Below are 88,331 nucleotides of genomic sequence, written 5' to 3'. Positions count from 1 at the left end.
TTAATGCCAATTGTAGCAATTTTAGTTGTTGTAAATTGGATGTTAAATGATTGGCTTTATAAATCATGTATTTGGTTTTTAGATATAGTTACTAAACTTTTCAAATCTTTGGATCGACACTCGAAAACGGAGCAAAATCAGATTAAAAATACATACCAAATAGAAGAAGGGTATAAACATTATGAAAAGGGTAGTTTTTGGATAGTGGTCGCTTTGGGTTTGCTAATTGTTTGGTTAAAGTGGATTGTTTTATTTGGCACAACTGCTGAAAAATATATTGAAAATCTCAAAAAAGCAGATGCTAGACATTGGGTTTATCTAAAAATGGGAGATGAAAAGATCAAGCCTGTTCCAAGTATTTTACTTTTTAAAACAAGAGAAGGTTATCTAGTTATCTCTAAAGAAACAGACAATTTTAATAAGGCTGTAATTTACAGCAATAACATTGTTATAAAAATTGAGCCAAAATAATTGACCTTTGATGCAGTTCCGACTCTAATACGTGCTTTCTGGTGTATCCCATAAAAATGGCCCTATGACTTCAAAAGTTGTACTTCTTGATCTTGAAAATAATGTTCCTACGGCAAAGCTTTTGCGCGAAATAATGGAGCACTATCCAACTGTGTATTTGTTTAATTGCCAAGGTCAATTTGAATATGCATTGTCCGATTTAACTGAATTGGCAAGTTGGATCAGTAGCGGTCAAGTGGTGGTATTAGAAACGCCAAAAGCCGAACAAAAAGAATATGAATATGCGGTTGTTGTGGGGCAGTTAATGGCTTTACTTGAACCTGAGACGCATGTTGAACTTATTTCTGCTGTCAGTACAGCCGAGCTATTGTTGGCATTGATGCATTCTTCTCAGATCAGTTGTCATTTGATCCAAATTCAGACAGACTTGCAAACGGTAAAAGGACTGATTCCAAGTTTAGAGACTATTCAAAACCAGCCCTACTTGAAAATGGTCAAAAAATATTGTGATGCTTTGGGCAAAATGTCAGGTAAACCAACCACACTGGATGGTTTAAAAAACTCAATCAGTAATATTTTGCAACTCGTACCTGAAAAGACCCAACGAGTGGTCGGTATGCTGATCAACCTAAAAATTGTGAAGCGTTATGATGAGCAAATCAGTTTCCGTAAAAAAGTATTGAAACAATGGTTGGCATTGAATATCGAAAAACAAGACTCGGCTACTGAACCGAAAACGTTACAACAGGTATTGCAGCAATTAAAAAAAGATGATGAGAGCGATACTGTTGAACCTGTTGTGGAAACTTTGTCAGCACAACAAGCGTTGTTTAAAAATTTTGCTCAAATTGACCCCGTACAGCTTGAGGTCGCACGCAAATTGCGTGAGCTCAAAACCAATAAACCTAAAGATATTTATGCACTCCGTGATTTGCTTGAGCAAATGTTTCCGAAGTCAGATGTACGTATGTTACTGAAAGAGTTGCTTGATAAAGGCTATATTTATTGGAATGGACATGAAGTTTTATATAGTCATGAAATGTTCTTAAATTAATTTTATCGTTCAAACTTGCGTTTTATATTGTGCTTATGCAACTCTAATAAAGGAATAAAAAGGTTGTGCTATGGAAAATATTGGAATTTGGGTTGCTGGATTTATTATCTTGTTCGTTCTCGGCTCGATTTTTGGACTTCGTGTGAGTCCAAGAGAAAAAGCTTTGGGGGAGATGCGAGAAAAAGCCCGCAAGATGGGCTTGCACCCACGTTTAGTTGCGGCACCTGAATGGACGAAAATACCGATGGCATCGGAGAACCGTGCCAGTATGGTGGCGTACTACAGTGTCCTGATTCCAGATGCACGCCTACCTTTAATGCGTGCTCGTGTTGTTGATCAGCAGCTTGAGCTCATTACAGGTGATGACAAGTTTAAACATTTACCCATTGAATTAAAGGGTATTTATGCTATTGATATGCAAGCAAACTGCGTGGGAATCTATTGGGATGAACATTCTGACTTAAGAGCAACCCAGTTAGATGCCATGAAAGCATATTTACAGTCTTTGGCTGAACTTTAATTTTACAGACCCATTGAAACAGGATTAACGGTTAATATGGCGAAAGCTCCTCGCTCCACATCCAAAAGTACTACAGCAGATTCTCCTGAGGCTGGGAAAAAACGTGCTTTAGTAATTGTGGAGTCGCCTGCAAAAGCGAAAACAATCAATAAATATTTAGGCTCGAATTACATTGTGAAGTCTTCCGTTGGTCACGTTCGTGATTTACCGACGGGTGGCTCAAGTAAGACTGCAGAAAAAAAGCCAGCGACACGAACCAAACTGACCGATGCTCAGAAAGCTGAAAAAGCACAGAATGCCTTGGTCAATCGTATGGGGGTTGACCCTGAACATGACTGGAAAGCTCATTATGAAGTGCTTCCAGGCAAAGAGCATGTGGTTGCTGAACTGAAAAAGCTTGCTTCGCAGGTTGACGAGGTTTATCTCGCAACGGACTTGGACCGTGAGGGAGAGGCCATTGCATGGCATCTTAAAGAGGTCATTGGTGGTGCGGACTCTCGTTATCAACGTGTCGTTTTTAATGAAATTACCAAAAACGCCATTCAAGAAGCTTTTAAACATCCAGCACGTCTTGATATTGATAAAGTCAATGCGCAACAGGCCCGTCGTTTCTTAGACCGCGTTGTTGGCTTTATGATTTCCCCTTTACTTTGGGAAAAAATTGCCCGCGGTTTGTCTGCTGGTCGTGTTCAGTCTGTTGCCGTGAAACTGGTGGTTGAACGTGAACGTGAAATTCGTGCGTTCGTCCCAGAAGAATATTGGCAAGTTTTTGCAGATACCAAATCACAGACGGATGACATTCGTTTAGAGGCGGTCAAGCAAGCGGGTAAAACCCTAAAATTACGCAATAAAGCCGATACCGATGCTTTACTGAAGCTCATTCAAGACGCAGATTACAAAGTGTCAGCACGTGAGGATAAACCGACCAAGGTGAATCCGAGTGCGCCGTATATCACCTCGACTTTACAACAAGCCGCGAGTACACGTCTGGGTTTCTCAGTGAAGAAAACCATGATGTTGGCGCAGCGTTTGTATGAGGCGGGTTTTATTACCTACATGCGTACCGACTCGACCTTTTTGAGCGACGATGCGGTGAATATGGTGCGTCATCATATTGAGACAGAGTTTGGGGCAAAGTATCTGCCTGCTAAGCCGAACCGCTATGGTAACAAAGCGGGTGCACAAGAAGCCCATGAAGCGATTCGTCCATCAAATGTGGCTTTAAAAGGTGACAGTTTAGTGGGTGTGGAGCGTGATGCTCAGCGGTTGTATGACCTGATCTGGCGTCAATTCGTCGCGTGTCAAATGACCCCAGCAGAATACCTGTCATCAACTATTTTAGTCGATGCAAACGGTGTTGAGCTCAAAGCTAAAGGTCGCACACTGGTATTTGATGGTTTCACCAAAGTCCGCGGTCAAAACAAGTCAGATGACGATGTGTTATTGCCAGCGGTCAAAGTGGGTGAAATCCTCAAACTTGAAAAACTCGATCCATCGCAACACTTTACCAAGCCGCCTGCACGCTTTACCGAAGCGTCACTGGTGAAAGAGCTTGAGAAGAAAGGGATTGGCCGTCCATCAACGTATGCGGCGATTATCTCAACCATTCAAGATCGTGGTTATGTCAAACTAGAAAACCGCCGTCTATATGCAGAAAAAATGGGTGAGATTGTTACAGATCGTTTGGATGAAAGTTTCAATAACCTCATGAATTATGACTTTACCGCGGATCTAGAAGGTCAGTTGGATAAAGTGGCAGATGGTGAGCGTAATTGGAAAGAGTTGCTTGACAGTTTTTATGGTGATTTCAAAAACCGACTGACCAATGCTCAAGGTGAGGGCGGTATGCGCCGTAACCAACCTGTTGAAGTCGAAGCCGTTCACTGTAAAGAATGTGACCGTCCTATGCAGATTCGTACAGGAACTACAGGTGTGTTCTTAGGGTGTTCAGGTTATAACTTGCCACCGAAAGAGCGTTGTAAAGGCACGTTGAACTTAACACCAGTTGAATCACTTGCAGCACTCTCGGACGATGATGCAGCAGAAACAGCAGACTTGATGTCGAAAAAGCGTTGTCCGATTTGTGAAACCGCAATGGACAGCTATGTGATTGATGGTGGTCGTAAATTACATATCTGTGGTAATAACCCTGATTGTGCTGGTTTTGAGCTTGAAGAAGGTGAGTTCAAAATCAAAGGCTATGATGGCCCAACCATTCCATGTGATAAGTGTGATGGCGAAATGCAGTTAAAGACAGGGCGTTTTGGCCCTTACTTTGCTTGTAACAGCTGTGACAACACGCGTAAAGTACTGAAAAGTGGTCAACCTGCACCTCCGCGTGTCGACCCGATTAAAATGGAACATCTACGTTCAACCAAGCATGATGACTTTTTTGTCCTGCGTGATGGTGCGGCGGGTCTGTTCTTAGCTGCAAGTAAGTTCCCGAAAGTACGTGAAACACGTGCTCCGAAGGTTGCTGAATTGCGTACGGTGGCTGATCAGCTTGATCCAAAGTATCAGTTTATTTTGCAAGCACCTGATGTTGATCCAGAAGGCAATCCAACACTTGTGAAGTTTAGTCGTAAGAATCAAGCGCAATATATTGGCTCTGAAACGCCTGAAGGTAAGCAAACCAAGTGGTCATTGGTGTTCAATGATGGAAAATGGGTTGAAGCCTAAGTTTTAATTGCTTAGAAATATTCAATAAAATGCTCACTTTGGTGGGCATTTTTTATATGATGCATAGCGATAAATAAAAAAAATTCTGGTTAATGTATGATTCCTATTCGCTCTATTGTTGTATCCGCTGTTTTATTGTCAAAAATTGAGGGTGAAATTAAACTGTTATTGATGAAGCGTGTTAAAGGTGATTATTGGTGTCATGTCGCGGGAAAGGTTGAAGAAAATGAGACCGCCAGCCAAGCGATACTTCGCGAAATCAAAGAAGAAACCGCCATTCAGCCTCAACGTTTATTTAGTGCAGATTACATCGAGCAGTTTTATGAGCCAAGCTTGAATGTGATTGAAATGATTCCCGCATTTGTTGGTTTTTGTGCTGAAAACCAACCTGTTCTATTGAATCATGAGCATACTGAATATCGATGGTGCAGCTTATCTGAAGCTAGAACTTTGGCTGTATTTTCAAATCAAAGAAAATTATACGACTTTATTTGGGAAAACTTTGTATTACAACAACCTGTAATACATTTAGAAATTACGTAATGTGCTGATCATTGTGATAAAAAATTATTAAAAATTGGGGATCAAAGATGTGGAAAAAACTTCGTATTTTAATCTTACTGCTGATTCTATTGGTGGTTGCTGTGAATGCTTATCGGGATCAGAATCAAGATTGGAGCAAGCCCATTATTGTATTACTCCATCCAGTTAATGCAGATGGACAGGCTACAACTCAGCAATATATTCAGCAACTGAACCTTGGAAACTTACAAGGGGTACAAGGCTATTTAGAGCAGATGTCAGCACAATATCGTGGCCAGCCGATTTCAATTTATTTCCAACTTGGACGCGAGCTCAAGCAGTTACCACCTAAAGTACCCGAGCAGGCGAGCTTGTTGGATACTGTAATGTGGAGTTTAAAGTTCCGTTATTATGCGTGGAAAAATCATCAAGGTTCAGATGGCGCACCAGCTGTTACTTTGTATTTGAACTATTATGACCCTGCACTGACCAAAGAACTGAAACACTCAACAGCTTTGCAAAAAGGGCGTATTGGTTCAGTGAATTTATTTGCATCGACCAAGCAAACAGAGCAAAACAAAGTGGTGCTTGCACATGAGCTTTTACATGCCTTTGGTGCCAGTGATAAATATGACTTAGCTACTGGGCAACCGATGTATCCCGTAGGTTATGCATATCCAAATCAGCAGCCCTTGTTCCCACAAGCCAAAGCTGAGCTTATGGCTGGACACATACCAACTTCGCAAACACAAAGTAAAATGCCAGAAACGATTGATGATACCTTGGTGAATGAGATCACCGCGATAGAAATTGGCTGGAAAAAGTAACTGTGGATAATGTCGAATTTATCCACAATCCAGTGTGCTTATGTGGATAAATTCATGCCTACAAGTCTGTTGAAAAACATGTTAAAACTAAATGAACGAAATCAGACTTGAGAAGAATATGAAAACAGTAGGTAATGATTTAGTTCGCCATCAACTGCATGAAAACCGTAAGTGGTATCTGGGCTTAGGGATTTTATTGGTCTTGTTTGGTTTAATCCTTTTTGCATCGCTACCTCTCGCGACTTTATCTGCAGTCTTTATCTTTGGTGTATTGATGATGTTAGGCGGTGTTCTGCATTTGATTGCGGCTTTTAAGATTTTTGAGGGCGGTTTTCGCTGGTTATGGGCGCTGTTTGGTGTGTTGTACTGGGTTGCGGGTTATTATGCTTTCACAACACCAGTCAAAACAGCCGTTGTATTGACCAGTATTTTGGCCGTATTCCTGGTCATTGCAGGCGTGATTCGTATTTTTAATGCGATACTATTTCGTACATTCCAAGGTTGGGGGTGGACACTTTTTTCAGGTATTTTAACCCTAATCGCTGGGATTATGATTTTAACTACCCCAGATGCTCCATTTTGGGTGTTGGGATTATTTTTAGCATTCGATATTTTATTCCAAGGGATTAACTATCTTTCTTTAGCTTCTTATATCAAAAGAGAAGTCCCGAAAAGTTCAGCAGATGCCTAAATGATCAATCTGAACAAAAAAAGAGTGCTTTAGCACTCTTTTTATATTTCAACACTCTTTTTATTTAAGTTTGAGAGCTGGCAAATATAATTTATGGAATATTTCACACGATGAAAACTTTTGTTCTTGCGCCCGATTCATTTAAAGAAAGCATGACTGCGGAGCAGGCCTGTACAGCTATGCAACGTGGGATTCAAAAAATAATCCCTGATGCGGTATGTATACATGTACCCATGGCAGATGGTGGTGAAGGTACGGTTGATGCCTTACTCACATCATTAGCGGGTCAAAAAGTCGAATGTGAGGTAACAGGGCCATTGCCATCACAACGAATTAAAACGTATTGGGGTTTATTTGATGGTGGGCAAACGGCTGTTATTGAAATGGCTAAAGCCAATGGGATTCATCTGCTTGAATCTGCGCAGCGGAATCCACTCCTAACCACAACTTTGGGAACGGGGCAAATGATTCGGCACGCCTTGGACGCAGGTGTGTCAAAAATTATTTTGGCACTCGGAGGCAGTGTCACCAATGATGCAGGCAGTGGCATGGCTCAAGCGCTTGGAATCAGGTTTTTAGATGTACAAGGGGCTGAACTGGCCGTTGGTGGTGGTCATTTACAAGAGATTGAACGGATGGATATGCAGGCTTTAGACCCTCGCTTGCAAAAGGTTCAAGTCTTGATTGCCTCCGATGTCACTAATCCGCTGTGTGGAGCACAGGGTGCGTCATATGTGTTTGGCCCGCAAAAAGGGGCGAGTGCAGTGATGGTTGAGCAGTTAGATCAAAACTTGAGCCACTTTGCAGATGTGGTGGAAACACAGCTGAATATGCAGATACGTAATGTTGCAGGGGCAGGGGCCGCAGGTGGACTAGGCTTTGGCTTAATGGCATTCACAGGTGCTAAGCTTCAGTCAGGTGCGACGTGGGTGATTGAGCAAACCCAACTGGCTGAGAAAATAAAGCAAGCTGATTATGTCTTCACTGGTGAGGGCAGTATCGACTTCCAAACCAAGTTTGGCAAAACGCCGTGGGCAGTGGCTCAGTTAGCCAAACAGTTGAATAAACCAGTGATTGCCTTTGCTGGACGTGTTGGAGAGGATATTGAGTCATTATTTGATGAAGGGTTTAGTCAAATTGTTTCGATCAATGAATCCGACTGTGATTTAGCCACAGCATTGAAAAATGCAGAACAGCATTTGCAAAACAGCTGTGAGGACATCACTCGACTTTTGCTTTTAAATCATGTTGAGCAAGCTTGATTTAAAATATTTGAGTCGGTAATTGATTCGAGCATAAGGCCTTGGCCTAAATTTGAAGATGTATTCCAGACAGAAATGGATAATCGTTGTTGTAGGCTCATATTGACGTCATAGATTTGTTAAACTAGTAGCATCCACGAATTGATGAGTGATTATGAGTTTAGCCAGCCTAATTGATGAATTAAACCCGCAACAAAAACAAGCTGCCACGACTGAGTCACAACACAGTCTGGTGCTTGCAGGGGCTGGCTGTGGCAAGACCAAAACTATTGTGGCGCGAGCGGCGTACCTGATTGATCAAGGGATTCCAGCCAACCAAATCCAGATTTTAACCTTTACCCGTCGTTCAGCCAGCGAGATTGTGGCGCGAGTGGAGTTGGCTTTAGGTGAGCAGGCAAAAGGTCTGCGCGCATCTACTTTTCATACTTTTTGTATGTATTTGTTGCGCCGCGTACCAAAAGCCTTTGGTTTAGAACAGTTTTCAATTATTGATCGTGATGATCAGCTGATGATGTTCCGTCTGATTCGTGGGAAAGATGATAAGAAAAATCCCAATCAGTTGCCTAAACCGCAAGAACTGTGTGATCTGTATTCTTTTGCACGAAATACGCGTCAAAAGTTGAGTGATGCCTTGGAAAAACAGCATCCTGAGCATTTGGCTTTTAAAGATCAAATTGCGGAAATCATGAAAGAGTATGAGACACGAAAACGTGCCCGTAGTTTTTTAGATTATGACGATATTCTTGCAATCGTGGCCTCAGCACTCGATCAGTCAGACGGTTTAGCCGACTATGTAGCATCGCTCTGCAAACACATGTTGGTCGATGAAATGCAGGATACCAATCCTTTGCAGTGGGCCTTGCTTGAACCGCTTAAAGACAAAGTGAGCCTGTTTTGTGTGGGGGATGATGCGCAGTCAATCTATGGTTTCCGTGGGGCAGATTTTGAAAATATTCACCATTTTAAAGAGCGGGTACCGAATGCTCAGGTGTTTAAATTGGAGCAAAACTATCGTTCCACTCAAGAAATTTTAGACCTTTCTAATTGGCTGCTCGATCAATCGGAGATTCAATATAATAAACGCCTAGATGCTCATCGGGGTGAGGGTGTAAAGCCTCGCATGCACATTTTCCCAAATGAATTTGATGAAGCAAAATGGATTGCGATCGACATTAAAGAGCGCCATTATTTACAAGGACAGCGCTGGTCGGATCACATGGTCTTGGTGCGTTCCAGCTTTGCAGCACGGCATATTGAGGCAGCGTGTATTGCGGCCAATGTTCCCTATCGTTTTATTGGGGGCATGAAACTGCTTGAAACCGCGCATGTGAAAGATTTACTGAGCCTGCTACGTGTGATTGCCAATCCTCTAGATGATATTGCGTGGATGCGTTTTCTCACCCTGTGGAATGGGGTGGGGGATGTGGGGGCAAGTCGTCTCGCTCAGCAACTTTTACTGGAGCCTGAGTTTGATTTGATCTTTGATAAATTAGAGAAATTTGGGCGAATTCCAGCTGAAACCGTGTTGATCATGAAGCAAATGACGGTACTAAAACAGGAAGTGCAGGCTTGCGTCAGTTTGGGTATTCAGGCGATTGAAGCGCAATTGGCAGAAAATTATAAAAAAGACTGGAACCGTCGCCAAGGTGACTTTGAGTTAGTGAAGCAATTGGCATCTAAACATACCCAGTTGAGTGAATTTCTTGAGGAATATGTACTTGATCCAGTGTCTATTTCTGAAATCGAACGACAGTCGGATACGGATGTCGTCACATTAATTACCATTCACTCGGCCAAAGGTACAGAGCAAAAAGTATGTTATGTCGTTAATGTCACGCCAGGGCAATATCCGCATGCTCGTGCCCAAGGTGATTTTAATGATGTTGAAGAAGAGCGTCGGGTCTTGTATGTGGCACTGACCCGTGCCCAGAATGAGCTGATTTTGACCAAGCAAAATTTAAGTCTGTGGGCGCGAGATATGATTGATGAGCAAGGGCGGAAAGTCGAAAGTTATTTTTTGAACGATTTGACTCGGAATTTATGTACGATGGAAACCCATCATAAGCCCCGTCAGCAAACCGTTAAAAGTGCACTGATTGAACGACAGTCGATTAATTTAGATTTTGGGATTAATCTCGATTAAACTAAACTGATTACATTGTGGTATTTGTTGTGCAATGTTCAGAAAGTAGCGTAGGCGATTGCTTTTTGATGATTTTGCCTATTTTTGAAGGTTGTTGAATGAAAATTTTAGTTCGTAGTTTAGAACGTACAGTAACAGAAGCAGAATTACTTGAGTTGTTTAAACAATACGGCACAGTTGCATCATGTACTTTAGTGTTGGATGTGGCTACAGGTAAATCGAAAGGTTTCGCTTTTGTGGACATGCCACATGCACGTGAGGCGATTAAAGCTATTAAAGGCTTAAACACATTGCGTTTGCATGGTAGCGGTATTCGTGTGAAACAGGCGGAAGATAAGCCTGAGAAGCCAGAAGCATAAGTATGAAGGAGCAATTGATGCTCCTTTTTTATTGAGTCAAGCATGAAAAAAATCTACCCAGCATTATCTATTGTTGCTCCGATGGGGCAATACATTGTACAAGGAAAAAAGACTTTAGAAATACGTTCTTGGCGCCCTACACATTTGCCGTTGAAAGATTTATTGATTGTTGAAAATCAGCATTATTTGACACAAGAGGGTGATGAAGAGTTAGGATATGCTGTGGCTATGGTCGATGTTGAGGCGATTCATCCGTGGAAAGAGGATGAGCTTGAAGTGGCTAAGGCATCATATTGGGACGAAGGATATTGGGCTTGGGTATTAAGTAATGTACGTCCAATGCTTGTCCAGACTCCCGCTATGGCCAAAAGAAAGATTTATTTTATTGAAATAGATCATGCATAATTTTCATTATGCACTGCTGTGCATAAAGTTTAATCTTGGCTTTGTAAAAAACGCCAAACATTAGGAACACCATTCATGACCCGTGTTGCCCGCTATCATGCAGATCGTACCAATCAAAAACTCTATTTTGCTCGCCTTGCCTGTCAACAAGCTGAGCAGAACGATCATGTGCAGCAAGCGCAGGCGCACCGTGAAGCAGCCGTCTTTCATTTACACGGTGCTGTACTGGCCTTTTTACAGGAATTGGTAAGATACTACCGCTTAAATGACTTTAACCCGACCTTGAAATCTATTGAGGAACAAATGGCAGTTAAAGGACAAGTTTCACCTGAGGTAACGGTGTTGCAGCAGTTATCAAAAGAAGGGTTTATCGCAGAGTTAAAGCGTGCTTATCGTTTATGCCAGTATGCGCCAGAACCAACGAGTCCTGAACCAGAGTCTGAAACATCATCGAACTTGATCATTAAAGTGACGCAAACACCGCAAGCATGGTTACCTGATACCAAAATTCTAAGAGAGTGGCACCGCGACTTGACGGCTTTGATTGATGGCTTCCGGAATGAGATGGTCGAGTTCTAAAAGCGATGACCAGCGCTTGAAGTTTGAAAATTTGTCCTTATATCAATAAGTCTAAGCGAAGCAAAGTGCAACTGCCTTTGCCACCATGTTGAACATGGAGGAAATATGTCTATAGAACAGTTGAAAGAATTATTTGGAAATCAAGAGGCCATTTTGGAATTGGTTCAACTTGAAGGTGGCGAATTGGCACTACGTAACGCAGGTTCTGAAAGTGCGCCTTTAGTCACGATACAATTTAATGATGAAGTTAAAGCCCTATTGGGTGATCAAGCAACTGTGGTTGCACAGCATATGGTGCAAGCGGCTTTATACGCCTTACTTGAAAAGCAAGTGGGTGAGTGGCAAGCTGAAGTTGTAGACGAAAAACCACAGTTCTTGAGCTAAACTGAATAAGAAAAAACGCACTGAACAGTGCGTTTTTTTTGTATCTCGTGTTTGTTCTTTAGTGGGTGGGTGCCTGATGATGCGCAATCTGAATTTGATTTAAAATATGATTGCTCATATTTTTTGCCATTTCTTCTTTGGCAAAATACACTTCACCAATGTTGTCACGACGAATTACTTCGGCTTCTTCTTTACTTTCTGCACACACCAAGACCTGAATCTCAGGATTGAGAGTTTTGGCAATATCTACGATCTTATGAATATCTAAAATATCCATTGGAGAAAGTACCAACAGGCGCGCATGTTGAATATGGGCTTGAATCAGTACTCCAGGATCGGTTGCTATACCAGAAACAGCCGCAATGCCTTTCTCACGGAGGTTCTCTACAATTTCACGGTTTTCTTCCGCAATCACCACTTTAATGTCTTCGGCCATTAACTGTTTGGTAATACGACGTCCCACTTCACCATGCCCAACAATCACCACTTGGTCACGTAAGTAGTCCTGTGAGACTTCATCAGGCAACATTGCTAGTGGATCCCCACTACGTTCCAGTAAGCGGGCTAAATGAGAGCGTTCACGAATCCAACGTTGTACAGGCTCAATGGCAGAGAACACAAAACTGTTTAAAGTGATGGAGATCAAAGCGCCTGCCAATATCAGGTTTTGTCCTTCTAAAGACAGAAGTTTGAGTGAAACCCCAAGCGTTGCCAAGATGAAGGAAAATTCTCCGATCTGTGCCAGTGAAGCCCCTACAGTGAGAGCTGTATTGATGGGATAGCGGAAGAAGAGCACCAGTGCCATAGCTGCAATGGTTTTGCCAATCATGATAATGGCAACGACAGCAAGCACATGCACAGGTTGTTCTACTAAGATGCGTGGGTCAAATAACATGCCCACTGCAACAAAGAACAAAATGGCAAAAATTTCACGTAGAGGGAGAGTTTCCTCTTCTGCACGATGGCTAAAGTCAGATTCTTTGACGACCATCCCTGCAAAGAAAGCACCCAGCGCCATGGAAACACCAAAAATTTTATAAGCACCGAAAGCAATGGATACCGCGGCAGCCACTACGGTTAAGGTAAAGAGCTCACGTGAACCAAGGCGAGCGACGAACTGCATGATCATTGGAACCAGACGTTTCCCGATGATCAGCATAAAAGCGATAAAGCCAGCCACTTTAAGTAGGGTGGTGCCGAGGGTAAGCCAAATGTTGGTATTTTCACTGCCTGCAAAAGCTTCACCACCGAGTAAGACCGCTGTTGCAGGTAATAAAACCAGTACCAAGACCATGACTAGATCTTCAACCAAAAGCCAGCCAACAGCGATTTTACCGTTAACTGAATTGAGTAGACCGCGATCTCCTAGGGCTTTGAGTAATACCACTGTGCTTGCGCAGGATAAACTGAGACCAAAAACCAGTGCAGAACCAAAGCTCCACCCCCAGAGCATGCTGACACCTATACCAAGTAGAGTTGCCACAGCAATTTGTAAAATTGCACCAGGTAAGGCAATGCGTCGAACTTGTAATAGATCATTCAGAGAGAAGTGCATGCCCACACCGAACATGAGGAACATAACTCCAAGTTCAGCCAACTGGTTCGCTAGATGCATGTCTGCGACAATACCAGGGGTGTTGGGGCTGATGATAATACCGGCAATCAGATAGCCAATGAGTGGAGGGAGGCGTAAGCGTACGGCAAGATAGCCGAAAATGAGCGCAAGCCCAAAGCCAACAGCAAGTAATATAATGAGATCTACGTCATGAGGCACTAAAAACTCCTTAAGCAAAAAAGTTAAGGGTGAAAAATAAGCAAAGCACAAACGGTGCCAAAAGAGATTAAAAGTTTAACAAGTCGAATGAAAAAAAAGCAAAAAAAAACGACCTGATACAGGTCGTTTTTTCCAAAAAACTAAAATTATTTAATTTTAGCTTCTTTGAAGATTACGTGTTGACGGATTTTTGGATCAAATTTTTTGATTTCCATTTTTTCCGGCATAGTACGTTTGTTCTTAGTTGTGGTATAGAAATAACCTGTACCAGCAGTAGAAACTAGGCGAATTTTATCACGCATGGTTCAGACTCCTTAGATCTTTTGACCTTGAGCACGTAGGTCAGCAACAACCTTTTCGATACCCAATTTGTCGATAATACGCATACCTTTTGTAGTTAGGCGAAGACGTACAAAACGTTTTTCGCTTTCTAACCAGAAACGGTGGTGATGCAGGTTCGGCTCGAACCGGCGTTTGGTTTTGTTATTGGCGTGCGAGACGTTGTTGCCAACGACTGGACGCTTGCCGGTAACTTGGCAAACCTTAGACATGGTGAACTCCATTGCTAGACAGCACCGATTGTGCGGCTAGTCATTAAAAGTAAACGGATGAAATCATTCAAGGGGCGTTTTATACCAAAAATGCGCTTAAAAGACAAGCGATTTTCATTAAAACTAGGCATGATCGAGTGTGATAGATCATGCCTTGATCATTTAACGAAGAAGGGTCTTTGAAATCAACTTGTGAATTGGCTTGTTAAACGGCGGAAGAATGAACTTCAAGCTATATAACTTGGGATTCGACATCACTGACCGTTCATGCGACAAACTGAAGAAACCTTCTGGACCATGATATTTCCCCATACCTGATGCACCGACACCACCAAATGGTAAATCGTCCTGTGCGACATGGGTTAAAACCGTGTTTTGTCCGAAATGCCCTGAATGAGTACGCTGTGCAACATAATCTGCACGCGCCTGATCAAAGTCGAAGTAGTATAAAGCAAGTGGACGCGGACGGCTATTAATAAACTCGATAACATCGTCTATTTGATCATATTCCATGATGGGAAGCAGCGGGCCAAAGATCTCTTCTTGCATAATGCGCATTTCAGGCGTGACCCCTGTTAGCAAGGTAGGGGGGACTTTACGTGTCTCTGTGAATATTTCATTGGCTGGATTGATTTCAATCACTTGTGCACCTTGTACACGGGCATTTTCAAGATAGCCTTGTAAGCGATTGTACTGCCGTGCATTAATAATCGAGGTATAGTCAGGATTATGCAGAATGTCTGGGTACATTTCTTCTACGCATGCTTGGAAGTAATCAATGAACTCTGCTGTTTTACCTTTAGGCAAGAACATATAGTCAGGTGCCACGCAAGTTTGACCTGCATTCCAGAGTTTGCCTGCAGCAATACGTTGCGCAACATCTTTTAAATGAATAGAAGGATGCACTAATACGGGTGACTTACCGCCAAGCTCTAAGATCAGCGGTACCAGATTTTCAGCCGCAGCAGCCATGACCGTTTTACCGACATTGGTTGAACCTGTGAAAATCAGTTTGTCAAAAGCTAAACGACAAAATGCATCGGAGACTGCGCCCCCGCCATTGGTCACTGAAACTAACTCTTGAGGAAAGGCTTCAGAGAGCGCTTTTTCAAGAATACGACCAAAATTAGCCGATGAGCTAGAAATTTTGATCATGGCATGGTTGCCTGCAGCCAAAGCACAAATCAGGGGTCCAATCGAGAGTAATAGAGGATAGTTCCATGGGGTAATAATGCCGATCACCCCTAAAGGTTGATACTGCACCCACGCTTTTGCTGGTTGGTGAATGATTGAAACATGACGTTTCGATGGTTTCATCCATGAGCTCAAATGCTTGCTATAATATTTAATATGCTCAAGGCACGTCAGTAATTCGCCAATTTTAGTCTCGCTGGTTGAACGGTTGCCGTAGTCTTGATTAATTGCCTCTGCAAATTGATCTTGATACTTAACTAAGATACGCTTAAGTCGTGCTAGACGGTCAATACGCTCTTTTGCAGTTGGCAGTGGGTAGCGTAAATAAGCGTACTTTTGCTGTTCAAGCACATCATGCAGATGCTGAATATCATAAGAATGTGGTGTCAATGAAGTTGTTTTTGTTTGACTGTTCATACCGCACTACCATTTCACATTTCAATTTATGTTTAATTTTTAGAGCAATTACTCTAATTAGTCAAGTTACTTTATGTGTTAGTCTTCTAATGCACTGAATGAATGGTTATTTTAGGATGTCCCAAACTAAAACGTTGAAAACCAAAGAACGTATTTTGCAGCTCAGCTTGCAGCTTTTTAACGAGCGTGGAGAACGTTCTGTTACGACTAACCATATTGCTGCTGAATTGAATATGAGTCCAGGCAATTTGTATTATCACTTTCGTAATAAAAGTGAAATTATCAAAGAGTTAATGGAGCAATATCAGGGTGAGACCTTGCAAATGCTTGCACTTCCTGATGACCGAGCATTGGATGCGAATGATAAAATTCGTTATTTTCAGGTATTAAGTAGCCAATTGTGGGCATATCGCTTTTTACATCGTGATGTCTATCATTTGGTTGAAAATAATGAAGATTTTCGTAAGATGTACCCGCGTTTTGCAGGGCAAGTAATGCAGCAAGGGCAAAAGATTTATCAAGCCTTTGTGGATGCAGGTCTCATGCAAATGACGGCCTCTGAAATTGAAGCCTTAATTATCAATTTATGGATTGTACTGACCAACTGGACTAACTTCCTTTATATGTCAGGGCATATTACTGACTCAAACCATTTAGAAGAAAAGTGGGTCTGGCAAGCGCTACGTCAAATGGTGTTCTTAGAAGGGGCATATTTACGTGGTGAGAGTCGTGAAACCTATGAGCGTTTATTAGATACCATGGGACCTTCGGAGCTGTTTTCGAGTTTGGCCGCATTTAAATCAGATGATAAGCCATAAGGTGTTTTGACAGCCGAGTAAAAAGCGCTAGAATACTCGGCTTGATTTTCATTTTACTGATTTAAACTGACATGAATATGACAACTGCTAACACAGCACGGTTACTGATTACTTGTGAAGATAAGCCAGGGATCGTGCAAGCTGTATCGAGCTTTTTGTATCATCAAGGCGCGAATATTACTGCGCTTGATCAATACGCGACCGAAGCTCAGGGCGGACGTTACTTCATGCGTGTTGAGTTTGAACTAGACAATTTGCAGTCGCGTAAAGAAAGTATCACCCAAACCTTTGCTGCAAATGTTGCAGAGCGTTATGAAATGCAATGGCGTTTGGCGCTAGTGAGTGATGTCAAGAAAGTTGGGATTTTGGTCTCTAAAGTCGACCATGCCTTATTGGAGCTCTTATGGCGACATTCACGCGGTGGTTTACCTTGTGAAATTACCAAAGTGGTTTCTAACCACGAGACTTTACGTGAAGCCGTTGAAAACTTTGGTATTCCATTTGAAGTGGTGCCTGTGACCAAAGACAATAAACGCGAAGCTTATGCAGAAATAGATCAATTAATGCAGGGTAACGATTTATTGGTACTTGCGCGTTATATGCAAATTCTAGATGAAGAGTTTGTGGCAAAGTGGGAAATGAAAGTAATCAATATTCACCATTCCTTCCTTCCTGCTTTTGTGGGGGCAAATCCATATAAGCAAGCACATGAAAAAGGTGTCAAACTGATTGGTGCAACTGCGCACTATGTTACTGCGGATTTGGATCAAGGCCCAATTATCGAACAAGACGTAGAACGTGTAAATCATGACTTTACGGTAGATCAATTACGTGAATTAGGTCAGGATGTTGAGCGTAATGTCTTGGCACGTGCAGTGAAATGGCACTTAGAAGACCGTATTATTGTGGATGGTAACAAAACAGTCGTTTTCCAATAAAAATAGATTGCGGACATGATGAGGAAAGGCATACATTAAGTATGCCTTTTTTGCTTTTGTTTTATTCGAAAAAACCATAAAAAGTGATAAATTAATAGTTGCAAATGAAAACACTTCTCATTTATCATTGCGCTACTTTATTGTACTAACCGATAAGCATGATAGTGGAAACCGACAATGTCTCTGCTAAGCTTAAATTAGGTAACAGATTTTAATGAGTTCAACAGTTACTTCTCCTATGCAAACACCTAACCCCATGAAAAAGAAAGTTGTTGCTGCTTTGGTTGCGGTTGTGGTGGGGCATATGGGTGTATTGTGGGCGGTGAGCCACATGAAAGCTCCTGAACTCAGACCCATCGAAAAAGAACCCATGAAGGTTCGTTTCGTTAAAATTCAAGAACCACCAAAACCGCTACCGCCTAAGCCGAAGGAAGAACCTAAAAAGGAACCGACTAAGCCGAAGGAAGTGAAGATTGTGGAAAAACCACAACCGACTCCACCGAAAAAGGTAGAAAAGGTTCAACAAGTTAAAAAGGCGGAAGTAGTCAAACCTGTTGTTAAACCAACAGAGACTCCTATTAAGCCGACAGTTACCACGACCATTTCAGAGAAAAAAGTCGAAAAACCTGTCGTACAACCAGAACAAGCGAAACCTGTCACGCAAGCTGAACCTGCTGATACTTCACCTAAGTCGGTGTCGATTGGTGGTTCAGGTGTGCAATGGAGCCGCTCTCCAAAACCAGTTTATAGTAATCAAGATTTACAAGGTGAAAACCGTCAAGTAGTCGTACAGATTGAAGCAAATGAGAAAGGGGTCATTGTAAGTGCCCGCATTACGCGTTCAAGTGGCGTTCCTGCTTTAGATGAAAAGATTTTAAGAGCTGTCAAAGGCGCTAAGTTTAAACCTTATAAAGAGAATGGTGTGGCTTACCCAATTCGGGCCGTACAACCATTTGATTTAGAATTGAATACAAAACGCTAACTTTATCAGGAGTTCGAGTATGAACTTTTCAGTTTATTGGCAACATGCTGATGCAGTCAGTAAAACACTGTATTTCATCTTGTTGGCAATGTCGATTGCAACGTGGACCATTTTTGTTTTACGTATTATGGGTACACGTCAATTGAAACAACAAGCTTATGCTCAACTTTCACAGGCTTTAGCTAAGTTAAAATCAAAGATTGCTACACTAAACTTTGATCAACGCAAAGCTGTTGCTGAACAAGCTTTGCTTCGTCAGATTTCTGCAGAAAAAGCAAATGCTGAGAAAGGGGTTTCTATTTTAGGAACTATCGCATCACTTGCGCCTTTCGTTGGTTTGTTCGGGACCGTATGGGGGATTTTCCATGCCCTTGTTGCAGTCGGTAAAAGCGGTCAAGCAGGCTTAGCACAAGTGGCAACACCTGTGGGCGAAGCACTGATTATGACGGGCTTAGGTTTGGCTGTTGCGATTCCTGCTGTATTAGCGTACAACATCTGCGCACGTGTGAACCGTACCTTAGCACATGAACTTCAAGATCAAGCTCATGGTTTGTTGATTGACACTATGTTGCAGCAAGATTCAGCACCAGCAAGTGCTGAGGCGAAAACAACTCAATCAGGTTTAGTTGGAGGTCAAGCTTAATGGCTTTTCAATTGGGTGACGATAACGATGCTGGCATGAATGAGATGAACCTCATTCCGCTGATCGACATTATGTTGGTATTGATGATCATCTTTTTGGTGACAGCGACCGTTGCCAACCCATCAATTCCATTAACTTTACCAAAAACGACAGCGGATATTATCGACCCGCCGCCTAAAGCGATTACTGTTAGTATTAATGCGAAGGGTGAAGTGGCTTGGGATAATCAAGTGATTAGCTTGGAAGAGCTGCAAACTCGCTTTAATGAAGCGGGTGCGTTAGAAACCAAGCCAACAGTTCAACTTCGTGCAGATAAAGAATCTCGTTACGATATGGTCGCGCAAGTGATGTCTCGTGCAAGTGAGGCTGGACTGGCAGATATTGCTTTTGTTAGCGATAACTAAAAATGTAGATGATAAAAAAAGCGACTCTTGAAGTCGCTTTTTTTATGGTCAGTTATTGAGTTATTTGCTGTCTTTCAATAAAGCCTGAAACTTAGAACGGAGTTTCATGAGTTTTGGGGGGATAGCAAAGTTGCAATAACCTTGGGATGGATTCCGTGCATAAAAATTCTGATGATAATCCTCTGCGGCATAGAAGGTTGGTACTGGGCTGAGTTCCGTTACAATATCGAGACCTTCAGCTTTTAAGTCAGCAATCGCCTGTTCCGCTACAGCACGTTGAACATCGTCAAAATAATAAATGACAGAACGGTATTGTGTTCCAATATCGTTACCTTGACGGTTAAGTGTTGTTGGGTCATGGGTGGCAAAAAACACATCGAGCAATTGCGCATAGCTGATTTGCGTTTCATCAAAGTCAATCAAAATGACTTCTGCATGATTGGTATCGCCACGACAAATGTCTTCATAGGTTGGGTTATTGGTATGTCCACCTGCATAACCACTGGTCACTTTATGTATGCCTTGAAGCTCTAAATACACAGCTTCTACACACCAAAAACATCCACCGCCAAAAAGTGCCTGTTGCATTTTAAAATCCTAATTGTGTTTATATCTGTTGATATCAGGGCAGATTGGTTCACTACAATGTTGTTCGCTACGGATTAAAAAAGCCTGTGTTTACAGGCTTTTCTTAGCAACGATTTAACGTGGTTGAATCGCTGAACCAAACTGTAGCAACAAGTTGCCATGTCGATCGAGTAGTTTCAGCGTCTTGCCAAACACTTGGTAATGAGTCACTTTTGCAAGTGCCTCCTGAAATTGTTGTGGAACTGTACTGTTGTTTAAACAAGCCATACGTGTAGTTGCGAGTTGGCTCAAGGTGAGCGTATCGCGTCCTACGGTATAGCTACCCATAATACGATTACAGCCATCTGCCCCGCTGATGCGGTTATCTGCTGAAAATTGAAGGCTTGGGATGTTACGTTCATTTGGCGCTGTTTTAATTTCAGTATTGCCAATCTGTGTCAAAATCCAAGCCCTTTGCTGGAGTTGTTGAATATTGGCTATTTCAATGGTATCGGATGGGGCAGGTGTAGTTTGGCAGCCAGACATAATTAAGCTACTCGCTAAAAGACTGCTTGCAATCAGTTTTTTTAACATGGGTCAGACTCTTATTGTGATGTATGCTGAGAACTATCAAAGCAAATTTTGTTTTGAATTGCTAGTTTTAACTTGATGACTTTTGGTTGTATCTATTTACCTGTTTGGTCAACAGGTAAACCTTGGCGGATCAGTTGAGAGTACTGTGAACTGGTTAAAGGTGTATGACTGTTTACACGTGGATTAATATGGGCTTTTTGATACCACGTTTTCATATCCCATTGTGGGCTGATCGCCCCTAAATCATATAGATAATTCGGCAAATAACCCGAGGCTAAAATACGATAGTCTGTTGGCCATTGCTCTTGGGAAATGGCTTGAACCATATCAAACACCAAGGTTGTGCAATTACTGGTGAGGGTGTTATACCATTTAGGATGTTCGGCTAACTCATCCACCTTACGTAAATACTCGGCGAACAGTGCTTTGCTTTCAGACTGTCCAAGGCGAATGGGAAAAAAATAAACCTGTTCATGACGAATATTACTGCGGGTATACACAATATCATGTTCGTCTGAGGCGATTAAACTCAACTCATATTTTCTAAAAAAACCACCGATGGCTGAAAATTCTTCATTTTTTTCTTTACGAATTTCAATAGAAAATGTGAGTGGTGCAGTATTGGCAAAGTCAAAACTGACGAGAGTATGCGCGATTTGCGGTCCCATCCAGTAGGAGGTGATGATGTTGACACCTGTAATTTGATTCAAATCAAAACTACGTGTATCCCACTGTTCAGTATATGAGCCATCTGAATGCCAAGTGAAATTACGAACATTGTGTAAGGTGACAAGGTCGCCTTGTTTTTCATAGGACAAAATTTTAGCGACTTCTGGGTTCCAGTCACGATCTTGGCGGGCCTCTAAACCAAAATACCAAGATAAGCTCAGTAAAAAACTAAGAATATAAATAACAATATCGCGGCGGCGGCCAAAAAAGTTGTGACTAATGTAGATGCCTAATACGCTGAGTGCAAAAGCAATCCATGTTCCAATCAAAATACGACTAATGAGCCAGCCGAAAGGCTCTTGAATCCAAAGTGCAAAACATAGCCAAATAGAACTGAGCAAAACAAAAATACTAAACAGGGTGTGAATTAATCCAAAACCTAGCGTTCGCCAAAATTCTTTATTTGTCATGTTCTGCATCATGTTTTAGCAAGAAGAATATGCTTTATTTTTGATAGGTTGCGAACTCAAATGCAATCCCTGTTTTGTCATCAATATGTTGTTCTGACGCGACTTTTTTAAATGTTGACGGAATGGTAGGATAGTACGCATCACCTTGCACATTGAGCTCAACATGCGTGAGTTCTAAACGATCAGCAATGTCGATGGTTTGTTTAAAAATTTCACCACCTCCAATGATGTAAAGGCTATTCGGCTTTTCTGATGCTTGAACATCCGCAACAGCTTGTGTTAAAGCCTCTTCGATACTATATGCCACTTTGGTTCCTTCAAATGACCAAGTGCTGTCGCGAGTAATCACCCAATTGACACGTTTAGGTAAAACACGCCCCATAGACTCCAGTGTTTTACGTCCCATGATGACGACACCACCTTGCGTAATTTCTTTGAAGTGTTTGAGGTCAGCGGAAATGTGCCAAGGCAGGTCATTGCCTTTACCAATGCAACGCTGTTGATCCATGGCAACGACATGTACAACTTCTAAGTTTTGAAAGGCCATAAGGTGCTCGAATGTGAAGTTTTATTATTTATTTTTCCTCAAGCAGAGGAAGAATATCTCTTTATAAATGCGAATCTCGCTGATTGAGCGAGATTCAATGAGTCTGTTTAAACAGCAACAGGAGCTTTAATCCCTGGGTGCGACTCATAACCAACGATTTCAATATCTTCAAACTTGAAGTCGAAAATATCTTTAACTTCTGGATTGAGTTGCAGTTGGCACAGTCCTAAAGGGTCACGGCTTAACTGAAGCTTCGCTTGCTCAAAATGGTTGGTATACAAATGCGTATCACCACCCGTCCAGACAAAGTCACCAACCTCTAAACCACAGACTTGCGCGATCATGTGGGTAAGGAGCGCATAACTGGCAATATTAAAAGGCACACCTAAAAATACATCTGCACTGCGCTGATAGAGCTGACAAGACAGTTTGCCGTTATGGACAAAAAACTGGAAGAGGGTATGGCACGGAGGAAGAGCAACTTGCCCTGCTTCTTGTGGATTCCAACCCGATACAATCAAACGGCGTGAATTGGGATTGGTCTTAATTTCATTCACTAACCAAGTAATTTGGTCAAAACCATCTTGTTCATATAGACCATCGGCTTTTTTCGTTGCGCCGAAGTTACGCCATTGATGACCATAGACAGGCCCTAATTCGCCTTCTGGGCGACCGAAACGTGCAGTTTGTTCTGCGGTAGACCATTCATCCCAAATAGAAACTTTATGGTCTTTTAAATACTGAACATTGGTATCCCCTTTTAAAAACCACAACAGTTCAATTACGATCGAACGAAAGTGCACTTTTTTAGTGGTTAATAAAGGAAAGCCTTTAGAAAGATCAAAGCGCATTTGATGACCAAAGACAGACCGCGTTCCCGTACCAGTACGGTCGCCTTTGTCGCCACCGTTGTCGAGGATGTGTTGTAAAAGGTCCAAATATTGACGCATATTTCTCTCATATTTTTGGGTAATCACTTATGCGCATTCTAGCTGTTTTTTACTGAGGATGGAACTTCGCGGGATTTGAGCTTAGTGCGATTATTTGCTGTTTTGGCATGCTTCACTTTTTGCCATTAAAAAGGATTCTGATGCTTCAATGTGAGGTTTTCTTCAGGGTTGAAACCAAAGAATATAGCTATTTTTGTGCCGCAAGACGTACTCATTTGGATCTATATAGAGTTCAATATGCAGGAAATTTGAGCGAAAAATGATAGCCCACAGGAGACTTTTAACTGATAGATTGTTTGATAATTAATTTTTTAAATGAATCTTTATTTCAAAAAATACAGTGAAAATAGAACTTTAGAAAAGTGGCTTGGTTCTTTGAAAAAAAATATTACATTTAGAACATGAAAGTTCAATGCTGAGCGGTTAGTATTTCCAACTCGAAAAGATGTAAGACCCTGATGATTGGGAGGAGTGTTGGTTTTAGTATGCCTTATGATCAAAACGTGAATATGAACGAAGTCTATGCGCCTGCGCAAACCAATATCATAATACGTTCCCAGTCAGAGAGAAACGTTACAGCTTCTGAAATCCTGACCTCGAAGAAGGCAAGAGAAAGAGCAATCAATAGTAATCAACGCGTAGATATTGAAAAATTTACGGGGTTTCTAAAAAATATTACTCGTCAAACCAGTACTCAGAAATGTGCGAAAAGCATTCGCTTAGGTCTAGAGTCTGCGGGTGCTCAGTTTAAAAATCATCCTGTTGCTGCGGCGGATTGGGGGAGAACCTTAACCAGTATTGGCTACCGCAAAATCAACCTGTCTTTTGATCAGCCTAAAAAAGGCGATATCTATATTATTGACCGGACTGCAAAAAATCGTTATGGACATATTGCCGCTTATTCAGGTAATGGCTGGGTTTCAGACTTTAAACAAAGTGGTTATGCAGTTTACCGTAATCAGAATGTGAACTATAGCTACTATCGAATGGATTAAAGGATATAAATATCCCTCCAATATTCTGCTTAAAATCTTCTTTCGCGTTGTGCATAGATTGACACTAAAAATAAACCAATTCCGCTAAAGCCGATACACTGAAGCGCAAGCACGATTTTATGCTGATGAGGTAAATAGCCGATTAAGCAAATCAGTGCAATGACGGGAAAGAATGTCACTAAGCGTGAAAAACCTTCACGATAAGGGTGATCTGGTACCATTCTCAATGGGATAAGGCGTAACAGATGCGTTGTAATACCAATCACTAGACTCAAACCAATAAAAATCGTGCCAAGCTGCTGAATTTGTGCTGCCATAAAAATCATCACACAAGTTGCAATAGACACGATCAGTTTAATTTGACGGGTACAGCGTTCAGAATACCAAAAATTCAACATGGTTTATTTGGACTCAGATGCAGTGTTGTTATGCAAAAGAGATAAGGGTGAGAATAAGCAAATACCTAATGCCATAAAGCCCACACCTTGTGCACCAGGAATAAGGAGCTCGCCATCTTTAATATTCATAAAAATCAATGCTAAGAGTAGAGCAATCGGAATCCATGTGAGTAAGCGATATAAAAAACCTGTAGGATTTTTCCCTGCAAAATGAATTTTACAATAACGACAAATCAGAAAAATAATCCCTGTGCCCAAGAACATCAAGACTGCATCAAGACGCAATGGTTCCATCCAATACAATAGGCCTGTTACGATCGCAATCGCGACAAAAATAAATAATTTTTTTAGAACAGAAATCGAGGGATTAAACCAAAATTCAAGCATGGGGATGATGTATTTTAAACTGAGATAAGCACCACTTTAGCATAATTTAGCCATAAAAAAGGGGGCGATGATGCCCCCAATATTGAATCATAGCGGTTAATTAACCATTGTTCTTTTGTGGACCCCAATCATAGATTTTCTTTTGGTAGGCATACCACATCATCCAGATTCCGACCAAGATCATTGGTAGGCTAAGGAACTGACCTTTACTCATCCATGCGATGAACAGTTGACCATTGTCTGGTTCCCGGAAGAATTCGACGATGAAACGCGCTATACCATAACCAATCAGGAAGAGGGCAGACACAGCCATACGTGGACGTGGTTTTGAGCTGAACCACCACAAGACGATGAACAGCAGTAAGCCTTCAAAAAAGGCTTGATAGAGTTGAGAGGGGTGACGAACCAGTTGTAATGGGTCGGTTGGAAAGATCATGCCGAGCGCAAAGTTCGGGTCGCTTACAGGGCGTCCATAGAGTTCCCCACCAATAAAGTTACCAAAGCGTCCAAACATAAGACCTGTAGGTACACAGGGAGCAATGAAGTCGAGGGTTTGGAACCATGTCATGGCGTACTTCTTACACCAGAACAGCATGGCAAGCATTACACCTAAGAAGCCGCCATGGAAACTCATGCCGCCTGTCCAGACTTGGAATAGCCAAATCGGATTGGCAAGGAACTGCTCAAAACCATAAAAGAGGACGTAACCGACACGACCACCAATCACTACACCGAGAGCACCGTAAAAAATCAGATCAGAGACCATGTCGGGTGTCCAGCCACGCTCTTTAGCGCGATAGCTTGCCAGTCCCCAAGCAAACAAAAAGGCCAATAAATACATCAGTCCGTACCAATGGACTTGTAAAGGGCCAAGTGCTATTGCGACGGGGTCAATATTTGGATAGGTCAGCATGCATATTCCTAGTCATTATGTTTTGAACAGATTTTAGCTGAAAGAGATGAAAAATGTTGTACATTCAATGTGTAAAGATGATGAGTATCGTTTATGTGCATTGTGGCAATTGCATGGCAGGTCTTGGATGATCTGCCATTGTGTTTGATTTCAAATCGAGATGAGTTCTATCAGCGTCCTTCGAGTCCTTTAAAACAGTGGGAAAATAGTCCGATTATTGCAGGGCAAGATTTGCAGTCTGGTGGTACGTGGATGGGTATTACACCCACAGGGCGCTGGGCGGTTTTGACTAACTTTCGTGATGGTCGTGATCAAACCAGTTATCCCACATCTCGTGGGCATTTGATTCAATCTTTTTTAGAGTCGGAACAAACGCCAATTCGTTTTGCACAAGACTTAGAGAAACAACAATGTGACTATGCGGGCTTTAACTTGTTTATGGGGGATCGTCATCAAGCTGTTTATATGAGTAATCGTGGTGAGGCACCACAGATTTTGCCTAAAGGCGTATATGTAGTGTCAAATGGTTTAATGACCGAACATTGGGAGAAGACCAAACATTTACGCAAACGCTTTACTCAAGAGTTTTTACCAATGTTGCAACAAAGTCATATTTTACAAAGTGATGTGGAGATGGCTGCATGGGATATTTTGGAAGATGAGCGTAAGATTATCCCCGACTTGTTACCACAAACGGGGATTAGTCAGGACATGGAGGAGTTATTGTCTTCGACTTTTATTCAAAGCCCAATTTATGGCACACGTTGCTCTAACTTCCTGCGCATGACTCATGAACATTGCTCTTGGCTGGAAAAGCAGCAACAGGGCGAGTTGAAAGGGCTTATTACTGAGCAGAGGGTAGTCGTTAAGACTTAAAAAATGCCGACTCGTTGTCGGCATTTTTTTAAGGTCGGTTTTAAGAGGCTTTGGTTTCAGTCTTTTTCTTTTCAATAGATGGCATCAAGTCTGCTGTTAAATAACCCACACTTGCACTATAGCCATTATTGTAATTGGCTAAGGTTGCGGCTTTCAAATCTGCTGATAAGCTCTTCATATCACCCGCATGCTGGAAATTGCTCATGATATAAGTCCAACCATTCACAGAGTCTACCGCATGTAAACCAGTTGACTCTGCACCAGCAGGGGTCGAGAGTAAACGTACAGGATCTGCTTTGGTATCAACGTTATATGCCCATAGGAAGTTATTTGGGTGGTTCCCACTGTCTTCACCAATGAACAACGTACGTAGCGTTTCAGAGAACTTTAAGTTGTCAGGGCTTGCGATTTTATCTGGATTTGCAGTGTTGCCTAAACTATCTACTGTGATGTCTTCACCCATCAATAACATTTTAGATTGATGTGGAACCCACTCACTGTCGATTGGTTGACCATCGGTTGTGTTCTGTCCTGTTGTTAAATCATGTGCCAGCACGCCACCTGCGGTGATTTTTTTCGTAAATGAAACATTGTGCGCAGCAACCCATGCCGCATTGTCTTTGATCATTGAATCTTGAATGTTGGCTAAAGCAGAATATGCCACTTTATCCTTAATGTTGATGGTGGTGCCTTCCATCTTGGTGAAGGCCATACTGCCTCCTTTGAGTGCTGCATAACGGTGGGTTTCAAGGAAGGCTGCTGCTTTTTCCATACCTGGTTTTACTTTTACCCAAAGTTTCTTCTTGGCTAAAATAATTTCGGTGTATGACGTGTCATTTGGATTGGTGGTTAAACTTTCCATAATATCGCTAGGTTGAATATTGTTAACATTGACCATGTTTTCAATTTCTTGACTGGTTGCATGACCAAGTTCAATCCATTTGATTTGACCTGTACTACTCTCTGTCAGTTCAGATACATATTGAGCGACATAAAGCTTACCAGCCGACAAATCTTTTGCGACATCGGCAATGAACATAAAGAAACCGCCGTTGGTGTAGTCATCGCCCATAATCACGGTACGGTTATCAGGCATAACATGTACAAGCTCATGCGAGATACGCCCCATGCAGAAGTGTTTTACAATGCTACCGCTACCATCTTTGTTGACAATCACCTCAGGTAAATGACCATAGTTATATGGTTTAGCGACTGTTTCATCCCCAAAGAAGTTTTTGCTGATTCCTTTTGGACTTGGCCCGCCAATACCTTGTTCAAATGCATCAGGTTCATATTCTTCGCTCGATAAATGTGTGTTCCACGGCGACAGACTTGCACCACACGTGATCCATAGTCCATGAACTGCCGATGTATCAACATTAAAGTATTTTTTAAGCTCTAAATGGCCTGTCGTTTGGTTTTGGTCTAGCGTTAAAATCGCGATTGGGGAGGGTAAGTTGCCATACTCGCTCACGCCAGCTAAGTTTAGGGATGCATATTCAAATTGCACCACATGGAACACTGGATTGCTTACACCTTCAACCTGAGCACCTTCTAAATGGATCAGTGATGAGCCATCTGGGCAGTCTGAAAAGAATTGGCGTGGTGAGCTTGGAACAGATGTATCCATAATGGCTTCACCTTTGGCATTAAAATAGCCCCCAGCAATGATTTCACCACCGCCCCATTTAGGCACTGTATTACCCGTTTCAAAAAAGCTTTGATAGCCGAGTTGGTACTCTGAACTGGTCGAGTCATCCCAGTCGATTTTGAGTTTTGAGCTGACCGAAGTTTTAGCACGGTCAGCAATTACAATCGGTGCTGCCATTGCTGTAAATGTTGCTGTTTTTAAGTTTGCAGGTTTTGTCACTGGTGGTGTTACATTGGTTTCGTTGTCGCTGTCATTACAACCGCTTAATGCTGCTGCGGTTGTCATTGCCCCAAGCGGTAAAAAAGGAATTCCCGCAAACCATTTTAAAAGATCACGACGACTTGGCTGATTTGTTGTGGCTGTCATAGTAAGTCCATATCAATAATTGTAAGTAAGTTGAGCTAGATTGTAGGAAGCGCAAATGACGTTTTATTTACAGTTTTGGGTCAATTTAAAGACAGAAGTTGATAGGATGATGCTTTAAATTACAAATGAAAAATCCTCCATACAGTGTTGGAGGAAAGAGAAGAGAAACTGATTCTTTTTAAGCTTTAGTGGCTTATAGTTTTTCTTTTTTCTAATAGTTTTCCGAAAAATAAACCAACTTCAAATAATAACCACATTGGTACTGCAAGCATAATCATCGAAAGTGCATCAGGAGGTGTGACAAACATGGCAATGAAAAAGCATCCGACTACGATAAAGCGACGCTTTTCAGCCAAACTTTGAGTGCTAACCACACCAATTAAAACCAGGATGAGGGTAATAATTGGAATTTCAAAAGTGAGTCCAAACACTAAAAAAAGTTTCAGGCAAAAACTGAGATAACTATTGATATCTGTCATCGGTGCAACACTTTCAGGTGAGACACTGATAAAAAAATGTAATATGGCTGGAAGGGTAATGAAATAGGCGAAGGCTACGCCAATATAAAACAGTGCAATACTCCCTACGAGCAAAGGAATGGCCAAAAAACGCTCTTTCTCATACAGTGCGGGTCGAACAAATGACCAAAGTAAATAGATGATAACTGGCATAGCCAACATCAGCGCAACAAATAAATTTAATTTAAATGGCGCCATAAATGTTGCTGTGACATCTGTCGCAATCATGGTGGAGTTGACGGGGAGTTGTTGGCGTAATGGCTCTGATAGCAATTGATAGGTTGTATTACGAAATGGCAGTAGGCAAAAAAACAACAACAGGGTAATACCAACAATTTTAAATAGGTACTTACGCAGTACAATTAAGTGCTGCATGACAGGCATTTGTTCTAATTGTTCATCTTGGCCTGTGCTTGAGTCGGGCCTTGTTGACACTTGATTCATACTGCGATCTTCAATTCAGGTTGGATAGGTACATTCGCTGCGTTGGGCATAGGTGTAGCATGTTGTTTAAGATGGTTGATTGAAAATGGGGCTAAAGGAGAAGGGGCTAGCCACTGATATTTATAGGTTATTGCATTTTCAACTTTGACCGTTGGAGCAGATTGACTGAGATGATCAAGCTGCTTTTGTAGACGCTGTTCCAACTCAGTCATGCGTTCAATTTCTTTTTGGATTTCTTGACGAAATTCAGAAAGCTTCAGCTCACGATCGACTTCTGTTTGAACACTATTGATAAAGCGTTTGGCTTTGCCATACCATTTGGCTGCAAAGCGTGCCGCTTCAGGTAGCTTTTCAGGACCTAAAACTAATAATGCAACAATAGCGAAGCATAATAGTTCTGTAATACCGACATTTAGCATGGCAATGCTCGCTTAGCTTTTGATCGTACTTTCTGTACTTTTGACATGAGCATCAATTGTTTTTGGCTCATTTAACTGTGCCTGTTCTGTTTCATCATCTCGAATCGACTTTTTAAAGTCTTTTACAGCACCACCAACGTCTTTACCTAAGTTTTTGAGTTTGGCTGTACCAAAAAGAAGAATCACAACAATTGCAAAAATTAGTACATGCCAAATTGATAATCCCGCCATGGGTCGTTCCTCATCATTTTTCATTTTCCCTATATCAACAGGCTTGTATGACATGGAGGTGACGGTCATATTTCAGTTTCAAGACAACATGCGATAAAAAGACATTTAGAAAAGTGAACTTTCACCTATTGGATCGTTATGACTGTGCTAGGATTTAGCCTTTCTCTATATGAAAAAATAACTCAATGGCGCTCATTCTTCCTCTCATTTCATTTCTGATCGGGTACTGGGGAGCCGAAAAGCTAAAATCGTTTCGTGCACTTTTAGCTTCATTATTGGCACGTTTGCTGATTCCTGTTGTCATTATCTACAACATGGTGTTTTACAAAGAGGGAAGTCTGTGGCTGATTGCATTTAGCTTTTTTAGCTCTATTTTTTTCTTTGTTATCTTTTATGCCATGCTTAAAGATAAATTACGTGTACTGTGCTTGAGTTATTTAAATGGCGCATGGTTGGGTTTTCCATTTGCCTTGGCGATATTTGGTCCCGAAGCCAGTAGCACGATTGTCGCTTTGTATATTGGAGGGTCACTTTTTGGTAATATTTGTGCCGTAATTGCAGTGAGTGAAACCAAGCAAGATCCAAAGTTTATTTTAAAAAATGTCCTGCTTTCTCCGCCTGTAGTTGCGCTTTGTGTCGCCGCTTTACTGTCAGTTTGGGATTTAAGTCTGTGGGAACATCATCCAGTGATTCAGTTTCTGTATCAGTTAAATAAAGTTTTGGTGACGTTTTCAGGGATGTGTGTTTTGGGCATGTGGCTCAGTAAAGTCAGGATTCATTGGATCGACTTAAAACAGAGTCTCGTTTTGATTTTTAGTCGGATGTTAATTGCCGTTTTATTGTGTACTGTGGCGTATTTTTGGTTACCCATTCCGCATGTGGTTTTGACTTATGCCATTATGTTGATGTTCTTTTTATTGCCACCAGCGGCAAATATTGTGGCTTTAGAAACATATTATCAAGGTACAGGACATTCTGCGAAATACATTGCATCAGGTACGATTGCCAGTGCGATATTGATTGGTGCTTATGGTTTACTGATCCATGCTTTGATTCCGAGTTTATAAAGAATCCCTCATCCTGATCTTTGAAAAGGAGGAGAGGGATCTATTGTAAAGCTAGATTTTAGTGTTTCAAACTGGCTTTAAACAGTTGCATCGCCTGACCACGATGGCTGATTTTATTTTTTTCTTCTTTGCTCATTTCTGCACTTGAGAGCCCTAAGTTCGGTAACCAAAACAGTGGGTCATAACCAAACCCATTTTCACCGCGAGCAGCTTCGAGTACTTCACCTTTCCAAATGCCTTGGAAAATTTGAGGAAGGGGATCATCGGCATGTTGTACTAAGGCTAAAACGCATACAAACATGCCTTCAATCACTTGATCGTCTTTACGCAATGGCTTGAGTTCAGCCAATAGTTTTTGGTTATTGGCAGCATCATCGCCGTGTTCACCTGCATAACGCGCAGAGTAAATCCCAGGTGCACCACCTAAAACTGGAACACAAATCCCTGAGTCATCTGCAATGGCAGGTTTTCCTGAAATTTTAGAGGCATGGCGTGCTTTAATGATGGCATTTTCAATAAAGCTCAAACCATCTTCAATGGCATCTTCAATATTCAATTTACCTTGAGCAATCACTTCGACAGGTAAGTTGAGTTCTGCAAATAATTTTTCAAATTCAGCAATTTTGCCTTTGTTATTGCTTGCGAGGACTAACGTGCCTTGAGATAACCAATCAGTTGATGCCATGTGAAAGATCCGTGCTTTAAAAATTATGCGGTTATTTTAACAAGTCCTACTCATGGATAGGCAATAAAAAAGCACCCGAAGGTGCTGAGTATGGAAATAAAAGCTTATTGAGCTTGAATCCATTTGTCTGCACGGTCACGTGCTTGACGAATTTGATCTTGGGTTAAGTTTGCTGCCAAGGCTGTTTTCTTGCCTTCAGAAAGCGTGATTACTTTATTGTCGAGCATGCCATCACGGGTTGAAAGTTCATACCATTGGTAAGCACCCATATAATTTTTCTTTTGCTCTTCCATCATGGCTAAGTTAAAGCTTGCGCGGTTATCACCACGGCTGGCTGCTTTTTCAAAGTATTGACGTGCTAAAGATTCATCTTTTTTGGTGCCTAGACCATCTGCAAGCATACGTCCCACATTCAGCTGAGCCGCCGAAAGACCTTGATCAGCAGCAGCTTTATACCAAGCAAAAGCCTGTCGTTCATCTGCAGCAATGTCTTTGCCTTGTTGGTACTTGGTTGCAAGATAGAACTGTGCAGCAGGCTGGCCTGCTTTTGCTGCTTTAATTAAGCTATTGATATCCATAACAGAATATTGTGCAGCTTGACTCGCAACAGACGTGGTTGGGGAAACATAATCTGCATGAGCTTGAATGCTCAAAAGTCCAACCAGTAGCGTCGTGCTTAAGAATAGTTTTTTCATAGAGCGCTCACTCGATAAATTGCGACTTCACCAAACAAATTCGGGAGACGTTTACTGAGTAAACTATCTTGTTGATCCCCATTTACAGCGAGTCGATTAATAATTCTGATGTTATTTTCCGCACAAAGTGCTTCAAAATCACGGAAAGTACATAAGTGGATATTGGGTGTGTTATACCACATGTACGGCAAAGCTTCAGAAACGGGCATCATTCCTTTCAGTGCCAAGAAAGAACGGGTCTTCCAGTGGGCAAAGTTAGGAAATGTAATGATTGCCTGTTTCCCTACGCGCACCATATCACGTAATAAAACATCTGGTGCATCTACCGCTTGCAAGGCTTGTGCCATAACGACATAGTCAAAAGACTGGTCTGCAAAACGGCTTAAACCCAAGTTTAAGTCTTGTTGGATAATATTTAACCCGCGACCGACCGCAATTGCAATCTTTTCTTGATCAATTTCCAGTCCATATGCGCGAATATTGTGCTTTTTGCTCATATGGGCCAGTAATTCACCGTCACCACAGCCCAAATCGAGTACGCTGGAATCAGGTTTGATCCATTTTTCTGCCAGTTGATGATCAATACGCATTACACAGCCCCCTGAGATGTTGCTTGAAGGTGTTCAGAACCGCCCAGAAATGCACGTAATGCTTTTACATACAAAGGAATCGGGAACAGGAATGAGTCATGGCCTTGTTCAGCGTCGATATCTAAATAGCTCACTGGTTTGTGGTTGGTGATCAGCGCATCCACAATTTCTTGTGAGCGTTGCGGGGTAAAACGCCAGTCGGTGGTAAAGGACACCACGAGGAACTGACATTTGGTCTGTGACATGGCTTTAACTAAAGACTGCTCATACTCACGCGCAGGATCAAAATAATCCAAAGCTTTGGTCATAATCAGGTAAGTGTTGGCATCAAAGTTACGGCTAAATTGCTCACCTTGATAACGCAAATAGCTTTCGACTTGGAACTCGACATCGAAACCATACATAAATTTGCCTGACTTTAGGTCACGACCAAATTTCTGCTTCATGGCTTCTTCAGATAAGTAGGTAATATGGCCGACCATACGTGCCAAAATTAGGCCACGTTTTGGATAGCTGTCATTTTCAAGATAGCGACCATCATGGAAGTCTGGATCAGACAAAATTGACTGGCGTGCGACTTCGTTAAAGGCAATATTCTGAGCCGATAATTTCGGCGCACTGGCAATAATCACGCATTTTTGCAAGCGATCAGGATAATCAACCGACCATTGCAAGGCTTGCATACCACCCAATGAACCGCCAATCACCGCGCTCCAGACATGAATGCCCAGATGATCAGATAAAATGGCTTGGGTTTTAACCCAGTCACGGACGGTGACTAAAGGAAAGTCTGGGCCATAAGGGCGGTTGTCATTTTCAGGGTTTGGCGAAGTTGGACCCGTAGAACCATTACAACCGCCAATATTGTTCAGTGCAAGCACGAAAAATTTCGAGGTATCAATCGCTTTACCTGGGCCAATACAAGCATCCCACCAACCCGGTTTTTTATCATCGGCATGATGATAACCCGCGGCGTGATGATGTCCTGATAGCGCATGGCAAATTAAAATCGCATTGGATTTATCTGCATTGAGTTCCCCATAGGTTTCAACCATCAATTCATAACGAGGAAGAATACGACCGCATTCGAGCTCTAACGGCTCTTCAAAAGTAAACTTTTGTGGAGTAACGATACCCACGGAGTCAGCAGGAAAAGACACAGGAATAATACGCCTTAAATCTTTGGGATTAATAAACAAAAGGATACCACTTGAGGGTATCCTTCTAAAGTCATTTTAGTGCTAATTATTATTGCTAATACTTATACCGCAGCAGCAATGACTTGATCTGTGCTTAACACACCTTGATCAATTAAGCGGTTGGTACACGCAATAATCGCTTCGATAGATGAGGTCACAATGTTGTCGTGAATACCTGCACCGAAGGCTGATTTGCCAGTGCCTTTGACTTGTAATTCAACCAAAGCCAGTGCTTTTGCATTGGCACCCGAACTAATACCACGCTCTTCATAGCTCAAGACATCAATTGGTAACTGTAAAGCATCTAACATTGCAGAAATCGGGCCGTTGCCTTCACCACGTAATTGCTGCGTTTCACCATTTACTTCAACATCAAGTTCAACCACTTGCTTGCCGTTGTTGTCATATAAACGGTAGTTTTTGGTTGAATAATGTGTATCTTTGGTGTTCACATAGGTTTCTTTGAACAATTTCCAAATTTCTTGTGCGGTAATTTCAGTGCCTTCCTCATCGGTACGTTTTTGTACGGTTTGAGAGAATTCAATTTGGATACGACGTGGCAAGACCACGTTGTAATTTGCTTCTAACAAGTAAGCAATACCACCTTTACCTGACTGTGAGTTGACGCGGATTACAGCATCATAGTCGCGACCCAAGTCTTTCGGGTCGATAGGTAAGTACGGCATATCCCAAATTTCTTCGTTCTTTTGGAACTCGAAGCCTTTTTTGATGGCATCTTGGTGTGAACCAGAGAACGCTGTGAAGACCAAGTCACCTGCATAAGGGTGGCGAGGGTGAACAGGCAAGCCTGTACATTCTTCTACCGTTGCAATAATTTCATTAATATTTGAGAAATCTAAGTTTGGTGTAACGCCTTGGGTATACATGTTCAAGGCAATTGCAGCAACATCGACATTACCTGTGCGTTCGCCATTACCAAACACACAACCTTCGACACGGTCTGCACCGGCCATAATCGCCAATTCTGATGCCGCAATCCCACAGCCGCGGTCGTTGTGACAGTGTACCGAAATGATGACACCATCACGACGTTCAATGTTACGGTGCATCCATTCGACTTGGTCTGCATAAACATTCGGTGTTGAAACTTCAACTGTTGCAGGTAAGTTTAAGATTACTTTATTGCTTGGAGATGCTTCCCAAATTTCCGTGACTGCATCACACACGTCTTTTGCAACGTCTAATTCGGTTGCAGAGAAACACTCTGGACTGTATTGGAATATCCACTCCGTTTCAGGATATTGTGCTGCATATTCTTTAACTTTGGTCGCTGCATTAACTGCTAATTTTTTCGCACCAGCAACATCGACATTTAAAACTTTTTGACGGAAGGTTGGGGCGTTTGAATTATAAATATGCACAATTGCACGTTTTGCACCGACTAAAGATTCAAAAGTACGTTGGATCAAATGATCACGTGCTTGAACCAAAACTTCGATATAGACATCGTCTGGAATGTGATTTTCTTCGATCAATTTGCGAGTAAAGTCAAAGTCAATTTGAGATGCAGAAGGGAAACCGATCTCAATGTGTTTGAAACCAATTTTGACCAACATTTGGAACATTTTAAATTTTTGTTCCATATCCATCGGTTCAAAAATTGCTTGGTTACCATCACGTAGGTCAGTACTCATCCAAATAGGCGCTTTTGTAATTTCGTTGTTTGGCCATTGACGGTCTGGCAAGTCAACACGTTGGTACATGCGACGATATTTTTTACTTGGATCAGCTAACATCATGAGGTAACTCCTTACATAGTATGGGTTGCATTTGAGTGGGTAAGAAAAAGCAACCTACTATTTATATAGATTGTGTCTATGTGCTCTATTTACAAGGGAGTCTTCAGGGAGTGCGTAAACATAAATGTTTGATACGACTTAGATTTACCGTGAGTAACCTTGTAAGCTTATATTGAAGAGTTTAATGCAGTTAAGTCGAAAAGATTTTTCTTTTTTTATGGCTTTTAGTCGTATCTGAAAAAATATTTCCCGCTATTGGGCGCTATAGGGGAAATATTTCCGCATATGTTTTCAATGTGTTTGATATTTTTCTATAAATAACGAATTTGATTCATTTCATTCGCTATTTATAGAGGGTTATGAAAACTCTATAACCATATCTGTCTGTATATCTGCAAGAGTTGCAGTGCCCATCAAAGCCATGGTGATTTCAAACTCTTCTTTTAAGATTTTAAGCACGTGGGCAACGCCTAAAGCACCTGCGGTGGCCAGACCATAAATACACGGTCGCCCAACTAAAACTGCGGAAGCACCTAAGGCAATCGCCTTAAATACATCTGAACCGCGACGAATACCTCCATCATATAAAAGCGGGAAGTCACTAGGTACGGTCTTTTTGATGAGCTGCAAGGCTTTCAATGGGGGAATGCAGGTATCTAAAACGCGACCACCGTGGTTGGAGACAATCAGGCCTTGTACGCCGTGTTGAATGGCCAGTTGCGCATCGAGTGGACTGACGATGCCTTTTAACAGAATGGGTAAATCAGTCTGTTGAACTATCCACGCGATATCTTCCCATGTAGGGGCAATTTTCATTAGGCCATTAAACACGGGATGATCACCTTCTTGCAGTTCAGGTAGCGGAATATGAGCAGGGGTATGTGGGTGTTGCATGCCTTCAGGTAAGTGAAAAAATGCACGACGTTCACGGTCACGAATCCCTGTATGTGGTGAGTCTACAGTGATGACAATGGCGGTGAAATTTTGTCCCTCAGCGAGTTTAAGCAAAGCCAAAGATTTATCGCGGTCACCTTGCCAGTACAGTTGAAACCATTTGTAGGGATTCTCTGATTTAAATGTGCGCATATCGGTATTGGTAAAAGTACTCAAAATCATATTACTGCCGAGTACTTCAGCCGCCAACGCGGTTGCAGCTTCTGCGTCAGGATGAAACTGCTGTTGATGACCAATCGGTGCAACAAAAATAGGATGTGGAAAGCTTTGTCCTAAGATTTCACAGCTCGTATTGCCGTGAGTGAGATCTCTTAACATGCGTGGTATTAAGTGCAGGTTTTGGAATTGAGCGAGGTTATTCTGAACACTGAGCTCATCCATTGAACCACCTTGCAAATAGTGCCAAACCATTTCTGGCAGATGTTTTTCTGCTTGGCGCTCATAGTCTGCAACGGTTTGCAGGGAGGCAGGAATTTGGGTGAGTGGTGCTAAGATTGGTGCAGGGTTCATAAGTCAGCCCATTGACGTAATAAATTATGATAATGGTGAGTGAGATTCAGCACTTCTTCACTGTCCCCGAGCTGTTGGCGTAGTTTTAAGATGGTCATGTCCAAGTTAAATAGCATACTGCGTTGCCAATCATCTTTGACCATACTTTGCATCCACGTAAATGAAGCAATCCGTTTCCCTTGGGTCACGGGTTCAACACGATGTAGACTGGTTGCAGGGTAAATAATCGCATCGCCTGCGTCGAGTTTGACTTCATGGCTACCATAATGATCTTCAATGATTAATTCACCGCCTTCGTATTCATGCGGTTCTGACAGAAAAACGGTGATGGAAACATCGGTACGAATTGCTTGTCCTGCATCCGAGCTAAACTGTATTGCACTATCCACGTGGTTGCCGTATGCGCCAAGGGATTGATAGCAATTAAACATCGGGGTTAATACATGTTTTGCCAAAGTTGCAGATCGAATTAAAGTGTTTTGTTGGATGGCTTGTGAAAGTATAGGGTGAAGTGTTTGATAAATTGCACTATGTACATCAATTTGTAAGTTACTTTTAATTTTTTGTGCTTGTGCACCTGCGCTATCCTGTCCTGAAACCCATGCATGGCTATGATCCAGTTGGTGTCGAATTTGCGCTACTTGTTGTTTGGTTAACACAGCTGGAATATGTAGCATCATATCGTTTTAGGCTCCCCTTGGGACAAGCTGGCCATGGGCTAAGATAGATTTGAATGTAAAAATGTAGTGTATTGGGATAATACACTACATTTGTTTGAGGTCTAAACGCGTTTTAGTTTGGTTCTTAGAACTTATAGTTAAAGGTCAGTGCCGCAGAGCGTGGTTGTCCCATTACTAATCGTGCACCGCTATTATTAAGCGTACTAATGTAATCTTTATCTGCAAGATTGTAGATGTTTAGATTTAATGAGGCATGTTCATTAAAGGTATAACCTAGTAAGGCATCAAATACGACATAACTTGGAATAACAGGCATGGTTGTTGTTGCGGTTGAACCTGTGCTAATTGCACGCTTTTGTTCATCTACATAACGCGCTCCAAGACCCGCTCTAAAACCAGCTACGCTATAAGTCGTCCACAACGTTGCAGTCCAGTCAGGCGACCAGCGAACTGAATCATTTTCAGTCCACACTTTAGTCGTTGCATTATAGGTTTGCTGGTTCTCTTGTTCTGTGTCCATAAAGGCAACACCTGCTGAGACATTCCACGCACGTGTCAATTGACCAACAGCACCTAACTCTAAACCTTTAACTGTTGTTTTTCCTTCAGGAATGTACAGTAAGCTAATCGGATCTTGAGTAATTTGGTTTTCATTTTCTGTATGGTAAGCCGCAGCAGTTAAAATGAGTTTGTCTTCATTGAATGTCCATTTTGTCCCAATTTCATAATGATGGGTTTCCTGTGGCTTAACAGTTGGATCATTCGCAGCATTTGCGGCTGAGCTGGCACTATTGTTGAGAACGAATGCCGTACCTGGTGGTGTCAATGATTTCGCATAAGAAGCATACACACTACTTGCAGGGGTTGGTTTAAACACAGAACCGAGTTTCCAACTGACCAGTGTACCATGCGTACTCAACTGGCTTGGTGTGCGGGTCACGGCTAAAGTAGAAGAATTCGTCGTGACGGTTAAAGCATCGGATTGGGTGTCGTAATAATCGACACGGACCCCACCATTAAGCTGGAAACGTTCGCCAAATTTTAAAGTATCAAATAAATAGGCCGCGACAGTATCTGTTTGGCCATTGGCATATGCCCCCGTGTAGACGAGGTCTGGTAAATTTTGATAAGGGTTAGGTGTGTATAAACTTGCAGATGTAATGCTTGGAGCAGCTTTCCCTGGGGTTTGTGTGCTTAATGTTTTATTGTATTGTTCTTCGCGTAAGAGCTCTAAACCAGCAACGATGTCATGTTCAATCGCACCCGTTTGAGTGTTGATGTTGAGTGTAGTTTGGTTGGTCAAAATCTTATTTTCTTGATCGACCCCTTGGCGAGTTCGAGCTACAGACCATGAGTCTGGATCTTTAGGTGTTGCAAGATTGCTAATGACTAAAGCATTCACTCCCGTTAAGACGCGATTCATTTCAGTTTTACCAAATCTTGAAATATTGGTGAGTTTCACACCTTTGCTTAGATCACTTTCAACTTTGGCTGTAAACATGTGGGCTTCAACGTCTTCATAATCATTAACGCTACCGTAGAAGTTCTCACGATCAACAGGTTCTGCTGCATTCACAGCAGTATTGATGATGTCTCTTTGAGCTTGGGTTAGTTTTGTATCCGTGTTGTTGTAGTAAAAGCCGTCCATGCCAATGGTTGGAATACCACCATCTGGGATATTGTTTTGTACTATATGCTGTGAATATAAATAAAAACGTGTATCGCTATCTAAGCCAAAGGCAATAGATGGAGCGATGGCATAACCATTATTTTCTACATAGTCACGACCATCTACTCCGCCTTGCTGACCCATTACATTTAGACGAAGTGCAGACCCTTCAGAAAGGGCTTGGTTGATGTCTGCAGTAAGACGTGCATGTTCTGCTGTATTGTAAGTTGCAGAAACTTCTTGGTTGTTTTCTAAATGCGGTAATTTGCTGACGAGATTAATATATCCACCCGCACCACCACGACCAGCTTCTGCCCCTGATGGTCCTTTAACGACTTCAATTTGCTCAAGATTATAGATATCACGGCTCACGGCGCCAATATCACGAATGCCATCGACATAAATTGAGTTTTTGGTGTCGAATCCACGCATTTGAAAAGAATCGCCTGCACTGGTATTACCATTTTCCCCAAGTTGTAACGTAATTCCTGGTGTATTACGTAATGCTTCAGTTAGAGATGTTGCACCTTGTTCTTTGAGTAATTCTTTTTTAATTACAGAAATCGTTTGTGGTGTATCAACTAAAGGTTGGGTGTATTTTGCAGAACTAACTTTGTCTGTTTTGTATTTACTTTCGACTTCCGACTTCACTGTAATGGTAGGTAGCACAGTTGAATCATCTTTTGTTGGCGTTGCTGCATGTGCCATCAGTGGGAGAGAAGCTGCTAATGCAACAAATTGTGCAGTACGGTTATGTTTACGGCTTTTGATTTTTGCCATTGTCGGTGTCCCAAATAATATACGACAGAGTTCCATCACTGCTCAGTTCGGGTCGAACCATAAAGTGCAGTAATCATGGAGGTATTGTTAAGCTATGTAACTGTGGTTGCGAATTCTATTGATAATAATTATCGTTAACAATGGTTTTTAGGCTGAAAAATTCACTTGTATGTATGGAAATAATGTTTAATAAATCTTTATTAATTAAGGAAAACAATAATGATTGGTGAAAAGTAAACTAAATATAATGGTGAATTAAAACAAATGGTAAAAATATAGTTAAACCAATATCTTATAATTATATGAAAAGTGTATGGCTTCCATTGAAGCATAGTCAATCCATGCTTCAAAATGGACTAATTCTATTAGTTTTACTTAAAGCTCAGCCCATTTTCGCATCAGATTATGATACAGGCTAGTGAGCTTTACCACCTCTTCATGTTGGTCGCTCAGTTGCACACGTAGGTTTTGGATAGTTTGGTCAAGATTAAACAAGATATGACGATCAGCATCATCACGAATCATACTTTGAACCCAAAAGAATGAAGCCACGCGGCAACCCTGAGTTACAGGGGTGACTTCGTGTACGCTAGTCGATGGATATAGAATCATATCTCCAGCAGGTAGTTTTACTTCATGATAACCATAAGTATCTTCTACGACCAAATCTCCGCCTTCATATTCGTCAGGCTCACTCAAAAAAACAGTACAGGATAAATCGGTACGAATCCGATCTTTGCTTCCAGCAATCCAACGAATGGCATTATCGACATGGAAGCCAAAGGTTTCCCCCTGTTCATAGCGATTAAAATAAGGTGGCAAAATATCTAAGGGTAGGGCGGCGGATAGAAATAATGGATGCTTTCCGAGTGCTTCTAGAATGATATTGCCTAAGTGTTGAGTGAGAGGGTGATCTTCAGGGAGTTGTTGGTTTTGTTTTACATTTTTTGAGAGCGATCCTGTGGTTTTTTTACCATCAATCCACTCGACTTTTGCCATTTCATGGCGAAAGTATTGTACTTGTTCTTTGCTTAACACATGGGGAATATGGTGGATCACAATACGGCCTGCTGAAAAGGAAAAACATCTTTAATATTTAAACATATATAAAAATAGCCTCAAAGAGAGGCTATTTTTATATAATTCGATCATGAATGCATGAGATTCAGTCGGTTCACTTAGTATTTGAAGTTCACAGACAATACTGCATTGCGACCTTCAGCTTCAGTTGCATAGTGAGAAGCATACGCTTTAGTGAAATAACGTTTATCTGAAAGGTTATTTACGTTTAATTGTAAATTAACATTTTTATTTACATTATAACGTGCCATAGCATCGTAGCGTACATAGCCTGGAACCCATTTGGTATTTGCAGCATCACCAAAGACTTTGTCCATAGCGATTGCGCCAGCACCTAAAGTTAACTGAGGCATAACTTGATAGGTGGTCCAAAGAGTTGCACTATTTTCAGGAACGTTTTGAAGTTGTTTCCCTTCGTTCGCCGTTGCATTATACGCAGCCTTTGTTAACTCACTATCTAAATAGGTGTAGCCTGCACTAACAGCCCATTTGTCAGTAATTTTACCATTAGCACCTAACTCAATACCATCAACTTTGCTTGATCCTGCATTGGTATAAGTAGTCGCATCTAATAAAATACGCGTATTTTGCTTTTCAGTACGGAATATTGCAGCACTTAAATTTAAGCGATTGTTGAGTACATCCCATTTTGTACCAATTTCGTACGTTCGAGCTTCTTCAGGCTCTAGGTCTTTCGTTGTTGCACTAAGAGATGTCTCAGAGCCATCCCCTGCATCAATACCAACAGGATTTGCGGAAGTTGCAAAACTTGCATAGATACTGCTGTTTTCAGTTGGCTTGTATGTTAGACCTGCTTGATAACTAAAGAAGTCAGTATTATTTTCAATGCTTACGCCTGTTGCATTTGTTTTTAATTCGGTATCAAATTTGTCCCAACGAAGCCCAATATCTAGTAACCATTTAGGCGTAAATTCAATGTTATCAAGTAAATAAATACCAGTTGATTTTGCTGTTGAAGTCGTTACTGCTTTATTAGCAGAATAGCTACCTAACCAAGGATCACTTGAATTAGGATTGTATGCATCTGTACACCAATAGTTTGATGCTGCACCAATCAGCCCATTACAACCACCGCTCGCATTTAAATTATGTGTTGCTGCTGCACCAGGCAGAGTAGTTGTGGTTGTTCCTAAATCTTTAATTTGGTAATTACCTTTGTCAGATTTAAGCTCGCTGTATTCCACCCCTGTGTTGAAACTGTGTTTGATTGTTCCAGTATTGAATTTACCATTTAGGCTTAATTGATCTGTGAAACCATTGGTATCTGTAATACGTCCATTTGCACGACGAGCAATACTACCATTTGCTATATTTTTTTTAGAATCATCTGGTTGAGTCCAAATATAGTTATTTTTGGACTTGGTATACATTGCTGTATTGCTAATCGTAAGGTTTTCAGTCAGATCATGTTCTAACTTAATTGTGCCAATTTGATTCTCTTGTTTTTGAAAATCACGATCTTTCCAGCCATAGTAAATACCTTGTTTAACATTTAAAGGTTTACCTGTTGCTGTATTATTTGACGAATTCCAATAAGGTACACCTGAATCAGGGGTATCATCAGATTTTAAATAATAATAACTTAAGGTTGCACGCGTATCGCTATCTAAACCAAATGTAATACTTGGTGCAATACCAACACGAGCATATTCAGCTCCATCTTTTTGGCCTGCTTTCTCGTTATGGTGTCCCATCACTGCAACACGAGCTGCAATACCATTGCCGAAGTCTTTGTTACCATCTAGCGTGATACGCTGGTAGTTATCCGTTCCCGCACCAACAGAACCTTCTAGAGAGTCGCCTTTTTTAGCCACTTTAGAAATCATGTTGACACTTCCGCCAACTGAACCTGCACCACCCATAGTAGATGCAGAACCTTTCGTTACTTCAACTTGCTCTACTGCAAACATTTCACGGTTTTGAGAAGTTGAATTACGAATACCATCCACATAAATTGAGCTTTCAGAGCTATAACCACGGATAAATGGACGATCTCCATTTGGGTTTCCGCCTTCACCAGCACCGAGGGTAATACCTGGTACGGTACGTAAAGCATCGCTTAACGTTGTAACTTGAGTGTCTTCAATCAACTGTTTAGAAATAACAGCAACAGACTTTGGAGTATCCAGTAGAGGAGCAACAAATTTGCTGTTTGCAGATTTATCGACTTTCAAACTTTGTTCTGCTGCCGCTTCCGTGTGAATTGTTTCTAGTTGCGTAACTTGATCTTGTGCAACAGCATTGACTGCAATCACTGAAAGTGTTGAAGCGATTGCTGAAGAAACCAGCTTTTTACGTGTTTTGATGAAGGCCATAACGAGTCTAGTTCTAGCGTTGTAAATTAGTATGCGAATAATAATGATTCTTATTTTTTGTTTCCTAATTGTTACATTGAAATTTTAGATGTTAAGAATGAATTAAACTGGAAAAATAAATGTAATAATATAATAAAATCAACATATTTAATTGATTTTTATATCTATTGGAAAAGTAGATTGTATTTTTGTAATATTATTGAAATTTAGAATCTATATTTTTATCAGTCATATTTTTGAAAATGTCTGATGAATATGAAGGAATTGTGTTGGATCTATATGCTCCATGTAGCTTCTCAAAAAACCTGCCGAAGCAGGTTTTTTACATGATGCTAAGTATCATTAGAAATCATAAGAAATGGATAGCCAGTAGTTACGACCAGGTAAATAGGTTCCTTCAGAGCTTCTGCCAATAGATAAATATTTATAGGCTTGCTGAACATTGCCGTTGGTATCGACATAATCCATATACTCGGTAAAGTCTTTATCTAATAGATTATTTACAGCGGCATTGATGCGGACATGATGATTTAATTGATAGCTTGTCCCTAAATTGAATAGGTTGTAAGCAGAAAATTTATTGTCTGTATGTCGTTCAATACTAATTTCTCCACCAGTTGGTGTTGCTAGATAGCGAGGACGTCCTGACTGATATTCGTGTTGTAACCAGACATCAAGGCGATCATTAATATGCCAAGTCGATGTTAGGTTAAATAAGTGTTTAGCCGTTGACTCAAGCGCATAACCTTTATTTGCACCTTTAGTGATTTCAGATTCGGTAAAAGTATAGGCCGCTTTGACATCCCATTCGGGAATGATTTGATATTTAAGCGATGTTTCTAAGCCATAAATTTCTGCTTCATCGGCATTGAAACTTTTGCCATAAGAAGTCACATTGCTATTGAAGTTTGAGCAATCATTGGTTGCACATGAAAAATTCCTAGACACAATCTTGTCTTCGACGACATTAAAAAATGCAGTAGCATTAAAGTCTAAAGTATCTGTAGGTTGATAGTTTAAACCGAGTTCGTAGTTAACAGATGTCTCTGGTTTTAAGTCCGGATTACCAAGGCTTGGTGTTGTACCTTGACCGCTATAGCCAATAATACCGTTGTATAAGTCCTTGGCTGATGGTGTTTTATAACCTGTACTTACACCACCTTTAAGCGTTAAAGCATCCGTTGTATTCCATACTAGGTATGCACGTGGACTAAAGTGACCACCAAATCCTGAATGATCTTCATAACGACCACCGAAAGTGAAATGTAAGTTATCTAATAAACTCCATTCATCTTCTGCATAGACTGACCATGTATCTTGAGTAAACTCTTTGCCCATACCTGCAATATCGTCAGCAATAGTGACATCTTTATATTCTGTACCCACAGTGAGTTTATGGTTCGCAATTGGAGCAACCAAATGTGAATCAAAAACTAAATCTATATTTTCTAAGGTGCGTGGTAGGCCTGCTAAAGTAGGGAAGGCATCAGTTGGAATAGTACGACCTTTGGTCTCAGTTTTATTTTGACTAATGTACGTTTTCCATTGACCAAAATCGTAGTTACCATCGTGTCCTGCTGAGATTTGCACACGATTGAACTCTAACTCATCTTCATAGCCTGCAATGCCACCACGGCTAAAAAAGTTACCTAATCGCTGGTCAGAGTTGTCATAGGTTTGGTTTGAAGTAAAACCATCAACCCAGAAAGAGTTTTTATCATCTAATGTAAATTGTAACTTTCCACCGATATCATAGTTTTCAGCTTTGCTTGGACGTGGGTCGCGAGAGGTTGAACCCGCCACAATGCGTTCTGAACGTTGACGATCTAAATAACTCCCGCGGAGTTGTAAGCCTAAACGATCATGCATGATTGGGCCATTCAAGACAAAACTGGTTTTCCATGAGTCAGCTTCAGCATTACTTTCCATGACATTGCCACTGACAGTGACGTTACCATTCCATTCATTACTTATTTTTTTGGTAATGATGTTAATCACACCACCCATCGCTTCGGAACCATAGCGTGTTGCCATTGGTCCGCGGATGACTTCAATACGTTCAATAGAGGCTAAAGGTGGTAAAAAACCATTTGATGTTTCGCCAAAGCCGTTTGGAGTAACATCTGATGAGGTGGTTTGGCGGCGACCATCAATTAAAATCAGGCTATAGTCATTGCCTAGGCCACGCATTTTGATATTCAATCCTGATGTTTTTCCCACACCAGAACGAACGTCAATACCCGGCACATCAGCCAATAGGTCGGCAATGCTGGTCGCATTTTTCTTTTCTATATCTTCTTTAGTCACGACACTAATAGAAGCAGGTGCATTTTTAATATCTTGTTCAAAGCCAGCAGCTGAAACCACAATGGTGGAAAGCTGGTGGGTGGATGAATCTTCAGTTGTTGTTTCTGCAAAAACAGGAGTGGCTATTGCCCCGAGCAATGCCAGTGAAAGAGGGTGTAGATTAAACTTACTCATAACTAGAGTTCCAATGACGGACGAGAAAAAAAAGAAAAAATGTTCAATTATGGTGCAAATCTTAATGGTAGTATTTATCATTTGCAACAAAAACTATAAAAAATATAATACTTTGTACTTAATTTGGTGGGAATGTGGAGATGAGGGGAAAATAAAAAACTGCTAAAAGAATTAAAAAATATATGGTTTCAATCAGGTGTTTTGTATATCGTTCAATGTTGTCATATAATGTGGCACTTTTTAAAATTGTTATTACCAAAATATTGAGGAAGCCATGCAAGTAACTTCTGAAGCGGTTTCGGGTGTTACCCGTCGTTTAAATGTATCTGTACCGACGAGCCGTGTTAACGAGCAGTTCGAAGCTCGCTTAAAACGCACTGCTAAAACTGTGAAGATCAACGGCTTCCGTCCAGGTAAAGTGCCAGTAAATGTTGTTCGTCGTGAATATGGCGCGGGTATCTACCAAGAAGTCGTAAGCGACATCATTCGTGACACGGTATTCGAAGCAATCCAACAAGAAAAAATCAATGCTGTTGGTATGCCAAACATTGAAAAATCTGAATTAAAAGACGACGCGCTTGTATATGAAGCGACTGTTGAAGTTTATCCAGAAGTTGAAGTTAAATTTGCTGGTTTAGAAGTTGAACGTAAAGCATCTGAAGTGAACGACAAAGACGTTGACCAGATGATTGAAAACCTTCAAAAGCAACGTGCTTCTTGGACTGAAACAAAAGGCATGGCTAAAAAAGACATGCAAGTCACTTTTGACTTTGAAGGTTCTGTAGATGGTGAGAAGTTTGAAGGCGGTTCTGCTGAAGACTTTAAACTTGTTTTAGGTTCAGGTCGTATGATTCCTGGCTTCGAAGACGGCATCGTTGGTATGAAGAAAGGCGAAGAGAAAGTGATTGATGTTACTTTCCCTGAAGACTACCAAGCTGAAAACCTTGCAGGCAAAGCTGCACAATTCAAAATCACTGTGAAGCTTGTTGAAAAGCAAAAACTTCCTGAAGTTGATGCTGAATTCCTTCAAATTTTTGGTCTAACTGAAGAAGAAGGCGTTGAAAAATTAAAAGCTGACGTTCGTAAAAACATGGAACGTGAAGTGAAAAATGGTCTACGTAACCAAGTGAAGGGTGCTACTTTTGATGCGCTTGTTGCTGCAAACGAAGTTGAACTTCCAGCATCTATGGTTGCTCAAGAAGTTGACCGTCAACGTCAACAAATGATTCAACAGTTCACACAGCAGTTTGGTGCTCAAGGTGCGAAAGCATTTGACTCAAGCATGCTTCCAGATGAATTGTTCAAAGAACAAGCTGAAAAATCTGTAAAATTAGGCGTACTGGTAAGCAAGGTTTTAGCTGATGCTAAAATCGAAGTAGATCAAGCACGTGTTGATGCTTACATCGAAGACATGGCTTCTTCTTACGAAGATCCAGCTGAAGTGATCGAATACTTCAAAAATGACAAACAACAACGTTCGCAAATCGAAGCTGTTGTGTTGGAAGACCAAGTGGTTGATCACATTTTGGCATCTGCTAAAGTAACGGATACTGCTGTAAGCTACGAAGACTTATTGAAAGAGCAACAAGCTCGTCAACAAGGCTAAGTTTAGCTAAAGTAAAAAAGGCGCTTTGAGCGCCTTTTTTATTGTGATTTAGGTTTGTAAAAGGTCTTGTGTTCACAAAGCTTATGCAAAAAATATCTGTTATTTACTTGGGAATATTTTGCATTTTCAGCAATTATCCCTCATATTGTGACTATGAGTTGAGTAACAAAAAATTTAGGAATAAATAAACGTATGTATATTCCAACTATCGAAAATGCTTTAGTTCCAATGGTTGTAGAACAGTCATCTCGTGGTGAGCGTTCATTTGACATCTATTCACGTTTGTTGCGTGAGCGTGTCATCTTCTTGACTGGTGAAGTTGAAGATAACATGGCAAATTTGATTGTCGCGCAAATGTTGTTTTTAGAAGCGGAAAACCCAGATAAAGACATTCACCTTTACATCAACTCACCAGGTGGTTCAGTGACTGCAGGTATGGCGATTTACGATACCATGCAATTCATTAAGCCAGACGTTGTGACTTATTGTATGGGGCAGGCAGCATCAATGGGTGCATTCTTGTTGAATGCTGGTGCGAAAGGTAAACGTTATTGCCTTGAAAATGCACGTGTTATGATCCACCAACCGTTAGGCGGTTTCCGTGGTCAGGCATCTGATATTGAAATTCATGCACGTGAAATTCTGTTTATTAAAGAGCGTTTAAACCGTTTAATGGCAGAGCACAGTGGTCAAGACTTTGAGACTGTGGCACGTGATACTGACCGTGACAACTTTATGACAGCACAAGCTGCAAAAGAATATGGTCTCGTGGACGAAGTGTTATCTAAACGTCCATAAGTTTTAAAAGTTTAGAATTGGAGTGAATATGTCCGAACATCCTCAAGGACAAAAGCATTGTTCATTTTGCGGTAAAACGCAGTCTGAGGTCGGGAAACTGATTGCAGGCGAGGACGCGTACATCTGTAATGAATGTGTGGACGTATGCTTAGACTTGGTGCAAACCAGTCAACAAGTTGAGTCGGGTGACTGGGCTGCAAAACCATTGCCTAAACCTCACGAAATTCGTGCGGCATTAGATCAATATGTCATTGGTCAAGATGTGGCAAAGAAAACCTTGTCTGTTGCTGTCTATAACCACTATAAACGCCTTAAAGCGAGCCATGGTGGGCATAAGCACGATGAGGCTGTTGAAATTGCGAAAAGTAATATCTTATTGGTAGGGCCAACAGGTTCGGGTAAAACTTTACTTGCGCAAACGATGGCACGTCTGCTCGATGTTCCTTTTGCTATGGCTGATGCAACGACACTTACCGAAGCAGGCTATGTCGGTGAAGATGTTGAAAATATCGTGCAAAAGCTTCTACAAAAAGCAGACTACGATGTAGAAAAAGCGCAAAAAGGTATTATCTACATCGACGAAATCGACAAGATTACCCGTAAGTCTGAAAATCCGTCGATCACGCGTGATGTGTCGGGTGAAGGCGTACAACAAGCTTTACTGAAAATGATCGAAGGTACGGTTGCCTCTATTCCACCTCAAGGGGGGCGTAAGCATCCGCAGCAAGAATTTATTCAAATTGATACTTCAAATATCTTGTTCATCTGTGGTGGAGCATTCTCAGGTCTTGAGAAAATCGTACAACAGCGTCAAGAAAAAGGCGGCATCGGCTTCACTGCTGAAGTGAAGAAGAAAGATGAAGGCAAGAAATTGTCTGATTTGTTCCGTCAAGTTGAAGCGACAGATTTGGTGAAATTTGGTCTGATTCCAGAATTTATTGGTCGTTTACCTGTAATTGCGACTTTGGAAGAATTAGATGAAGAAGCCTTGATGCAAATTCTGACTGAACCGAAGAATGCATTGACACGTCAATACCAACATTTGTTTGATATGGAAAATGTTGATCTGGTTTTTGAAGACTCGGCACTGCGCGCTGTGGCGAAAAAAGCGCTAGATCGCAATACGGGTGCACGTGGCTTACGTTCTATTTTGGAAAATACGCTGCTTGAAACCATGTATGATTTACCAAGTCGTACCGATGTTGGTACGGTTGTGGTGAATGAAGACGTGATTAACGGCACGGCTGCGCCATTATTTAAGCCAGAGCGTTTACCAAGAATCGAACAGAAAGATACAGCTAAAGTTGATTTAAAAGTGATTAACTCAAAGTCCGCTTAAGTTGTTATTCATCTGAAACGTGTGAAAATCGAGTATTTTCACACGTTTTTTTGTATTCAAAAAAAAGAGGGAATGTTACTCTGCATCATAGGCTGGGATGCCTAGATTAAAACTAAAAATTCAGTATCAAAATAAAAAATATGCCGTGAGGAATAGTCATGCGTGCAATGACGATTACGCTTTTAAGCAGTTTAATTTTATTGGGTTGTCATGGGAAAGTTGCAGTGGAGCAACCTGAATTAACATCAACCCTCAGTCATGAGGTCGATTTTGATCACGACCCTAGCATGATTGAGCAGTATCGTATTGGGGTGTTTAGCGTAGGTGGTTGGGTCAATCAAAAATTAGGACAGCGTTTTCAGCGTGTTCAACCTCAACATGAACAAGCAGCGATCGTCTATCTATACCGTCCAGATTCAAAATGGAATCGTCAAGAAATTGTGGCTTCGAGCTTATTTATCAATAAAGAACGTATTCCAAGCCTGCTTAACAATCATTACTATTGGGTCGAATTGCCCGCGGGAACTTATCGTTTATCGAGCAGTCGGCCTTTGGGCATTAATCATTTCCAAAAGCCAAAATATCTCGATTTTAGTGTAGAAGCGGGGCAGTCTTATTTCATCAAGTATGATGAAGAGAACTTGGCTACCCGACGAGAGGTTGCAGGGCCTTTGGCGGTTATCCCTGAAAAAATTGCGATTCAGGAAATTGCATTTACCCAGTTAAAGTCCAACAGTTATAACTTTGTAGCTGAAGATCAACACACGGGTGAGTTACGAAAGAAAGCGCAAAAACTTAAACCTGCAAAATATGACCCAAATGAAGATGTTCAACTGATGAAGCCGTTTAAGCTGTGGAATCCTTTAACCTGGTAAGTAAACTATTTTGCTTTTTTGGCTTGATCAAATAATGGTGTAAGGGTCTTTTCAATTTGACGATTCATTTCCTGCTGAATAGCAGGATCTTGCATCATTTCCGCAGACATGGCGATGCTATTGCGCATGATTTCGCTCATCATTTTACTGCTTTTTTTATTGATAGACTGACCTAGAGGTGTTTCGAGAAACTGAATGTTGGCCAACACTTCCTCTTCGGTAAAGGTCTGCATGTAGACATCTTTTAGCATTTGCATAAATTTTGGATCTGAAATCAATTTGCTGCTAAACGATGCGGTGATTTCAGCGATTTGCTTGGCTGCTTTTTGTTGTTCAGGATTAAGTGTAGATGTTTTAAAAATATTCTTAATAATTTCTTCGGCTTGTTGGTCATAGACAGGGCGCATCTCTTGCTGAGACTGCGCTAAAGTGCCTTTAATATCGCCTAGTTTAAGCGCCTTTTCTACCGATGCTTCGGTCGCGGGTTTTGCAAAAGAAGCTGTGCTGAGGACACATAAGGCGATACCGTAAAGCATGTGATTTAATTTTTTCATTGTTGGTCTATATCTTTTGATTAAGTCTATAAAAGTAGGTAAAAAAATACCCTTAACATGAACTTAGCATGTTAAGGGTATCCAAAAAAGTAAAACTTAAGTTTTAGCCAGCTGCAGCATCGACTACTGGAATTTTACCAATTTTGGCTTGCCAAATTTTTGGTGCTGTTGCGTGAATAGAGGTACCATTCACATCAACTGCTACCGATACAGGCATGTCTTTCACTACAAATTTGTAAATCGCTTCCATGCCTAAGTCAGCAAAAGCAACCACTTCAGCTTCACGAATCGCTTTAGACACAAGGTAAGCTGCGCCACCCACAGCCATCAAGTAAGTCGCTTTGTTGTCTTTGATTGCTTCAACAGCAGCAGGACCACGGTCTGCTTTACCGATCATGCCGAACATACCGGTTGCTTCAAGTACTTGACGTGTGAACTTGTCCATACGTGTTGCTGTTGTTGGGCCAGCAGGACCAACCACTTCATCACCGACTGGATCTACAGGGCCAACGTAGTAAATGAATTTACCTTTTAAGTCGACAGGAAGCTCTTCACCATTGTTCAGCATGTCGACCATGCGTTTGTGTGCAGCATCACGACCCGTATAAATGGTACCGTTCAGAAGTAAGGTGTCGCCTGGTTGCCAAGTGTTCATTTCTTCTTGGGTGATGTTGTCGAGGTCAACACGTTTAGAAGTTGATGAATCCCAAGTGACAGATGGGTAGTCTTCCAGTTTTGGTGCTTGAATGTGTGCAACACCTGTACCATCAAGTTGGAAGTGTGCGTGACGAGTCGCTGCACAGTTTGGAATCATACCGACTGGTTTGCCCGCAGCGTGACATGGGTAATCTTTAATTTTAATGTCTAGAACTGTGGTTAAGCCACCTAGACCTTGCGCGCCAATGCCGAGTGCGTTTACTTTTTCGAAGATTTCCATACGAAGTTCTTCGATTTTATTTTCAGGGCCGCGACGAAGTAATTCGTCCATGTTGATTTCTTCCATGAGCGATTCTTTTGCAAGCATCATGGCTTTTTCAGCAGTACCACCAATACCAATACCCAACATTCCTGGTGGACACCAACCTGCACCCATGGTTGGAACAGTTTTTAGTACCCAATCCACGATTGAGTCTGATGGGTTGAGCATAGCCAGTTTAGATTTGTTTTCTGAACCACCACCTTTTGCTGCAACAGTAATATCCACTTTGTTGCCTGGAACAAGTTTGTGATAGATCACAGCAGGGGTGTTGTCTTTGGTATTTTTACGACCAAAAGCTGGGTCAGCCAATACAGAAGCACGCAGTACATTTGAGTTTTCTAAGTAACCTTGACGTACGCCTTCGTTGATTGCATCGTCTAAGCTCATGGTTAAATCAAATTTAACATCCATACCCACTTCAACGAATACGTTGACGATACCTGTATCTTGACAGATCGGGCGGTGGCCCTCTGCGCACATACGCGAGTTAATTAAGATTTGCGCGATCGCATCCTTCGCAGCTTTGTTCTCTTCACGATCATACGCACGGCTCATCGCTTGGATAAAGTCTTGTGGGTGATAGTAAGAAATGAACTGAAGCGCGTCTTTGACCGATGTGATCAAATCATCTTGCTTGATAATAGTGGTCATACAAATATCTCTTGAGCGGGCTGATAGCTAGCGGGCTAAATTATAAGACAAAATGTCGAGGTTGTGGATGTTTTACGCAGCCTTTGGGCGAAAGTTTAATAGTTGAACAAAATTGACGAGAAAGTGAGGTCATATAAGGTTGTAAATATGACAAAATTGCCTAAGTTGAATGAAATATTTCATGCTAAAAGTGAATCAATAGGTATAATTTTTATATTAAGATTTTGAATATATTGAAAAAATACTAACATTGAAAATATGACAATATTGTCATAAATTTGTCATAAAACTTTCGCATAATGCACTTATCAAACTACAGGACATCGAACATGTTGACAGGTTTAGTGATGGCTGCGGGCTTTTGTGTATATATCGCAGCGACTTGGATGTACGGTCAAAAAGAAGATCAGGCTTAAGTTTTATCTTCTTTTTTTGTTTTAAGCTCTCTTCAAATCTTCAAATCTTCAAATCTTCAAATCTTCAAATCTTCAAATCTTCAAATCTTCAAATCTTCAAATCTTCAAATCTTCAAATCTTCAAATCTTCAAATCTTCAAATCTTCAAATCTTCAAATCTTTAAATCTTTAAATCTTCAACTAGCTAAAGATTGTTTAACGCCTTAAGATTCCAGATTTCAAATCTTAAAACAAATACAATGAAATATTATTCCTCGACTTCAGCCTTGCTATTTATCGGATGCTTTTTCTTGTGGTCTATTTTCCTGTTTTATTTAATGGCTCAAAAGCATGCAGGCAATGTCATTGTCGAAGATATATTTAAATTTAATTTTTACTGCATGATGCTTGCAATGTTGCCTTTGCTTTTGAAAAAAGCTCCGCCTAAAAACGATGTCGAGATGACGATTTTTGAAGAAAAGCAACATATGGAAATGCGCCATCAAGTCCTGAGCCAATCTGCTCAAGAGCGTCGGAAAGCTTATTTGATGAGTGCATTTTTCGGTTTTTTAATGTCGAGTCTAATGATGAGCTTTATTTTGATGTTAGATAAATAAGCTGAATGTGAGTTTATCCGATCTAATTTTTCTAACTTTTCCGCATTTGGGATGGAGAGTAGCCAAAGTGCTTTTTAAAGCGATGACTAAAATGGCTGCTGGAGCTAAATCCATACTGTTCTGAAATCTCCGTCATATTGGCAGTCGTCTGCTGTAGAGCTTGGTGTGCCAGTTCAAGTCGACGTTGCATCACATATTGGTGTGGCGGCATTTGCATGGATTGCTTAAACATATGGGCAAAATGGTACTCACTGAGCTGCGTTTGCTCGGCCAAATCTGACAAGGTCAAGCTTTGCTGAATATGTTGATCAATCCATTCTAATAACTGTTTCAGGCTATATGGAGACAGCCCGCCTTTGACTTCAGGGGCTTGCCACTCGGTATGGCTATAATTTTTAATCAAATGATTGAGCAGAAGTGTCGTGGCAGTACTCATCTGCAAATGATTTTCACGGTTCTGCCAAGCCCCATTGAGTAAAAAGTGTCGGTAGATCATCGAAATCTGTGGGTCGGCCACGAAACTTTGTGGATTTAAAATAATTTGGCTCGGCTCACGATCCCACACCTGTTCGGCGACGCGTTGTAGATGTTGCTCAGTGTAATAAAGATGCACAAAAGTCAGGGGGTCACGCAAATCCCAAGTTGACTCAAAATCTTGTGGCATCAGGCACATATGATCTGGCCCACCGCCATTATGCCAACCTTGTGCTGTTTTTTGATAACTGTGATATCCCCCTTGAATGTACATGCTAAGGGTATGGTGGTTACTGCAAACACTGACGCGGTCTTGGTTGTTTTGCCACATGGCCAACTGCATGCCCGAACCTAACTCGACCGAGTCGAGGAGTTGGGCTTTATGTTGTTGTAATTGATCTAGAATCTGATATTTCATCATCTATACGCAGTGCCGAATGGAAGAATGAGTGTAGGACTTTGATTTCATTTTGTCATCTATATCCGAAAACCAGTAAAAAAACCACAAGTTCATGATAGTGACCACAAGAAGGTGCAAGTAATCGGACAGCTAAACCAAGCACAATAGCGTGAGTGGTTTAAGTTGGATTGAAAGAGTATGAATGCGCTGTTATATGCTTTGGTGGTCGTGGTTTGGGGAACAACATGGATTGCGATAAGTCTGCAACAACAAAGTGGAATATCGACCAATGTGGCAGTGTTTTGGCGTTTCTTTATTTCAGCTCTGGTGCTCTTTGCTTTTGTTGTGTTGTGCCGAAAACTGCAAAAATTGGCTGTAAAAGATCATCTGTTTTGTATGTTACAAGCGTGCTGTATTTTTGGTTTTAACTTTGTCTGTTTTTACTATGCGGTGCAATATATTAGTAGCGGTTTGGAGGCCGTTATTTTTTCGATGGCGGTCATTTTTAATACCCTCAATGCCAAACTGTTCTTTGGACAACAGGTTTCTACACGTTTTTACCCTGCGGCTTTACTGGGTGGATTGGGGATTATTGCCTTGTTTTGGCATGATGTGGTGGGAAGTACCTTAAACAACCATACGCTGATAGGGATTGGTCTTTGTGTGTTGGGCACTTATGGTTTTTCACTGGGCAATATGATCAGTGCGCGTCATCAAAAACACGGTCTGGATATTTTCACGACCAATGCTTATGGCATGCTATATGGTTCACTTCTGATGGCGTTGATTGCTGGATTTAAACACGACGAGTTTTTCCCCGCTATGGAATTTAGTGCAGTGAGTGCTTTATTGTATTTGGCTGTTTTTGGTTCAGTGATTGGCTTTACTGCTTATTTCTATTTGGTCGGAAGGATTGGGGCAGGCAAGGCAGCTTATAGTACCTTGTTATTTCCGTTGGTGGCTTTGGTGATTTCGACCCTTTGGGAAGGGTATCAATGGCATATAAATGCGGTCATTGGGGTGATTTTGATTTTATGTGGTAATGCAATTTTCTTTATCAAGGCACCCAATTTGAGGCTGAGTCAAATGTTGAAGCGAAGCTGAGAGTGTATGAGAAAATTAAAAGATATTCTGCACTATAAATGAAAGGCTTAGGTGTTTTTCATCCTGTGTATTATGCTCATTTTAGAGAACTTCATGTATGGCTTTATAAATGGATTTAAAAACGTTTGAATTATTCGCTCGTTACAACGTATGGTCTACTCAAAAATTAAACCAAGCTTTAAAAAATGTCTCTGATGAAGATTTTAATGCTGAATGCGGACTGTTCTTCAAAACTATTTCTGGAACGTTGAATCATTTGCTTGTAGGGGAGCATTATCTATGGTTTCCTCGGTTTTCATCGAAACCATCGCCTCTACTGAAGTTAAATACCATCGTAGAGAGGGATAAAGATAAACTCATGTTTGAGTTAGAAAGCAGAGCTCACCATTGGATAGACTTTTTAAAACATGTTGATGTGGAAAAATTTGGACATGATTTACACTACAAAACATCGGCTGGACTAGAAATGAGCCTACCCTATGCTGCTACATTATTGCATGTGTTTAACCATGCAACGCATCATCGGGGGCAAGTCACAGCAGCTTTAACTTCAATGGGCTATCTATGTCCAGAGATTGATATGGTGTATATGTTGATCGAAGACCGTCAGTAAATTAAACAGAATAGTTATCACCGTTAAAAAATAGACATAAAGTCTTTGTTAATACACATTATTTTAGTTCTAACGAATATAAAATCTTTTCCAAATTAGGGTTCAATTTTTGATTTAATAAACGTTAGTAACTCTTGGAATAATGGATGCCATTCAGCGCTTGGTGACTCAAACAGAGGGTGCCAAAAGAAATTAAATTCTAATCCACCGTCATCATTGCAAAAATGTGTCCAATGCTCTTTTAAAGCTTCTGTGCTATGGCAGATAAATACATGCCAGTTCGGGCCTTGCTCAGATGGATGATGTAAACCTAAATATGAGTGAATATGTGCAGATAAAATACCAGACTCTTCATAAAGCTCCCGCAGAGCCGCTGTTTCCAACTCTTCATTCACCTCAACTGTACCTTTTACGATTTGAATACCCGCAATTGGATGTTTAAACACTAATATTTCTGTTTTTTGACTGATATTTCGAAATATAACTGGGACGACTTTTTCGATTAATGTCATTTTTGAATTTTATCCAAGAGGCAAGTCGGTACACTACTTAAAAGGTAGATAAGGTCATGGATATGGTCGCGGGCTATATTGGAGCATCTAGTTATCAAAAGCTATTAGGGCGTTTTTCGACTAAAAATAGCATTCACCAAATACACATGCATGCATCATGACGCTGTATTGGCTTTAATCCGAAGCGCTTCCATCTCAATCTCAACCATTTTTTGAGAATTGGATCGTTTCTTTTGCAACTCCTCAAACTTTTGTCGATCTGGTGAGTCCGATAGGATGATATTACCCATTTCAATTTGAAGATTATTGTCCTTTTTTAGCCTTTCACGAGCGGCTGTGACTTCTGAGCTTTTTAGAGACACAGCATCGTAATTTTGATTCAGACTTTGAATGCGTTTGTTTGATTTTTCAATTGCAGTTGTCAACGCATTCATATCATGCGTTTCCAAGGCATGTTTTATCTCCATCATTGAGCTTTCAGCTTCTTGTTTGGTTGCTCTTGATTGTGCTCTGAGTGCAATGAGGTCATGTTTGATGTCTGCGGCATTATCTTGACTCAGATGTGAGGTGCTATGGGGTGGAGTATGAGCCGTAACATTGAGCTCAGGGTCTGATTTTACCTGTTGTCGCGTGTTGTTTAATGCCCCTGAATTCAGTTGAGGGTAAATCATGTGTTGTAAGGCTCTCATTTCACTGACAGAACTTTGTTGTATCACGCTGATTTGCGCTTCTAATCCAGTGATGCGATCCATCTGTGGTGGATTTTTAGTATTTTCTTGAGCCAGTTCAACTCCCAGAAGATGGACTTGCTTAAATTTTTCACTGAGCGCAGCAACCTCATGGCTTTTGAAGTGTGTTGCATCTAGTGCCGTATTAAATGCAAGAGAATGGGTTTTCAGTTGCTCAAGTAGAGCAGGTAGGGCATCGACTTGTTTATTTTGACGAGCTGCTTTAAGTGCGTCTTGTGCGCTCAAAATAGCTTGAGAGTTTTTATTCGCAATCTGATCCAATGCATCAAGATCAGTTTTAATATCCGTTGGATTGGCTGTACTTAAGTTTTTATGTGTTGGTGTTGAGTCTGATGATATTTGTTGCTGTTGATTAGACTCACTGCATGCTGTCAGAGAAAATGTTGCTGTCAGTAGAATTGGAAGCCATTTTTTATTCATTATGAGACCAATGATTTAGAATTTAATTATATGGCTTGAGTATATTGTTTAAGTATCTGAAAAGTAAAGCCTTACCATTTTTCTGTGTTTTGATTATGCCCATAAATATAAAGCAGTTAAGCTTTGGCTTCATATTGTTATGCGCTATAAAATAAAAAAACCACCCAACTGTTTAGCTGGATGGTTTGGATCACATCAACTCGATTTAAGCGGTTGCTTGCTGTTCCGCTTGAATTGCAGTGAGTGCAATCGTAAACACGATGTCATCCACCAAAGCGCCACGAGACAAATCATTTACAGGTTTATTCAAACCTTGCAACATTGGGCCCACACTCACAACATTTGCAGAGCGTTGTACGGCTTTATAGGTTGTATTTCCTGTATTTAAGTCAGGGAAAATAAATACATTTGCACGACCTGCAACTTTAGAATCAGGTGCTTTCGAGCGTCCGACACTTTCAACCGATGCTGCATCGTACTGAAGTGGCCCATCAATCAACAGATCAGGACGACGTTCTTTCGCTATACGTGTTGCCTCAGCGACTTTCTCTACTTCAGCACCAGCACCAGAGGTACCCGTTGAGTATGAGATCATTGCAATACGTGGGTCTAAACCAAAAGCTTTTGCTGAGTCAGCCGATTGAATCGCAATTTCAGCGAGTTGTTCTGCGTTTGGATCTGGGTTAATGGCACAGTCACCATAGACATAGACTTCATCAGGTAACAGCATAAAGAACACGGAAGAGACCAATGAATACTCAGGCGCGGTTTTAATGAGCTGAAATGCTGGACGTACGGTATTTGCAGTGGTGTGTATTGCACCTGAAACTAAGCCGTCAACTTGATTGAGTGCTAGCATCATGGTACCGAGAACGACCGTGTCTTGCAGTTGTTCGCGTGCTTGTAGCTCATTCAGTTTGCCGTTTCGTAGGTCCACCATTTTTTCAACATAGTTTTCACGAATCAGATCTGGGTCAATAATTTCTAAGTCATGTGGAAGTTCAATACCACGTGCTTTCGCCACTTCAACCACGGCTTCAGGTTTCGCCAATAAGATACAGTGGGCAATACCACGAGATTGGCAAATGGCAGCAGCTTGAACTGTACGTGGTTCATCACCTTCGGGTAGAACAATACGTTTCTTCGCAGCAATTGATTTTTGAACCAATTCATGGCGGAAAGCTGAAGGGGAAAGGCGTGGTTGGTACGATCCGTTCAACATCTCAGTGAGCCATGCCTCATTGATATGGCTTGATACAAAACGGGTAACTTGTTCTGCACGCTCAGTATCATCGACCGGAATTTCGTTGCTGAGATTGGCTAAACTCTGCGCGGTGTCAAACGTGCTGAGTGATGTATGTAAAATCGGCAAGCCTTGTTTAATCGCTGTTTGGCAGAACGCGAGCACTTGCTCATTTGGTGTATGGTGCTCGGTCAGTACGAGCCCTGCCAATGGTATACCGTTACTGCTGGCTAAGCTTGAAGCTAATAGCACATCAATACGATCTGATGCACTAATGATGAGCTCACCTGCGACAAACTTATGAAGTTCGTGCTCAATATTCGATGCAATTAAACTGCTATGTAATACACGACGTTGTGTTGCATCGCCTTGATTGATCCATTCTGCCTGAATATGCGCAGCTAAGTCCGACATACGCGGTACGCTAAGCGTATTACTAAACGGAACTAGACCAATTACTGGCAGTTTGTCTGAACCGAGTTTTGGATGGGTCTTTTGGAGTTCAATAATGAACTTATTGGTATCGCTAACTAAACGGAGACTTGGGTCAATCGTCACAGGAATATGTGCCGAGTCATCAGGTAAACCCTTGGTACGCATTAATAACACACCTGCGGTTCGCTCTGAACTTGCACCACCAAAATAACGGAGTTGACTATCAATTTTCTCAGCCGTCGCACTTGGTTTATTAATGTCTGCATTGCTGACGATGATCACTTTAGCATCGAGCGCTTGGGCAAGTTGCGCGTTTAGTTCAGACGCAAAAGAATCACGGTTGTTTGGGACTAAACCTTCAACGATAATCAGGTCATGCTTACGTGCAATGGTGCGGTGTAGGCGAACTGCATCTTCAAGTAACTCATCATTTTCACCTGCGCTAAGTTGCTGCAAAATAGTGTGATAATTAATGGGTTCAACAGTTTCGTTTTTAGACACATGGTGATAGAGCGCCGTTGTACGGTCTGCACCTGTGGTCAGTTCTTGAGAGAATGGTTTTAAAAAGCCAGCTTTAACACCTTGGCATTCTAGTGCATAAACCAAACCTAGGCAGGCTGATGTTAAGCCTACACCTTCCCCAGTCGGCACAAGTAAAATTGTTTTCATATATTTATTCGTCATACAAGAAATTAAAACAGACTTGAACGAATGTAACGACCGCTTAAGCGATCGCTACATTGTCTTCAGACTTTTTTGCAGCAGTTTGAATCACCTCATTGGCTACAACATGCTCAGTCTCTTTCGCAATACGTCCTTCTTCATCAGTTGGTACAACCCAGATCTGTGGACCTGTGCCTGCATCAATACGACCTTCAGTACCACGCTTTAGATTGTCATTGGCTTCTTTGCTAAAGTTGAAACCAAAGTGTGGGAGGTAAGCAATCGTTTTCTCGCGAATATATGCAGAGTTTTCACCAATACCGCCAGTGAAGAATAGACCATCCAGTCGTGGTAAACCACAGCTCAGTGCAGCTAAAGATTTTGCAAGGCGATAGCAGAACACTTCAATGGCTAAAGTTGCATCTTCATCACCTTGTTCAGAGGCTTCAATCAACGTACGCATGTCATTTGAAAGATCAGACAAACCGAGTAAGCCTGATTGGCTATTCAGCATTTTATCAATTTTATAAATATCCCAACCTAAGTTGTTGGCAAGGAAACTATGTAAGCTTGGATCGACATCACCGCTACGGGTGCCCATCACGACACCTTCAAGTGGCGTTAAGCCCATTGAGGTATCAACACTTTGCCCATTCCAAATTGCACAAGTAGAACTACCATTACCCAAGTGTGCTGTTAACCAGCCTCCTTGTTTAAAGCTACCTGCCAGTTCTGAACCGCGTTCAGACACATAAGCATGGCTCGTACCGTGGAAACCATAGCGACGTACATTGTGCTCAGTATATAAGAACTTTGGTACAGCATAGCGGTATGCATGCGCAGGCATGGTTTGATGGAAAGCCGTGTCAAACACAGCCACTTGAGGTAGTTCTGGAAATAAACGCATAGTTGCGTCAATCCCAACCAAGTGAGCTGGGTTGTGGAGTGGTGCAAGTGGTGTCGCTGCACGAATGCGTTCTACAATTTCTTCTGTTAAAAGCTCAGCTTTGGTCAATGTACCACCATGTACGACGCGGTGACCAATAGCTTGAGGGTTATAGTGTGAAAGACGTTCTAAGATCGTTTCCAATGCTTTTTCATGATCGGCGTGTGGAATCGACAATTCAAGGGGTTGACCACCCGCTGTAATGCCTTTGATACGAGCTTCAGCAGAACCTAAGTTCTCAGCTAAACCAAAAATACGATCTTCACGACGTTCAGAAACGAGTGCATATTTGATTGATGAAGATCCGCAGTTAATTACTAATACTGATGTAGACACGTTTTAATACCCGATTCTAATTGAATTATCCGTCCTAGAACTGATCTTCATGCAGTACGTTCTTATGCAATCTTGATCATTTTTTATGTTGTATCATGTGTATATTTTTAGTCCTAGATAGACTTTAGGTGATTAGACTTAAGCACTATCGACCGTCTGATGAATAATAATTAAAATTTATCGGTTCATAATTTTCATTTATTCATGAAATGATGCCGAAATATTATTCACGTTCAGCCCTTCAAAAATAGCATGCTGTATACCCAAAGCAGTTAAATAGTTTGTGGCATTCCTGTTTGTTTTTGATATTGCATCGAAGATCAGCACAACTTCAATACAATGAGTGCAATCATAAAAAGTCATGACATCACTTTAGTTAGACCATGTCATATCTCAACCATGGTTCGCCTCAGTTCCAAAGCTCTAGTCAACGACAAAGAATGAGAGGCACTTCTGATATAGATGGTGCTTTTGAGTTTTATATTTTAGGGAATTATTCAGATATAAAAAAATGTTCAGCCCTTCGTGGAGGGCTGAACATTTTGCCTAAATATCAGTCGGAGTGACTATTGGCGAATTTGACCATCACCAAATACAATCCATTTTTGTGAAGTCAGGCCTTCTAATCCAACTGGTCCACGTGCATGGATTTTATCAGTTGAAATGCCAATTTCAGCACCTAAGCCATATTCAAAACCATCGGCAAAACGGGTCGAGGCATTGATCATGACAGAGCTTGAATCAACAGCGGCCAAGAACTCACGAGCTAGAGAGTAGTTTTCGGTAATGATTGAATCGGTATGATGTGAGCCATATTTATTGATATGCTCAATCGCTTCTTCCATACCCGATACCACTTTCACGGCCAAGATTGGACCAAGATATTCGGTGTACCAATCTTCTTCTGTCGCTGTTTTGACGTCTGAACCTAAAATTCGTTGTGTTTCAGCACAGCCACGTAATTCCACTTGTTTTTCTGTATAGAGCTCAGCGACACGGGGTAAAAACTCATCCGCGACTTTTTCATCGACCAACAAAGTTTCCATTGCATTACATACACCGTAACGATGAGTTTTTGCATTGAGTGCAATCGGGAGGGCTTTTTGTAGGTCAGCTTGCGCTTCAACATAAACGTGACAGTTCCCATCCAAGTGCTTAATCACAGGGACACGGGCTTCATTGCTGATACGTTCAATCAGGCTTTTGCCTCCACGTGGAACAATCACATCAACAAATTCAGTGAGTGTAATCAGTTGACCCACAGCTGCGCGGTCTGCGGTGTTAATGACTTGAACCGCATGTTCAGGTAAACCTGCCAGTTTTAAACCGCGTTGAACAGCTTCAGCTATTGCTTTGTTGGACTCAAGTGCTTCAGAGCCACCACGTAAAATAATGGCATTGCCAGACTTCAGTGCCAATGAAGCTGCTTCTAGAGTCACGTTAGGGCGAGATTCATAAATCATGCCGACCACGCCTAAAGGAACGCGCATTTTACCGAGCTGAATCCCAGAAGGGCGATAGGCCATATCAGTGATTTCACCGACTGGGTCTTTCAGGCTAATGACATCTTTGAGACCTTGTAACATGCCTTTGAAGCGTGCGGGGGTAAGTTCTAAGCGATCAAGTAAGGCACTGTCTAAGTTGTTGCTGTGGGCTTTATTCATGTCTGCTTGGTTTGCCGTTAAAATTGCGGGCTCACTGTTGACTAAAGCAGTATAAATAGCTGACAAAGCATTGTTTTTAGTTTCGGTAGAGGCGCGCGCCAAAATACGAGAAGCTTGACGTGCTTGCTGTCCTACCGTGTGCATGTATTGTTCAATCGACTCTTGCATAGCGGTTTGATCACTTAGAAATTTCACTAAAGATAGTAACAGTCTAATACCCGACCGCATAGTCTCTACATGAAAAATCCAGCAGATAAGGGAACCTATACATATTTTGAAATTGTTTTTTATCTAAAACATGATGAGCGGTTGCACAACCTGTTGCGCGTAAAAGAGTGCTCTGTATAGAATGAATTTTAGGACATGAAGTCCTCGTATAATTATTACAACATTGAAACCTTACTGATCATGGTCAAGGTGCCAGTGAATTTCTTGCAAAACAAAAAGTATAGGCAAGAGTAAGAGGGAAGGAACATGAATTCTATTATTCAAATGGATGCCGAGCTGGATGAATCTAATTTACGTTTAGGTTTTTTTGATATTTACCATCGGAATAGTTTTAAAGATCCTGCGCGAACCACATGGATTGAGGGCTGGAAAATTGAATATATGGCGATTGCTCGACCAGAGTCATTCCATCGCACACCTATTGTAATCATTGGTGGGGCATTTCAAAACTTTAACTCTTATAAGTATTGTGTGGAACAGCTTTTAGATGCAGGTCCAATTATTCTGATTGATTTGCCGTCGATGGGGGCAAATCAACAAATTCGTAATATTGATACAGGCTTGTCTGCAGGCACTTTAGAGCTGCGTGATCTCGCACAAATGCTCGGACTTTGGTTAGATATTGAGGGCTTAGATAAAGTTTCAGTGATGGGCATGTCACTGGGTTCTGTGGTGGCATCTTGTCTGGCGGATCAACGTCCTGAGTTGATTGATCGTATGATTTTGATGGGTGTGATGCAAAAGACCCGTAAAAGCTGGAGGATGTTGCTAGAAGAATCCTTACACCTGATGCGTGAACAACGCATGGATGAGTTTGGTCAAGCAGTGATCTTGTATTTGGTCAACCATGCTCAAATGGATAAAACCCGAATGTCACCTACCGCCAAACGTTTGTTCTTTAGGCAGATGGCTGACTTTACTGGAACTGAGCAAGAGCGCTATGAAATCAACTGTAATCGTTTGCTCCGTTTAACGGATGTGCCAATTCCGCAGTGCAAAGTATTGGTGGCCTGCGGTCAATATGACAGCTTTACCTTACCGCATGAAAATGCCAATTTTGCTTTGCAATGCCCTAATATGGAATATGCACAGATTGCCAATGCAGACCATGTGCCACAGTTGCAACGGCGTAAAGAAACCATGCACTTGTTTGCGACCTTCCTAAAGGATGAGTCGATTCAAAATTTAGAGGGCATTATTCCATTTAGTCGAGCACAACTGCTGACGATGGAACGTCGGGGCGAAGTGCGAATTCAGATTCAACAACCTGAAACCTTTTTAAGCTATCGCCATTCAGATTTGGTCATTTCAACGGAAGTGGTGGACTTAAACTATTTTGGGGTGCTTTTACGCTTTGGGTCAGATTTGGCTGCTGTAGCGGCTGAATATCCACGTGATTTGGCTTTACACTTAAGTGATGAAGAAGGTGAGTTTCAGATCGAATGTTTAATTTTTGCTGAAGATGGTCCGTATCTCAGAGCCTTATTTAAACATGGTAGTTTTGAACTTGCTGAGCGTTTACTTCGTTTCGTTGCGCGCCAAAAACAAGAACTGGCATTGCTTGAAGCTGTAAGTTAGTTCTTGTTTAAAATAAAAAAACAGCGTTAGAGCGCTGTTTTTTTATGGATGATTTTAGCCTCTGTCTTAGACTGAATTCGGTTTTTGCCATTTGCTATGAATGATCCAGACCAAATCGCCTAAGTGTTCTTGTGCATCCAAATGTTGATATGTCTTCTGAGCGATATGAAGTGTTAAGGTTGGTTGGTGAACGGCAACGGTATGGAAGCCCGCTTGTTTGAAAAACTGAGTAGCTTCAGGTGGACTGACAAAGTGAAAGCCAAAGGCGCTACGTGACATCCATTTTAAAAGTTTGCTACTGCTCCAGATAAAGTTAGCGAGCTTATTTTTTACAGGTTCTGGGTAGAGGTCAGTTAGATAATATAACTGATCGAACTGTTGCCCATATTCTACGATGCCTTGTAGTAATTGAGTCAGCATGTCTTTATTAAAATAGTTGATTAAACCTTCGCTCACCACCACCAATGGACGGTTTGGATCAAACACTTCAAAAGCACGAGCAAAATCTGCGCTAAACAAGTCGGCAGAAAGCACGGCTGGACTGGTCTGATCAATCTGTTTTAAGGCTTGGGTTTTGATTTGTGCCATATCGGGTAAATCAAGTTCTCGATAGTCAATGTCGGGATACTGTTGGCGGAAACTCCAACCCCGAGGCGATAGGCCACTGGCAATTTCTAAAATTTGTAAGTTCGGGTGTTGTTTTATCAGTGCCCAAAGTTGCTCATCTATCATTTGGTGACGCTGTTTCAAGGTGGTGCGCATACTGCCACCGACATGTTTCTCCGCCCAACTTTCAAGTGGATGTACCAGTTTGGCCAGAAACTTCCCTTTGCTGGTGGCAAATACAGGATGTGAGATGCCCATGCTATACCAAATATAACCCGTATAATGTGCAGTAAAAGATATGTGGCGGTGAACCGATAGGGCGTCTGTCATGGTATCTGTACCTGAGATTTTATTGTTTTCGTACTGTTGTGTGGACAATGCAGTGCAAGCCATTTTATTTAGCATTTATCATAATGAAAAAAGGGCATCTTGTGATGTCCCTTTGTCCGAAATATCGTGTTAGACATGGTCTAGGATAAGTGCTTAACCTAAGCGGAACAGCTCGACTTGGTCACGGACTTTGGCCCAACTCTCACCTAGATGTAGCGTCGATTGAACGTTGATGTTTGGAATCTGACCACGCATGCGTTCTAAGCGAGCTTGGTTTGGTAGGGCAAGCTGACTGATCCCTTCCAAAGCCACACATGCTGCAGCTCGGTCATTACACACTAACCCCATGTCACAGCCTGCATGGAGTGCGGCTTGAATGCGTGCATCGGCTCCGCCTGCGACACATGCGGCCTGCATGCTTAAATCATCTGAGAATAAGACACCATCAAAGCCTAGTTGTTGGCGCAAAACAGTTTGAATCCAATACGGTGAAAAACCCGCAGGGTTGGAATCAACTTGGTCATAAATTACATGCGCAGGCATGAGTGCATCCAACTGTGGCATGAGTTGGATAAAGGTCTGCATATCTTTGGCATAAATTTCATCATACGTGCGTGAGTCGATGGCTGCTGCGACATGCGAGTCTGCTTTGACTGAACCATGACCAGGGAAATGTTTGCCTGTCGACGCCATGCCTGCGGTTTTCATCCCTTTGAGAAAAGCACTAGCCAGTGGCACGATATCTTGAATATTTTTGGCAAAGCCACGGTCACCAATCACATCACTGATATCATTTAAATCCAGCACAGGGGCAAAGCTAAAGTCGATGCCAACTGCGAGTACTTCTGTCGCCATCAGCCAGCCAGATTGTTCTGCCAAGTTTAAAGCTTTTTCAGGTTCGCTTAAGAATAGCTCGCCAAACTTGCCCATAGCAGGGAGTAGGCTAAAACCCTGTTTTAAGCGTTGCACACGTCCACCTTCTTGATCGACTGCAATCAAAATATCAGGGCGGATTCGACGCATATGGTCGGTCAGAGCGCGAACTTGGGCAGGAGATTCAATATTTCGTCCAAATAAAATCATGCCACCGACTTGCGGTGCTTGTAATAGTGCAATATCTTCTTGAGTAAGTTCTGTGCCTGCGATGTCAAGCATCAATGCGCCAATCATATTGGGTGTCCGTATTTGATTTTTTGGTCAGTGACTGTTTTGGCTCTGAAAGGAGAGAGAAACAGGTCGTCGAAAACAATACCCGAATTTTGCAATGATTTGCTACATTTTGTCAGCACAGATTATGATAAAACTACACGACATAAACAGATTAAGTTGTTTAAGATTTTGAATATTCTCAATTCATGTCGAAAAATGACATTGTAATTTTGGTCAAAAACCAAGGAACTAAGAATTATTTATGAAACTTCAAACCATTGCTTGTGCGGTTGCAATTGCAACGGGTGGATTCTTTTTCACTCATGCCATTAATGAAGCCATTGCAGCGACTGAACCAAGTGCTGTAACCAAACAAGCTATTGTTCCGTCGCAGGAACAGGCTTTGGTGTCTCGTCAACTGGCGACCTTGGTTGACCGTCAACATTATCTTAATCAGCGTTTAGATGCGAAGACATCGGCACGGATTCTTGATTTTTACTTAGACAGTCTAGATCCAGATCATTCGCTCTTTCTTGCCCCTGAAATAGAAAATTATAAACGTCAATATGGCTCAACCTTTGGTGTGGCTTTAAAGGCAGGTGATTTAAGCGGCCCCTATGCGATTCATGCACAATACCGGGAACGTTTAACCCAGTTTTATACCTATATGCTGGATGAGCTGAAAAAACCGCAGAACTTGAAACAAGCTGATGTTTATATTGAAACGGACCGTGAAAAAGCACCGTATTTTGCCAATGAAGCAGCGCAGCGTCAGCATTGGAACAAAATGCTGGTTTCACAGTTGATCAACTTGACGATTAGTAAAGAAGAAGAGTTAGCGAAGCAAAAAGCACTGAAAGCCAATCCAGAATTGGCCAACGGTCAAGACCTAACGAGTCCTGAAGATTTAACCCCGGTACAAACCTTAACCAAGCGTTATACCCGACAGTTAGAACGTATTTCGCGGGTGAAAAGTGATGATGTGTTAGATAAAACACTCAATGCAATGACTTTAACCTATGACCCGCACAGTAACTATTTCCCGCCTGTCGATGCGATGGAGTTAAACCGTCAAACCACGTTACAACTTGAAGGGATTGGGGTGTCGATTCGACCTGAACGGGGCAATGAAGACTACACCAAGATTGAAACCATTGTAGAAGGTGGTCCTGCAAGTAAGTCAGGACAAGTGAAGTCTGGTGACCGCATCATTGGTGTGGCGCAAGACGGCGAAAAAATGGTGGATGTTATCGGTTGGCCAAGCAATGAGATTGTTGGGCTTATTCGTGGTAAACGTGGTACTAAAGTCACGATCCGTTTATTGGGTGCTGGCGCTGCTATGAGCCAAGCACGTAGTGTGACCATTACTCGAGATGTGATTCAAGAAGAAGATGCAGGTGTACGTTCACGTACCGTGAATATAACTCGTGATGGACAGCAGTACACCTTTGGCGTAATTGAAATTCCATCATTCTATTTGAACTATCGTGCACGCCGTGCGGGTACAGAATATCGTTCAGTGTCTGAAGATACCAATAATGCTTTAAAATCCCTAGCAGCTAAAAATGTATCGGGAATTATTATTGATTTGCGTAATAACCCTGGAGGGTCACTGGAAGAAGTGGCTCGTATGCTTGGACAGGTGATTAAGTCAGGCCCTGTAGTGCAAATTCGAGATGGTAATGGCAATGTCAGCGTTTTCGAAGACGATGATAATGGTGCGCAAACCTATGCAGGTCCATTGGCAGTCATGGTGAATTTGGCATCTGCATCTGCCAGTGAAATTTACTCTGCTGCGATTCAGGATTATGAGCGTGGGATTGTGATTGGTAGTACCACCACAGGTAAAGGAACAGCTCAAGTTCAGCTCGATAATTTGGCACATGGTCAAGCGACATTGACGCAGCGCAAGTTCTATCGCGTCACGGGTGGCAGTACCCAAAACAAAGGGGTGATTCCAGACGTTAAACTGGTGGATATCTATAATGACGAATTTGGTGAGCGTAAAGCCAAAAATGCGTTGGAGTGGGATACCATTCCGACAGCACCATTTAAACGTGAAGGCAGTATTATTCCTTATGTGAAACGTTTAGGTGAGTTGTCTCAAGCACGGGTTAAAGTGGATCCGCAGTTTAACTATTTGGAACAACGCAAAGAAATTTCGAAAAAGACTGAAGAGCAAAAGCGTGTTGTATTAGATATTGATCAACGTAAAGCTGAATTGATTGCACTTGAAAAGCAAACTTTGGATGCTGAAAATAAGCGCCGTCAGATTGCAGGGCAAAAACCATATGCAAACTGGGAAAGCTATCAAGCCGCGATGGAAGCCTTAGTTGAAGAACGTGCCAAAATGAAGGCAAATCAACGCCCAGCTTTACCTGAAGATGAAGCGTTCGTCACAGAGTCAGCGAACGTTTTGTTAGATTATGCGAAGTTGCAAAAAGGTACAGTGAAGTAGTTCTTTTTTGGACAAATAAAATAAAAAGCCAGTTTCAACTGGCTTTTTATTTTAAAGTGTGACTTAAGACACAAATGTCAGTTTTATCTACAATCTAACCGATCTGAACTGTAAAATAAATCTATAAATTCTAATAAGATTTTTACGTTTTTTTCTTGACCTGAAACTATTTGTATAAGATTCTTAATCAGGTAACAATGCTTTTCGCCTTTGATAAAAAGGATATATAAATGAAGAAAAAGAGCAATTAATACGGACACTTTATATGATGCATGTGCATTACGATTTTAGTTTGGTATTAGGTTCAATTATTGTGGCATTGTTGGCTTGTTTTTTTGCAGTGTCAACTGAACGTCTATTGTTTCGTGCATGGCGAAAAAAGTTTCAAGCAGGGCTAATTTTACTCAGTGGTTTTTTCTTAGGCTGTGCCATTTGGGCTATGCACTTTGTGGGTATGTTGGCTTGTGATTTGCCAATACATAGTTATTTTGATCCAGCACTGACTATTCTTTCTTTTTTTATCGCATTTCTTGCGTCTATTTTTTCAATTTGGTTGACCACGCGTAATACTTTACCTTTTCTCCGACTGGTTTTAGGTGCTGTGTTGATGGGACTTGGTATCTCAGGGATGCACTATACGGGGATGATGGGGCTAATGATTGAAGGCTATCATAGTGTCTATGATCCTTTACTCACGATTTTCTCCATTCTACTGGCTATCAGTGGCTCTGGTTTGACTTTTTGGTTGATTTTTAAATATAAAAATGCGGTTAATAAAAAATCCTTATTCCAATGGTATGTCGCAGGAATGATGGCTTTGACTATCGTGAGCATGCATTATACAGGCATGCTGGCGGTCTCTTTTTATCCAGCGGATAGTCGTTTGGTCATGACCTTAGAGGCTGGGCAAAGTATTATTTTATTTGTAGTGATCTTCATCACAAGCCTAGTTTTGGTTGCTGCTTTTGTTGTGGCGGTCTTGGAGCAACGGTTAGAGGAACGCAATAAACAGCTATCCCAAGCGAATAGAGAATTAGCAAATCAGGCTGTACAAGATAATTTAACCAAATTGCCAAATCGTCTGTATTTGGCTGAATATGCGCATTTTCTATTTACAGACCATCGCTTTCGTGATGAAAGTATTGCCTTTTTATATATTGATTTAGACCGATTTAAAGCGGTAAACGATGTGTTTGGACATCATGTCGGGGATCAATTATTGGTCCAACTCACCACGCGTATTCATCACCACCTCGGCAAAAATGAAAAAATGTTGAGAATTGGTGGCGATGAGTTTCTGATGGTACTTGAACAAGCAACACCCGACCACGCATGTGATATGGCGGAACAAGTTTTAGAGTTAATTCAAGAGAGCTTCTTGATTGCGGGTAAGGAAATCAATGTCTCTGCCAGTATTGGTATAGCCATGTATCCTGAACATGGCAATAATTTACAGGATTTATTGATTAATGCTGATGCAGCGATGCTGACTTCAAAGTATCAAGGGCGAAATACTTTTTCTATTTTCAATTACAGTATTGACCAACAAGAAGCCAAAAGTCAGACCAAACTGATTAATGACTTATACAAAGCGGTCGAAGAGCAACAGTTTGTTTTATATTACCAGCCGAAATTCACCATTAAAGATCAGCGAATTTGTGGTGTGGAAGCGTTGATTCGTTGGAAGCATCCAAGTTTAGGTTTACTGACTCCAAATATGTTTATTAAAGGGGCAGAAAAGACTGGGCTGATTATTCAGATGGGCTATTGGGCCTTAGAGCAGGCTTGTAAACAACTGCAAATTTGGGAGCGAGATAAAGTTGAACTGTATCCAATCGCTGTGAATTTATCAGCAGTACAGTTTGAGCATAAGCATTTATTTAATAATTTAGAACATCTTTTTGATAAGTACAAAGTTAACCCGAATCATTTAATTATAGAAATTACAGAAAGCACGGCTATGCACCATATTGAGGGCAGTATTCGTACGCTTCAGCGCTTACGTGAAATGGGGATTCGTTTGGCGATTGATGATTTTGGTACAGGTCATTCTAGCTTTTTATATTTGAAAGATTTGCCTGTAGATGAGTTAAAGATTGATCGTGGTTTTATTCATGAGCTTTCTGTTGGTTCTAAAGATGAAATGATCTTAGAAAGTATTGTCCATTTGGCGATTCGGTTGGGGTTGGTCGTAACAGCAGAAGGTGTTGAAAGCCCTTTGCAAATGGAAATTTTATCCCGTTTAGGTTGCCAGCAGTTACAAGGCTATCTCTTGGGTATGCCTATGGATGTGAAGCGCTTGGAAGAGTTTGAGTATGCATCCTCGACCTATTTTAATTAGCTGTTTTGGCATTTGCAGTTCGGTTAGGGGGCTTTCTAACAGGGCTTGATAAAAGACAATAGAAGCCCAAGCGGTATTCGGATACAATTAGCCCAATTTAGAATTTCCTGTATAGCCTTTATTGATCGGGGCGATCATTCAGGCTATGTATCAATTGCAGATTTAATTTATGTTTAAAAATGAATTAGCCGCGCAAGTTGCGCAGCGTCGCACCTTTGCGATTATTTCCCACCCCGATGCGGGTAAAACCACCATGACCGAAAAACTATTGTTATGGGGACAAGCGATTCAGGTTGCGGGGATGGTAAAAAGCCGTAAATCTGATCGTGCCGCGACATCGGACTGGATGGAAATGGAAAAAGAGCGTGGGATCTCGATTACCACCTCTGTAATGCAGTTTCCATTTAAAGACAAAATGATCAACTTACTGGATACACCAGGGCACGAAGACTTCTCAGAAGATACGTATCGTACCTTAACGGCGGTCGATTCGGCTTTAATGGTGATTGACGGTGCAAAAGGGGTCGAAGACCGTACCATCAAATTGATGGAAGTGTGTCGTATGCGTGACACCCCAATTATTTCATTCGTCAACAAAATGGACCGTGAAATCCGTGAGCCTTTAGAACTGTTGGATGAAATTGAAAACGTTCTCAAAATCAAATGTGTGCCGATTACGTGGCCACTTGGTACGGGTCGTGACTTCGCTGGGGTATTTAACCTGATCGAAGAAAAGTTCTATGTTTATAAAGCTGGTTTTGGTTCAACCATTACCGATATTGAAGTTCGTGATGGTTATGACTATGCTGACTTACGTGAAAAAGTCGGTGAGCTAGCTTGGGCTGCATTTGAAGAGTCTTTAGAACTGGTGCAAATGGCCAATGAGCCACTTGACCGAGAGTTATTCTTACAAGGCAAACAAACCCCAGTTTTATTTGGTACAGCCTTGGGTAACTTTGGTGTAGACCATGTGTTAGATGCATTTAGTAATTATGCGCCTGAACCTAAAGCACACCCAACAGAAAATCGTTTGGTTGAAGCCACAGAAGAAGGTTTTACGGGCTTTGTCTTTAAAATTCAAGCCAATATGGATCCGAAACACCGTGACCGTATTGCCTTTATGCGTATTTGTTCAGGCAAATATGAAAAAGGTTTGAAAATGAAGCATGTGCGTCTAGATAAAGATGTACGTATTAGTGATGCTTTGACTTTCTTAGCGGGTGATCGTCAGCACCTAGAAGAAGCATGGCCGGGTGACATTATTGGTTTACATAACCACGGCACGATTCAAATTGGTGATACTTTTACTTCAGGTGAAAAACTGCAATTCACAGGTATTCCACACTTTGCTCCTGAAATGTTCCGCCGTGTACGTTTGAAAGACCCATTGAAGTCGAAGCAGTTACAAAAAGGCCTCAAAGAACTTTCAGAAGAAGGTGCAACACAGGTCTTCATGCCGCAGAATAGTAATGATCTGATTGTGGGTGCTGTTGGTGTGCTTCAGTTTGAAGTAGTGGCATACCGTTTGAAAGAAGAATACAAAGTCGATTGCGTCTACGAGCCTGTGAGTATTAATACGGTGCGCTGGGTGTCTTGTGATGACGACAAAAAATTTAATGAGTTTAAGAAAAAGGCACATGACCAGTTGTCGGTTGATGGTGGTGGTCACTTAACCTACTTGGCACCAAGTCGTGTCAACTTGCAACTCATGCAAGAGCGTTATCCAGACATCGTGTTCCGCAATACTCGCGAACACTAATCGGAATTTAAAAAAATAAAACAGCTTCTTCATGAAGCTGTTTTATTAGGTAAGACACTTTATTTTAATCATGAAATTCATGGAAAGCTCATGTTGCAGAAACAGGCTATTTATACAACATTAGTGAGTTTGACTGTCTTACTGACAGCATGTGACTCATCTAAACAATCTGAAACAGATACAGATGCCAAAAGCTCGGTGTTTAAAACAGAGCAGGCTGAAGTCTTGCCGTATTTAAATATTCAACAACAAGCAGCGGATATCGCACAGCCCTTTTGTGAGACTAAGAACTGTATCGAATTAGACATTCAGACTTTAAAAACAGAAGATGCTTGGTTAAACCAATGGATTGCCAAAAGTCAGGCTCGCGTGATTCAAGACCAAATTGGCTTGAAACAAGATATGAGTTTACAACAAGCCATCAATGCTTACGTGAAAAAGTCAGATACTTGGCAGGCTGAATTTAGCCGAAACAAAGCCTATAGCTTAGCGATGTATACGCGTATACCGTATCAGCGCAATCAGTTTGTGTTGATGCAAATTGGGGTGGATACCAATCAAGAGAATGTTAATGTTAAGGAAAGGTATTATTTCTTTGTTGCGGATCGCAAAAGTCAAAAGGCGGTGGCATTATTAGATTTAATTCATCCTAAACAGCAAATTGCGATGAATGTACTGGTGCAAAAAGCGTATCAAGATTGGTTGAAGAAGCAAGAACCAGAAGTCAGAAACGTTGCACCTGCAAAATTATACTGGGGGCAAGCAGATTGGTTCTTTGACCAAGAGGGCATCGGTTTACATTATCGAACCCATGAAATTGTAAAAGATGGGACTCAGCTTGATATTTATTTGACGAAAGCACAAACTCAACAGGTATTAAAAGCCGATGTCTACACCCAGTTATTTTAAAGCATTGGTCTAAGCAAGAGTTGGCTTCAACAGCTAATAGGTTATTTATGTTAAAAAGCAAAACAATATTGACAATCAGCGTACTTGCAGCCTTAATCGGTCTGACGGCCTGCCAACCGAAAGACAAAGAACCACAAACGCCTGCGACCCAAACCACAGCCGCTTCTGAGGCAGAAACGGTATTGAAACTGGTGGGGGATACTGAAAAATTACAATTTGAATTGCCTGAATGTGATGGTAATGCCTGCCCTGAATTAAATATTGATCGTTTACAAAGTAATCAGGCATTTATTGATGCTTTTATTGATCAGAAAATCATTGACGATTTATCACAGATTATTGATATCTCACCTGTTCATAGTAGTCATGATGCAACAGCAGCAAGTTCAACTGTTGCCAGTTCAGAGCCTACAACAGTGAGCCAAGTCCTCACGCCGAAACTGAAATTAGAGAAACAAGTTCAACCCTATTTGGCCGCCTTTCTTGCTTTAGATCAGGAACTAAAAGACCTAAGTTCTAACCATCAAATCAGTTTGATGATTAAACCTAAAATCTTAAATGCCAAAGACCCTCTGGCGACGGTGGTGTTGAATACCAGTAGCTACTTAGGTGGTGCACATGGTTCATCATCACAGCATTATTACAATTTTGATTTAAAACAGCAGAAGCTCGTGAGCTTGGATGATCTATTGTTGCCCAATCAAAAAGCAGCATTGAATAAAGTCGCACATGAAGCCTTTCGTACTTGGGTTGTGGACACGAAGTTAGCGACCAATGTCGATGAATATGAGCAAGCATGGAAGTTTAGCTTGAGTAACAATTATTACTTGGGTACTGAAGGGCTGATTTTGCAATATGGTGAGTATGAAATTGGCCCTTATGTGGTGGGCTTACCACGCTTAACCATTGGTTATGATCAGCTCCAGAAAATATTAAAGCCTGAGTATTTACCCAAAGCCAAACAGAGCGCACAGGCTGCTTCAGAAGCCAAGAGTTAATTAAGCATGAGCTTACCTCTGTTTGATACTCATACCCATTTTGATGTTGCCGATTTTGATTTGGATCGGCAACAATTGGCTGAGCAAGCAAAACGAGTAGGGGTCGATGCACTGGTCCTCATTGGTTTTCTGGAATCGCGATTTGATGCGCTGATTCAGACCCATCAGCAATTAACAAACTGGGATAATGTTCCTCAGTCTTATCTTGCGCCAGGCTTACATCCGTTTTATATCGAACAACATCAAACTGAACATTTACAGCGACTTGAGCAGATCTTGCAACAACATGACTGTGTGGCGGTGGGTGAAATTGGTTTAGATACGTTTTTAAAACAGCACAAACACCCTGAATTATTTGCCAAACAACAGCATTATTTTATTGAGCAGCTTGAACTCGCCAAGCAGTATCAAAAACCAGTGTTACTGCATATTCGCAAAGCACATGCGGAAACTATTGCCATTTTAAAAGCACAAAAATTTAAATTAGGTGGCATCGCTCATGCTTTTAGTGGTGGTGTAGAAGAAGCTAAAGCACTGATCAAGCTAGGTTTTGAAATTGGGGTGACTGGACAAATTACTAATCCGAATGCCAAAAAATTGCATCAAGTGGTGCAAGCTATTGGTAGCGAACATTTGGTGATTGAAACCGATTGTCCAGATATGACACCGTTGTGTTGCCAAACGTCGACGGAGCATCGAACCCGTAATACCCCTGTCAATTTGCCTTATGTGTTGGAGGGGTTGGCACAGACACTAGGTCAATCTACACAGTCGCTTGCAACTCAACTTTGGCAAAACTCATTGGCTGCTCTGCATTTAAAATTTTAGAAGAATAAGACAATAATCTCGATAAAAATAAGATAACCAAAAGGGAACACACTCTTTTCTAAACAGGCTTACATTAAAGGAAGAACATCATAATAAATAAACTCGCCAATACTGGGAGGGCAACCGAATGGCCAGATATAGCAAAATCAATAGTTTTAATGCCTTACAAACACTTACGGTAGGTACAAAATCCTATCAAATTTTTAATCTCCCACAAGCCGCTCAAACATTGGGTAATATTGATCAATTACCCAAGTCTTTAAAGGTCTTACTTGAAAATTTACTCCGTTTTGAAGATCAAAAAAGTGTAAAAGTAGAGCATATTCAAGCCTTAGTCGATTGGCAAAAAAATAGAAGCTCAGATCAGGAAATCCAATATCGACCTGCACGTGTGCTGATGCAGGATTTCACAGGGGTTCCCGCCGTGGTTGACCTTGCCGCAATGCGTGCTGCGATGGCTCAAGCAGGGGGTGATCCGAATTTGATTAACCCTTTATCACCAGTCGATTTGGTGATTGACCATTCGGTGATGGTGGATCATTTTGCCGATGAAGATGCCTTTGCTGAAAATGTCGAAATTGAAATGCAGCGTAATGGTGAGCGCTATCAATTTTTACGTTGGGGGCAATCTGCATTTAATAACTTTAGTGTTGTTCCGCCAGGGACAGGGATTTGCCACCAAGTCAATTTAGAGTATTTGGCTCAAGCGGTATGGCTAGGCGAAGATGAGGGACAAACTTTTGCATTCCCTGACACTTTGGTGGGAACAGACTCACACACCACCATGATCAATGGCTTAGGTGTATTGGGCTGGGGTGTTGGCGGGATTGAAGCTGAAGCGGCGATGCTCGGGCAGCCTGTATCCATGTTGATTCCTGAAGTCATCGGTTTCAAACTCACAGGAAAACTGCATGAAGGGATTACCGCAACAGATTTGGTTTTAACCATTACTCAAATGTTACGCCAAAAAGGCGTAGTGGGTAAATTTGTAGAATTTTATGGTGATGGTTTGGCTGATTTACCTTTAGCGGATCGTGCCACGATTGCCAATATGGCCCCTGAATATGGTGCAACCTGTGGTTTCTTCCCGATTGATGAGGTGACTTTGGCGTATTTGGTGCTGACAGGTCGCCAACAAGAGCGAATTGATTTGGTTGAAGCGTATAGTAAAGCGCAGGGCTTATGGCGCAATGCAGGTGATGAGCCAATATTTACCGATACATTAAGCTTGGACATGAGTACAGTTCAGGCAAGTTTGGCAGGCCCTAAACGTCCACAAGATCGTGTTTTGCTGTCAGATGTACCTAAAACTTTTCATGACTTGATGGAACTAAATCTCAAGCCAGCCAAAGAAGCCAAAGAGCGTTTAGAAAATGAAGGCGGTGGCACAGCTGTTGAAGCTAAAAAAGCCAATCTACCGCATGAGGAGCCATCTTGTACCATTGATGGAAAATCCTATCCCTTGAATCATGGTGATGTGGTGATTTCAGCCATTACCTCATGTACCAATACTTCCAATCCGAGCGTGATGTTGGCTGCGGGACTCCTCGCTAAGAAAGCCATTGAAAAAGGGCTACAGCGTAAACCGTGGGTAAAAAGTTCCCTTGCGCCCGGTTCTAAAGTGGTAACCGATTATTTGGCTGCGGCAGGTTTAACGCCGTATTTGGATGAGTTGGGTTATAACTTGGTTGGCTATGGCTGTACCACGTGTATCGGGAACTCTGGACCGCTGCCTGAACCGATTGAAGAAGCCATTCAGTGTCATGATCTCAATGTCGCGTCAGTTCTTTCAGGTAACCGTAACTTTGAAGGGCGTGTGCATCCGCTCGTGAAAACCAATTGGTTGGCTTCGCCGCCTTTGGTGGTGGCTTATGGTTTAACTGGCAATATCCGTACAGATTTAACGACACAACCGATTGGTCTAGGCAAAGATGGGCAGGCGGTCTACTTGAAAGATATTTGGCCGAGTCAAGTTGAAGTTGATCAAGCGCTACAGAGTGTCAATACGGCGATGTTTCATAAAGAATATGCGGCAGTCTTTGATGGTGATGCAGCATGGCAGGCGATTCAGATTCCTCAAAGTCAGACCTATGCTTGGCAAGAAAATTCCACTTATATTCGTCATCCGCCTTTTTTTGAAGAGATAGGTCAGCCGCCGAAACCGATTCGCAATATTGAACAAGCACGTATTTTGGCTGTGCTTGGAGATTCAGTGACCACCGATCATATTTCCCCTGCTGGTAATATCAAGAAAGACAGCCCCGCAGGACGCTATTTGCAAGAACAAGGGGTTGAAGCCAAAGATTTCAACTCTTATGGATCTCGACGTGGCAACCATGAAGTGATGATGCGAGGCACTTTTGCTAATATCCGCATTAAGAATGAAATGTTGGGTGGTGAAGAAGGTGGAAATACAATCTATATTCCAACAGGAGAAAAGCTGCCGATTTATGATGCTTCCATGTTGTATCAGCAGCAACATACGCCATTAATCATTATTGCTGGGAAAGAGTACGGCACAGGCTCATCACGTGACTGGGCTGCCAAGGGTACGAACTTACTGGGGGTTAAAGCGGTGATTGCCGAAAGTTTTGAACGAATTCACCGTTCCAATCTGGTCGGTATGGGAGTATTGCCATTGCAGTTTGTGGATGGGCAAACCCGCCAATCCTTAAATTTGACAGGTCGTGAAGTGCTTTCGATTCATGGGTTATCGGATGATATCCAGCCGCATCAAACCTTGGAAATTCAGGTGCTTCGAGAAGATGGCAGTCAAGACCAATTTAAGGTGTTGTGCCGTATTGATACCTTGAATGAGGTGGAATACTTTAAAGCTGGCGGCATTTTACATTATGTACTGCGTAATTTAATTGCAACATAATCTCTATGGAATAAAGCCCTGTCAGCAGCAGGGCTTTATTGTTTGTAGTGATGAAATCTCTCAGCCTGCATGTAATCCACGGTCGTATTCAGGTAAAATGAACACGATTTTACCGATATAGATGTACGCATGACTGATCTGCAACATGATGAATATGACCGCCGTTTTGCTGGTGTAGCCAAAATTTATGGAGACGAGGCCTTTTCATATTATGAAAAAAGTCATGTGATGGTGATCGGGATTGGTGGTGTGGGTTCGTGGGCAGTCGAGGCTTTAGCGCGTACAGGCGTCGGCGAATTAACACTGGTTGATATGGATTCGATTGCGGCTTCGAATATTAACCGTCAATTGCCTGCGCTGAGTTCGACACTTGGACAAGAAAAAATCGAAGTCATGGCGGAGCGTTGCCGTCAGATCAATCCAAGAATGAAAGTGAATGTGATTGATGACTATTTGACTCCAGAAAACGTCAAAGAAATTTTAGAACATCGACCAGACTTAATTTTAGATTGTATTGATGACGTCAAAGCTAAATTAGCACTGATGTTGCACTGTCGTTTTAATAAGATCCCATTGATTGTTTCAGGGGGAGCGGGGGGCAAGCTCGACCCATTGAAAATCCGAGTGGCTGATCTGTCTAAAACCGAACAAGATCCAATGTTAGCAAAACTTCGAACCCAGTTGCGTGGAATGGGGATTTGTAAAAAACCAAAAGAAAAGTTTGGCATTAGCTGTGTCTATTCGATTGATAATCCATTTTCCAGTGCAGATGTGTGTCCAAGTGCAGGCCTACGCTGTGGTGGCTATGGTTCTGCGGTGGTAGTGACTTCAAGCTTTGCGATGGTGGCAGTCGCGGAAGTGCTGAAAAAATTAGATGGAATGAAAGCGAAACAATAAGACTGTTTTAGGTTTAATTGGACTGTATAAATCGATATATTGATACAGTCCATAGACCACAAAAAATATTGAAATCAATAGAAAAAAGAGAAAAGAAAAATGAGTTTTTTAAAAAAATTATGGGGTTCTCAAAAGCAAAAAATGCCTGCGAATGAAAATGTATATACTGCATTTTGGCAATGGTTTCAGCAGCATCAACAGCATTTTCACCACATTGTGGATCAAGGCAGTAAAACTGAAATCGAGCGAGATTTCTTTGATCGACTGACGCCTGAATTGGAAAAAGTCCATAGCGGTATCTTTTTTCTGACGGGCATGTTAACCCCACAAACAGCTGAATTAATTCTTACCCCTGATGGCATCATTCCAAATATTGTTTTTGTGGAAGAGTTGATTGTGGCTGCACCTGAGATTGCAGGGTGGAAGTTCACTGCGCTTAAACCTGAAAGTGATATTGAACGTGTTGGGATTAATATGCATGGTTATGAGTTTAGTCAGGAGACTTTGTCTTTTTATTTTAACCAGCAAGCTGAATATCCCGATGAGATTGATCTGGTTGTGGTACATGATGAATATAATGTCGCTGAAAAAGATGCATTTTTACAGGCTGTGTATATTTTTCTCGATAATTATTTGGGCGAGTATGATGCGGTCACCAAATTGGACAATGTTTCTGTCCAGTCTAAACAAGATGCCGAAAAAGAATTGCTACCGATTAACTTGCTCAAAAACATTTTAATTTTAAAAAGTAGTGAAATTTCAAGATTAGACAAAATTACCCGTTCAAATACAGATGCCGATGAATTTGTTAGTTTGGAAGGCGAAACCAATGAAGGCCTACCTTTGCTGGCAACTCTAAATCGTACACTTTTAACATGGGATCAAAAAGCCTCACATCCGTGGATGATGCTGATTGAAATCTCCTATGATGGTCATCATTCAAATGGTATGCCTGCTTCTACAGATTATGAGTTGCTGAATCTGATTGAAGACGAATTATTGCAAGAGTTGAAAGATGTGGATGGCTATTTAAATATAGGACGTGAAACGGGTAATCACTTAAGAACCATGTATTTTGTGTGTAAAGAGTTTAGGAAGCCATCTAAAGTCATTGATCAAGTGATTGAAAAATATAAAGACAACTTTGAAATAGAAGTCAGCCTGTTCAAAGATAAATACTGGCGCGCTCTGAGTAAATTTACGGGTTAATCACCTAATGAATTTAAAATGAAATGTGTGTGTGACCAATATTGAAAACGTTCTTTAGTAAAGCCTTGTATCAGACTATAAAAGAAAAAAGCGAAGCAGATGCTTCGCTTTTTTCTTTTAGATTAATATTCTAAATTACTAAGCTAGAGTGTGTTCTTTTAAATAATCTTCGGTGCGTTGCATCGCGTCTTTAATGTTGAGAATTGCATTTTCCACATCAGCAAAAGTCTTAGCATTACCACCACTTAAGGCCTGACGCCATTTGCGAGCACCCGGAAGGTTTTGAAATAAACCTAAAATGTGACGAGTGATAATTGATAACGGAGCACCCTCAGCCATACGCTGGGCAATATACGGCAGCATTTGATTGATAATGTCAAAGCGGTCTGGAAGTTCTAAATTCCACAACTGACCAAGTTCAGCCAGAAAGTAGGGATTGTGATATGCCTCACGTCCGATCATTACACCATCCACATGTTTGAGATGCTCTTGCGTTTCTGCAAAGGTTTTGACCCCGCCATTAATCTCAATCAATAGATTTGGACGCTCTTGCTTTAAACGATAGACATCTTCATAGCGTAGGGGGGGCACTTCACGGTTTTCTTTCGGAGAAAGTCCCTGAAGCAAGGCAATACGTGCGTGTACGATGAAATTATCACAACCCGTTTTGGCAACGGTATCAACAAAATGTAGCATTTCTTCATAAGAATGCATGTCATCAATGCCGATACGGTGTTTCACGGTCACGGGAATATCCACAGCATGGCGCATTTCAGCGATACATTCTGCGACGAGGTCTGGCTCTGCCATAAGACATGCACCAATTTTATTGTTTTGTACACGGTCACTTGGACAGCCAACATTGAGGTTAACTTCGTCATAGCCCCAGTCTTGAGCCATTTTGGTACATGTAGCTAAGTCTTTAGGATTTGAGCCGCCAAGTTGTAAAACAATTGGGTGCTCTTCATTGTTATAGTCTAAATGACGATTTGCACCACCAAATAGAATGGCACCTGTAGTGACCATTTCGGTGTATAAAATTACGTTTGGATTAAATAAACGGGCAAAAAAACGATAGTCTTTTGTGGTCCAATCCATCATCGGGGCAACACTGATTCGCGGAGATTGAGTGTTTTCAATGTTTTTGTTAATAGTCATTAAAAATCATACCTTTAATCTATGTTTCGCAACCTGCGCGAATCTGTTTTAACCTGTGTTTAGGTGGGTTAATCGGTTTGCATTTACACCAAATTTTACACCATAATCAAAAAAACAGGTTGTGGTGTAAATTATGGGGTCAATTACAGCAAGGAAAGGTGCAGATGGTAAAGTTAACTATCGTGCTGCGATTCGAATCAATCGAATGGGCTTTCCTACTTTCTCTGAAAGTAAAACATTTCACTCAAAGAAGTTAGCTGAAAACTGGGTTAAGAAACGAGAAGTCGAAATTCAAGAAAATCCTGATATTTTGCTTGGCAAAGAAAAGCTGATTGATCTGACCTTATCAGATGCCATAGATAAATATTTGGATGAAGTCGGGAGCGAGTACGGAAGGACGAAACGCTATTCTCTGCTCTTAATTAAGAAGCTACCAATTGCGCGCAATATTATCACAAAAATAAAATCAGTACATTTGGCCGAGCATGTTGCTTTAAGGAAGGGAGGAGTACCTCATCTAGAACTTGAACCTATTGCGACTAGTACGCAGCAACATGAGCTTTTACATATCCGTGGTGTGCTTTCTCATGCTGCTGTTATGTGGGAAATGGATATTGATTTAAATGGCTTTGATAAGGCTACGGCTCAGTTAAGAAAAAAACGTCAAATTTCCTCAAGTCAAAAAAGAGATCGACTCCCTTCAACGGATGAATTGATTGCATTAACGAAATATTTTACAGAACGATGGAAGCTAAACCGTTACGGTTCTAAGTATCCAATGCATTTGATTATGTGGTTTGCTATTTTCTCATGCAGACGTGAAGCTGAATTAACACGATTATATCTTCGAGATTATGATTCACATCACTCAACTTGGAAAGTGCATGATCTAAAAAATCCAAACGGCTCCAAAGGTAATCATAAATCATTTGATGTCCTTGATCCTTGTAAGGAAATGATTAAAAGATTAAAGCACTCAGAAGTTCGTGAACGGATGTTGAAGCTTGGGCATGATGAAAATTTGCTACTGCCGTTGAATCCTAAAAGTTTAGGCAAAGAGTTTAGAGAAGCGTGCCGAATGTTAGGTATTGATGATTTGCGCTTTCATGATTTGAGACACGAAGGCTGTACACGTTTAGCAGAACAGAGTTTTACTATTCCTGAGATTCAGAAGGTAAGCTTGCATGACTCTTGGAGTAGTTTACAGCGTTATGTGTCAGTGAAGGCAAGAAGAAATACTATGCAGTTTGAAGAGGTGCTACGCCTCATCGATGAAACGTAGCATAATCTTTAGAAGCTTCTGAATACTTACTGTCTAAAATATCTGCTAGATCTTTAATGTGCACCAAAAAAGGTGCACGTTTACTTTGATCTATTTTAAACACTGAGAAAGGGAATTCTTGATTATTCGCCTTTCTCAGTGCTTCGGCTTTACTAAGGTGAGGGTAATAGTCGGAAACTATTGTCATCAGTTCAACGGTCATAGAGCGATATTTCATAAAGAGGTAGTCAGCAGTGGTAAGCTGAAACATTCCCATTATTAAATTTTCAACCCTATTTGACAAATTTTGAGTACAAAATCTCAAGAGAAGTCTGTAATCCATCTACTCTATATAATGCATCTGTACCTATAAGATAGCTTTTTAGACATCTGATCCGTTCTCTGTAATTTGGGTTTTTCTTACTAAAACGGTTGTTAGCAAGAAACCCATTTAGGCATCCAGAATCATAGTTAAAGTAATAGCAGCTATTTGATTCAACAGTATTTTTTATACTCTGAAAGAAGCTTAGGTCTGTAAACCCTGATGGTTCATCAATGTAATCTTTCTGCAAGATTACGATATAGCGCAGATTCATGCGCTTGTTTAAACAAGGTTCTTTCTTTAACAGAATGGCTAAACATTTATCAGGCTCGAGATGATTCAGCTGAATTTTTATTTCATTGCTGATAAATTTCTCTAACCCATTAAGATGTATAGTATTATTTTGATCCGTATCATAATTAAGGCAGAACTCTTGAAGCTCAAAACCAGAAGAGCTTCTTTCAATATTTCGAAATATTGTATCCAATTCTTGCTTTGAGCCTTCAAAAGGCTTAGACCATTCGATAAGGCTCTTAGTAAATTCAATAGTTTGTATGCGATATTGGAAATGCTCAGATAAATAAGATACAGCAAGTGGATTAATTGTAGCAGTTTGATTTTGCTGAATTAAGCCATGCTCATAAGCTAGATTACCTAAGTTTGCATTATATGGATTCAGGCTAATATTTGACATATTGCCATTAAACCATGGTGCATTATTCAGCCAAGGAATTGTTTGTATTGCTTGCATAATAGCGACATTTGAGCCTTTAAGGGCTTTTTCAATGCTTTTAGCAGATGCTTTTCCAATAAGTGATGCTGCTTGATAAATATCAGATGGACTTGGATGTGACAGTGCTAATCGTGCACCAGTGCTACAAAAATAAGCAGTATGAGCTACTGAAAGATATTTCTTAGTCAACATTAGAAATCCTCCTTATTTGCTATTCAACAAAGTTGTGTTAACAGCTTTTCTTGGACGACCAGCATTAGAGCGTCGTTGAGGTGGTTGACTAATTTGAATTGTTCTAACGCTATTTAGTTTGTTAAACATGAGGTACTGTTCCTTTTTACAGAAATATTGAACACAATCATCTAACGCCTTTTGCTTTGCGGTATCTGTGTGATCAATCATTCCTATACATAGAGTTTTGTATTTGTCTTTTGCCATGTGGCAGTTATAGGTGCAGCCTTGATCGTTCGTAAGCTTTTTCCAGTACTTGGTAATTTCATGTGCAAAATACCCATCATTTTGATGTAAATTACCATCCATAAAAAACAGAGCGTGGACGTGAAAGCCCTTTTTTAACCCATGTTCAAACTTCAAAATATAACCCTTGATTTGGTTCAATATTTTGTTATGCCTTCTATTCCGTAATAACTGTGCAATTAGCTCTTTTAAAGATTGCAAGGCATTTTCAGAATGAAAGGGGTGTTGCAGTTCATCTGGGCAATAGGGGGTTAAGTTCTCTAAAGGTGGCTTAAAGGCAAAATCAACACGTATAACCAAAAGTTTGCTGAATTTGGCAAAGCATTGGTTTATCGCTTTACGACAAGACTTTAAGTTTTGTTTAGCCTTTTCCTCACGTTTTCGGATAACATTTTTTACTATAGTGCTACCCATTTGCTCACGAATCAGTTGAACGAATTGATTTAATAAATCTGCTCTTGGCTGTATATGTACAAGAGGTTGGGAATTTGGTTGTTCAAATAACCCAATCAGATCTAATTCGGTATTTAAAAGTTCTTTTGCTTTGAAGAAACATAATATTTCTTCACAAACTATAAAGTCTTTCAGGTAATTAAGATCAATGCCTGTAATATCATCAAAGACAGGCACAAATGGTCTTATCCACTGAGCGTAGTAAAAGAAGCCCTTAAATTCGTTGAAATCATCGGGTTCAACTTTGGCTGCAAATTCGCTTTGCGTTTAAACATTCCCTGACGAATGACACTATATTGAGCATACATTTCAAGCGGTGGTCACGATATAAAATGGTCTGTTCAATCTCTGATGATGGCAGAAGTTCAAATGCACCATCGCTAATAAGAGGATAAACAATCGCAGGTGTTTGAGCTTTGAAAGGTTTAAGAGGCATGAGTGTACCCCTTAGCTTTATAGCAGTGAAATCTATACTGATTAATAATCAGTAGTGTTATACAAAACACTACTGGAATAGGTATATACAAACTACCCAGATGATAAGTAGTACACCTATTGGGATAATAGATACTTAATAGTAATATTATCCTTAATTCAGAGGTTCGGCCTGATCGAGGTTTTATACTTTGACCTTGTGATGAACCCGAAGGTTTTTTAAATATTGCGGTGTACATACTTACTGTCCTAAATGTTGGATTAGTTATGGGAAAAAGCCCATTAAATTGAATAGCTACCTTGAAGCAGAAAGGACACTATCCAATGACAGTAAATTTACACTTGATTGAAAAACTATTTATGAGCCGTCCAAGTAATTAAAAAAAACTGATTAAACATAAAAATCAATTACTTATTTATTAAGTGCTCGTTAAGCTCAGGATATTTGTTGATGAATTTAAGTATTCTATCTGGCAAGTTCTCTAGCTTGATGTGCTGATTGTGGTTATTTTTGCCACGGTCATTTTCCATGAAAACCTCAATTTCCTTTGCAATCTCATCTGCTATTTTTTCAGCAGCTGCATTCTTGCTTTTATATTTATTCTTGAATTTGTCTTGCTTGATAAGTTCTAAAATTTTGTTATCAATAGCTTCAAAATTGTGTTTCTTTTTTAAATTCCCTTCAGCATTTAATGATGAGCCATTTAGTTTTTTAAGTAACTTAGAGGTGGATCAGGAAATTTGAACAACACTTATAAGTGATATTTTGCTCCCCAAATGATGTTATAAACATCAATATATGGAGTATTTTATGGCACGTAGACCAAGAAGAAATCATTCAAATGATTTT

At 41.2% G+C, this 88,331-nt stretch carries 80 protein-coding genes; 39 read left to right on the top strand and 41 right to left on the bottom strand.

Annotated elements, in window-relative coordinates; all coding sequences use genetic code 11:
• The 13 genes from GBI16_RS18630 to GBI16_RS04375 all read left to right on the top strand — a co-directional run.
• Nucleotides 1-471: hypothetical protein (locus GBI16_RS18630; RefSeq protein WP_171494527.1), on the top strand; the 471-nt coding region annotated here is incomplete at its 5' end.
• Nucleotides 472-535: 64 nt separating this feature from the next.
• Complete coding sequence (locus GBI16_RS04430) at nt 536-1,525, top strand: hypothetical protein (RefSeq protein ID WP_086209980.1); 990 nt, start codon at nt 536-538, stop codon at nt 1,523-1,525.
• A 70-nt stretch (nt 1,526-1,595) separates the two neighbouring features.
• The gene (locus GBI16_RS04425; protein ID WP_086209979.1) at nt 1,596-2,045 is read left to right on the top strand and encodes an ammonium transporter; all 450 of its coding nucleotides are present in this window, start codon (nt 1,596-1,598) and stop codon (nt 2,043-2,045) included.
• 36 nt (nt 2,046-2,081) lie between these two features.
• Complete coding sequence (gene topA / locus GBI16_RS04420) at nt 2,082-4,724, top strand: type I DNA topoisomerase (protein ID WP_086209978.1); 2,643 nt, start codon at nt 2,082-2,084, stop codon at nt 4,722-4,724.
• A 96-nt stretch (nt 4,725-4,820) separates the two neighbouring features.
• Nucleotides 4,821-5,267: an NUDIX pyrophosphatase gene (locus GBI16_RS04415; RefSeq protein WP_086209977.1), complete on the top strand. Its 447-nt coding sequence runs from the start codon at nt 4,821-4,823 to the stop codon at nt 5,265-5,267.
• A 47-nt stretch (nt 5,268-5,314) separates the two neighbouring features.
• Complete coding sequence (locus GBI16_RS04410) at nt 5,315-6,073, top strand: hypothetical protein (protein ID WP_086209976.1); 759 nt, start codon at nt 5,315-5,317, stop codon at nt 6,071-6,073.
• 118 nt (nt 6,074-6,191) lie between these two features.
• Nucleotides 6,192-6,764 (top strand): HdeD family acid-resistance protein, encoded by a 573-nt coding sequence (locus tag GBI16_RS04405; protein ID WP_086209975.1) that lies wholly within the window; start codon nt 6,192-6,194, stop codon nt 6,762-6,764.
• Nucleotides 6,765-6,874: 110 nt separating this feature from the next.
• Nucleotides 6,875-8,026: a glycerate kinase gene (locus GBI16_RS04400; RefSeq protein ID WP_151706584.1), complete on the top strand. Its 1,152-nt coding sequence runs from the start codon at nt 6,875-6,877 to the stop codon at nt 8,024-8,026.
• Between the two features lie 154 nt (nt 8,027-8,180).
• The gene (locus GBI16_RS04395; protein ID WP_151706583.1) at nt 8,181-10,169 is read left to right on the top strand and encodes an ATP-dependent helicase; all 1,989 of its coding nucleotides are present in this window, start codon (nt 8,181-8,183) and stop codon (nt 10,167-10,169) included.
• A 98-nt stretch (nt 10,170-10,267) separates the two neighbouring features.
• Complete coding sequence (locus GBI16_RS04390) at nt 10,268-10,528, top strand: RNA-binding protein (protein ID WP_151706582.1); 261 nt, start codon at nt 10,268-10,270, stop codon at nt 10,526-10,528.
• A 42-nt stretch (nt 10,529-10,570) separates the two neighbouring features.
• Nucleotides 10,571-10,933 carry an ASCH domain-containing protein gene (locus GBI16_RS04385; RefSeq protein ID WP_151706581.1) on the top strand — a complete coding sequence of 121 codons (363 nt, stop codon included), beginning with the start codon at nt 10,571-10,573 and terminating at the stop codon, nt 10,931-10,933.
• A gap of 75 nt (nt 10,934-11,008) precedes the next feature.
• The gene (locus GBI16_RS04380; protein WP_086209970.1) at nt 11,009-11,512 is read left to right on the top strand and encodes a DUF6586 family protein; all 504 of its coding nucleotides are present in this window, start codon (nt 11,009-11,011) and stop codon (nt 11,510-11,512) included.
• A gap of 105 nt (nt 11,513-11,617) precedes the next feature.
• Complete coding sequence (locus GBI16_RS04375) at nt 11,618-11,896, top strand: hypothetical protein (protein ID WP_086209969.1); 279 nt, start codon at nt 11,618-11,620, stop codon at nt 11,894-11,896.
• Nucleotides 11,897-11,954: 58 nt separating this feature from the next.
• Here the strand turns inward: GBI16_RS04375 and GBI16_RS04370 are convergent, their stop codons facing one another.
• The 4 genes from GBI16_RS04370 to GBI16_RS04355 form a co-directional block, all read right to left on the bottom strand.
• On the bottom strand, nt 11,955-13,670 hold the full coding sequence (locus tag GBI16_RS04370; RefSeq protein ID WP_086209968.1) for a cation:proton antiporter: 1,716 nt from the start codon (nt 13,668-13,670) through the stop codon (nt 11,955-11,957).
• Nucleotides 13,671-13,816: 146 nt separating this feature from the next.
• Nucleotides 13,817-13,972 (bottom strand): 50S ribosomal protein L33, encoded by a 156-nt coding sequence (gene rpmG, locus GBI16_RS04365; RefSeq protein ID WP_003654787.1) that lies wholly within the window; start codon nt 13,970-13,972, stop codon nt 13,817-13,819.
• Nucleotides 13,973-13,984: 12 nt separating this feature from the next.
• Entirely contained in the window at nt 13,985-14,221 is a 237-nt protein-coding gene (gene rpmB / locus GBI16_RS04360) for a 50S ribosomal protein L28 (protein WP_000048256.1), read from the bottom strand.
• A 162-nt stretch (nt 14,222-14,383) separates the two neighbouring features.
• Nucleotides 14,384-15,832: a coniferyl aldehyde dehydrogenase gene (locus tag GBI16_RS04355; RefSeq protein ID WP_151706580.1), complete on the bottom strand. Its 1,449-nt coding sequence runs from the start codon at nt 15,830-15,832 to the stop codon at nt 14,384-14,386.
• A 116-nt stretch (nt 15,833-15,948) separates the two neighbouring features.
• Between GBI16_RS04355 and GBI16_RS04350 the strand changes: the two genes are divergently transcribed.
• The 5 genes from GBI16_RS04350 (at nt 15,949) to GBI16_RS04330 (ending at nt 19,617) form a co-directional block, all read left to right on the top strand.
• Nucleotides 15,949-16,650 (top strand): TetR/AcrR family transcriptional regulator, encoded by a 702-nt coding sequence (locus GBI16_RS04350; protein WP_086209966.1) that lies wholly within the window; start codon nt 15,949-15,951, stop codon nt 16,648-16,650.
• Between the two features lie 71 nt (nt 16,651-16,721).
• On the top strand, nt 16,722-17,588 hold the full coding sequence (gene purU / locus GBI16_RS04345) for a formyltetrahydrofolate deformylase (protein ID WP_086209965.1): 867 nt from the start codon (nt 16,722-16,724) through the stop codon (nt 17,586-17,588).
• 214 nt (nt 17,589-17,802) lie between these two features.
• Nucleotides 17,803-18,570, top strand: coding sequence for an energy transducer TonB (locus tag GBI16_RS04340; RefSeq protein ID WP_086209964.1), 768 nt, complete (start codon nt 17,803-17,805; stop codon nt 18,568-18,570).
• 19 nt (nt 18,571-18,589) lie between these two features.
• On the top strand, nt 18,590-19,213 hold the full coding sequence (locus tag GBI16_RS04335; RefSeq protein WP_086209963.1) for a MotA/TolQ/ExbB proton channel family protein: 624 nt from the start codon (nt 18,590-18,592) through the stop codon (nt 19,211-19,213).
• Nucleotides 19,213-19,617: a biopolymer transporter ExbD gene (locus tag GBI16_RS04330; RefSeq protein WP_086209962.1), complete on the top strand. Its 405-nt coding sequence runs from the start codon at nt 19,213-19,215 to the stop codon at nt 19,615-19,617. Before GBI16_RS04335 ends, GBI16_RS04330 begins: the two co-directional genes overlap by 1 nt.
• Nucleotides 19,618-19,677: 60 nt before the next feature.
• Here GBI16_RS04330 and msrA read toward each other — a convergent pair whose 3' ends face one another.
• The 5 genes from msrA to thyA form a co-directional block, all read right to left on the bottom strand.
• The gene (msrA, locus tag GBI16_RS04325) at nt 19,678-20,205 is read right to left on the bottom strand and encodes a peptide-methionine (S)-S-oxide reductase MsrA (RefSeq protein WP_151706579.1); all 528 of its coding nucleotides are present in this window, start codon (nt 20,203-20,205) and stop codon (nt 19,678-19,680) included.
• 114 nt (nt 20,206-20,319) lie between these two features.
• Complete coding sequence (locus GBI16_RS04320) at nt 20,320-20,778, bottom strand: META domain-containing protein (RefSeq protein ID WP_086209960.1); 459 nt, start codon at nt 20,776-20,778, stop codon at nt 20,320-20,322.
• 92 nt (nt 20,779-20,870) lie between these two features.
• Entirely contained in the window at nt 20,871-21,926 is a 1,056-nt protein-coding gene (locus tag GBI16_RS04315; RefSeq protein WP_404814575.1) for a DUF4105 domain-containing protein, read from the bottom strand.
• Nucleotides 21,927-21,951: 25 nt separating this feature from the next.
• Nucleotides 21,952-22,464: a dihydrofolate reductase gene (locus GBI16_RS04310; protein ID WP_086209958.1), complete on the bottom strand. Its 513-nt coding sequence runs from the start codon at nt 22,462-22,464 to the stop codon at nt 21,952-21,954.
• A 107-nt stretch (nt 22,465-22,571) separates the two neighbouring features.
• A complete protein-coding gene (gene thyA, locus GBI16_RS04305) occupies nt 22,572-23,414 on the bottom strand; it encodes a thymidylate synthase (protein WP_086209957.1) in 843 nt (280 codons plus the stop codon).
• Nucleotides 23,415-23,899: 485 nt separating this feature from the next.
• Here thyA and GBI16_RS04300 point away from each other — a divergent pair, with 485 nt between their 5' ends.
• Nucleotides 23,900-24,409: a CHAP domain-containing protein gene (locus tag GBI16_RS04300; protein WP_086209956.1), complete on the top strand. Its 510-nt coding sequence runs from the start codon at nt 23,900-23,902 to the stop codon at nt 24,407-24,409.
• A 29-nt stretch (nt 24,410-24,438) separates the two neighbouring features.
• On the opposite strand, the gene GBI16_RS04295 is transcribed toward GBI16_RS04300, so the two are convergent.
• From GBI16_RS04295 to lgt, 3 genes are all read right to left on the bottom strand, one after another.
• Complete coding sequence (locus tag GBI16_RS04295) at nt 24,439-24,807, bottom strand: hypothetical protein (RefSeq protein ID WP_151706577.1); 369 nt, start codon at nt 24,805-24,807, stop codon at nt 24,439-24,441.
• A gap of 3 nt (nt 24,808-24,810) precedes the next feature.
• Nucleotides 24,811-25,194 carry a hypothetical protein gene (locus GBI16_RS04290; RefSeq protein ID WP_086209954.1) on the bottom strand — a complete coding sequence of 128 codons (384 nt, stop codon included), beginning with the start codon at nt 25,192-25,194 and terminating at the stop codon, nt 24,811-24,813.
• Between the two features lie 100 nt (nt 25,195-25,294).
• Nucleotides 25,295-26,107, bottom strand: a complete 813-nt coding sequence (gene lgt / locus GBI16_RS04285) for a prolipoprotein diacylglyceryl transferase (protein WP_110974991.1) — start codon at nt 26,105-26,107, stop codon at nt 25,295-25,297.
• A gap of 93 nt (nt 26,108-26,200) precedes the next feature.
• Here lgt and GBI16_RS04280 point away from each other — a divergent pair, with 93 nt between their 5' ends.
• Complete coding sequence (locus GBI16_RS04280) at nt 26,201-26,983, top strand: NRDE family protein (protein ID WP_086209952.1); 783 nt, start codon at nt 26,201-26,203, stop codon at nt 26,981-26,983.
• Between the two features lie 40 nt (nt 26,984-27,023).
• Here the strand turns inward: GBI16_RS04280 and GBI16_RS04275 are convergent, their stop codons facing one another.
• The 4 genes from GBI16_RS04275 to tatA form a co-directional block, all read right to left on the bottom strand.
• On the bottom strand, nt 27,024-29,000 hold the full coding sequence (locus tag GBI16_RS04275) for a PhoX family phosphatase (RefSeq protein WP_151706576.1): 1,977 nt from the start codon (nt 28,998-29,000) through the stop codon (nt 27,024-27,026).
• A 185-nt stretch (nt 29,001-29,185) separates the two neighbouring features.
• Nucleotides 29,186-29,962: a twin-arginine translocase subunit TatC gene (gene tatC, locus GBI16_RS04270; protein ID WP_151706575.1), complete on the bottom strand. Its 777-nt coding sequence runs from the start codon at nt 29,960-29,962 to the stop codon at nt 29,186-29,188.
• A complete protein-coding gene (tatB, locus tag GBI16_RS04265) occupies nt 29,959-30,381 on the bottom strand; it encodes a Sec-independent protein translocase protein TatB (protein WP_151706574.1) in 423 nt (140 codons plus the stop codon). Before tatB ends, tatC begins: the two co-directional genes overlap by 4 nt.
• A 12-nt stretch (nt 30,382-30,393) precedes the next feature.
• Complete coding sequence (gene tatA, locus GBI16_RS04260; protein ID WP_086210022.1) at nt 30,394-30,612, bottom strand: Sec-independent protein translocase subunit TatA; 219 nt, start codon at nt 30,610-30,612, stop codon at nt 30,394-30,396.
• A 185-nt stretch (nt 30,613-30,797) separates the two neighbouring features.
• Between tatA and GBI16_RS04255 the strand changes: the two genes are divergently transcribed.
• Entirely contained in the window at nt 30,798-31,679 is an 882-nt protein-coding gene (locus tag GBI16_RS04255) for a permease (RefSeq protein WP_086209948.1), read from the top strand.
• Between the two features lie 58 nt (nt 31,680-31,737).
• On the opposite strand, the gene rdgB is transcribed toward GBI16_RS04255, so the two are convergent.
• From rdgB to GBI16_RS04200, 11 genes are all read right to left on the bottom strand, one after another.
• Nucleotides 31,738-32,364, bottom strand: a complete 627-nt coding sequence (rdgB, locus tag GBI16_RS04250; protein WP_086209947.1) for an RdgB/HAM1 family non-canonical purine NTP pyrophosphatase — start codon at nt 32,362-32,364, stop codon at nt 31,738-31,740.
• 104 nt (nt 32,365-32,468) lie between these two features.
• Nucleotides 32,469-33,059, bottom strand: a complete 591-nt coding sequence (locus GBI16_RS04245; protein WP_086209946.1) for a tetratricopeptide repeat protein — start codon at nt 33,057-33,059, stop codon at nt 32,469-32,471.
• Complete coding sequence (gene metW, locus GBI16_RS04240) at nt 33,056-33,649, bottom strand: methionine biosynthesis protein MetW (protein ID WP_004979039.1); 594 nt, start codon at nt 33,647-33,649, stop codon at nt 33,056-33,058. The genes GBI16_RS04245 and metW overlap by 4 nt, the downstream gene beginning before the upstream one ends.
• A complete protein-coding gene (locus GBI16_RS04235; RefSeq protein WP_086210021.1) occupies nt 33,649-34,809 on the bottom strand; it encodes a homoserine O-acetyltransferase in 1,161 nt (386 codons plus the stop codon). Before GBI16_RS04235 ends, metW begins: the two co-directional genes overlap by 1 nt.
• 101 nt (nt 34,810-34,910) lie before the next feature.
• Nucleotides 34,911-36,608 carry a 2-isopropylmalate synthase gene (gene leuA / locus GBI16_RS04230; protein WP_086209945.1) on the bottom strand — a complete coding sequence of 566 codons (1,698 nt, stop codon included), beginning with the start codon at nt 36,606-36,608 and terminating at the stop codon, nt 34,911-34,913.
• 357 nt (nt 36,609-36,965) lie between these two features.
• Nucleotides 36,966-38,072 (bottom strand): alpha-hydroxy acid oxidase, encoded by a 1,107-nt coding sequence (locus tag GBI16_RS04225; RefSeq protein WP_086209944.1) that lies wholly within the window; start codon nt 38,070-38,072, stop codon nt 36,966-36,968.
• Nucleotides 38,069-38,752 (bottom strand): Fe2+-dependent dioxygenase, encoded by a 684-nt coding sequence (locus GBI16_RS04220; protein WP_086209943.1) that lies wholly within the window; start codon nt 38,750-38,752, stop codon nt 38,069-38,071. Before GBI16_RS04220 ends, GBI16_RS04225 begins: the two co-directional genes overlap by 4 nt.
• Before the next feature lie 124 nt (nt 38,753-38,876).
• Entirely contained in the window at nt 38,877-41,201 is a 2,325-nt protein-coding gene (locus tag GBI16_RS04215) for a catecholate siderophore receptor Fiu (protein WP_086209942.1), read from the bottom strand.
• A gap of 375 nt (nt 41,202-41,576) precedes the next feature.
• Entirely contained in the window at nt 41,577-42,260 is a 684-nt protein-coding gene (locus tag GBI16_RS04210; protein WP_086209941.1) for a Fe2+-dependent dioxygenase, read from the bottom strand.
• A gap of 119 nt (nt 42,261-42,379) precedes the next feature.
• Nucleotides 42,380-44,617, bottom strand: coding sequence for a TonB-dependent siderophore receptor (locus GBI16_RS04205; RefSeq protein ID WP_086209940.1), 2,238 nt, complete (start codon nt 44,615-44,617; stop codon nt 42,380-42,382).
• 342 nt (nt 44,618-44,959) lie between these two features.
• Nucleotides 44,960-47,098 carry a TonB-dependent receptor domain-containing protein gene (locus GBI16_RS04200; protein ID WP_086209939.1) on the bottom strand — a complete coding sequence of 713 codons (2,139 nt, stop codon included), beginning with the start codon at nt 47,096-47,098 and terminating at the stop codon, nt 44,960-44,962.
• Nucleotides 47,099-47,372: 274 nt separating this feature from the next.
• Between GBI16_RS04200 and tig the strand changes: the two genes are divergently transcribed.
• From tig to GBI16_RS04180, 4 genes are all read left to right on the top strand, one after another.
• Nucleotides 47,373-48,704 (top strand): trigger factor, encoded by a 1,332-nt coding sequence (tig, locus tag GBI16_RS04195; protein ID WP_086209938.1) that lies wholly within the window; start codon nt 47,373-47,375, stop codon nt 48,702-48,704.
• A 192-nt stretch (nt 48,705-48,896) separates the two neighbouring features.
• The gene (gene clpP, locus GBI16_RS04190; RefSeq protein WP_086209937.1) at nt 48,897-49,502 is read left to right on the top strand and encodes an ATP-dependent Clp endopeptidase proteolytic subunit ClpP; all 606 of its coding nucleotides are present in this window, start codon (nt 48,897-48,899) and stop codon (nt 49,500-49,502) included.
• Between the two features lie 28 nt (nt 49,503-49,530).
• Nucleotides 49,531-50,841 (top strand): ATP-dependent protease ATP-binding subunit ClpX, encoded by a 1,311-nt coding sequence (gene clpX / locus GBI16_RS04185; RefSeq protein WP_086209936.1) that lies wholly within the window; start codon nt 49,531-49,533, stop codon nt 50,839-50,841.
• A gap of 158 nt (nt 50,842-50,999) precedes the next feature.
• Complete coding sequence (locus GBI16_RS04180; RefSeq protein ID WP_086209935.1) at nt 51,000-51,716, top strand: DUF2846 domain-containing protein; 717 nt, start codon at nt 51,000-51,002, stop codon at nt 51,714-51,716.
• Nucleotides 51,717-51,721: 5 nt separating this feature from the next.
• Here the strand turns inward: GBI16_RS04180 and GBI16_RS04175 are convergent, their stop codons facing one another.
• Entirely contained in the window at nt 51,722-52,270 is a 549-nt protein-coding gene (locus GBI16_RS04175; RefSeq protein ID WP_086209934.1) for a DUF2059 domain-containing protein, read from the bottom strand.
• Nucleotides 52,271-52,373: 103 nt separating this feature from the next.
• The gene (locus tag GBI16_RS04170; protein ID WP_086209933.1) at nt 52,374-53,900 is read right to left on the bottom strand and encodes a fumarate hydratase; all 1,527 of its coding nucleotides are present in this window, start codon (nt 53,898-53,900) and stop codon (nt 52,374-52,376) included.
• A gap of 733 nt (nt 53,901-54,633) precedes the next feature.
• Between GBI16_RS04170 and GBI16_RS04165 the strand changes: the two genes are divergently transcribed.
• Nucleotides 54,634-54,912 (top strand): hypothetical protein, encoded by a 279-nt coding sequence (locus GBI16_RS04165; protein WP_017397121.1) that lies wholly within the window; start codon nt 54,634-54,636, stop codon nt 54,910-54,912.
• A 31-nt stretch (nt 54,913-54,943) separates the two neighbouring features.
• Here the strand turns inward: GBI16_RS04165 and GBI16_RS04160 are convergent, their stop codons facing one another.
• Complete coding sequence (locus tag GBI16_RS04160) at nt 54,944-55,804, bottom strand: AraC family transcriptional regulator (protein WP_151706586.1); 861 nt, start codon at nt 55,802-55,804, stop codon at nt 54,944-54,946.
• Between the two features lie 180 nt (nt 55,805-55,984).
• Here GBI16_RS04160 and GBI16_RS04155 point away from each other — a divergent pair, with 180 nt between their 5' ends.
• On the top strand, nt 55,985-56,890 hold the full coding sequence (locus GBI16_RS04155) for a DMT family transporter (protein ID WP_086209932.1): 906 nt from the start codon (nt 55,985-55,987) through the stop codon (nt 56,888-56,890).
• Nucleotides 56,891-56,999: 109 nt separating this feature from the next.
• Nucleotides 57,000-57,503 carry a DinB family protein gene (locus GBI16_RS04150; protein ID WP_119064579.1) on the top strand — a complete coding sequence of 168 codons (504 nt, stop codon included), beginning with the start codon at nt 57,000-57,002 and terminating at the stop codon, nt 57,501-57,503.
• A gap of 95 nt (nt 57,504-57,598) precedes the next feature.
• On the opposite strand, the gene GBI16_RS04145 is transcribed toward GBI16_RS04150, so the two are convergent.
• From GBI16_RS04145 to GBI16_RS04125, 5 genes are all read right to left on the bottom strand, one after another.
• Nucleotides 57,599-58,015 (bottom strand): NUDIX domain-containing protein, encoded by a 417-nt coding sequence (locus GBI16_RS04145; RefSeq protein WP_151706573.1) that lies wholly within the window; start codon nt 58,013-58,015, stop codon nt 57,599-57,601.
• A gap of 155 nt (nt 58,016-58,170) precedes the next feature.
• Entirely contained in the window at nt 58,171-59,184 is a 1,014-nt protein-coding gene (locus GBI16_RS04140) for a hypothetical protein (protein ID WP_151706572.1), read from the bottom strand.
• A 205-nt stretch (nt 59,185-59,389) separates the two neighbouring features.
• Nucleotides 59,390-61,531, bottom strand: coding sequence for a phosphate acetyltransferase (gene pta / locus GBI16_RS04135; RefSeq protein WP_151706571.1), 2,142 nt, complete (start codon nt 61,529-61,531; stop codon nt 59,390-59,392).
• 55 nt (nt 61,532-61,586) lie between these two features.
• Nucleotides 61,587-62,807, bottom strand: a complete 1,221-nt coding sequence (locus GBI16_RS04130) for an acetate/propionate family kinase (protein WP_086209927.1) — start codon at nt 62,805-62,807, stop codon at nt 61,587-61,589.
• A gap of 566 nt (nt 62,808-63,373) precedes the next feature.
• Nucleotides 63,374-64,639: a glutamate-5-semialdehyde dehydrogenase gene (locus GBI16_RS04125; RefSeq protein WP_086209926.1), complete on the bottom strand. Its 1,266-nt coding sequence runs from the start codon at nt 64,637-64,639 to the stop codon at nt 63,374-63,376.
• Between the two features lie 306 nt (nt 64,640-64,945).
• On the opposite strand from GBI16_RS04125, the gene GBI16_RS04120 reads away from it, so the two are divergent.
• On the top strand, nt 64,946-66,277 hold the full coding sequence (locus GBI16_RS04120) for an alpha/beta fold hydrolase (protein WP_151706570.1): 1,332 nt from the start codon (nt 64,946-64,948) through the stop codon (nt 66,275-66,277).
• A gap of 66 nt (nt 66,278-66,343) precedes the next feature.
• On the opposite strand, the gene GBI16_RS04115 is transcribed toward GBI16_RS04120, so the two are convergent.
• Nucleotides 66,344-67,213 (bottom strand): class I SAM-dependent methyltransferase, encoded by an 870-nt coding sequence (locus GBI16_RS04115; RefSeq protein WP_151706585.1) that lies wholly within the window; start codon nt 67,211-67,213, stop codon nt 66,344-66,346.
• A 153-nt stretch (nt 67,214-67,366) separates the two neighbouring features.
• A complete protein-coding gene (gene nagZ, locus GBI16_RS04110) occupies nt 67,367-68,383 on the bottom strand; it encodes a beta-N-acetylhexosaminidase (RefSeq protein WP_151706569.1) in 1,017 nt (338 codons plus the stop codon).
• A 241-nt stretch (nt 68,384-68,624) separates the two neighbouring features.
• Here nagZ and GBI16_RS04105 point away from each other — a divergent pair, with 241 nt between their 5' ends.
• The 9 genes from GBI16_RS04105 (at nt 68,625) to GBI16_RS04065 (ending at nt 82,642) form a co-directional block, all read left to right on the top strand.
• Nucleotides 68,625-70,820: a carboxy terminal-processing peptidase gene (locus GBI16_RS04105; protein ID WP_086209923.1), complete on the top strand. Its 2,196-nt coding sequence runs from the start codon at nt 68,625-68,627 to the stop codon at nt 70,818-70,820.
• Nucleotides 70,821-71,085: 265 nt separating this feature from the next.
• Nucleotides 71,086-73,161, top strand: a complete 2,076-nt coding sequence (locus GBI16_RS04100) for an EAL domain-containing protein (protein ID WP_151706568.1) — start codon at nt 71,086-71,088, stop codon at nt 73,159-73,161.
• A gap of 169 nt (nt 73,162-73,330) precedes the next feature.
• Nucleotides 73,331-74,920 carry a peptide chain release factor 3 gene (locus tag GBI16_RS04095; protein WP_086209921.1) on the top strand — a complete coding sequence of 530 codons (1,590 nt, stop codon included), beginning with the start codon at nt 73,331-73,333 and terminating at the stop codon, nt 74,918-74,920.
• Nucleotides 74,921-75,010: 90 nt separating this feature from the next.
• Nucleotides 75,011-75,829: a hypothetical protein gene (locus tag GBI16_RS04090; protein WP_151706567.1), complete on the top strand. Its 819-nt coding sequence runs from the start codon at nt 75,011-75,013 to the stop codon at nt 75,827-75,829.
• 47 nt (nt 75,830-75,876) lie between these two features.
• Nucleotides 75,877-76,827: an RsiV family protein gene (locus tag GBI16_RS04085; protein WP_151706566.1), complete on the top strand. Its 951-nt coding sequence runs from the start codon at nt 75,877-75,879 to the stop codon at nt 76,825-76,827.
• Nucleotides 76,828-76,833: 6 nt separating this feature from the next.
• Complete coding sequence (locus GBI16_RS04080; protein ID WP_151706565.1) at nt 76,834-77,655, top strand: TatD family hydrolase; 822 nt, start codon at nt 76,834-76,836, stop codon at nt 77,653-77,655.
• Nucleotides 77,656-77,782: 127 nt separating this feature from the next.
• Nucleotides 77,783-80,536 carry an aconitate hydratase AcnA gene (gene acnA / locus GBI16_RS04075; protein WP_151706564.1) on the top strand — a complete coding sequence of 918 codons (2,754 nt, stop codon included), beginning with the start codon at nt 77,783-77,785 and terminating at the stop codon, nt 80,534-80,536.
• A 129-nt stretch (nt 80,537-80,665) separates the two neighbouring features.
• Entirely contained in the window at nt 80,666-81,433 is a 768-nt protein-coding gene (locus GBI16_RS04070) for a ThiF family adenylyltransferase (protein WP_086209916.1), read from the top strand.
• Nucleotides 81,434-81,532: 99 nt separating this feature from the next.
• Nucleotides 81,533-82,642 (top strand): DUF695 domain-containing protein, encoded by a 1,110-nt coding sequence (locus GBI16_RS04065; RefSeq protein WP_086209915.1) that lies wholly within the window; start codon nt 81,533-81,535, stop codon nt 82,640-82,642.
• Between the two features lie 138 nt (nt 82,643-82,780).
• On the opposite strand, the gene dusA is transcribed toward GBI16_RS04065, so the two are convergent.
• On the bottom strand, nt 82,781-83,800 hold the full coding sequence (gene dusA, locus GBI16_RS04060; RefSeq protein ID WP_151706563.1) for a tRNA dihydrouridine(20/20a) synthase DusA: 1,020 nt from the start codon (nt 83,798-83,800) through the stop codon (nt 82,781-82,783).
• 133 nt (nt 83,801-83,933) lie between these two features.
• Between dusA and xerC the strand changes: the two genes are divergently transcribed.
• Complete coding sequence (gene xerC, locus GBI16_RS04055) at nt 83,934-85,082, top strand: tyrosine recombinase XerC (protein ID WP_151706562.1); 1,149 nt, start codon at nt 83,934-83,936, stop codon at nt 85,080-85,082.
• Here xerC and GBI16_RS04050 read toward each other — a convergent pair.
• The 3 genes from GBI16_RS04050 to GBI16_RS04040 are packed head-to-tail and all read right to left on the bottom strand — an operon-like array spanning nt 85,066 to nt 87,223.
• Nucleotides 85,066-85,338: a pyocin activator PrtN family protein gene (locus tag GBI16_RS04050; RefSeq protein ID WP_005059468.1), complete on the bottom strand. Its 273-nt coding sequence runs from the start codon at nt 85,336-85,338 to the stop codon at nt 85,066-85,068. The two genes, xerC and GBI16_RS04050, sit on opposite strands and share 17 nt — an antisense overlap.
• Nucleotides 85,339-85,354: 16 nt before the next feature.
• Complete coding sequence (locus GBI16_RS04045; protein WP_151706561.1) at nt 85,355-86,308, bottom strand: hypothetical protein; 954 nt, start codon at nt 86,306-86,308, stop codon at nt 85,355-85,357.
• 12 nt (nt 86,309-86,320) lie between these two features.
• Nucleotides 86,321-87,223, bottom strand: coding sequence for an inovirus-type Gp2 protein (locus tag GBI16_RS04040; RefSeq protein WP_151706560.1), 903 nt, complete (start codon nt 87,221-87,223; stop codon nt 86,321-86,323).
• Nucleotides 87,224-88,331 lie beyond the last annotated feature (1,108 nt).

It is taken from the genome of Acinetobacter sp. TUM15064, from assembly GCF_008980265.1.
Classification (GTDB): domain Bacteria; phylum Pseudomonadota; class Gammaproteobacteria; order Pseudomonadales; family Moraxellaceae; genus Acinetobacter.
Note: the sequence above shows the minus strand (reverse complement) of the source record. Positions and strands in the feature narration are given on the sequence as shown.

Coding starts and splice junctions, on each gene's coding strand:
- GBI16_RS04430 (WP_086209980.1), top strand. CDS start 536: ATGACTTCAAAAGTTGTACTTCTTGATCTTGAAAATAATGTTCCTACG.
- GBI16_RS04425 (WP_086209979.1), top strand. CDS start 1,596: ATGGAAAATATTGGAATTTGGGTTGCTGGATTTATTATCTTGTTCGTT.
- topA (WP_086209978.1), top strand. CDS start 2,082: ATGGCGAAAGCTCCTCGCTCCACATCCAAAAGTACTACAGCAGATTCT.
- GBI16_RS04415 (WP_086209977.1), top strand. CDS start 4,821: ATGATTCCTATTCGCTCTATTGTTGTATCCGCTGTTTTATTGTCAAAA.
- GBI16_RS04410 (WP_086209976.1), top strand. CDS start 5,315: ATGTGGAAAAAACTTCGTATTTTAATCTTACTGCTGATTCTATTGGTG.
- GBI16_RS04405 (WP_086209975.1), top strand. CDS start 6,192: ATGAAAACAGTAGGTAATGATTTAGTTCGCCATCAACTGCATGAAAAC.
- GBI16_RS04400 (WP_151706584.1), top strand. CDS start 6,875: ATGAAAACTTTTGTTCTTGCGCCCGATTCATTTAAAGAAAGCATGACT.
- GBI16_RS04395 (WP_151706583.1), top strand. CDS start 8,181: ATGAGTTTAGCCAGCCTAATTGATGAATTAAACCCGCAACAAAAACAA.
- GBI16_RS04390 (WP_151706582.1), top strand. CDS start 10,268: ATGAAAATTTTAGTTCGTAGTTTAGAACGTACAGTAACAGAAGCAGAA.
- GBI16_RS04385 (WP_151706581.1), top strand. CDS start 10,571: ATGAAAAAAATCTACCCAGCATTATCTATTGTTGCTCCGATGGGGCAA.
- GBI16_RS04380 (WP_086209970.1), top strand. CDS start 11,009: ATGACCCGTGTTGCCCGCTATCATGCAGATCGTACCAATCAAAAACTC.
- GBI16_RS04375 (WP_086209969.1), top strand. CDS start 11,618: ATGTCTATAGAACAGTTGAAAGAATTATTTGGAAATCAAGAGGCCATT.
- rpmG (WP_003654787.1), bottom strand. CDS start 13,972: ATGCGTGATAAAATTCGCCTAGTTTCTACTGCTGGTACAGGTTATTTC.
- rpmB (WP_000048256.1), bottom strand. CDS start 14,221: ATGTCTAAGGTTTGCCAAGTTACCGGCAAGCGTCCAGTCGTTGGCAAC.
- GBI16_RS04355 (WP_151706580.1), bottom strand. CDS start 15,832: ATGAACAGTCAAACAAAAACAACTTCATTGACACCACATTCTTATGAT.
- GBI16_RS04350 (WP_086209966.1), top strand. CDS start 15,949: ATGTCCCAAACTAAAACGTTGAAAACCAAAGAACGTATTTTGCAGCTC.
- purU (WP_086209965.1), top strand. CDS start 16,722: ATGAATATGACAACTGCTAACACAGCACGGTTACTGATTACTTGTGAA.
- GBI16_RS04340 (WP_086209964.1), top strand. CDS start 17,803: ATGAGTTCAACAGTTACTTCTCCTATGCAAACACCTAACCCCATGAAA.
- GBI16_RS04335 (WP_086209963.1), top strand. CDS start 18,590: ATGAACTTTTCAGTTTATTGGCAACATGCTGATGCAGTCAGTAAAACA.
- GBI16_RS04330 (WP_086209962.1), top strand. CDS start 19,213: ATGGCTTTTCAATTGGGTGACGATAACGATGCTGGCATGAATGAGATG.
- msrA (WP_151706579.1), bottom strand. CDS start 20,205: ATGCAACAGGCACTTTTTGGCGGTGGATGTTTTTGGTGTGTAGAAGCT.
- GBI16_RS04320 (WP_086209960.1), bottom strand. CDS start 20,778: ATGTTAAAAAAACTGATTGCAAGCAGTCTTTTAGCGAGTAGCTTAATT.
- GBI16_RS04315 (WP_404814575.1), bottom strand. CDS start 21,926: ATGCAGAACATGACAAATAAAGAATTTTGGCGAACGCTAGGTTTTGGA.
- GBI16_RS04310 (WP_086209958.1), bottom strand. CDS start 22,464: ATGGCCTTTCAAAACTTAGAAGTTGTACATGTCGTTGCCATGGATCAA.
- thyA (WP_086209957.1), bottom strand. CDS start 23,414: ATGCGTCAATATTTGGACCTTTTACAACACATCCTCGACAACGGTGGC.
- GBI16_RS04300 (WP_086209956.1), top strand. CDS start 23,900: ATGCCTTATGATCAAAACGTGAATATGAACGAAGTCTATGCGCCTGCG.
- GBI16_RS04295 (WP_151706577.1), bottom strand. CDS start 24,807: ATGTTGAATTTTTGGTATTCTGAACGCTGTACCCGTCAAATTAAACTG.
- GBI16_RS04290 (WP_086209954.1), bottom strand. CDS start 25,194: ATGCTTGAATTTTGGTTTAATCCCTCGATTTCTGTTCTAAAAAAATTA.
- lgt (WP_110974991.1), bottom strand. CDS start 26,107: ATGCTGACCTATCCAAATATTGACCCCGTCGCAATAGCACTTGGCCCT.
- GBI16_RS04280 (WP_086209952.1), top strand. CDS start 26,201: ATGTGCATTGTGGCAATTGCATGGCAGGTCTTGGATGATCTGCCATTG.
- GBI16_RS04275 (WP_151706576.1), bottom strand. CDS start 29,000: ATGACAGCCACAACAAATCAGCCAAGTCGTCGTGATCTTTTAAAATGG.
- tatC (WP_151706575.1), bottom strand. CDS start 29,962: ATGAATCAAGTGTCAACAAGGCCCGACTCAAGCACAGGCCAAGATGAA.
- tatB (WP_151706574.1), bottom strand. CDS start 30,381: ATGCTAAATGTCGGTATTACAGAACTATTATGCTTCGCTATTGTTGCA.
- tatA (WP_086210022.1), bottom strand. CDS start 30,612: ATGGCGGGATTATCAATTTGGCATGTACTAATTTTTGCAATTGTTGTG.
- GBI16_RS04255 (WP_086209948.1), top strand. CDS start 30,798: ATGGCGCTCATTCTTCCTCTCATTTCATTTCTGATCGGGTACTGGGGA.
- rdgB (WP_086209947.1), bottom strand. CDS start 32,364: ATGGCATCAACTGATTGGTTATCTCAAGGCACGTTAGTCCTCGCAAGC.
- GBI16_RS04245 (WP_086209946.1), bottom strand. CDS start 33,059: ATGAAAAAACTATTCTTAAGCACGACGCTACTGGTTGGACTTTTGAGC.
- metW (WP_004979039.1), bottom strand. CDS start 33,649: ATGCGTATTGATCATCAACTGGCAGAAAAATGGATCAAACCTGATTCC.
- leuA (WP_086209945.1), bottom strand. CDS start 36,608: ATGATGTTAGCTGATCCAAGTAAAAAATATCGTCGCATGTACCAACGT.
- GBI16_RS04225 (WP_086209944.1), bottom strand. CDS start 38,072: ATGAACCCTGCACCAATCTTAGCACCACTCACCCAAATTCCTGCCTCC.
- GBI16_RS04220 (WP_086209943.1), bottom strand. CDS start 38,752: ATGATGCTACATATTCCAGCTGTGTTAACCAAACAACAAGTAGCGCAA.
- GBI16_RS04215 (WP_086209942.1), bottom strand. CDS start 41,201: ATGGCAAAAATCAAAAGCCGTAAACATAACCGTACTGCACAATTTGTT.
- GBI16_RS04205 (WP_086209940.1), bottom strand. CDS start 44,617: ATGGCCTTCATCAAAACACGTAAAAAGCTGGTTTCTTCAGCAATCGCT.
- GBI16_RS04200 (WP_086209939.1), bottom strand. CDS start 47,098: ATGAGTAAGTTTAATCTACACCCTCTTTCACTGGCATTGCTCGGGGCA.
- tig (WP_086209938.1), top strand. CDS start 47,373: ATGCAAGTAACTTCTGAAGCGGTTTCGGGTGTTACCCGTCGTTTAAAT.
- clpP (WP_086209937.1), top strand. CDS start 48,897: ATGTATATTCCAACTATCGAAAATGCTTTAGTTCCAATGGTTGTAGAA.
- clpX (WP_086209936.1), top strand. CDS start 49,531: ATGTCCGAACATCCTCAAGGACAAAAGCATTGTTCATTTTGCGGTAAA.
- GBI16_RS04180 (WP_086209935.1), top strand. CDS start 51,000: ATGCGTGCAATGACGATTACGCTTTTAAGCAGTTTAATTTTATTGGGT.
- GBI16_RS04175 (WP_086209934.1), bottom strand. CDS start 52,270: ATGAAAAAATTAAATCACATGCTTTACGGTATCGCCTTATGTGTCCTC.
- GBI16_RS04170 (WP_086209933.1), bottom strand. CDS start 53,900: ATGACCACTATTATCAAGCAAGATGATTTGATCACATCGGTCAAAGAC.
- GBI16_RS04165 (WP_017397121.1), top strand. CDS start 54,634: ATGGCTCAAAAGCATGCAGGCAATGTCATTGTCGAAGATATATTTAAA.
- GBI16_RS04160 (WP_151706586.1), bottom strand. CDS start 55,804: ATGAAATATCAGATTCTAGATCAATTACAACAACATAAAGCCCAACTC.
- GBI16_RS04155 (WP_086209932.1), top strand. CDS start 55,985: ATGAATGCGCTGTTATATGCTTTGGTGGTCGTGGTTTGGGGAACAACA.
- GBI16_RS04150 (WP_119064579.1), top strand. CDS start 57,000: ATGGATTTAAAAACGTTTGAATTATTCGCTCGTTACAACGTATGGTCT.
- GBI16_RS04145 (WP_151706573.1), bottom strand. CDS start 58,015: ATGACATTAATCGAAAAAGTCGTCCCAGTTATATTTCGAAATATCAGT.
- GBI16_RS04140 (WP_151706572.1), bottom strand. CDS start 59,184: ATGAATAAAAAATGGCTTCCAATTCTACTGACAGCAACATTTTCTCTG.
- pta (WP_151706571.1), bottom strand. CDS start 61,531: ATGAAAACAATTTTACTTGTGCCGACTGGGGAAGGTGTAGGCTTAACA.
- GBI16_RS04125 (WP_086209926.1), bottom strand. CDS start 64,639: ATGCAAGAGTCGATTGAACAATACATGCACACGGTAGGACAGCAAGCA.
- GBI16_RS04120 (WP_151706570.1), top strand. CDS start 64,946: ATGAATTCTATTATTCAAATGGATGCCGAGCTGGATGAATCTAATTTA.
- GBI16_RS04115 (WP_151706585.1), bottom strand. CDS start 67,213: ATGACAGACGCCCTATCGGTTCACCGCCACATATCTTTTACTGCACAT.
- nagZ (WP_151706569.1), bottom strand. CDS start 68,383: ATGATTGGCGCATTGATGCTTGACATCGCAGGCACAGAACTTACTCAA.
- GBI16_RS04105 (WP_086209923.1), top strand. CDS start 68,625: ATGAAACTTCAAACCATTGCTTGTGCGGTTGCAATTGCAACGGGTGGA.
- GBI16_RS04100 (WP_151706568.1), top strand. CDS start 71,086: ATGATGCATGTGCATTACGATTTTAGTTTGGTATTAGGTTCAATTATT.
- GBI16_RS04095 (WP_086209921.1), top strand. CDS start 73,331: ATGTTTAAAAATGAATTAGCCGCGCAAGTTGCGCAGCGTCGCACCTTT.
- GBI16_RS04090 (WP_151706567.1), top strand. CDS start 75,011: ATGTTGCAGAAACAGGCTATTTATACAACATTAGTGAGTTTGACTGTC.
- GBI16_RS04085 (WP_151706566.1), top strand. CDS start 75,877: ATGTTAAAAAGCAAAACAATATTGACAATCAGCGTACTTGCAGCCTTA.
- GBI16_RS04080 (WP_151706565.1), top strand. CDS start 76,834: ATGAGCTTACCTCTGTTTGATACTCATACCCATTTTGATGTTGCCGAT.
- acnA (WP_151706564.1), top strand. CDS start 77,783: ATGGCCAGATATAGCAAAATCAATAGTTTTAATGCCTTACAAACACTT.
- GBI16_RS04070 (WP_086209916.1), top strand. CDS start 80,666: ATGACTGATCTGCAACATGATGAATATGACCGCCGTTTTGCTGGTGTA.
- GBI16_RS04065 (WP_086209915.1), top strand. CDS start 81,533: ATGAGTTTTTTAAAAAAATTATGGGGTTCTCAAAAGCAAAAAATGCCT.
- dusA (WP_151706563.1), bottom strand. CDS start 83,800: ATGACTATTAACAAAAACATTGAAAACACTCAATCTCCGCGAATCAGT.
- xerC (WP_151706562.1), top strand. CDS start 83,934: ATGGGGTCAATTACAGCAAGGAAAGGTGCAGATGGTAAAGTTAACTAT.
- GBI16_RS04050 (WP_005059468.1), bottom strand. CDS start 85,338: ATGGGAATGTTTCAGCTTACCACTGCTGACTACCTCTTTATGAAATAT.
- GBI16_RS04045 (WP_151706561.1), bottom strand. CDS start 86,308: ATGTTGACTAAGAAATATCTTTCAGTAGCTCATACTGCTTATTTTTGT.